Below are 115,343 nucleotides of genomic sequence, written 5' to 3'. Positions count from 1 at the left end.
GCTGGCCACCGAGCTTGAGGTGTCCCATTTCTGCACAGGGCTTGTGGGGCTGGAACATCTGCCGGTGCCGCTGGCACCGATCCGCCAGGAGACGAGAGTCGCGGCGGGGACGGTCGAGGTCTATGAGGTCAAGCAGGGCGAGTGGATCCAGATCATCGATGTGGCGGGGCGTCAGTGCTCCGACTTCGTGGCCTTCGACGCCACTGCCTGGGCAGAGGGCGAGGAGCTGGGGCTGGATGCTGGCGCCACGCGCAGCCTGTCCGGGCATTGCATGCCCAATCCGGGACTGTATTCGGTGTTCTTTGATCAGCACCTGCATCCGATGCTCGAGGTGATTCAGGACACGGTCGGACGCCATGACAGCTTCATGCTTGCCTGCTCGCCGCAGTATTACGAACACCACGGCTACTTCGGTCACGACAGCTGCACGGTCAACTTCAACAATGCCCTGTCGGCGTCTCATGGTATCCGACAGCGTGCCAGCTGGCCGGCCATCAACTTCTTCTTCAATACCTGGGTACAGCCCTGCGGCACCCTGGCGGTGGATGAGCCCTGGTCACGTCCCGGCGACTATGTGCTGTTGCGCGCCGACCGTGACCTCATCTGTGCCTCATCCGCCTGTCCGGACGACATCGACGCCGCCAACGGTTGGGTGCCGACCGATATCCATGTGCGTATCTACGCCGCTGAACATGACTTCCCCCGCGGTATCGCCTATCGCAACCGGCCCGAGGAATTGCCGCGCATGACATTGCCTACCGCCTTCCATCCCTGCACCTCCGCCTTGACCAAGCAGTACATCGATTACCACGGCTACTGGCTGGCCACCCATTACGAGGGGTGGGGGGCCAAGGCGGAGTATCTCGCCTGTCGCGAACGGGTCGCGGTGATGGATCTCTCCGCATTGCGCAAGTTCGAGGTCGCCGGACCGGACGCCGAACGCCTGTTGCAATATGCGCTGACCCGCAACGTGCGCCGACTCTCCATCGGAGAAGTGGTGTATTCCGCCATGTGTCAGGAAACCGGCGGCATGCTCGATGACGGCACCCTGTTCCGCATGGGCGAGCAGACCTTCCGCTGGATCTGTGGTGATCCGGCCAGCGGCCAGTGGCTGCGGGATCTCGCAGAGCAGCAGGGCTATCGCGTCACGGTGCGCGACTCCACCCATCAGCTGCACAACATCGCGCTGCAGGGGCCGAAGAGCCGCGAGGTGCTGGCGCCGTTGATCTGGAATGCGCGTACCCAGCCGGAGGTGGAAACGCTGGGCTGGTTCCGCTTCATGGTCGGTCGCCTGGCGGGGCCGAATGGCATCCCGCTGATGGTGTCGCGGACCGGCTATACCGGTGAGCTGGGCTATGAGATCTGGTGTCATCCGCATGACGCCCCGGCCGTGTGGGAGGCGATCTGGGCGGCCGGTGAGCCGCATGGCATCGCGCCGCTGGGACTGGATGCCCTCGACATGCTGAGGATAGAGGCGGGGCTGATCTTCGCTGGCCATGAATTCTGTCCGCAGACGTCTCCCTACGAGGCGGGCATCGGCTTCACCGTGCCGATGAAGAGCAAGGAGGATGATTTCGTCGGGCGTGCGGCCATGCAGCGCGAGACGCCGGAATCCCGCCATCGGATCATGGGCCTGAGGGTGGACAGCAGCGAGCTGGTCAGCCACGGCGACCTCGTCTATCACGGGCGCTATCCGGTCGGGGTGATCACCAGCGCGACCCGCTCTCCCTTGCTCAACCAGTCCATCGCCATGTGTCGTCTCGCCCCGGATTTCTCAAGCCCCGGAACGCAGCTTGAGATCGGTCAGCTGGATGGTCACCAGAAGCGTCTCGTCGCCGAGGTGGTGACATTGCCTTTCCATGATCCTGAGCGTCTCAAGGTGCGCAGCTGAGTGATGCATGACGCATGACCGAGACCTCGCGCGTGAGGCTGGCCGGTGACGATCCGTATATGCAGTACGACTCACGTCATATCACGGTGCAGGACGCCGCCTACCTGCCTCAATAACGAACACCCTCTTGCCAGGTGGTGATTTCCGGGCTTCATATGTGAAGAGGTGTCCACGATTTCGAGAAGATATCAATGAAAACAACGTATTACTGAAGGTGCCCATCAGGGGTCATCTGGCATGTCGCTTGCTTTATCCAGCAGGTCCCCCTTGAAAAACAACAACAACCTTCGGGCAGACAGGGTTTCCACCGGCAGGCATGCGGTGGCAGACCCGGCCCGGAAAAGGAGAAAAGACGATGGATGAAAAGACGTTGCAAAGCATATTGGATATGCACCAGGCGATGAACATCGAGGTGTTCTACTGGTGGTGTACCGCCATCATGTTCCTGATCCACGCAGGCTTTCTGGCCTATGAGATCGGTGCCTCCCGTTCCAAGAATGCCCTGGCGTCCGGCATGAAGAACGTGCTGACGCTGGCCTCGATCATCCCCGCCTTCTACTTCGTGGGCTGGTGGATCTACAACGCCTTCCCCAACGGGCTGATTCCCATCGAGGCTTCCGCGGCACTGCCGTGGAGCGCGAGCATGCGCCCGGACGCCGATGACATGGGTACCGGTATCTTCTTCGCGGCCTTTGCCCTGTTCGGTGCGACCACGGGCTCGATTCTCTCGGGGGCGGTGATCGAACGCATCCGCCTGGGCGCCTTCCTGTTACTGGCGGTGATTCTCGGTGCGGGTGTCTGGATCCTGGCGGGTGCCTGGGGCTGGCATCCGGATGGCTGGATGCTGCACAAGCTGGGCTATCACGATGTCGGCGCGGCGGGCGTGGTGCATGCCGTGGCCGGCTTCTTCGCGCTGGGCGTGCTGCTCAATCTGGGCGCGCGTATCGGCAAGTACAGTGACGATGGCAAGCCGCAGGTGATCGCACCGCACAACATGCCGATGACCTTGATCGGGCTGATGCTGATCATCGTCGGTTTCTTCGGCTTCCTGGGTGGATGCATCATCTTCAACACCGGTGACATCGGCTGGACCACCATCTACGGCAATCGCACCAACCTCTCTGCCTTCGCCTTCAATACCCTGATGGGCTTCGGTGGCGGCGTGATCGGTGCCTATCTGTCCTCGCGTGATCCCTTCTGGACCATGTCCGGTGCGCTGGGCGGCATCATCACCGTCGCGGCGGGGCTGGATCTCTACAACCCGGGCCTGGCCTTCGTGCTGGCCGTCACCGGTGGCGCCCTGATGCCGAAGATTGGCGCGCTGCTCGAGAAGCGTGGCCTGGACGACTCCGTCGGCGCCTTCGCGGTACATGGCTTCTGCGGCTTCTATGGCGTGGTACTGGTGGGTGTCTTCGCCGCGGGCTTCCCGAATGTCGGCGAAGGCGTGCCGGACGTCTCCTTCACCGGGCAGCTGACAGGCGCGGTGGTGATGGCAGTGACGGGCTTCGTGCCGGGTTGGGGCGTTGCCTATCTGCTCAAGAAGTTCAACCTGCTGCGCGTGCCGCCGCATGTCGAAGTGCTCGGGCTGGACCTGTTCGAAGTGCCGGCCAAGGCCTACCCGGAGAGCATGGCAACCGAGTCATCTTCCAGCGTTCCGGCACGTTCCGGTGGGGTTGTGGCAGCACCGATGGACAAGCGTCCCGATATCAGCTGAGTCGGTTCTGACGATTACCCGCATGAGGATTGGCTCGTTTGTTGCAGCGTTCGTTGCCATCTGTCCTGAAGTCTGGCTGCCAGCCAGTGACGGAGCGAACGGGCCGATTCGTTTTCTTTCTTCTCCAGGAGTCTTGTCATGGAAACTGTCGATACTGCGGTACATGCTGCCAACTATGCGTTCTTCTTCAGCAATTCAGGGATGGTGGCGGTCAGTCTGTTGATCGCGGCTGGCGTCTGCATCTCGTTGAGCGTCAATATCCTGCGCCATGAGAAAGCGTCATTCCGCAGCAAGAAGACCCTCTGATCCATCGGGGCCTTCTTGCTCCGCAACCACAGAATGCACAACGCCGCGAAGCCATGCTTCGCGGCGTTGTGCATTCTGTGGGCCCGACGTCACATGTCAGGTGACACAAGGCCGTCAGTCAATCAGATCCTGTCCGTCACTCAGACCTTGTCAGTCGCGAGGGAGCGTTCGGTGGCTGTCTCGCCGCCTGCTTGTCCAGCGCTCTTGTCGGGCTGTGCCAGGAAGGCTTCCAGCGAATCATCCATCGCGTCGAGCCAGGGCGTGTGATGGCGCGGGGCCATGGTGCCGGTCATCAGCGAGCGGTAGGAGTAGTCACGGAAGGTCATGATGTTCTCGTGCTTGTGGTGCTCCCACTCGAGGAAGGTGCGATTGACGCCGTCGATATCGAAGCTCGGATAATCCGTCTTGGAAATCAGTGACTTCACGTAATCGCCCTGGAAGCGGATCATCGATTCATCGCTGTCCAACGTCTCTTCCCGGTCACGCCATGCCTGACTGTCTGCCTGCATGGCCTCGCGGCTGGGCAGCGCGATCTCACCGAGAATCACGTCACGCACCCACCATGCCTGGGCATCGAACATGTTGAAGGTGTACCACTGATCCTGCATGCCGAGATAGAACAGGCGCGGATTGGCTTCCCAGGCAGCGCCCTTGTAGAGACCGAGCGGCCACATGCGGTTGGCTGTCTTGAGGCGCAGCGGTTCATCGAGGAACGGGAAGTGATGGAGGTAGCCGGTGCACAGGATGATGGCATCGATCTTCTTGCGGGTGCCATCGCGGAAATAGGCGGTGTCGCGGTCCACTTTCTGCAACAGCGGCTTCTCTTCCCAGTTCTCCGGCCAGGCAAAGCCCATCGGGGCGGTGCGATAGCTGGTGGTGATGCTGCGAGCGCCATACTTGTAGCACTGTGAACCGATATCTTCGGCAGAGTAGCTGCTGCCGATCAGCAGCAGATCCTTGCCCTTGAACTCCAGCGCATCGCGGAAGTCATGTGCATGCAGAATACGGCCATTGAACTCCGAGAACCCCGGGAATTCCGGCACGTTGGGGGTCGAGAAGTGACCGGAAGCGACGATGACGTGGTCAAAATGCTCCTGAACGACCATGTCCGACTGCTGGTCATGGACACTGACGGTGAACTGCTGGCGGGTGTCGTCAAAGCTGACATGGCGCACCGGGCAATTGAAGCGAATGAACTTGCGCACGCCCGCCTTTTCGACCCGACCCTTGAGGTAATCGAAGATGACTGCGCGAGGCGGGTATGAGGCGATGGGGTGGCCGAAGTGCTCCTCGAAGGAATAATCCGCGAACTCCAGACATTCCTTGGGGCCGTTGGACCACAGGTAGCGGTACATGCTGCCGTGGACGGGTTCACCATTTTGATCGAGACCGGTGCGCCAGCTGTAGTTCCACAGGCCGCCCCAGTCGCTCTGCTTTTCAAAACAGACTATCTCGGGAATGTCGATACCCTTGTCAGCGGCAGATTGAAAGGCGCGCAGCTGTGCCAGGCCACTCGGCCCTGCGCCAATGATCGCAATGCGTTTTGTCATGGGTATTTCCTGTTGAGACTGTAATGAGACGTCGTGTTCCGTGAACCCCGCGTTGCGGGATGTCGTGTTGACCAGGTGCTTTTTCCTCTGTAGTGGATCGCGATAATAATGAGCATTATCCAGCGCTTGGGTGGCCTGGAAAGGTAAGGAATCCAGTTGACTGGCCACCTGTCATTTCGCTGAGCCTGGGCACGGAAGGCGTATTTTTTATTGCCTTGAGAGCCATCTACGGCTCGCGGAACGTGAGGCATCCTCGCAGAAATGATGCGTCATCTCAAATGTGAGGTGTTGATTCCGAGTGCATGAAGTGTACACGATCATGAGAGTGTTTAGGCTTTAGTGGCAAGATCCTTGTGGATTGTGTCTTTCTCCAGAATGGCCAGGATGAAGGATGTGGTTTATCGGCTCATGGTTGGTGTAGTTATTTGGTAAATTGTTGATTTTAAGCATCTTTTTTATGTCGTTGTGGATTTCTATGGCGTTGTCTGGCGTGTTTTTCTGTGTAGAAAAAAGAAGATTTCCGTGTTGCGATGCCGCTTGTAAGGTGGATGATTTTCTGTCTCTTCAATGCGTAATTTGTCAAACGGGTGTTGGGCTAAAATATCCTCTTTGTCAAGCAGGCTGGCGCTCGTGATTTTGAGGTGTGGAGTAAATAAGGGTGTGAGAAGGATGTGAACGTAGTGTCGGAGTAGTGTGTGGCGTGAGAATGGAGAAAGAACAGAAATCAGAAAGGAAAAGGGGGCCAGATTATCGAATGATCCTCGCTGGAGGATTTTCTAGAGGATCTGCGGGGCTATTCACTCACCAGACCAGCGACGAGGGGGAAGCGGAGGTTGATCACTCTGCATGGCGAAAGGGCGTATACTGGGCCGGTGACAGAGAGGCCACAGGAGAAGACACCATGACTCACAAGCGCAAGGTGCAGGACAACGCCCTCAAGGCAGTGCTGCGTACCCCGATGTTCAAGCAGCGTGTCGTGAAGGCGCGCAAGGGCAAGGGCAGCTACCAGCGCAATGGCAAGCAACAAGGGGGTAGCGGTGGCAGTGAGGCTCCTTCAGTCGGTGTGTATTGCGCCGCTTGAAGAAGCCTCATTGCCGCCTCTGAAGGGAGCCCCTGTCTGAGGCGCTGGTCACATGAACGCCGCAGCATCAGCGCTGCGGCGTTCGTGTATCTGGCCACTTCGAGAAGCGGCTCAGTCGCGGAGACAGTCGGCGAAGTGCGCGTTCCAGGTCTCGGCGCGTGCGGCGTCGCGCGCTTCATAGTCGGCCAGCACCGTCTCCAGTTCGCCCAGTGATTCCTGCTCACGGTCCTCGCCCAGCTGGGTCAGGCGCAGCGTATACCAGGCGGTCACGCCACCTTCCGGCGGGGCGCTGAAACGCGGGAATTCTGGCGCAGGGCATTCTCCCGCTCGCCATAGCGTGGGCAGTGACGGGTGCAGCGCCAGTGGGCGGGCCAGGCCGACGAAGTCGACGACGCTCTGTGCCACGGCGTCTTCGGCCTGCGCCAGAGTCTTGAAGCCGCCGGTCGCCATCAGCGGCAGGGTCGTCACCGCGCGTGCGCGCCTGGCGAACTCGACGAAGTAGGAGCCGCTGGCACTGGCGTCCGACGCGGAGCTGGCGCCGGGGAAGTAGGTGCCGCCACTGATGTCGATCAGATCGATGGGCAGCTCATCGAGCGCTGCTATCACCTGTAGCGCTTCGGCTTCCTCGAAACCGCCCTCAAGTTGATCGCTGGAGTTGAGTTTCACCATGACCGGGTAGTCGTGGCCAACGGCCTCGCGCACGGCAATGATCACCTCACGCATCAGCCGCATGCGGTTGTCGAGGCTGCCGCCGTAGTCATCCGTGCGCTGATTGAAGAGGGGGGACAGAAACTGGCTGAGCAGAAAGCCGTGTGCGGCATGTACCTGCACCCCGCCAAACCCGGCGTTACGAGCCAGGCGCGCCGTGGTTGCCATGGCGGCAGGCAAGGCCTTGATGGCCTCCAGGCTCATGGCCTCGCAACGTAGCCCGGGGATATCCAGTGCACTGGGGCCATGTGGCGTACTGGTCGGCGGGTAGGCCATCGCGCCGGCATGGCCGAGCTGCAGCAAGAGGTCGGCTCCGTGCTGCTGGCCGCGCTGCGCCAGTTGCGTGAAGGCCGCGAGGTCGGACTGCGCATTGAGGACCAGATTGCCGGGCTTCTCGGCGTGGTGGTGGTCCGGTTGCACTTCCCCGACCAGCGACGCCGCCACGCCGCCTTCCGCCCAGCGCTCATAGAGGCGCATCTGGGCGTCACTCGGATGCCCCGTACCATCACCGAGAGAATCCGACATCGCGGCCTTGATGAGGCGATTGGCGAGCACTCGCCCGCAAGGCAGCGTGAAGGGCGTGAACAGGGCGGAAGCGGTCGGCTGATCTATCATGGTGGCGATGTCTCTGGGCACTGAATATGGCATGGAAGGAACAGATGCCATGGTGACATGGGCAGTGTCTGGTGATAATCCGGTGTGTGAGCACAGCATCCGTGAGCCAATGGAACATATGAAAACGTATACGGATCTCGATATCTTTCATGCCGTGGTCGATGCCGGCACCTTTACGGGAGCCGCGCGACAGCTCGGTATTACCCACTCGGCGATCAGCAAGCGCATCGCGCATCTCGAGCAGCGCCTGGGCTCGCAGTTATTGATTCGCTCCACACGGCGGATGCGCCTGAGTGAGGCGGGTCAGCTCTATGCCTCGGAGACACGGGAGCTGCAGGAGCGGCTGCGCAATGTCGAGCAGGAGATCGCCGAGGGCAGTGGTGCACTCAAGGGGCGCATTCGTCTCTCGTGTTCCAACGCACTGGGGAAATTGCAGGTAATGCCGTTGCTGATGCGCTTCATGGAGCGCTATCCCGAGGTCATCGTGGACCTGACCCTGACGGATGCCGTGGTCGACCTGGTGCATGAGGGGATGGATCTGGCCATCCGCAGCACCGCAAAGCCCGAGCCCGGCCTGATCGCCAGGCGGTTGGCCACCAATCAGCGTGTCATCTGTGCATCGCCGGAGTATCTAGCAAGACATGGTACGCCGCGCTCAGTGGCGGATCTGGCGGAGCATGTCAGCCTGATCCTGAATCTCCCCGGTGGCTTCAACGCCTGGGGACTCACGTCACTGCCCGAGATGCGCTGCGGCTTTCTCTCGAACTCCCTGGAAACCCTGCATACCGCCTGTCTGGGAGGGCGTGGCATTGCCTGTCTGCCGTACTACCTGATCGCCGATGACCTGGCCTCTGGGCGCTTGATCCCGCTGCTGGAAGACATTCGTGGCGACGGTGCCGATACCAGCATCTTCCTCGTCCGCCCGGAGGCGTCGATTCTGCCGCGCCGGGTGAGAATGCTGATGGATGCCTTGATCGCGGGTTTTGACGCAGAGGAAGCTCAGCGTACGTGAGTAAACGACGATTTACCGAGTGATTGTCTTGCAGGATTCATGACATATTGACCCAGGGAGCGACCTTGAGACTCCTGTGACGTAGATCATGGAGCGAGACATGTCACCAACGGGAAAAGATCGATTTGCGGTACTGATTGATGCAGACAATGCCCAGGCAGCCGTCTGTGAGGAATTGCTGGCGGAGATCGCGAAACTGGGAATCGCCAGTATCAAGCGCGCCTATGGGGACTGGACCACCTCCAATCTGACGCCCTGGAAGGAGCCACTTCTGCACCATGGCATTCAGCCTATCCAGCAGTTCCGTTATACCCAGGGCAAGAACGCGACAGATTCCGCCTTGATCATCGATGCCATGGATCTGTTGTATGCGGGCAATGTGGAGGGATTCTGTCTGGTGTCCTCGGACAGTGATTTCACGCGCCTGGCGACACGTCTGAGGGAAAGCGGCATGCGCGTGCATGGCTTCGGAGAAGCCAAGACCCCTCAACCCTTCGTTTCCGCCTGTGACAGTTTCCTGCATACCGAGTGTCTGCGCAGGGAGCCGGATACGCCCGCCGTGGCGAAGCCCTTGAGCAAGTCGCCTGTCGTGAAGAAGCCCCCGAGCAAGCCGCCGGCCGAGACGGTCCCCCTCGTCAAGCCGACCAAGGCACAGCGACAGCTGAGGTCGCATATCCTCAATGCACTGAACGAGCTGCCACAGACGGATGGCTGGACGGCCCTGTCAGCGCTGGGAAGTTACCTGAAAAAGAAGATGCCCGGCTTCACGCCGGCGGATCATGGTGCCAGCAAGCTGGGGGGAGTGATTCAGCAATTGGAGTATCTGGACAAATGGCAACGCCCTGTCAAAGGCGGTTCCGTGCATTTGTATGTCCGGAAAAAGGCCAGGGAGACGGCAAACGCCAGCTGAATCCTCGTCATCTCACGATGCACGATGTCTTTCGACACAGAAGCCCCGTGATGGCCAGTCTCCTGTCCGGCTGTCACTGGGCTTCTGTCGTTCAGCGTGGCGGTGGTTTCACGCCTGACGCGTGCGAGGCTCGCGCAGTCCATGTCACGACTGGCCGGGCTTGGAGTCCTCCGTTGATGCCTTGTGTTCTGTCGGTGATGTGTCGTTCTGTGAGGAGCTCTCTCGGGCGTCGTCCGGTGTCGAGGGGGCGGCACCGATGCGCTTGATCCAGCGCTGGCGGGCGAAGCGACGCAGATTGGCCACGTTGTCCGTCTCGTCGATGATGTCCTCGCCGAGAATCGTCTCCATCACGTCTTCCAGCGTGATGACCCCCAGCCAGTTGCCGAGATTGTCGTAGACGACACACAGATGCTGGCGCTCGCGCTGCATGCGAGCGAAGGCCTGTTCGACGTTGTCTTCGGCGTGCAGTTCGCTGATCGGGCGCATCAGGTCCTTGAGCGGAGTGGCGGGTTCGGCCTGATGCGCATCGGCGCGGTGGATCATGCCCAGTGTCCTTTCATCGGCGGTCATCACCGGGTAGCGGCTGAAGGGCCAGACCGTCAACTGGTCATTGAACTCGGCCACGGTCATCTCGGGGCTGACCGTCTGGCAGACAGGACGTGGCGTGAGCACATCACGCACCTTCATCTCATGCAGGTTGAGGATGTTGGTGATGACGCGTTGCTCATCATTTTCCAGCGCCTTCTTTTCCAGCCCCAGTTGTGCGAGCGCCTTGATCTCGCCACGCAGATCAATGTCATGCGAGTGCTTGCCGATCCGCGAGGTGATCATTTCCGACAGCCAGATCAGCGGCTTGAGCGAGATGACCATGATGTTGAGCACGCCGGGCAGCATCGGGGACAGCTGACGCCAGTAGGTGGCACCGATGGTCTTGGGGATGATTTCCGAGGCCACCAGGATCAGCAGCGTCATGACCGCCGAGGCAACGCCGACCCAGGCCTCGCCGAACACGACGGACACCTGTGCACCCACGCCTGTCGCACCGACCGTATGCGCGATGGTATTGAGCGTCAGGATGGCGGCCAACGGCTTGTCGATGTTGTCCTTGAGGGTGGCCAGCGCCGCATGGCGCTTGGGGTGTTGCTCACGCAGGCTTGCCACATAGCTTGGGGAAAGCGACAGCAGCGCCGCTTCCAGCACGGAGCAGATGAACGAGATGCCGATGGCGATGGCGGCAAAGAGAATCAGCAGAAACATGCAGCGTGCTCCTTGGGTGGATAGGCCACCATTAGTGACAGATGCCCGGTGACTGTCAAACCTTTGGCGTTGATTGCCTGGCGCTTGTCATCGCGACGCGCATGCGGGCGTCGGAGGCACTATCGGGAGAGGGTGCGTGGAAGAAGGCGAGTGGAGAAGGCTAGAGGGAGAGTCGCAGCGCGAAATATGAATGAGATTGTTTTGCTTTTGAGATCTGTTGTATTTTAAAGCAGCTCTTATCAAGGGAATTTGCATAAATAAAGGTGTGAGGCAGTCAATTCCTCGATTTCTTCGATGTCATGGCACGTCGCTCGCACGCCCAGAGGCAACTCCTACCTATCCATGACTCCAGGGAACGGCGCTTTCATGCAGCAGGGCTTGAGACAGCAGGGCTTGAGACAGCAGGGCTTGAGACAGCAGGATGCTTCCTCTCTGCCTCCGTACGGTGTGCGGAGGGGGGGCTGGCAGTCCGTCCGCTATGCACACAGCACCGGCTGGGTTCAGGAGATCCCGGTCTGGCCCGGAGGGCGTCTGGTGCTGTGTGATCTGACGATCCGTGACGGCTATCAGGAAGTGCATCCCTTCCATGAAGGACTCTATGTCTGCCTGATACTGGAAGGCACGTTGAGGCTGTCGGGCATGGCAGCGACGCCAACTGCCACGTGCCCGTGTCCTGAGCCCCTGTCGAGTGCAAGCGAGAAGGTCGCGGAAGAGGCGCGAGTCCAGATCGATGTCACCCGGGGAGAAGGCGGCGTCTTTCGCGCTCCGATGGTGGGTTCCCCGCATGCTCTGAACGTCGGGTACTTCCCCGGGCGGCTGCGGTGTGTGGTGCTGCATATCGAGGATGAACGTCAGCAGTCCGACAACATCCTGCAGCGCTTTGCCGAGTGGGATCTGCATTCGCCCCCCTGGCCGGCTCAGCCTCGCCGGTGGCGGCCGGGGTCAGGCCTTCGTCAGCAGCTGGCGGAACGTCTGGCGCAACGCCTCGACGGCGCAGAGCACACTCGTGAGACATGTTGTCTGCTGGAATGGCAAGGGCTGGGCCTGCAATTGCTGGGAGGTGCCTTGCGCCGCCGGCATGCTCGGCAATGTCATGCCGGTCAGGTGTCCGAGGATCGGGTCGCTCGTGACAGGGGCGCTGACGGCCGAGCCCCGAACGCAAATCGACGAGAGAAACGGGCTCACGAGAGGCTGACGCCGGGGTACCCGGAGACATCCAACAGTACGTGTCGGCATCTCGAGGCGGTGCGTCAGCGGTTGAAGATGGCGCCGGAGCGTCAGCATGCCTTGCCGGAACTGGCGCGGCTTGCCTGCATGAGCGCGTCGAGTCTGCGCCAGAAGTTTCGCGAGACCTATGGTTGCTCGCTGAGCCAGTATCAGCGCGAATGTCGTATGCAGCGCGCACGTCAGGCCTTGTTGCAGGGCATGAGTGTGCAGCAGGTGGCGCATCGTGTCGGCTATGCGCATGCCTGCAACTTCGCGACGGCCTACCGGCGTCATTTCGGGCTCTCGCCCCAGGCTGTGCGGGCTCGGCCGCAGCGGGCTGACTGAGCACTGCTGGCCGTCAGCCTTCGTCATGGTCGGGCGTGAAAAGAGAACGGGCACCCTCAGGGGGCCCGTTCTCTTGTCGTTGCCTGGTGTCTCTTGCGCTGCGTTGCCTGGTGTCTCTTGCGCTGCGTTGCGTGGCTGTCTGCGGCGCGAGAGGCCTTACAGGAAGGGAATCATCGGCAGTACCACGTCATCCAGCAGTCCCGTCGGATAGTGCAGATTCATGGCCGCCTGCATCCCGAGCAGGAAGACCGCGACGCCCAGGGCGAAGAGTCCCGCGAACGCCGCTGACTTGCGTGCGACGATGAGCTGGAAGCCCAGGCAGAACAGCACGGCGGTGGAGACGAAGCCCAGCAACGCGCTGACGCCGATCAGCACGAAGAAGCCGAGTACCACACCCACTGCCTTGAAGGCCGGTTGTTGGACGCGAATCATGCCGCGACGCCAGCCGTTGAAGACCACGGCAATCACCGAGACCAGCGTGATGAAGGCGGCCAGGGTCGGGAAGGCCTTGCCGAGTGGCATCAAATCCTTGACGTCGTAGAGCGCCCAGAGGCCGGCGAGACCCATCAGGCCCAGCAGCAGGAAGTCGACGCCACCGAAACCGCGTGATTCCAGCACATCCTCTTCTGGGGACGGCGCGGTCTCGACCACTTCATGGGTCTGGCGACGACGCATGATCGCCTTGCGGATCACCGGCAGGAAGAAGGCCAGCAGGATCAGGCCGAGGATGATCAGCACGCCCGGACGCAGGAAGGCTTCGGCGCCGTGGAACTGCATGCTCTGATAGAAGTAGTTCTCGGCACCCGGTGCCAGCACGAAGCCGATCAGGAAGGCCGGACGCGACCAGCCTGCCGTCTTGAACAGCACGCCCAGCATGCCGATCATGCCCAGCGCGGCCCAGTCACCCAGCGAGCGGCTGGCCTGATAGGCGGCGAACAGGATCAGCACGGTGATGGCCGGCGCCAGAATGGCGAAGGGCACACGTGTCAGCTGCGCGACCGGACGCGCCAGCATCAGACACAGGCCCGCGCCCAGGATATTGGCCAGCGCCAAAGACCAGATGATGGTGTAGGTCATGTCCAGATTTGTGGTGATCATCGACACGCCCGGCTCCAGACCCAGTAGCAACAGCCCACCCAGGAAGACCGCCGCCGTGCCGGAGCCTGGCACCCCGAACAGCAGGGTCGGCACCATGGCACCACAGGCGCAGGCATTGTTGGCGGACTCCGGCGCGATGACGCCGCGGATGTCGCCCTTGCCGAACTGGCTCGGGTCCTTGGCGGTCTTGACCGCGAAGCCGTAGGTGATCCAGTCGACCACGGAACCCGCCAGACCCGGGATGGTACCGATCAGGCTGCCGATCCCGGCGCAGCGCGCGACCAGCCACCTGTTCTTGACCACATCCTTGATGCCGGCAGACCAGCCCTTGCCCAGGTCCGTGTTGCCGTCCTTGGCGATGCTGCCACGCCCCAGCAGCAGTTCGACGATTTCCGGCAGAGCGAAGATGCCCAGACCCAGCACGATCAGCGGCACCCCGTCGTAGAGATAATCGATATCCAGATTCATGCGGTACTCGCCGGTCGCCGGCGCGGCACCGATGGCACCGACCAGCAGGCCAAGACCACAGGCCGCCGTGCCCTTGAACAGGTTCTTGCCGGACAGCACCGCCACCATCGTCAGACCCAGCAGCGTCAACACGAACAGCTCTGCTGACGAGAAGGCCAGCACGAGGGGACGTGCGACGAGGATGAAGCCGGTCAGGATGATGGCACCGATCACGCCCCCACACAGGGAGGACAGGAAGGCACTGGTCAGCGCACGCGCCGCCTGGCCTTTCTTGGCCAGCGGGAAGCCATCAAGCACCGTGGCCTGTGACGCGCTGGAACCGGGGATGCCCATCAGCACCGAGGCGAAGGTATCGCCGGTCGGGATGACCGCGACCATGCCCATCAGCATGCCCAGTGCATAACCGGGGTCGAGCCCGTAGAGGAACGGCAGCAGTAGCGCCATGCCGGCGATGCCGCCCAGGCCGGGGATGATGCCGACCAGCAGGCCGACGAAGATGCCGATCATCATGAACAGCAGATGCGTCAGCGTGAAGACGTGTCCAATGCTGGACAGGAGGGTGTCGATCATGGCGTTGCTCAACCTCTTGTTCTTCTCTGGTGCTTCTTGCGCTTTCCAGCGTCATGGCGCTGGAGAGCGTCAGCGGGCTTCAACGAGATTGCAGGCGAATACCGTGTCGTTCCATCAGCCAGTGCTTGACCCATTCGTGCTGGGTTTCGCTCAGTTGCATGGCGTCTTGCAACTGCGCCGCTGCCGCCTTGCCGACCATCAGGCCATAAGGACCGACCTTCACCGCCGCTTCCTTGAGGAACTCGGGGTCCTTGGCCATGTCACGTGCCGCCTGACGGTATTGCTCCAGCAGTGCTGGATCGACACCCTTCGGCACCAGCAGCATCTTCTGCATGGCGTAACCGGAGGCGAAGAACTTGTGGAAGATCTGATAGGCCTCGTCATCGCGTGAATGGCCTTCCTGCGCCAGATACAGCTCGGAGAAGGTCGGCAGGTCCGGGAAGGACGGGTCGCGCTCGATGTGGCCTTCGTCATCCATCACGCCGAGGCTGAACAGCGGCACGGCCTGGCCGGCGTCGACCAGCGGCGTGACGTTGCTCCTGTAGGCGGAGGTGGTCTGGAAATCGAGGGCGACTTCGCCACGCTCGAAGGCCAGGCGACCTTCACCACGGCTCTTCATGCCGAAGACCGGATCAACCTGGAAGTCGAGCAGATCGAACGCCATCAGCACCGGCATCTCGAGCCCGGTCGGGTTCTGGCCGGCGAACTTCACCTTCTGGGAGGCGAGGGCCTTGAGTGCACTGGCGCTGTCCTTGCCCAGCGAGCTTGAGGCATAGACGACACCGCCTGTCGGGGCGGCGAGGATCGGTTCCCAGTCGGCATAGTCGTAACGCACGCGGCGATCACGCAGCATGGCCGGATACTGGGTAGAGGCCGAGGTGACGACCATCTCGTCGCCGTCATCGCCGGCACGCTTGCTGAACAGATTGACGCCGGTGATGGAACCGCCCCCCGGCACGTTGTCGATGACGACAGCCGGGTTGCCCGGCAGGTCCTTGGTCACCCAGTTGGACATGAAGCGTGCCCAGACATCGGTGCCGCCCCCGACCCCGAAGGGCACGGTCCAGTTCAGGGTGTCAGGGATTTCCGCCTCGGCGTGCACGGCGGAAGACAGCGGCAGAAGGCCCATGACGGGCAGCATGACGGCCAGGGCGGTGGTGCGGGCATGGCGCTTGAGGGCATGGCGTTTGGGCGTAGACACGATGAGGGACATGGTCTGACTCCTGATTATTGTTGGAATGCGTTGTCAATCAGTGATGCGCTAACTGCATGGCGGCGCAGAGAGGTCATTTCATTTCAATCAAATGCATTGTAAATCAATCTTCTGCAGTGCTTTCGTCGCGCTTGTCGAGGCGTTGTCGGTGCTGAGACACATGCGATCGTGAAAGCCTGGCGATCCTGCACGCGCGCGGACTGCGCTCAGGCGAGTTCAGGCATTTCCAGCGAGTCCGGGAGGTTCAAGAACACCTCGCCACTCATGATCTTGCGTGCCGTGCGCAGCAGGGACACACGGCTGGGGGTCATCGGGTCGTCATCGGCGTGTTCGACCTCGACGTCCAGGAACCCGGCCGGGTGTTCGAGCTTCACCTTCTCCGCCAGAGTCCCCGGTGTCAGCGTGCCGGCGGCCAGCGCCACGCGGTTGGCCAGAGTGCCGGGGAGACTGGTCGCGACGGCCAGCGTGATGGCCCCCGTGACGGCTAGTGCGCCATGGCAGCGGTGCGGCACGAAGTAGCGTGCGCACAGGGTGCCACCCTCGGTGCGCGGAGCGGAGAGAATCACCGGCTTGGGCAGCACCGAGTCACTGACGTCGCCCATGCCCATCAATTCCCCCGCCTTGAGGCGAATCTTCTCGAGGCGTGCCATCGCGTCACGGTTGGCGTCCATCTCGGCGGGCGCTTCGTTGCCTGCCCAGCCCAGACTTGCCGCTTCGATCAGTACCACCGGCGTGGCGGAGTCGAGGCAGGTCACCTCCACGCCCTCGATCACGTCGATGACCTGACCGCTGGGCAGCAGCTTGCCGGTCTTGGCACCGACAGCGCCCAGAAAGCCCAGCTTGATGGCACTGCCGGCGCCGGGCACACCACTGATGCGCGTGTCGCCCTGGTAGGCGACGCGACCATCGGGTGTCGGGACCTGGCTGTCGATCAGGGTGCCGGTGTTGAGGTTGTGAATCCGCAGACGGGTCAGGTCACCCTTTGCCGGGATCATGCCGGTCTCGATGGCATAGGGGCCGACCGCGGCCAGCATGTTGCCGCAGTTCGGCGAGAAATCGACCTTGTCGCCTTCCACATCGACCTGGGCGAACAGATAGTCGATATCCGCTTCAGGATGCGTGGAGGGGCCGACAAGGGCGACCTTGCTGGTCAACGAATTGCCGCCGCCCAGCCCATCGATCTGCAATGCGTGGCCGGAGCCCATGACCTGGCGCAGGACTTCGCGACGGCCGTCGTCATCGGCGGGGAGGTGATCCAGACGCAGGAAGGGGCCCCGAGAGGTACCGCCACGTAGGATCATGCAAGGAAGTGAATGCATCATGTTGGAACGCGCTCCTGTCTGTTTGCGCCTTTCTGAAGCATCACAGCTGATGATCTATGCATCAAATGCAAATAAAAACTATACTGTCACCATTACGCGCATTAATCCGAATAATGAATCAATAGGATAGTTGCATGCATAGATTGGAGTTTCTGGATCTGTCGGCATTTGTCGAAGTGGCCGAGAATCATTCCTTCAATGAAGCGGCGGAGCGACTGCACATCTCGCAGCCGGCCCTGTCGCGCCGTATCCAGAAACTGGAGGAAGTGCTCGGTGCAAAAGTGCTGGAGCGTACGACACGGAGAAGCCGACTGACGCCAATTGGACGTGATTTCCTGCCAAAAGCCCGCAAGTTGCTCGAAGATTACGAATCCTCTCTGGTGGGCGTTCGCGAGCTGGCCACCCATCGCAAGGGGGTGCTGACCATCGCCTGCCTGCCCACGGCAGCCTTCTACTTCCTGCCCAGCGTGGTGCGCGAGTTCAACACCGCCTACCCCGGCATCCGGATTCGCATCCTGGATGTCAGTGCCAATGAAGGGGTCGAAAGGGTGGTCTCGGGGGAGGCAGACTTTGGTATCAACATGGTCAGTGCCCACCATCCGGCAGTGGATTTCACCTCCATCTATCGTGATCCCTTCGTGTTGGCACTGCGTCGCGACCATCCGCTTGCACAGAAAAAGCGCGTCGAGTGGAGCGATCTGGATGATGTGCGCCTGATCACCGTCTCCCGCGACAGCGGCAACCGCATTCTGCTCGACAACACCCTGCTGTCCGCCGGATTGCATCTGGACGGCTTCTACGAGGTCCAGCATCTCTCGACCTCGCTGGGGCTGGTCGAGAGCGGGCTTGGCGTCGCCATCCTGCCGTCGATGGCGATGCCCGGGCCGGAGCACGAGGTGCTGTGTCAGCGTGAGCTGCCCGAGCCACGCATTGACCGCACCATTGGCCTGTTGCGGCGTCGCGGTGAGTCGCTGTCACCGATCGCGGAGCTGTTCATCGAGATTCTGCTCAAGCGCTGGAACTGACCACACGTAAGGGAAGGGCCCATGAGTGTCAGGTGTGCAGGGGCTGGCCAGATCAGGCTCAATATATGAGGTGTTTATGTATAAGTTTTTTGTGTTTCACTAAAGGAACAGGTCACGGCCAGCATGTTCGACGGCGTGGCCGATGACAGCGTCTCGATGTCGCGGGATCAGCCTGATGGCGCAGGTCGGTGAGGGACTTGCTCCCACCTCCTGCCGTCAGGCCATTGATGACGTGGATACCTGCCCAACACAAGGATGCACATGCCCATGAGTACCCGCATAGCCACTCACGCCACCTCCCGTCAGACAGCCCTTGCGCTGGGCCTGGCGCTCGGGCTTGGCAGCGCGCTGCCTGTCAGCGCAGATGAGCCGATGGCAACCGATGACACTGGCAAGCGCGCGCCGCAGGGCGAGCACACGCTCAAGCATGAGCAGCTGGCCAGTCTGGTCGAGCAGGGGCAGGAGACACTGGCGGCAGACTTCAACGGTTTCCTCAAGCAGGTCGCGGAACGCAATCAGGAAGACAGCGCGGTTTCCGGCGCCATTGACCACTATCTGGCCGGCGAGCCGCTGGAGGGGGATGACTTCGTCAACGTCTATCGCCTGCTGGGGGTCTACAACCGGCTGCAGTATGGCGATGAGGTCCAGGAGCTGCTCAAGGAAATGGTCGCGATCCCGACCTTCAAGGTCGGTGAGAAACCCCAGCATGAAAACCCCGAGATCTCGCGTTTCGGGGAGTTGATCAAGGACAAGGCCGAGGCATTCGGCTTGACGTTCCGCAACGTGGATGACCGTGTCTTCGAGGTGGAGCTCAAGGGGACGGGGGAGGATGTGTTCGGCATTCTCACCCACGGGGATGTGGTGCCGGCGGACCAGGAGGGCTGGACGCTTGAGGATGGTACCCACCTGGATCCGTTCGAGGTCACCGAGATCGATGGCAAGCTGTACGGGCGTGGCACCGAGGATGACAAGGCCTCCATCGCCGCGGCGCTATATGCCATGAAGTCTCTCAAGGAGAATGCGGTGCCGGTCAAGCGCACCATTCGCCTGATGATCGAGACGACGGAAGAGACCGGCGGTGAGGGCTTCGCCTATTACAAGGCGCACAACGCGCTGCCCGAATACAACATCGTGCTGGACAGCGGCTATCCGGCAATCACTGCCGAGAATGGCTTCGGCACCATCGATGCGCGCTTCCCGCTGGCACGCGAGACACAGACGGGGCAGGCGGCGGATGGCCTGCCGGCGATCACTTCCTTCAAGGGGGGACTTGCGACCAACCAGATTCCCGAGCGCTCCGTCGCCACCCTGCACGCCAGTGATGCCACGGGCGCCAAGGCGCTCAACCACAAGCTGGAAGCGCTTGGCAGCCGTTACGTCAACGAGCACGGCAAGGATTTCAGCGTCGCCAGTGAAGTGAAGGGCGAGGACGTCATCGTCACGGTGACGGGCAAGTCGGCCCACTCATCGGCACCGGCCAATGGCGTGAATCCGGTGACACGACTGGCGGGACTGCTGGCCACCTCCGGTATCGATTTCCAGGACAGTGCCTATGAAGATGCCGTGCACTACCTGAATGACAATTACGGGCTGGATTATCATGGCAAGCTGCTGGGCATCGCCTACTCCCATGATTTCATGGGGCCGCTCAAGGTGACGCCGACCTATCTGGAGAAGGAGGACGACGCGCTGCGTGTCGCGGTCAACGTGCGGGCTCCGGCGGGCGAGAAGTCGCCTGAGGAACTCAGCCAGGTGATCAAGGAAAAGCTCATAGCCTATGCCAAGGAGCAGGGCATGGACGTGGCGCTGAACGTCGAGATTCGCGACTGGATGCTGCGTGACCCCAGCGGTGCCTGGCTCCAGACGCTGCTCAACATCTTTGGCGATACCACGGGGCTCGATGCCGAACCGCGTTCCTCGGCGGGGAGCACGACCGCCAAGCTGCTGCCCAATGCGATCAACTTCGGGCCGTCGATGCCGGGCGAGACCTATACCGGGCATACCTCTGAAGAGTTCAAGCGTGTCGACAATCTGCTGCTGGACATCCAGATGTTCACCGAGATGATGGCCCGCATCGGCAATCAGGATTCGCTCAAGTAATCGGGTGAGTTCGCGGGGCCGCCGTCATGTGAATCGCTTTTTGCATGGCATATTGAAATAGCCCTGGAAATTGCCTCTTGCCTGGGTGACAGGCATCACATGCCAACGCCCGCCACCGCTCCTGATGGAGGGGCAGTGGCGGGCGTTGTCGTCTGTGAAGGTCGCCGATCACCCAGTGCGGCCGCGCGATCTCACCTCGGGCGGTAGGGCTCGGCGGGGTGCGCGGTCGGGTAGGCGTCCATATAGGCGGTGGCTGCTTTCAGGAGATGGACGTCAGCGTGCCTGGCGCCTGCCAGCTGAAAGCCGACCGGCAGTCCCTGCGAAGTGAATCCGCAGGGGACCGAGGCGGCGGGTTGGCCGCTCAGATTGAAGGGGTACGAGAACGGCGTCCATTCCTCCCAGTCGTGCCATTGGCTGGCGGGCGGCACCTGATGATTCAGTGCGAAGGGGAGGACGGCGACGCTTGGCGTCAGCAGCAGAGGGTAGTCCTGATGGAAGCGCTCAAGCTGCTGGGTGAGCCGGTGCCTGGCCTCGAAGGCCTCGAACAACTCAAGCGAGGTCCAGTCGCGGGCACGCATGGCATTCTCGACCAGGCCGGGGTCGAGCTGTTCGCGCTGGCGGGCATCACAGCCTTTCCAGACCCCTAGCGACGCGGTGAACCAGATCTTGCGGAAGATCTCGAGGCTTGAGTCGATGGGGGGATCGACCTCCACGATCTCGGCGCCAAGCCCTGCCAGACGCTCTGCGGCGCGTGCTACTCGACTGGCGATCTCGGGGTCGACATCGGCCTGCCCGAGGCGCGGGGAGTAGGCGATCCGCAGGCCTGTCAGTGGCGTGCCGATCTCCACGCCCCAATCCTCGGGTTGTCCGCGGGTGGCGTAGGGGTCCTGTGCATCATGACGGCCGATGACATTGAGCATGGCGGCGGCGTCGCGCGGGCTGCGAGTGAGCGGCCCGATACTGGACAGGGACGCGGCCTGGGCGGGAGGCCACTGGGCTGTCCAGCCGAAGGTGGGCTTGAAGCCGAAGACACCACTGAAGGCGGCGGGAATGCGAATTGACCCACCGGAATCCCCGCCCTGATGCAGGACTCCCAGGTTCAGGGCGGCGGCGGTGGCCGCACCCCCTGAAGAGCCGCCCGGGGTCAGCGCGGTATTACAGGCATTGCCGGTGGCGCCATGCACGCGGTTGTCGGTGACGGCCTTCCAGCCGAACTCGGGGGTATTGGTCTTGCCCAGCAGAATCGCGCCTGCCTCGCGCAGGCGCCGCACCGGAGGGGCGTCCTGCTGACAGGGCGTGGCTACCGTGGTGAGCGAGCCCTCGCGCGCCGGCATGCCGGCGACATCGGTGAGATCCTTCAGCGAGGTCGGGATGCCATCGAGCGGACTCAGGGGCTTGCCCGCCTGCCAGCGCTGTCTGGCGTGATGCGCCGCCTCCAGCGCCGTGTCATGCGCGACATGCACGTAGGCGTTGACCGCCGGATTGAGTCGCTCGATACGGGCGAGTACTGCCTGTGTCACTTGCAGAGGGTCGAACTGGCCACGTTGATAGCCAAGCGACAGCTGCTCGGCGTCCAGGGTGGTCAGGTCATCCTGGGCGGAATGTGGCGTCAGGTCGTGGGGGAATTCGGCGTCGGGCATGGCGGCTCTCCTGCGGGTGAACGGGGCCTATCGATGGATGGCATGTGGCGCTTGCATGGACGAGCGGTACGCTGTGGCTGGCGCATCGCTGACAAGACGTGGCCTGTTGTTCATGGCCTTGGGTCAGCGGGGAGAAACTCAAGGCTTGTCGAGGCTTGAAAAGCTCGCGGGAGAGCCGCATGGCGGTGAATGAGCATGACAGCGAGCCACCGCGTCAGGCTCGCTGGCGCCGATCATGGCGCATGAAAGTCATCCAGAGTGACGGGAGGAGAGTCATGCCAGCCAAGTCCAGGGCACAGCAGATGGCAGCAGGAGCGGCGTTGGCCGCGCGCCGGGGAGAGCAGAAGGCGAGCGAGCTGGAGGGCGCTGCGCGTTCGATGTACGACTCCATGAGCGAGGAGGAACTCGAGAAGATGGCCTCCACCTCACGCGAGGGAAAACCGCGGCACGACAACCAGAGCGAGGATTAGCACGACGACCAGAACGACAACCAGCACGACCGCCACGATCGAGGCGGTGCCGAGAAGAAGCCACCCCGAGTGGTTTGCTCAGATGACAGCACGCCCGGCAATTGCCGGGCGTGCTGTCATGAGTGCTGTCATGAGTCGCGTCATTCGCTGTCGAGAGAGGGTCAGCGCTGGTCGTCCAGGCTCTCGTGAGGCGGCTGATGCGACTCGCTGTCAGGCGGTGTCGGGCCGCCATTGGCCTTCGGACTGACCTTGGGCATCGCGATGTCCGCACGCTTGCTGCGCCGCTCCTCGGTGCTGATGCCCAGGCGTTCATCGCGGCGCTTCATCAGCTCCTCGTCGATCTGGCCGTCACGGGTGAAGGCCATCATCAGTTGCGGAATCCCGTAGGGGAAGTCGTCGCGGTCGATCTGCCAGGTGTGGAAGGTCTTGCCGTAGGTCGTGACCAGATCCTCGAAGTAACTGCGCTCGGCCAGTTCCGGGATGCCCGGAGCGACCAGAATGCCGGACTTCACCTCATAGTGATGGCTGTGCCAGAGCGGCTTCTCTTCTTCGGGGAGACGCTCGTAACGTTCGGCGCTGATGATGTACTCGATCCCGATCAGACGTGCGTCGCTGCGGTTGGAATCGAAGATGACGCACTGGTGGAGATCATGTTCCAGATGGATGCAGAAATGACTGGCTTCCACCTGGCGGCCCATGTCATCGGCGTAATGGTGGAAGCCGTTGAGGTAGGTGCTCATCGCTTCCATCGGGTACTTGCGCTGCATGACCTGCGAGGCCGCGTCCAGCACCTGGTGCTTGAGCGGATGGCCACTGCTGACCTTGCGAGCACTGTTCAGACGGCGTCCCAGAAAGAAGGCGGTCGCCGCGGCCGCGCCAGCGAGCAGGCCAGTGCCGAAGCCGCGCGTGGAGTGTGAGGCGTGATGGCATGGGGTGGACGTACGAGGATGCATACTTCCTCCTGCGTGGTCGTCTCGAGTAAGTGAGAATCCCTGTCACACCTTATCATTGCAGTGCATCTTGCTTGGCGCGGTCAAGGGATGCGCGATGGTGATGTTCGAAACACGGCAATTCGTGCTCAAGGATTGCCTTGTGTCGCTTCCGCCCTCATAAATGTGAGAATGCTGATTGTCATGGCGTCATCGTTGCCCTGACAAGCCACTCGGGTGACAGGCCGATGCCATGCACCTCCCTTTGATTGCCTGGAGATTGAATGAAACAGTTGATATTTGATTGTGACGGAGTCCTGGTCGATAGCGAGATCATTGCCGACGGCGTGCTCAAGGAGAAGCTGCCGCTGTGGCTGCCGGATCTCGGCACGAGCGAGCAGATCGAGCATGAGCTGGATCGCTGCCTGGGGATGATGACGCGCGACATCCTGGTGGACCTGGAAGGCCGCAGTCAGCATCGCCTGCCGGCCGATGCCCTGGAGCAGGTTCGTCTGGAGGTGGATCAGCGTCTCGCCAATGGCCTCGAGGCCATGCCGGGCGTGGTGAAGACGCTCGAGTGGATTCGCGATCAGCGCCTGCCCCTGGCGGTGGTGTCCAACAGCTCCGCCTCACGCATGAAGATCAATCTCGAGAGCTCGGGACTGCGTGGCATTCTGGACGAGATCGCCGCGGCCAATGGCGACCGGGAACTGCCGATCTTCACCTCCGATGACGTCATCAACCCCAAGCCGGCGCCCGACCTCTATCTGCTCGCCCTCAAGACGCTGGGGCGTTCCGCCGAGGAATGCCTGGTGGTGGAGGATAGCCGCACGGGAATGCAGGCAGCCGTGGCTGCGGGTCTCAAGGTCGTGGGGCATCTGGGGGCCAGCCACATTCCGCCGGGCCACGCCGAGGTGCTGCGGGATACCGGCGCCTGGCAGCTCATCAAGCATTGGGAGGAATTCCCCGAACGCTGCCGGGAGGCAGGCCACCAGGTGCAGGAGCCGGCATGACACGATGCCGTCCGAGGTGAACGACTGACATCATGAACCCGCAGGACGGCACTGGCTGGCTGTTGTAACATCGCGGGAGTGCCGTCATCGAAAAAGCGTCACAAGGGTGTCGCCACAGCGCCGCAAGCCGCTGCGCCTGATACCGTCGCGTGTCGAGATGCCGGCAGTCCTGTCCATTCATCGCTCCCTCGTGGCTTCTGGAGCTACCTCTTCGTCTTTCGGAAATCGTGATGATCAACGCCTTCATTGCCAGTGATACCTTTGAAAACAAGGGCTATTGGCTGCGCAAGCTTGTCCCCTGGTTCAGTCGTCGCTACGACGCCCATTACGGCATTGACCAGCTTGAGCCCGGCACCCCTCGGCATCAGCAAGCCTCTGCGGCGCTTGAGCATCTGCGCGCCGCGTGCGAATGCCAGGCGAGCGGACACCAGACGTGCGAAGAGCAGCAGGGCGTCGAGAAGATCATCTGGATGTATTGGCATGCCCCGCTACAAGAGGCGCCGGAAGTGGTGCAGTTGAGCGTGGCATCCTGGCAGAGACAGAATCCGGACCACGAAGTGCGCCTGTTGAACGCTGACAATCTCGAGCAGGTGCTGGGCGTGGACCTCATGGCGGCGTTCGAGCTATCCACCGTCAGGCTGTCGATGGCGATGAAGACGGATGTTCTCAGACTCTATCTGTTGAGTCGCTTCGGTGGCATCTGGGCGGATGCCACGACGTTCTGCCTGGCGCCGCTCGCGACATGGTTGCCCGGCGCCACCGCCAGACATGGCGTCTTCACCTTCCGTCAGTACAAGGCACCCAGCCGGCCCGTGGAAGCCTGGTTCATCGCTGCCCGGCAAGGGTCCCCGGTGGTCACGCGGGTTCTGGCACTGTTCGTGGAGCATCTGTTCCAGCCACGCCAGACGGCCGTATTCGTGTCCAATCGTGCCAAGAATCACGCGAAGCTGGGGATCGGACGTCAGCATCCCACGCTGCTGTATGCCGATTTCGTTCGGGACGCCGAGCGCCACGGTTTCATGCCGTATTTCTCGGTGGGCTACTTCTTCAACGAGAGCCTGCGTCAGCACTACACGCCTTCTCTGATCGAGGCGTTCATGGCGCTGGACAACCGCTTCGCCAGCAATGGTGCACCGTTCGAGGTGTTCGAGACGGCCGTGGTCTCCAAGCAGACCTACAAGCGAGACTACGAGCACCGTGAGTTGTTCAAGGCACGCAAGGCCCACCTGCTGGCGCTGCTGGAAAGGCATCCCGAGACTGCGCCAGAAGCGGCCGAGGTCTGAGCCTGGCCAGTGTCCATCCCTCGGTGTCTATCCCTGGGTGTCGACAGATGAGGTCAGCGGCGTCGGCGGGAGGGTGATGCAAGAGTGACACGAGGGTGACGCAAGAAAGCAAGACGACAAGACAGGCCCCCGGAGTCTCTCCGGGGGCCTGTCTTGTCATGGGACGTAGCGGTGGGAGCTGGCAGCAGGAGCTGATGGCAGAAGGGCGTGCTTGCCGGAGAGCCCCACAGAGCCTGCGAGGCGTTGGGCGTGTCATCGCTAGCGAAAGCAGATCCGCGTTCCCCAGGCCAGCAATTCCTCCTGAGTGAGGGAGCGCGACACCATGCCGATCATCTCATCCCCCCACTGATCCGCCCAGGTCAGCACGCCGTGACTGATGCCCCGCGATCTCATCAGATCGCGTATCTCTCCCGTGCCCTTGAACCACAGGGCCTTGCCATCAAGGCGAGTCAGATCGGAAATGCCGTGGCAGTGGTGAATGCGCACCTTGTAGATGCCATCCAATGACATGACCTCGACGACCGGCACCATACCCTGTTGTAGGGCGCGCGACAGGGAATTGAGCGTCATGCTGGTCTCAGCCTGCCGCTCGGCAGGTGAGCTGACATGCAGCGTGTCAGGGGGCGTTGTAGGGAGGGTGGCAGTCTCGGTATTCGCCGTGTGGCGCGAGGTGGAGGCTTGAACAGGCATCGGGGATTCTCTCCGTGGCAGGTCATGTTTCTATCACTTGTGTACAAGTAATGTAGAAGTCTTTCGGCGTGCTCGCCAATGCCTGTCAGGAGCTGCCTGTCAGGAATCATCTGGCAAGCTTCGCCTGCCATGAATTCTCACACCGCTTTCCGATATCAGGATGACACCCGTCATCTGCCTGCCCCTTGGCGCACCCAGCGCCGGCCAGACGCAAGTTTTCCGTCGCTAGCCCTTGAAGTTCTGGGGAATCAGAGTCATGTCTACAAGGCACTGCGAATATTCGTTGGCGATAGCGCTACTCGTTTCTCGCTGGTGCGCGATCCACCTCACCGCTGTCACAGCTAACAGGGAGTAGCGATATATGACATCTGGAGGAAAGCGCGTATTCAGCGCGTCAGTCATCATCATTCTGGGTCTGGTCGCGTTGGGGGCAGGATTCCCCACCCGTTTCGGTGAATTGGCTGATCAGGCGCTTGGCGCCGTGACCAGCATGTTCGGCTGGTTCTATCTGATTTCCGTCTTTGGTTTCGTGATCTTTCTGGTCAGCCTCGCGCTGAGCAAATATGGCAAGATCCGCCTCGGGCCGCAGGATTGTCGGCCTTCCTACAGCTTCTTTTCCTGGGTCAGCATGCTGTTGGCGGCGGGGTTCGGGGTCGGGCTGGTGTTCTACGGCATGGCAGAGCCCATGCAGCACTATCTGAAGCCTCCCTTCGGTGACATGCCGGGGGAGACGCCTGAGTCCGCGCGCTACGCCATCCAATATGCCTTCTTCAACTGGGGCGTCCATCAGTGGGCCGCCTTCTCTGTCGTCGGGCTGATCATCGCCTATTTCCAGTTCAGGAAAGGGCAGGCGGGGCTGGTCTCCTCGGTGCTGTCGTCCGTGACGGCCAAGCACCCCAAGGTGCGCCGCTACGGGCCAGTTCTGGATGTCTTCGCGGTGGTGGCCACCGTGATGGGGGTCGCGACGTCGCTGGGGCTTGGTGTGTTGCAGATGAATGGTGGTCTGCACTTCGTCTTCGGAGTGGAGGAGAGCTGGCAGTGGCAGTTCATCATCATGGGGGTGATGTTCTGTGCCTACATGGCTTCGACCTGGTCCGGGCTCGACAAGGGCATCAAGCGGCTGTCCAACCTCAACATGAGCATCTGCATCGCGTTGATGCTCTATGTGCTGTTCACCGGGCCGACGCTGGACATCCTCAAGACGATCACGCTGGGGATCGGCGATTATCTGCAGAACTTCATCGGCATGAGTCTGCGCATGTCGCCCTATGACGGCAATGACTGGAACAGTTCCTGGACCGTCTTCTACTGGGCATGGGTCATCGCCTGGTCACCCTTCGTCGGCACCTTCGTGGCGCGTGTCTCGCGGGGACGCACCATCAAGGAATATGTGGTGGGCGTGCTGATCGTGCCTCCGCTGCTGGCCTGTCTGTGGATCGGTGTCTTCGGTGGCGCGGCGCTCAACATGGAGCTGGGTGGAGATGTCGGGCTGGCTGCCGCAACGGATGCCAACATCACGTCCGCGCTGTTCGAGATGTTCGATCTGATGCCCTTCAGCAATGTGCTGTCCGTTGTCGCGATATTGCTGATCTTCGTGTTCCTGGTGACGTCGGCGGATTCCGCTTCCTATATCGTGGCGCAGATGACGGACGCCGGCTCGATCAACCCGCCGCTCTACAAGCGTGTGGTCTGGGGCGTGCTGATCGCGGCCATCTGTCTGACGCTGATCTCGACGGGCGGTCTCAAGGGCCTGCAGTCGGCCTCGGTCCTCTCGGCCTTGCCCTTCACCTTCATTCTTTACGGAATGATCGTGGTGCTGGTGAAGGAGCTGCGTGCAGACCGCCGCCAGATGCTCAGCCAGCTCTATCGCCGTCATGGCGAGACACCGGTCGGTGCGGATGTCTTCGAGGCTGATAGCCTGGCCGAGGAAGACCGCATCCGTCGTGCGCCGGACGTCAAGAATCGCCGAGTGAACCCGCGCGATCATCATTGAGCCGAGCCCGTGCTCTGACAGCAAGACGCCGCTCACATGTCATGTGGGCGGCGTCTTGCGTGGGGCAGGAGGGTGGGGCGTGGTGGGGAAATCCCCTTTCGGTCAACGCCTGGCGACCTCGGCCAGTATCTCGTAGCTCTTCAGACGGTCCGCGTGGTCATAGAAGTCCGAGTTGAACATCAATTCGTCCGCCTGCGTCACTTCCAGCAAGTGCTCTAGTTCGCGGTGAATGCGCTCAGGACCACCGATGATGGCGGCTGCCAGATTCTGGCCGACCATGGCTTCTTCCCGCGCTGACCAGTCCAGCGTCTCGCGGGGTGGCAGGGCGCGCGTGCTCTCACCGCGGATCAGGTTCAGGAACTTCTGTTGCTGGGTGCTGGCCAGGAAGTGGGCGCGTTCATCGCTCTCGGCGGCGATCAACGGCAGGCCGAGCATCACGTAGGGCGCGTCCAACACCTCGGAGGGCGTGAAGTTCTCACGATAGAGCCGGATGGCCTCCAGCATGTAGCCGGGCGCGAACTGGCCGGCGAAGGCGAAGGGCAGTCCCTTCTCGGCCGCCAGGCGTGCACTGAAATCACTCGACCCCAACAGCCACAGGGGCACATGAGTGCCCTGACCCGGCATGGCCTTGACGCGCTGGGCGGGGGAAGCCTCGCCCAGGTACTGCTCAAGCTCGGCCAGCCGCTGAGGGAAGTCGTGCACGCCGGCGGAGGGATCGCGGCGCATCGCCTGCATGGTGATGCCATCGGAGCCCGGCGCTCGCCCGAGTCCCAGATCGATGCGGTCAGGATAGAGCGTGGCCAGGGTGCCGAACTGCTCGGCCACCACCAGAGGGGGATGGTTGGGCAGCATGATGCCGCCGGAGCCGACTCTCAGACGTGATGTCTTGCCGGCGACATGGCCGATCAGCACTGATGTCGCGGCACTGGCGATCCCATCGATGTTGTGATGCTCGGCCAGCCACAGGCGATGAAAGCCCAGCGCTTCGACATGCTGGGCGAGGCTGACGCTATTGTGGAAGGTTTCGGCAACACTGCCGGTGTCTCGGATGGGGGCAAGGTCCAGCACCGAGAGCGGTATCCTGCCCAGTCGTGAGGTGGATGCTGTCGTCATGTTCGCTCCTGAAATCGCGTTGCCGTGCAGAGGCAGCCAGAGAATCGCGGCCCATCAGGGTGCGTCTGACCGCTCTGCTGGATTGCGCCCAGCATAGTGGACAGGCGAGTGTCTGGCAGCGCCTCATCCTTCATTTCACTGTTTCTGATATGGCATGCATGGGAGATGTCTCGGGCATGCCGGGAGCCTAACGCGGCGACGAGGGGCTCGAGTCACGAAGAGGAGACATGTCATGGACAGACCGCAACGCAAGGCAGGACACAAGGGCCGGTGGGTCACGCTGACCTGCCTGGCAGTCATCCTGCTGGGCGTCGCGCTTCAGCGGGACATCCTCGTGCTGTCACGCTGGATACCCGCGCATCATCTGCCGTGGACGCCCCTGCAACTGGGCGACCCGCCCGGCATGCTGACCGGCTGGAAGCTCTCACGACTCGACGATGACCCGGCCGCCTGTCGCGCCTTTCTCGAGCGGGAAGCCCCGCAACGGGTGACCTTTCTGCCGGATCGCTCCAGTGACAGTGGCTGTGGGCTTATCAACAGCGTGCGTATGCATGCCGTGCCCGGGGACACGGGCAAGGGGCAGGGCGTTCGCTTCAACCAGTCCTTCATCGCCAGCTGTCCATTGGCCGTGAGCTGGTTGCGTTTCGAGCGCCATGGCCTGCAGACGGCGGCGCAGGAGGTGATGGGGAGTAGGGTGGCGCAGGTGGCCCATCTGGGGAGCTATGCCTGTCGCAATATCTATAGGCGGGAGAACGCACGTCGCAGTGAGCATGCCACCGCAGATGCGCTGGATGTCTCAGGCTTCACGCTGGCGGATGGGCGTCAGGTCCGCCTGCCACGCGACTGGACGGCACCAGAGGATGAGGCTGCCCCGGGGCGTTTCCTGCGCGCCGTGCAGGACGCTGCCTGCGAGAGTTTCGGCACCGTGCTGGGGCCAGATTACAACGCGGCACATCGTGATCATTTCCATCTCGGCACACGGGGCTGGCGATTCTGCCGGTGATTCCTCACGGCGTCTGAGCGGCGCTTGCCAAGCCGGCCAACCTTGATCGAAAGGGCACTGATGCGACTCGCACAGTGCCTTTTTCATGTCTGATGACTTCGCCATTTCCGGTGTGACATGGCACGACACATTGGTTTGCAGTTGAAACTCTCAGAACCCATTAATCTTCATGGCGTGGGCAGACGATGCAGATGAAAGTCTGACGGTGGCCACGAATTGTCGGACAGGAAAGCGACGCTGACGTAGATATCCTCACTGGAGATTCTCAGATGAAAAAGACAACCAAGAAGTCCCAGGCAGGTTTCGTGATGACGACCGAGTTGGTGCTGATTCTTTCCGTCATGGTAATCGGCATGGTCGTCGGATTGGTCACCATGCGAGATTCATTGACGGCTGAAATGGAAGATGTGGCAGAAGCTATCGGCCAGCTTGATCAATCCTATGCATTTGATGGTCTGGTTAACGCGGAAGGTACGGTATTCCTGGAAGGATCGGGCTTCATTGACAGTACCGATACCAATGCCGGTGACGAAGTCACCTTTGACTTTGTGGCGGTCGACTTCACCGAGTCCGGCGCTGCAAATGGCTCCGGGCCAAGTACGGGTGGCGCTGCGGGTGATGCGGCAAGTGCCAGCAGCTTCACTCCGTAATCGACATCGCCACGGGTCGGGTATCAGCGTCAGGATGCCCGGCCCGCCCGCCATGCCATAACTGAATGTCGGAGGATGCCATGAACATTCGTCTCAATGGCAGCACGACGATCGCCATGGTCGTTTTCCTGATATCCACCTCGATGGCAAGCCTGTTGGGGTATCGACAGTACGAGCGTGTGGGGGCTGAAGAGGTGCTGGTGGCCAACGATCTCATCGCTCGGGGTCAGATCGTCACCCCTCAGATGCTGGAGCTCAAGATGATGAAGGATGTGGCAGGAGGGTTGCAGGACATGAGCATGGCAATCGGCAAGGTCATGACGCGCAATCGTCTGCCGGGGGATGTCATCCAGTCCCAGGATCTCCAGCCGGTGAAACGTCAAAGTCTCTCGCACTACATTCCTGAGGATAGAGTACTTTTCTCGCTCCCCATGGCGAGCCATTCCTTCCCCGTCTCACAGATAAAACCCAGTGATACCTTCGATGTCATCGGTAGCCTGAACGGGCGAGTCCGTGTCATCGCTCAGCAGGTTCGCCTGATGGGTACCATGAACAATCCGCAGCCTTCTCCGGTGGAGAGTGGCCCCCTGTCATCGCTGTCACCTCAGGTCATCGGCAAGTCTTCCAGTCAGACATCCGGCCTGGTCATCGCGGCTCTTCCTGAGGATATCTTCCGGCTTGCAAGTCTGGGCGCCCAGGAAAGAGTGTCATTGGTATTGCATGGCAAGGAGGTCAAACATCGCTTGCCAATCGCACCTGCCGTTCAGACGCGTCAAATCGAGATCTTCCAGGGATTGCAGCGTCGAAGCGTGGACATAACGCTGTAGGATTTCCGCTGGTGGAGAGAGGGCCTTTTCCTCATCTGATGCCCGACGATTCGTGAAAGGAATACCGAAAACGTCTTTCTTGGATCAGCGGTCTCGGTGTGATCCTCGAGATCAGCCTTACCCCGGAGCGCCCATGAACAAGCTTTCCACTCTTCTTTCCGAGACCCCTCGTCTCCTGTTGTGCCTGGCACTTTTCAGTGCCGGCACAAGTCACCTCGTCATTGCGGCCGAGGTGGACAATGCTCCCCTCGCCGGGAAAAAGCCGGCCTTGGCCGGCAGTGATCTCCCCGCCGCCGGGCTCATCAATGTGGATACGGCCTACAGCAGCGGCAGTTCCCGTTCGCGCACCCTGGTGCAGTGGACGCACGCGCGATTGGCCTTCGGCAAGGACATCGAACGCATTGCCGTCGGCAAGCAGAGCATCATCGAGGTCGAGGTGATCGGCGGCCGGGAAGTCCTGATGCTGGGCAAGGAAGTCGGTCGTACCACGGTGATGGTGTGGTACGCCGATGGCAGCAACGAATCCTTTCTGTTCAGCGTGAGCCCGGATCTGAGTGTCCTGGGCAGTGCGCTGCGCGAGATTCACCCCTCCATCTCCATTCATTCCGCCCCGGACAGGCCTGTACTGGTGATGCGCGGCAAGGTGCCCACGGCAGACTATCGCCAAGCCGCCCAGCAGGCCGCGATGGATTACCTGCTCTCCGGTCAGCGGGGTGGCATCCAGCCTGCTGCCGCGGGAATGCCAGCGGGAGCACCGACGATGGGCATGAGCACCAGCATGGCAAGCCCGGTCATCAACCTCATCAAGGTGACCCAGAAGCCCAAGCCGATTGCCGACAAGCTCAAGGAGGCCATCGCGTCGCTGGGGGGAGAGGAGGTCACGGTCAGGCGGCTGCAATTCGGTGAGATGCCCAATGATCTCTTCGATACCTTCCTGCTGGAAGGGGAGGTGCGTGATCAGGTGGCGTTGACGCGGATTCTGAACGTCGCGGCGCGCGTCGTCGGGGGCAGTCCGCTGGCCGGTGGTGATGCGGGGATCGATGTGCTGGCGGATGAGTCCGGGGCGCTGATGGGGGACAACGCTCGCGCCGGGGGCTACGGAGGCTCGATCACCTCCAGCAGTGGTGTCGGTGGTGGCGGCAGCCTGAGCAACAACATTCGCAACAATATCGCCCGCTCCAAGGTGCTTTCCATCGCGGGCGGGCGCCTCATCTCGATGATCGAGGTCCGTGACGTGCCGCAGGTACGGGTGGCGATCCAGATGCATGAGGTCAATCGCTCGCGCATGAAGGCCTGGCGTCCGGACCTGAGCATCATGACCAACGGCTACAACGCCAGTGGTCCGCTGGCGCTGGGCGAGACCGGCGCCGCCGGTGCCTCGGGGCTCGAGAATGCCCTGCAGATTCTGGATGGCACCCTGATCAACAACCTGCAGATCGGCGGCAGTGACATCGCCTTTGACCTGCTGTTCAGCCTGATGGAGAACGAAGGCATCTCGCGCACGCTGTCGCGTCCGACCTTGACGGTACTGGCCGGCGAGAGCTCGGTCTTCCAGGTCGGTGGCGAGATTCCGGTCCCGTCCGCCTTCGCGCCTTCTGGCGTGGGCCAGGATGACACCCTGGGCGCCAATACCAACGGGGTGTTCAGCGGGACTGACTTCAAGTCGTTCGGGGTTCAGCTCAGCGTGCGTGCCCTGGTCGACGAGAATGATCGCATCACGCTGGATGTGCTGCCCACCATCTCGACGCCGGACACCCTGCTGACTCAGCAGATTGCCGACAGCACCGGCTCAGAACTCAACAGTACCGCCTTCAATGTGCGCAGCCTGCGCACCACCACACGCCTGCGCGACGGGCAGCCGCTGATTCTGGGCGGGCTGGTCTCGCGTGACATGAGTGGCCAGGAAGATCGCGTGCCCGGCGCCAGTGATGTCCCGCTGCTCGGCTGGATGACACGCTCCTTCAATCGTTCCGATGTCGACAAGGAGCTGGTCATCATCGTGACCCCCACCTTGATACGGGAGCCGATCAATGAAGTCGCCCAGTGGAGTTTCCCGGATGGTGCCAGCCGTCTTGCCGACATGCCGCTGAGTCGTCTGCCATCTTCGCGTTGAGGAGTCCGTCATGAACATTCGTGAATCCGTGTGTCGTCTTGGGGTACTGGGCGTGATGGTGGGGTGGTTGGCTGGCTGTGGCTCCATCGACAGCATGCGTGAATCCCGCCCGGATGCCGGAGATCGCCTCGAGTACCTCAACGAGCGCTATCAGCAGTTGATGGTGCAGGGCCGAACCTGTCTGGAGCTTGAGGATGTGGCAAGCCCGATGGTGGATTGCCAGCGCCTGCTGCGGGAAGCGGAGCGGCTACACGTCGAGTACCCGCGCAATCCCGAAGTCCTGTACTTCAATGCCTTGCTGAGTCATGCGGCGGGACGTGGAGACAAGGCCCAGTTCTTCCTCGATCAGATGAGCATCGGGCCCTCGCACCCGCCGGAGGCCTTCGTGCTGCGCAGTCAGTTGGCGCTGGAAGAGGGCAACACGACCCTGGCGCGCAACGTGCTTGAACGTGGCATGTTGCTGCACCCGAATTATGCCGGTCTCTATGAAGGGCTGGCGGCGGTGGGCTATGTCGAGGGGCGTTATGACGATGCCGAGCAGCAGTTGACGCTGGCCTCGCGTCTCGGGGCGCCGGCCTGGCGGGTGGAGTATCACCGTGGCTTGATCAATGAGGCGCAGGGGCATCTGGCGAACGCCTGCCGTCAGTTCGATGCCAGTCTGGCCAGCAGGCAGGACCATCAACCGGCACGTGCCCATCTGCTGCGCCTGGCGACGGCAGGGCACTGTCGGGGCGATGCCCTGAAGGCAGCGGCTGGTGGGATGAGGATTTCCTCATGAACGGCGCACTGTCACGCATGCGACGTGGTCGAGCGTCCTCACAGGATGCTGAACGCCTCGCGGTGAGCGAAGTGGAGGAGGTCTCAGTTGCTGAAACACGTGCCCTGATCGCGCCTGAGATCATGGATCGTCTCAAGCGCGTACTGGTCACGCGTCTGGCCGATGAGCAGGGACAGGCCGTGCGTTACCGTCGCCTTGCGACGCGCCAGGGTGAGCTGGAGGGGGATCATCAGACTGCCATGGAAGGGGTGCAGCAGCGTCTGGCCTCCTCGCTCACCGTGCTCTGCGAGGAGTACCAGATCCAGCTCGATGGGCCCAGTCGCGAGCGACTGCTGGCCAGTCTGACCAATGATCTCTGTGGTTTCGGTCCGCTCACCGAGTTGATGAGTGATGAGAGCGTCAGTGACATCCTCGTCAATGGCGCTGATGAGATCTGGGTGGATCGCGGCGGGCGACTGGAGGCCACCTCACTCAGTTTCGATGACGAGGCGCATCTTCAGCGCTTCGTCGCGCGCCTGATCGCGCCGCTCGGCAAGCACCTGGATGCCTCAAACCCCATCGTGGATGCACGTCTGGCCGATGGCAGTCGTCTGCATGCGGTCTGCGCACCCCTGACCCCCGATGGCATCCTCGTCTCGATTCGCCGGTTCCGCCGGCACCATCTCACCGGGGCGAGGCTCGTGGACAGCGGATTTTTGAGTCCGGGCCTGCTGGCGTTGCTGGAAGCGGCCGTGGTCGCTCGGCTCAACATCGTCATCAGTGGCGGTGCCGGGGCCGGCAAGACCTCCTTGCTCAACCATCTGGCCGGTTACATCAATGCGCGCGAGCGGCTGGTGAGCGTGGAGGAGTGCGCCGAGCTGGATCTGCAGCATCCGCATGTCGTCAGGCTGGAAAGCTACCCCGTCGCCGGAGACACGCCGCGCCCACAGGGGCTGGGGGAGCTTCTGCGCGCGGCATTGAGGATGCGCGCGGACCGTATCATCGTCGGCGAGGCACGTGGTGGTGAAGTCTTCGAGATGCTGCAGGCCATGACGGTGGGGCATGACGGCAGCCTGACCACCCTGCATGCCAATGGCGCGCTGGATGTGCCGGTGCGCATGCTGGCACTGGCCTTGATGAGCAGTGCTCACCCGGACCGTCAGGTGATCGAGGAGATGGTGCGTCTGAGCGGGGCGCTGATCGTGCATCTCGAGCGCGATGCCGATGGTCACCGTCAGCTTGCCAGCCTGGCCTGGCTGGGTGAGGCGCGTCCTCGTGAGCTGTTGCAGCGTCGTGCAGGCATGCCGGCCGGTGAGGCATGTGATGAAGACGCCTATCAGGCCGACCCGGAGGTGCTGGATGCCTTCCTCGCGCATCTGGCATCGCGCGGGGCCTCCCTGGCAAGCGGTGTCAGGGATGGCTGGTGCCAGGGCCCGTCACCGCAGCGGAACTGACATGCTGATCCTGCTGCTGGTCTGCATCGCGCTGTCTGCCCTGTGGTTGATCATCAGCATGATCAAGGCGCAGCGTTTCATGGGCGCGGATACCACGCTCGGGCTGATGCACCGCCGAGAGATGCCACGTCTCGAGCGTCTGCTGGCGTTGCTGGACATCAGCATGCGGCCGGTGCTGTTCGTGGCGGGCGTGTGGGGAAGCAGCGTGATGATCTTCGTGATCTTCCTCGGCTGGTTCCCCGGCAACCTGTTGCTTGCCTCACTGGCATTGATGACGAGCCTGTTGCTGGTCGGCTTCCTGCTGCATGAATTCGCCAGTCGGCGCATCTTCCGCTTCGAGGGGGATCTGATCCAGGCGCTGGACATGCTGGAAGCGAGCCTGAAGTTGGGAGACAACCTGCGCAACGGGCTGCGCCTGGCGGGGGCATCGTCCCTCAAGGCCTCACGCCGCGAACTGATGCAGCTTGTCTATCGGCTGGACATGGGACTGTCACTGAACGAGGCCTGCGAGCGGATACTGCGCCTCTACCCCTGCGAGAGCGTCAGACTGTTCACGGCGGCGATGATCAGCGCCGAGCGGCGTGGCATGAGCTTCGCAAGCCTGCTGCCCTCCCTGCTGCCCACGCTGCATGAGCGTTACCAGATGCGCCGTCAGCTGCGTACCGAACTGTCCGGCGCGCGCTATTCCCTGCTGGTGATCGCCTTGCTTCCCTACGCCATCGTGCCCTTCATTCTCTGGAAGGAGCCGGACTGGCTGAGATTGCTGCTGGAGCACCCGCTGGGCAGCGTGCTGTTGCTGGGCGCCGTGTGCTGCCAGATTCTGGGCTTTGCCTGGCTGCGTCACATGATGAGGAAGCAGCCATGAATGGCCTTGCCTCGCTGCCGTCATGGTCGCTCCCCGACGCCTACCTGCCGGACATCATCATCCTGTGTGTGCTGGGCGCGCTGTTGGCGCTGTATCTGGCCCTGCAGAGCACCTTCAAGGTTCGTCTGGAGCAGAGCGGCATCGCGCAGGTGCTGCAGGAGCTGTTGCGCAATCCCGACGACATCCGACAAGGCCGCTCACTCACGCCACGTCGGCGCATGCGTCAGGCTGGGCTGGAGTCGCGTCGCGTGATCTGGTGGTGGGTATTCCAGCTGATGTTGCCCGTTCTGCTGGGCTTGCTGGTTCTGCGCGTTATGGGTACGGGGCTTGGTGGCCTGGCGGGCCTGCTGATGGGAATCCTCCTGCCGCATCTGTGGCTGGGGCAGCGTCGGCGTGAACGCCAGACACGCATCGCCGCAGCGCTGGGCCATCTGCTGGCTGTCTCGCTGGCGTATCAGCGCCATGGCCTGTCGCTGGCCGCATCGTTGCGGGAGGCTGCTCGTCAGGCACTGCCGCCTGCCCATCCGCTGGCCTTCGAACTCGAGCTGTTCAGTGCAGAACTGGAAGGCGGGTTGTCGCTCAAGGAAGCCGCCTCGCGAATTTCCAGGCGCACTGGCAGCCGCGAATTGCACCAGTTCGCCATGTTGCTGGTGGCGGGCAACCGGATGGGCAACCCCTTGCACGATGTGCTGGAAGCCTTTGCCGCCCAGCTGGCGCGCCAACAGAGCGAGCGCCAGCGCAAGGCGATGCAGCAACGCAGCGTCAAGGCGCTGTTTCCGATGTTGCTCGTCGGCGGCCCCTTGTTCTTCGTGCTGGTGATCTTTCCGGCCAGTCTGCGCGTTCAGGAGGTTCTGATCCTGATGAGAGAGCTGTGGTAATGCGGCGAGGCCGACAGCCTCGCCAGCACAATCATCTCGGGGGAAAGCACATGGCGGCAGATAAGAGGTCGGTCACTCACGCATGCCATTCGCCTGGCAGACAGGGCGGTTTCATCATCACCATCGAGCTGATCCTGATCACCTCGATCCTGATCATCGGCTCGCTGGTCGGGCTGGCGGCGATACGGGATGCCCTGTTCAAGCATTACATGACCCAGCAGTCACGCGAGCTGGTGGTCGAGGATGCCAACGGGCGCGCGCTGGGCGAGGTCTTCGATGTCGATGAGCATGACGCCCCCCGCATTCTGTATTTCGATCGCAGCCAGCCTCCCGTGGTCAGTCGCGCCTTGATCGGGATACGGGATGACCGCTTCTCCAGTCGTGAGCCACTCTATTACGCCACTGCCAACTGCAGTGGTGACCCTTGTCTCAAGTCCGCCAGTGATGAAGCGACCGACAGCCGTGATATCGCCGGTGACGTGAATGCCGGCAGTGTCAGCTATCTGCATGCGCTGCAGGGCGGGCCTGTCTATGCCATCGGCCCCGGCGAACCTGCTGCCTTGCCGGGATTTCTCTATCGCGGAACACCCCAGCAATGTCCTTTCAGCGGCAGGGACGTGCAGTCGCGCTGGATATCGCAGAAGGTGATCGCGGGGACGCCTTGCGAGACGTTCACGCTGGAAGAGCAACAGAATCCGCCGGCGGATACCAGCTGTCTGTTGAGCACCGGGGTGCTCGACCTGTGCACGCCACCCCCCGGGACCGTCGCGCAGGATGACATTCTCACCAACTACCTCGGCCCGGTGGATGCGTTGGTGGATGCGACCCTGGGCACGGTGAATGCCCTGCCCACCTGCAGTCTGCTGGGAGTCTGCGTTCCAGAAGTGGAGGTGGGAACCTTGTACTGTCCCGTGGGGACGCAGCTTCAGGAGGACGGTGACCTGGTGACCGCACTGGTACGTTCGCTGTTCGATCAATTGCGAGCTACCACTGACCTGGGACTGATCGAGCCCTTGCTGCAGCAGGTAACGAACCTGCTCCCCGGCACGCTTGAATGCTCCGCGGAAGGGGGCTTCCAGCTGGCGGAAAGCGTGCCCTCTGCGGAGAATCCCTCCGACAATGCACTCGAAGGACTGGCAGCGCCCTTCCAGTTGCGGTCACCAGGCAGCGCAGGCAATGTCTGGTTCAGAACCTCGCCGGATGGAGAAGGGCGCTAGCGGCATGAGCCATCGGCGTGTCTTTTTATTTCGTGTCTTTCACTGCGCGTCTTTCACTGCGCGTTCTTGACACCTCGGCTGATCACCGGCGCGCAGCGCTCGGGGTTGATGCTGACCACGCGCAGGCGATGCCCATCAGGCAACACACAGTCCAGGACCTGCCAGGCACAGCCCGGGGCGCTGCTGCCGTGGCTTTCCATCAAGTGTGCACCGTGGGCCTGCAGCAGGTACCTGACGTGAGGGAAGTCATCGCGATCCACCTCCAGGGTCAATTTGCGGCTGTCCGGTTGCTCTGCACTCAACTGCAACAACAGGACGCTGGTCTGCCCATCAGGTGCGTGATGCAGCTCGAGCGTCGCGCTGGTCGCGTTGCGCAGCAATGTGGGCAGGGCGAGAGTCTCCTGGAAGAAGCGGCAGGCGGCTTCCAGATCGCGCACCTCCAGAATGGCTGGGTGCAGGGACAGGCGTTGAATCATGGGGGACCTCATGACAAGAGGGAGGGAATGAGCCTAGTGTCGTGGCAGTCCGAGGGCGACGCACTTTGAATCTGATGATGGTCATGATGGCTTGTCGCTATCGCAGCGTGCACCGAGCGTGGCGTGGCAACTTGTCGCATTTGTCGTATCTCGCGACTGAACCGTTAGCATCCGTGCAACTGACAGAGTCAGGACCCATCGTCCAGGCGCACCGCATCGTGCGGTGACGCTCATTGCCATGCTTCCGGGGCTTTCATGTCGCTGCGCAAACTGGCCCTCATGGGGCTCAGTGCTCTCGCTATCATGTTGATCGTGCTGGTGATGGGGTTCAATGCCTCCCATCAACCGCGCGAGGCCTGGCCGACGACGCTGGAACTGTCTTCAACGCGCGGCACCTTGACTCCCGGCACGCTGGCCGGTGATGAATCCGGGCATCTGAGCCTGTTGATCCCCGGCTTCACCCATTGCCCGGATATCTGTCCGCTGTCTCTGGCGCGTCTGCAGATGGTCTGGCAGCGCCTGGACCTTCAGGATCAACACAGGTTGCACCCGCTGTTCCTGACCCTGGACCCCGCCCGCGACACCCTGCCTGTCCTCACTCGCTATCTTTCCGCCTTCCACCTGCCGGTGACAGGCCTTCGCACGGCCCCGGACGATGAGCAGAGTCTCAAGACCCTGACGCAGCGATTGGGCCTCCAGTTTCATGTGCGCGAGCACGGTCCAGCCGCTCATCCTGCTGACGACTACATGATCGACCACAGCGTGGCGATTCTCGTCCTCGATGATCAGGGCCATCTGCGCGATACCTTGCCGCTCAGTCAGACGCCGGCCCAGCTGGCCGATCGCATCGAACAGCTGCTCGACTCGCTGCATGACTCGGTGCACGACTCGATAGATCAGGGCGCGGGGCATGATCTGCCAGCGGAGTCGGCTTCATGATGTCGGCTCCATGCTCGCGCCAGACTCGAGATGAGTCCGTCTCCTTCCACCGTGCACTGTCACGCCTGACGGCGGCCAATGGCCACGCGGTCTTCGTGATGTTGCTGGCGCTGGCCGCGATGCTGGTGATGCCACTGGCAGCGCCGCGTGTGGTGATGGTGAATGATCACGCTGTCTTCGAGAGTCCCGGCGCCGGACATTGGGTCAGCGGGGATAGCGACTGGATCACTCGCGCGGCACGCGAGAGTGGCTCCCAGGCGCAGATCACTCACAGTTCTGCCGCCTCGGATTGCCCATTGGCCAGCATGGCCGCCTTCACGCTGGCATTGATCGCCGCCGTGCTGGTACTGATGCTGGCAGTCCTCGGGCGAGACGCCACGCCTCGCCCATTGCCGGTCTCCCGACGGGAGATCGGTGTCCATCTACGTCCTCCCGGGCGGGCACCGCCTTTCCCATCAGTGTTTGCGTGAACGCTTCCGGGGCCGTCGCGACGGCTCCAGACCATGTTCGGTGACCCCGCGTTGACCGACGGACCCTGGATCCGTCGCACGTGGGGCGCCTGCTGATGGGTAATTTGTGCAATGAAGACCGCAACAGACACTGGAACCGCCAGCCGCGCCGGGCGGGGGTTCAGCGATATCTACCGGGCAGTATGGCGCTGGCATTTCTATGCCGGCCTGTTGGTGCTGCCGTTTCTGGTACTGCTTTCCGTGACGGGAGGCCTGTACCTGTTCCGCGATGGCATCGATCAATTCGTCCATTCCGACCTGATGAAGGTCAACACGCCCGTCACGCAGAGTGCTCAGAATCCGGCAGTGACAAGCCTGCCGTTGAGCGAGCAGGTGGATCAGGCGCTCGCGAGTCTTCCGGGCACGCCGGTGCGCGTCGTGCCATCTCCCGCCCGTGACCTGACCACGGAAGTCGATATCGTGGCGGCCGATGGCAGTGGTAAGCAGGCCGTCTACGTCAATCCTTACAGCGGGGAAGTCCAGGGGCAGATGGCCTACCGCGACAGCATCATGTGGACGGTACGTCGTCTGCATAGCCTCGCGATCACGGGGCCGATCGGTAACGCGGCGCTGGAGATCGCTGCCGGGTGGTCGATCCTGCTCGTGTTCAGCGGGCTATATCTGTGGTGGCCGCGGGGCCAGAAAGGGGGGGTGGTCACGCTGCGGACCACGCCGGCGCGCCGGCTGTGGTGGCGGGACCTGCACGCCGTGTGTGGCATCATCGCGGCCGGCTTCATCGTGTTTCTCGCCGTGACCGGCATGCCGTGGTCGATGGTCTGGGGGGCCAAGGTCAACGAGTTGGCCAATGGGCATAACTATGGGTACCCCGATGGCGTGCGCGTGAACACGCCGATGTCGGATGCCCGCCTGGTGGATCAGGAATTGACCAGCTGGTCGCTTGAACAAGCCGTTATCCCGTTATCTTCCTTGCCGGGTGACGCCGCTGATCCCATTGTCGACGAGGGTGAGCACGTCGGTCACGGCGGCTCTGGCGCAAGTTCCGCGCCGGTGAAAGCGGCTGTGCCACTGAGCGCTGCGGCGATTGCCCACGCCGATATCGGCCTCGACGAGGCAGAACGCATCTTCGCTCGCGAGGGCCTGGCGCCGGGCTATGCCATCAATCTGCCGAGCACCGCTCAGGGCGTCTATACCGGCTCCGTGTATCCGGATGCGCTGGAGCGCCAGCAGGTCGTGCATGTGGATCGCTACTCCGGCGATGTGCTGCTCGACATGCATTACGCCGACTACGGGCCGCTGGGACGGGCGCTGGAGTGGGGCATCAATGTGCATCTGGGGCAGCAGTACGGCCTGATCAATCAGCTGATTCTGCTGATGGCGTGTCTCGCGATGGTGATGATGAGCGTCGGGGCAGGCGTGATGTGGTGGAAGCGTCGCCCGGTGGGCGGTATCGGTATCCCGCCGCTGCCCAGGGCGCGCAAGCGTATCGCCGGTGTCTGGGGCTTGATGATGATCATCGGGGTGATCTTCCCGCTGGTCGGCCTCTCGCTGATCGTGATGGGCCTGCTCGATTGGCTGTGGATTCGTGTCAGTGCCTCTCGTCACCACGATGCGGCGGAGGCCAGCGCATGAAGCCGTCCTCCGTCTTCCCATCACTTTCCTCTACCGTCTTCCCATCACTTCCGTCTTCTCCGCTCGCGCAGGCCATGAGCGGTCTGCCCAGTCGTCGGGGGCTGCCAGTGACGGTCGCGGCGGTATTGGCGAGCAGTGCCTCATTTGGCGTCCACGCCGAGGAGAGCTCCGTCTCGCAACTGCCTCTGGTGCATGTCGAGGCCGAGGCACCCATGGCCAGCCCCATCGTCGAGTCAAGCCAGGGGCATGCCAAGGGCAATCTGGATATCGGTGAGCAGCTGCGTGAGGTCAACGGCGTCAGTGGCTCTCGTCTGGGCAGTCATGGTGTCTCGGCCATCTTTCGGGCGCAGGGCGGTGAACGCCTGATTCAGGAGGTCGATGGGGCGCCGCTCTATCCGGCCTGCCCCGGCGGCATGGACACCACGCTGGGCTATGCGACCACCGGCAGTCAGTCGGATCTCACCCTCTACAAGGGCGCGCAGAGCGTCAGTCGTGGTCCCAGCTTTGCCGCAGGCACCGTCGAGGTGACGCGTCACACGCCATCACGCACCGACGATGACGGCGTGCATGGCACCTTGGGGGCCGGCTGGCGCAGCAATGATGATGCCACCAGCGAGACCCTGTCGCTGACCGCCAAGCAGGGCGATGTCTGGGCTGCGCTGGACGTCGAGCATTCCGAGCGCAACAACTATGAGGACGGCAACGGCGATACCCAGTCTGGTGCCTATCGTAGCGACAACGGCAGTATCCGTGTCGGCGCCTTCGCCACCGAGGATGTCGCCATCGAGGCGGGGATCGCTGTCGTCAGGATCGACGATGCGCTCTATCCCACCATGGATGCGCCACGCAGTGACATGGACCGCCAGTACCTCAAACTGACCATCGACAACGTCGGGCCTTTCTCGCATACCGAATCGCAGATCAACCATGCTCGCGTCGTGCACGACATGGATAACGTCACCCTGCGTAACGTTGATGACTCCAGATCGAGCATGGACATGAGTTCCAGCATGGACATGAGCTCGGGCATGGACATGAGCGACATGGCCATGTTCTCCAGCGCGACCACCGAGACCTGGTATGCCAGCACCCAGGGCGATATCCCGCTGACCGTCGCCGGGCGTGACGCGACACTGACATTGGGCGCTGACGCCGAGCGTCTGGAAAGCAACGCCGACTCCCGGATGGGCATGTCGCTGGACAGCCTCTCGGACAGTCAGACCTGGCCGGATGTCGTGCGCACGCGCGGTGGGGTGTTCGCGGAACTGGATACCCCGCTGGATGCCGACAATCGCCTGGTGACTGGCGCGCGCTATGACGTCTCCCTCAGCGATGCGCGAGATGCCGATGAGGTGGTGGGCAGCAATGCCTCGGCCATCTCCGCCTGGAGGGATCAGTACGGAGAGGATGTCGAGGCCAGTCAGCGGGATGGGGAATTCAGTGCGCTGGCGCGCCTGGAGCATCGCGTCAATGAAGCGGTGAAAGGCTACGCGGCGCTCAGTCGCAGCGTGCGCTTCCCCACCGCCACCGAGCGTTATTACAACCGCCAGTCCGAGACTGACGGTTGGCTGGGCAATCCCGAGCTTGAGCCAGAGATCCATCAGCAGCTCGAACTGGGGGTGGCGGTCAGGCAGGGCGCCTGGCGTTATTCGGCGGACACCTACTACAACCGGGTGCATGACTGGATCGAGCTGACCGAAGGGGACTCGCTGACCACCTATGACAATGTCGAAGCCGAGATCTATGGTCTCGAGCTGGAGGCCAGCTGGCAGCAGCATGGCTGGCGGCATTCGGCAGGCGTTGCCGCCACCCACGGCACCAACCTGAGCGATGGCACGCCGTTGTCCCAGGTGGCACCGTTCAATGGCTATATGGCGACACGCTATGACGCCGATGCCTGGTGGGCCGGTGCACGTCTCGATGCGGCAGCACGCCAATCACGCATCTCCGACAGCGAACAGAAGACGGCAGGTTTCGGCATCGTCGGACTGGAAGGGGGCTATCGTGTCACTGACGCCATCGAGCTGAGCGCCGGCATCGCCAACCTGTTCGACAAGGCCTACGCCTACCACGTCAATCGCTTCTACGATGATCCGTTGCAGGGCGACGTGCGCGTCAATGAGCCCTGGCGGATCTTCTGGACGCATGCCCGCTGGAGTTTCTGAGGCCCGCGTCACTGCAACAGTGAGCGCTGGTCGTTATCCGTTAGAGCGCGAGAAGCCCGCCATCGGTCGTCAAACATGACTGATGGCGGGCTTCTTGTTCAAGGCAAGTTACAGCTTGATGGCTCTCAGCGCTGGTGGGTTCTCCTCAGAGCCTTCAGGCGCGGCCGATATGCTCGCGCAGATGCTCACGATAGGCCCGCGTGTAAGCCTCCAGATCGGGATTCTTGATCACATCAGTGGCCAGATAGGTCGGAAGTGCCGACATGCCCAGGAATTCCATCGCCTTGTGCACGGGATAGTAGACGGCATCGATGCCTTTGCCTTCGAAGAAGTTTCCCGCTTCATCAAAGGCTTCGAGGGGCGCATTCCAGGTCAGTGACAGCATGTAGCTGCGGCCCTGCATCAAGCCACCCGTGCCGTAGCCCTGGGTCGGGTTGGTGCGGTGACGGCCATCGCTGGCATACAAGGCACCATGGCCTTCTGTCAGGACATCATCGAGATACTGCTTCACGGTCCACGGCAGGCCCATCCACCAACCCGGGGTCTGATAGATGATCAGGTCCGCCCACAGCTGTTTCTCCACCTCCGCCTTGGCGTCAAAGCCTTCCACGATGACGGTTTCGCGCACCTCATGGCCCAGCTCGGCCAGCTCACCGCGTGCCAGCTCATGCAGGGTCGCATTGAGCTCGCCATTGGAATGGGCAAAGGCCTTGCCGCCGTTGATCAATAGTATCTTCATGCCAGGTACTCCAGAACTGTTGGCTTTTCAGCAATGGAGCGCAGCATGAGCGTTCGCAAGTCATTGATAAAGCGGCGCTGATGTAAAACACCTTTGCTGTAGGTGCAACAATCCGATCAGGTTGCGCGCGATATCTACGCATTCACTCCCTTCATGCCTTCTGCGGTGTAACGCTCCCCGATGATGGGTAGCTGAGCTGTGGCTTCTTCCAGTCGACGTTGCTCTTCAGGGGTAAGGATAAATGTCGTGGCAGCGGCATTTTCCATGAGATAGCGCTGCTGCTTGGTGCCGGGAATCGGTACGATGTCAGTTCCTTTCGATAGCAGCCAAGCCAGCGACAATTGCGCGGCAGTACAACCCTTTTGACTTGCCATATCGGCAATCACCTCGGCCATCCGGCGGTTGGTTGCCATTGCCTCATCGGAGAAGCGGGGTAGGCCTGAACGGAAATCATCTTCACCGAAGGCATCATTGTGTTGAAAGCGTCCGGTGAGATACCCACGACCAAGCGGCGAGTAGGGAACAAAGCCGATGCCCAGCTCACGACATGTCGGCAAGATGCTTTGCTCGACATCCCGCGTCCATAGTGAGTATTCGGTCTGCACTGCCGTGATCGGGTGTACTGCATGAGCACGGCGCAGTGTTTCCGCATTTACCTCACAGAGTCCGATATGGCCGATCTTGCCTGCCTTCACCAACTCTGCCAACGCAGTGATGGTTTCCTCAATCGGTTGATTGGCATCGACACGATGCACGTAATAAAGATCGATCTGTTCGATACCAAGGCGCTTCAAGGACGCATCGCAGGCAGTACGTATGTACTCGGCGCTGTTATCGAGGCGACGTGCATATTCGCCCGGATTGCGCACGATGCCGAACTTGGTGGCAATGCGTATCTGTGCTCGATGTTTGGCCAGAACATCCTTGAGTAACGCTTCGTTGTGATGTGGCCCGTAGCAGTCGGCGGTATCCAGGAAGTTGATGCCAAGCTCGATAGCCTGATCAAGAACGCGCAATGACTCAGTGTCATCGCGGGGCCCGTAGAATTCGCTCATTCCCATGCAGCCGAGGCCGATGGCGGATACTGACAGGCCATTACCGAGGATTCGATGTTCCATTCGATGTCTCCTTGAGTGTTGGAGTGACAGCGTGTCACTATCCTGGAATGAAAAAAATTGACGAGTTGGATAAGTCGTTTTCCAGAAATGGAAGGCAAGGTTCACGCGGCTGGGTCTGGGATGACACGCGGGTGTTTCTCGCTGTCGCTCGGCTAGGGACTTTGAGTGCTGCTTCACGCGAGCTGAAATTGGGCATAGCGACGTTGTCGCGCCGCATCGAGCGACTTGAACAGGCGCTGGGGATACCGCTGTTCGTGCGTCAGCAAACGGGCTATCAGCTCACGGAGGAGGGGGAGGATCTGCTTGATAAGGCCGAAGGGCTGGAATCAGCGGCCTTGGCTTTTGCTTCGGAGGTCTCTGCGCAAGCGCAGATCAGCGGGAAGGTACGTCTGGCAACAGCAGAAAATCTAGCCACGGAATTGATCCTGCCGGCATTGCCAGCCTTTTATCAGCGTTATCCTGAGCTATCGATTGAATTGATGACCGATAGTACGACCGTCAATCTTCATCGCCGGGATGCCGATCTTGCACTGCGCATGCTCAAGCCGGAGCGCGGAAACGTAACATTGAGGCGGTTGGGCGTCCTTGGCTACGGGCTCTACAGCAGCGCTGAGTATGCAAGTCAGAGAATCGAGGAGATCAGGCCTCTCTCAGCGTCAGGAGTCATGGATTCATGGGCATCTCAATCGTTTTTCCGCGATAGTTTCATCACCTGGAGTGATCATTACTCACACCTACCTGCCTCACAGTGGATCGAGACTGCGTTACAGGGACGAGAACCGGCATTGAGAACGACGTCGCTGAGGTCTCAGGTCGTCGCTGCGCAAGCAGGACTTGGTATCGCGTTATTGCCGCATTTCATTGGCCGCGAGGCTGATTTACGTTGCCTGTCAGCCGTGACGGCAATCGATCAAGACATTTATCTGGTCATGCAGACAGACTTGGCGCATTCACGTCGTGTCCGTGCTGTCGCTGATTTTCTGGTGGAGCTGGTCAATGACAATGCGACGCGACTGAGTGGCGAGTATTGGCACTAACGCAACCGCTTCAATTCATGCCGGTTGGTGGTGTAGCGGGCGCTGCGGTGGGCGCAGCGCAGTTGCCAGGCGGCGTCGGGGCGTGCGACGCCCAGACGCACGGTGCCGCGGCCCATCTTCTGAATTCATGGCGTCCAGTGTCGCCATCAGCTGCTGACTGCGTTCGCGCCTGGCGATGTCATCTTCGCTTTCCAGCAGCGAGAGTTGCTCGCGTAGCCGTCAGTAGAGAGGGCGTGCAGCCTCACGTGATGAAGCTGTGCCATGAGCGTCACGAGAGATGAGCGCTGACGACCCACGGGTTTGCGTTTCCAGGCTATCCACCTTACCTTCATATATTCCTTATATAACAATATTAGAGGTGGAAAATGCGGTTATCGATGCTGGCGATGGGATTGGCATATGGGTTGTGCAGTGCCAATGCACAAGCTGCAGATCATCAGGATGTGCAGGATGCCGTCGAGCAGCAAAGAGCCCCCTTGCTTTCGACACTCAAAACGTTGGTCAATGTGGATTCTGGCACGGGTTACAAAGCAGGCTTGAGCGATGTCGAGGCAATGCTTACCAAGCATCTCAAGGCGCTTGGTGCACAGGTGGAAACGTATCCTGCCGAGACATATGGCGGAAACACGATTGTCGGTCGCCTCAAGGGAGATGGCAGTCGCAAGATCATGCTGATGATTCACTATGACACTGTCTTCGATGAAGGCGCCGCTACGCAGCGTGCCTTCCGCATCGAGGATGGGCGTGCCTATGGTCCTGGCGTGGGCGATGCGAAGGGCGGTGCAGCCGTTATTCTGCATAGTCTCGAGGCGCTGAAGACGCTTGGGTTTGATGACTATGGTCAGGTGACGGTCGTCTTCAATCCTGATGAAGAGAAAGGCTCCCCCGGTTCGCATGAACTGATTCATGAGCTATCGGCTGATCAAGACGCCGTGCTGGTATTCGAGCCGACCTTTGCTGATCCGGGAGTCGATGCCGTGACCGTCGTCACCAAGGGCATCAACTATGCATTTCTCGAGGTAAAAGGCCGTGCCTCCCATGCCGGTGGCGCACCTGAAGAAGGGCGCAACGCCATCATGGAGTTGTCTCATCAGCTGCTGCAGTTGAATGAACTGGGTGATGCGGACAAGGAGACGACACTCAACTGGACGATTGTCGAGGGTGGCGTCAAACGTAACGTGATTCCCGAGCATGCCAAGGCAGAAGGTGATATGCGCTACTTCGATAGCAGCGAGTATCAGCGCGTCTTGAAGGAAGCGCAGTCCATCACGAAGAATCAGTTGATCGATGACACCGAAGTGGAGTTCCACCTCGAGAAGGGACGTCCGCCGCTACCTGAAAATCCGCAGAGTCAAAAGCTGGCCGAGCAGGCTCAGAAGATCTATCAAGAGCTGGGGCAGACACTGCAAGCGGTCGAGATAGGTGGCGGCACCGATGCGGCCTACGCCTACCATGCTGATTCCGAGAAACCCGCAGTGCTAGAATCCTTGGGGCTCGTCGGGGGCGGCTATCATAGCGACAAAGAATTTGTGCTGGTTGATAGCATCGTGCCACGCCTTTATCTGACGACACGCATGATCATGCAGCTTTCCGAGGCGGATTGATCAGAAAGCAGCCGGCGATTTTCTATAGAACCTGTTGATGTAAAAACGGCACTGTCGATGACAGTGCCGTTTTTTATGCGTTGCCTTTCTCATGACCGTTTCATTGCGAGAGCTTGGGATAGACAAGTTCAGGAAGCATCTCCTCAAGCAACATGGCGGCATGCATCACCTTCATGTCCTGGAATTTTCCTCCGACAATGTGCAGGCCGACAGGCAGTCCCTGGTCATCCAGCCCACAGGGGAGGGAGGCAGCGGGTTGTTGGGTCAGGTTGAAGGGGTAGCTGAACGGCGTCCAGTCCATCCAGTCAGTGTATTTCTCGCCGGGTGGGACGTTGTGCCCAGCGGCAAAGGGTGAAATTGGCAGGGTAGGGGTGACAAGCAAATCCCATTGCTCGTGGAAGGATTGCATGTGTGCGCAAAGTGCAGTCCGCTCTCGTCTTGCCGCCAGATATTGCGACAAGGAAATGTTGCTGCCTCGCTCTGCAATGTCCAGCAAGCCCGGGTCCATTTGCTCTCGCTGGCTGTCGGTCATCTTTTCGACCACCTGGGTGGCACCCGCGAACCACAAGGTATTGAAGGTATCGAGGGGACAGGCAAACCCGGGGTCTATCTCGATGATGTCAGCGCCCAGTCTCGAGAGTAGAGCGACCGCTTCGTCCACTCGCAGGCGTATGTCCTGTGCAACGTCGACATACCCAAGCGTCGGGCTGTAAGCGATTTTCCATCCTGCAAGAGACAACGGGAGTGGCGCATTCCAACGAATGCCATGCGGGTTGCCGAGCAATCCGTCTCGGGCATCCGGTCTTGCCATGCTGGCAAGCATCAGGGCGCTATCGGACGCCGTCCGCGTCATCGGTCCCAGGTGTGAGAGGGTCGACATGGCACTGGTCGGCCACTGGGGAATCCAGCCAAACGTGGGTTTCAGGCCGAAGGTGCCGGTAAAGCTGCAGGGAATGCGGATCGAGCCACCTGCATCACTGCCCTGATGGAGCATGCCCAGGTTGAGCGCGGCCGCTGCTCCAGCTCCACCCGAGGATCCACCGGAGGTCAGCGCGGTATTCCAGGGATTGCGTGTCACGCCGTGCAGCGGGTTGTCCGTCACTCCCTTCCAGCCGTACTCCGGTGAGGCTGTCTTGCCGAGAAACACGGCGCCTGCCTTGCGAAGACTCGCAGCCACCGGGGCATCGACATCACTGCCTCCATCCGGGGATGTGGTGGCGGAGCCGTACCGGGTCGGCATGCCGCGCGACAGCGTGAGGTCCTTCAAGGTGGTCGGCACGCCATCCAGTGGCCCGCAGGGTGTGCCCTTCATCCAGCGGGCCTCGGCGTCTTTCGCCGCCCTCATTGCCCCATCATGGGCGATGTGCACGAAGGCATTGATCTTGGGGTTGAGCGTGTCGATACGTTCCAGGCAGTCCCGGGTCAGCTCGACGGGAGAGAGCTCGCCTCGTCGAAACAGTGCCAGGGCATCAATCGCTGTCAATTCAGATAATTGCGTGGGAGTAGAGACTGGGTTCATGGCCGATCCTGTCCATTGGGTAGCAATCAATCGAGTGGCTGAATGCGCTCGGAAACGAAAAGGGCCTGCGTGATGCAGGCCCTTTGTTTTGGTCAGCGGGCTTCGATCACCCGAGCTGGACCAGCCTCGGCGTCTTCCAGCTGCTCCGGGTGATACTCGGCGGTGTAATCCCGACGCACCTGGGCGAAGCGTTCCACCACCTCGGCATCCTTGCGCTGCAGGGCGAGGCTGAGGATCACGAAGGCTGACGCATTGAGAATCAGGCCCCAGATGCCGGCATGAAGGCCAAGCGGATTGCTGACACTGGCGCCGTAGGATAGCCACAGGACGGTCACGATGCCCAGGCTCAGGCCCCAGAAGGCCGCTTGCGGGTGCGCCTTGCGCCAGGTGATGGCGCCCAGTGTCGGCACGATCAGCTGAGCGGTGCCCGCCAGTGCCGCGATGCCGATGGTGACCAGCAGCCCCGGAACGGTCAGGGCCAGGATGTAGGCCGCGAGAGAGAAGCCCACCAGGGACAGGCGCCCGATATGGACGATGCGTTCCTGATTCGCCTGCGGGTTCACGTAGCGCTTGTAGATATCCATGGTCACCACGGTCGAGACCGCGTGGATCTGGGAGTTGGCCGTGGACATCGCCGCGGCGGCCCCAGCCGCCATGATCAGCGAGGCCAGCAGGTAGGGCGCATAGTTCATCAGCATGACGGGCAGTATCTGGTCAGCATTCTCCAGGCCAGGCTCCAGCAGTACCCCGGTATAGCCCGTCAGTACCGAACCGAAGTAGGCGAAGGCGGCGAGCCCCAGCAGGAAGGGCATCAAGCCGAACAGCTTGCCGCTTTTCACCGAATACATGCGCAGCCAGATCTGGGGGCCCATGAAGGCGCCGATGGCCACGATCACGAACAGCGAGAACCACATGGAGTAGCCCATGTTGCCATTCGGCCCCGGCAGGGTCAGGTGCGCGGGCGAGTCGCTGGCAAGCTGCGCGAACATGCTGGTCGGGCCACCTGCCTGGCCGGCGATGTAATAGCCCGCATACATCATGCCGAAGAACAGCAGCGCCCCGTAGATCACATCCGTCCAGGCGATGGCGCGGATCCCGCCGACCCACACATAGACGATGATGATGAAGTAGAACAGCAGCGCGGCCAGCCAGAAGGGCACGACGCCACCGGAGGCGACCTCGATCAGATACGCACCGCCGGTCAGCTGGATCTGCAGATACGGCACGGTGAAGATCAGCGTGATGACGGCGACGAGGATTCTCAGCGCTTCACTGTTGTAGAAGTCGCCCATCAGGTCTGACGGCGTCAGGTAGTCGAAGCGCTTGCCAAGATACCAGACACGCTTGCCCACCCAGTAGTACATGAAGCCGAAGAGCAGGTTCCACGCCAGCGCCGTGAGATAGATGGGGCCACTGGTATAGAAGGTGGCGTTGGAACCGAGGAAGGCAAAGGCGCTCCACCAGGTGGCCGCCACCGTGAAGAACACGGCAATGCTGCCCATGGCCCGCCCTTGCACGAAGAAATCTTCACTTGTCGTCTGGGACTTTCGCGCGGACACGAGCCCGACGATCAAGGGGATGATCATGAAGGCCGCGATGATCAAGATACTTCCCGTCATGATGAGCTCCTCAGCGCTTGCCGCCGGTGGAAGGGGCCTTGGCGCTACCCCAGTTGGTCAGGTAGGCATACAGGAACACGGCGGTCAGGAAGCCCCACCACACCAGGTTCCAGACGAGGAAGAACGGGATTCCCATCACCATGGGCTCGATCTTGTTGGCCATCAGGATCATCGGGCTCTCGAGCATGAAAAACCCGAACAGCATGCTGCCGTAGATGGCGACCTTGCGGGTCGTGAAGCGCTTCATCATTGCATACCCCTTTATTGTGGTTGGTGGGGGGTGTTGTGACCTGTCGTGGACAACGACAGGGAGCGGAACATGGCAATGTATCAATTATTGTATTTATGCGTATAAATTAACCAATAGGTGACAATCCCCGGACCGTCAAGAAAGTGGCGGCGATTGCACCGGATGTTTCAGGAAGTGAAGAAGATCCGCCGGCCTCCCTCAGCGGCTGGCGACAGCAGGAGGGCGCAAGTCTTCCGCTTTTCGTCTCACCCGCGACGCAGGCCCCCAAAATCTGGATAATGGCGCCCATCGCGTAGCCGCCCCCGGCGTGCTGGCGCCCATACTCTTCACAGCGGTGCATCGTTCATGGAAATCAAGGTCAACTTTCTCGACAACCTGAGGCTCGAGGCGAAATTCGATGACTTCACGGTCATCACCGATCAGCCCATCCGCTACAAGGGCGATGGGTCGGCGCCGAGCCCGTTCGACTACTTCCTGGCGTCCTCGGCGCTGTGCGCGGCGTACTTCGTGAAGGTGTACTGTGTGGCGCGCAACATCCCGACCGAGAACATCCGTCTGTCGCAGAACAACATCGTCGACCCGGAAAACCGCTACAACCAGATCTTCAAGATCCAGGTGGAGCTGCCGGAAGAGCTGTCCGACAAGGACCGCCAGGGCATCCTGCGCTCCATCGAGCGTTGCACGGTGAAGAAGGTCGTCCAGACCGGCCCGGGCTTCGAGATCGAGACGGTCGACAACCTCGACGAGGACGCCCAGGCCCTGCTGATGGCGGAGCCGCCGGAAGGACAGAGCACCTGGATCGAGGGCAAGGACCTGCCGCTGGAGCAGACCATCGCCAACATGACGGGCCTTCTGAATGATCTCGGCATGAAGATCGAGATCGCCTCCTGGCGCAACATCGTGCCGCACGTCTGGTCGCTGCACATTCGTGATGCCGCCTCGCCGATGTGCTTCACCAACGGCAAGGGCTCGACCAAGGAGAGCGCGCTGTGCTCGGCACTGGGCGAGTTCATCGAGCGCCTGAGCTGCAACTTCTTCTACAACGACCAGTTCTTTGGCGAAGCCATCGCTGACAGCGAGTTCGTGCACTACCCGAACGAGAAGTGGTTCCAGCCGGGCCCGAACGACGAGATCCCGGAAGGCGTGCTGGATGACTACTGCCTGGAGATCTTCAATCCGGACGGCGAGCTGGGTGGCTCCAATCTGATCGACACCAATTCCGGGCGTGCGGATCGTGGCATCGTTTCCCTGTCGTTCACTCGCCGTTCGGACGGTGAGACGATCTACTTCCCGTCCAACCTGATCGAGAACCTGTACCTCAGCAACGGCATGAGCGCCGGCAACACCTTGCCGGAAGCCCAGGTGCAGTGCCTGTCCGAGATCTTCGAGCGTGCCGTGAAGCGCGAGATTCTCGAGCAGGAACTGACCCTGCCGGACGTGCCGCAGGAGGTGCTGGCCAAGTACCCGGAAATCGTCGAGGGCATCGAGGCACTGGAAGCCCAGGGCTTCCCGATTCTGGTCAAGGACGCCTCGCTGGGTGGTCAGTTCCCGGTGGCCTGCGTGACCTTGATGAACCCGAAGACCGGCGGTGTCTTCGCCTCCTTCGGCGCGCATCCGAGCTTTGAGGTTGCCATCGAGCGCAGCCTGACCGAGCTGATGCAGGGCCGCAGCTTCGAGGGGCTCAACGACTTCATGCCGCCGACCTTCAACTCGCTGGCCGTCTCCGAGCCGAACAACTTCGTCGAGCACTTCATCGACTCATCAGGCCTCGTCTCCTGGCGTTTCTTCAGCTCGAAGACCGATATCGAGTTCGTCGAGTGGGACTTCTCCGGCAGCAATGAAGAAGAGGTCGCCAACCTGTTCGGTATCCTCGATGAGATCGGCAAGGAATCGTACATGGCGGTGCACGAGGACCTCGGCGCGCCGGTGTGTCGTATCCTGGTGCCGGGCTATTCCGAGGTCTATCCGGTCGAGGACCTGGTGTGGGACAACACCAACATGGCGCTGGATTACCGCGAGGACATCCTCAATCTACATCGTCTCGATGACGATCAGCTGGCGGACCTGGGCGAGCGTCTCGAAGAGAGCCAGCTTGATGAGCACATGGACATCAAGACGCTGATCGGCATCGAGTTCGACGAGAACACCATCTGGGGCCAGCTGACGATTCTCGAGCTGAAACTGATGATCAATCTCGCGCTGGGTCAGCACGAGGATGCGCTGGATCGTGTCGAGATGTTCCTGCAGTACAACGACAACACCGTCGTGCGCGGCCTCTATTATCAGGCCATGAAGGCCGTGCTGGAGATCACCCTCGACGATGAGCTGGAGCTTGAGGACTACCTCTACAACTTCCGCCGCATGTTCGGTGAAGACACCATCGCTGCCGTGGTCGGCTCCGTGCAGGGTGAGGTGCGCTTCCATGGCCTGGAGCCCACCAACATGCAGCTGGAAGGGCTGGATCGCCACCTGCGTCTGATCGAAAGCTACCAGAAGCTGCACGCCCATCGTGCTGCCCTGGCGGCCAAGCAGGCCTGATGCTCGCCTGCTGAGTCCTGTGGCATGACCTGTGGCATGAAAAGAACGGCCCCTCACTGGATGGTGAGGGGCCGTTTTCGTTTCCGGGGGCTTGCGTACGCGTACCAGTGGCTCAGGGCAGCACCTTCTGACCCTCTGCCAGACGCTGACAACACGCGATGATCTGCTCCCTGATCCAGCGGTGCGCCGGGTCCTTCTGATAGCGGCGATGCCAGCTCAGATGGAAGGGGAAGGAGGCGAAGGCCACGGGTGGCGGCACGAGGGTGACGGCGAACTGACGACAGAAATGCTGGCACAGCCCGGTGGGCAGGCTCGCGATCAACGGCGAGCGTTCCAGCAGGGAAGGCACGGCCATGAAGTAGGTGACGGCCAGCGCCACCTCGCGCTTCAGCCCCTGACCCTCAAGCTGCTTGAAGATGCCGCTTTTCAGGCGGGCATGCGGTTGAACCAGCACATGGGCGTGGTGCTCGAAATCCGCCTTGGTCATGCGGCCCTCGCCATCCAGCCGCTCCAGCAAGGGATGGCCATTGCCCACCAGGCAGTCGATGCCTTCGGTGATCACCTCACGCACCACCAGATTCTCGGGCGGGTCGACCTGACGCCCGAAGGCGAGATCCGTCGTGCCGCTCATCACGCCAGCCTCGCTCATGTCCTGCGAGAGACGGCGCACCTGGAGGGTGATGCCGGGGGCCTGCTCACGCAGGATCGTCGCCAGTTGCGGCAGGATCAGCACCTCGAAGTAGTCGTTGGCGGCGATCTCGAAATGACGGCTCTCGGTGGTGTGGTCGAAGTGTCGCTCGCTGTTGATCAGGCCATCGAGGTCGGTCAGCGCCGCCTCGATGGTCGGGAACAGGTGGTCGGCCTTCTCGGTGGGGCGCATGCGCTGGCGGTCGCGAATGAACAGCGGGTCATTGAACAGTTCGCGCAGTTTCGACAGCGCCGCGCTCACCGAGGGCTGACTCAGGTGCAGACGCTCGCCGGCGCGCGTGACGTTCTGCTCGAGATACAGCGCATGAAAGGTGCGCAGGAGGTTGAGGTCGTAATTGAGCTTCATGATGACTACCAGAGCAGGCGGAGTGTCACGGAGTGTCGCGGCTGCACTCGGACGAGTGAGCACTATTTGTCTGGATGATAGCAGCTATCCGGACTATCGATTATCACGATGGGAGGCTCAGGCGGTAGGGTGGTCTCAAGAACACGGCGAGAGATCAATGCGACCCACAGGAGCGATCCATGAGTGATGTGAAGCAGATGCAAGCCGAAGGGGAAAAGATCATTCTTATCACCGGTGCCTCCAGCGGTATCGGTGAGGCCACCGCACGCACTCTGGTGAAGGCCGGGCACAAGGTCGTCGTGACCGCCCGCCGCAAGGAGCGCCTCGATGCGCTTGTCGAGGAGCTGGGCAGCGACAAGGTGCTGGCGATCGCCGCGGATGCGACGGACTACGATCAACTCGCCAAGGTCGTCGAGCAGGCCGTCGCCCATCATGGCCATCTGGATGTGGCGTTCGCCAATGCCGGTACCGGCGTCAGCCAGGCTGGCACCGAGAACGGTGATCCCGAGGAGTGGAAGCGAGTCGTCGACATCAACATCAATGCGCTGCTGTGGACCGCCCACGCGACCCTGCCGCATCTGAGAGAGCGCAAGGGCCACTTCATCCTCACCAGTTCCGTGGCCGGGCGTGCCAATCATGCGGGCTCCATCTACAGCGCCAGCAAGTGGTTCGCCTACGGCTTCGGCCAGAACCTGGCGATGGAAATGGCCGAATGGCAAGGCCGCTGCACCACCATCACGCCAGGCATGGTCAACACTGCTTTCTTCGATGAGCCCAAGCCGGACAAGCTGGACCCTCAGGATGTGGCGGATGCCGTTCTCTACGCCATCAGTGCCTCACCGCGTGCCAATATTCGCGAAGTGCACCTGGTGCCGACCTGGTAAGCCGGTTCGCTCGAAAGCGTGCTTCCGCCTTCGCTGAGCAGATCTTCGCAGGACAGCTATTTGTATGAGCGATAGTGGCTATCTGGACTATCGATTATGACGATGGTGACGTGAGCCGTAAGCTTGATTCCACACAGGGCGAGCATCACGTGCCGATCGTCACAGGGCGAGCATCACCTCGCCGACAAATTTCGTGAAGTGACCGTTGCGGGCTATCCCGCACGTAAAGGAGAGCATCATGAGCAAGGTTCTGGTGGTAGTGACATCCCACGATACGCTGGGTGACACGGGCAAGAAGACAGGCTTCTGGCTGGAAGAGCTGGCGGCTCCCTACTACCTGCTGAAGGATGCCGGTGTCGAGGTGACACTCGCGTCTCCCAAGGGCGGTCAGCCGCCGCTGGACCCGGCAAGTCAGGGCGAGGACTTCCAGACGGATGCCACTCGCCGCTTCGACAAGGACACTGCCGCTCAGCAGGACCTCGCCACCACTGCCGTGCTGGCAGACATGAAGGTCGAGGACTTCGACGCCATCTTCTACCCGGGTGGCCACGGCCCGCTGTGGGATCTGACCAATGACGCCGATTCCATCCGTCTGATCGAGCAGTTCCACGCGGCCGGCAAGCCGGTCAGCTCTGTCTGCCACGCCCCGGCCGTGCTGCTGAATGCTCGCAAGCCGGATGGCACTCCCTTCGTGGATGGCGTGCATGTCACCGGTTTCACCAACGGCGAAGAAGAAGGTGTCGGCCTTACTGACGTCGTGCCGTTCCTGGTGGAAGAGGCGCTGCAGCAGAAGGGTGGCATCTATGAGAAGAAGGACGACTTCACCTCCTACGCCATCCAGGATGGGCTGATCATCACCGGTCAGAACCCGATGTCGTCTGAAGGCGTCGCGGAACTGCTGCTCAAGAGTCTCGAGCAATAAGCGCCCTGAGCGACAAGCACTTCGGGACACAGGCACTTCGAAACACAAGTACTTCGAGAGACAGACACCTCGAGCAACAGGTGCTTCATGATTCGGGCGCTACCTGATCTGACGAGTGCATGAAAAAAGCCGCTACCGGTCATCCGGTAGCGGCTTTTGCGTGTCTGGCATCCAGCTTCGACGAGAGGTTGTCAGCGAGAGCGGATCACCCGCGCTCCATCCACGCCTTCCAGCCGCCGTACTCGCTGATGTCCGTCATCGGTACGCCACTGTCAGCGGAGACCGAGCAGATGAAGCCCGCGACCCAGCGGCCGTCTTCGAGCTCGATCTGGCCCAGTCCCAGCGGGAAGGGGATGCCGGCGAGGAAGCTGCCGACACTGGCGATGGGCAGTGACCAGACTTCCAGCGCGATGCTGGTACCGTCCTCTGGCGCGCGCAGCATGGCCGGTTTGGCGGGTGTGGCGTCATCCAGTTGATACAGGCGGTAGCGGGGGGCGCTGTGAGTACGGGCGACCAGGCGGGCATCGCGCTGGGTGAGCTGGTGATTGAGCGGCATGCCAGTGAGATGCGCACCGCAGACCGCGATCTCGAGCCGGCCATTCTTCGCCATCGGCAGATCGCTGTCGGCGAGGCGTGCCTGGGGACGGGCAACGGCGCTGGCCCCCAGCGGCAGCGAGAATTCCTTCTCGAGCAGGCGCGCGATGCTCAGCAGTTGCAGGTCTTCGAAGGCGGGCGCGAACAGTGTCACGCCGCCGGGCAGGCCCTGGCTATTGAAGCCGACCGGCACGGCCAGTGCGCTCAGATCCAGCAGGTTCATGAAGTTGGTCCAGGTGCCAAGCTCCGAATTGACCGCGATCGGCGCCTCGGCCAGCTCTGCCTTGGTCGGCAGGCGCGGCGTGGTCGGGGCCAGCATCACGTCCACCTGCGCGAGCAGGGCATCGGCCTGACGGCGGTATTCGGCCAGCTGATAGCTGGCATCGAAGGCATCCACGGCCAGCGGCGTGGCACCGCCGAGGGTGATCTCGCGCGTGACAGGATGCAGTGCCTCGGGGTTGCGCTCGATCAGCTCGCGCACCGCGTGATAGCGCTCCGCCACCCACGGGCCTTCATAGAGCAGGCGCGCAGCGGCCAGCAGCGGGCTGCAATCCAGCTCGACCAGCTCGGCCCCCGATGCCTTGCACTGACGCATCGCCGCTTCCATGTAGCCGCTGTAATCGGCGTCGGTATGCCACTGGGTACGCGGCGGCACGCCGATGCGCAGGTCGGTGAGATCCGGCAGGAGGCCGTAGGCCTGGCCATGCACGGCGAAGTCGTGCTCGCGCGCCCAGCGGTTGTCGGCATCGAACTGTGCGGTGACGGACAACACCCGCGCGGCATCATCGCAGCCGAGTGCGAAGATCGAGATGGTATCCAGGGTGGCGCAGGCCGGCACCACACCGCCTGCGCTGAGCAGGCCGAGGGTCGGCTTCACGCCGACCAGATTGTTGAAGCAGGCCGGTACACGCCCGGAGCCCGCCGTGTCCGTGCCCAGCGCGAAGCTGACCTGCCCCTGGGCGGTGACGACGGCGGAGCCACTGCTGGAGCCGCCCGGGACATAGGCGGGGTCGAAGGCATTCGCCGGGGTGCCGTAGACCGGCAGCGCGCGCTCCCCGACCAGGCCGGTGGCGAACTGATCCAGATTGGTCTTGCCCATCGGGATCGCGCCGGCCGCGATCAGCTGCTTGACCACGAAGGCGTCATCGTCTGGCGTATAGGCGAATTCCGGGCAACCGGCGGTGGTGGTCACGCCGGCGAGATCGATGTTGTCCTTGATCGCGAAGGGGATGCCGTAGAGCGGCAGTGACTCGGGCGCCACGTCGTCCAGACGCGCCAGATAGGGTTCCAGCTGATCTGCACTCAGGCGGGTGATCCAGGCGGCGTCTTGTTCGGGCTGCGCGGCCAGCAGTTCATTCACCAGCTGGCGTGGCGTCAGCTCTCCGGCCTTATAGGCCTTGCTCAGCGCCGTGATGCTCAGGTTGTGCGGGGTATGGGTCATCATCACAGCGTCTCCTCGGAGGACAGGGTCGATTGGGCGTTGTCTGTTGCGCTGGCATCAGCTGGATCAGTGGCTTCCACGGCGGTCGACAGCACGATCAGCGGCTGGCCGGGGGCGACGCCGCTGCCTTCCTTGATCGGCAGGCGAACGACACGGCCTGCGGTGTGGGTGCGAATCTCGACTTCCATCTTCATCGACTCGACCAGCGCCACCACTTGGCCGGCCTCGACGAGATCGCCCTCGGCGACCTCCAGCTTCCACAGGCTGCCGGTGACCGGTGTCTCGATCCCCAGCTCGTCATCGCTCAGGCTGTCGGCTTCCTGCACCTCGTTGATCTGATCCTCGAAGGTGAACTGGCCGCGTGCATGCCAGTCGTCGATTTCCTGCTGGAAGGCGGCCTGACGGCGTTCACGGAAGGCATCGGTCTCGGCCTGATGCTCGGCGATCTGCGCCTGATAATCGGCGAGGCGGAAGCGGGTCTTCTCGATCTTCAGGTCGTAACGCCCCTGAGGGTGATCACGACGGATCTGCTCAAGCGCCTCATGGCTGACCGGGTGGAAGCGCAGCTGGTCGAACACGCGCAGCAGCCACGGGCTGGTGAAGTGTTCGGTGCGGCGATAGCGATTCCACATCTGCAGCGTGCGGCCGACGAACTGATAGCCGCCCGGACCTTCCATGCCATACACGCACAGATAGGCGCCGCCGATACCCACCGAGTTCTCGGCGGTCCAGGTGCGTGCCGGGTTGTACTTGGTGGTCACCAGGCGCTGGCGCGGGTCCAGCGGCGTGGCCACCGGCGCGCCGAGATAGACATCGCCGAGGCCCATCACCAGATAGCGGGCGTTGAGCACCGTCTCGCGTACCGCCGCCTCATCGGCGAGACCATTGATGCGGCGAATGAATTCCAGATTGCTCGGGCACCAGGGGGCGTCCGGGCGCACCGAGCGCTGGTACTTGTCGATGGCCTGCTGACACGCCGGGTCATCCCAGGACAGCGGCAGGTGCACGGTGCGCGCCTCGATCTCGATGTCCTCGACATCCTTGAGCGCGACTTCGGCCTGTTCGAGGTGCGTCATCAGCGTGGCGAGGGCAAGCTTGCGCGGGTCGTAATGCAGCTGCAGCGAGCGGATGCCCGGTGTCATCTCCATCAGGCCGGGCAGCGGATGCTCCTTGAGCCACAGCATCCAGGCGTGGGCGCGGAAGCGCAGCGCGATATCCAGCTCCATCTGGCCGAATTCGATCAGCAGGAAGTCATCCCCGGCGCGGCGATAGAAGATCTGCTCGCCGCCTTGCTCGGCGCTCAGGCGCTTGAGTACTGGCGAGTCATCGGGGCGCGGACGTTGCTCGGCGATGGCGCTCAGTGTGTTGCTGGTCGCCGCTAGAGGTGACTCCAGTGCGTCGAGCTTGCCACTGGCGAGGGCCGCGATCACGGCGTCCTGCTGCACCTCGATGGCGCGAGCCTCATCCAGAGTCAGCGCGACGAAACGGATGCGGTCGCCGGCGGCCAGCTGGCCCAGCTTCCAGCGTTCCGCGCGCACCACAGTGGCCGGACACACGAAACCGCCCAGTGACGGGCCGTCCGGGCCGAGGATGACTGGCATGTCGCCGGTGAAGTCGATGGTGCCGAAGGCGTAGGCGTTGTCGTGGATATTGGAGGGATGCAGACCGGCCTCACCGCCGTCGGCACGCGCCCACTGCGGACGCGGGCCGATCAGACGCACGCCGGTACGGCTGGAGTTGTAGTGCACTTCCCAGCGGTGGCCGAAGAAGGTGCTGATGTCGTCTTCGGTGAAGAAGTCAGGCGCACCGTGCGGTCCGTAGAGCACGCCGATCTGCCATTCGCGACCTGAGGTCTTGCCTTGCTCATTATCGATAATGCTAGCGCCCTGCGGGATCAGCGCCTCGGGCAGCCGGGGCAGGGCGGGCTGGGGGCACTCGGCGAGATCAGCAAGCGGCAGGGTGTCGCCACTGCGCAGGGCACGTCCGGCATGGCCGCCGAACTGGCCCAGGGTGAAGGTCGCGCGCGAGCCCAGATACTGCGGGCAGTCGATGCCCCCGGCGATCAGCAGATAGCTGCGCGCGCCGGCAGCCACCTTGCCCAGGCTCAGGGTGCTGCCAGCGGCGATCTCATGCACCTGCCACAGGGCAAGGTCGTGAGTCGCGGTGTCATCGGAGCCGGCTTGCGGTGCTGAAACGGACAGCGTGGCGGGCAGCGGCGCACCGGCCAGCACCACGCGGGTGGCGCGGTGGAAGTGCAGCGTCGGGCCATTGAGGGTGATCTCGAGGCCTGCGGCATCGGCCGCGTTGCCCAGCAGCGCATTGCCGAGACGGAAGGCGTAGTCATCGAAGGGGCCGGAGGGCGGCACGCCCACATCCCAGTGCCCCTGGCGACCCGGCATGTCCTGCACGGTGGTCAGGGTACCGGGGACGATCACTTCAAAGGTCGGTGCGGCCCACTCGAGACCTTCCAGCCAGCGGGTGTAGATCTCGACATTGCGGAAGCGCGGGTCTTCCAGCAGATGCGACAGCCACTGGCGGTTGGTCTCGATGCCGTAGAGGCGAGAGGCGGCCAGTGCCCTGGAGAGATCGCCGCGTGCCTGCTCGCGGGTCGGGGCGTGCACCATCACCTTGGCCAGCATCGGGTCGAACCACGCCGGGACCTCGAAGCCGGCCTCGATGGAGTGATCCACCCGCAGCTGGTTGTCCTCGGCGAGGGCGGCGGTCACGGCGTCATTGGCGAACTCCACCTCGGTGAGCAGGCCGCTGGAAGGGCGGAAATCGTGCTGCGGATTCTCGGCATAGACGCGTGCCTGCATGGCGTGGCCGCGGGGCGTCAGCGGCGCGACCCGCTCGCGCAGGTTACCCAGCTCACCGGCGCCCAGCTTGAGCATCCAGGCGACGACATCCACGCCCCACACAAGCTCCGTGACACCATGCTCGACCTGCAGGCGCGTGTTGACCTCCAGGAAATAGAAGGCCTGACGCTCGGCGTCATAGATGAATTCGACGGTACCGGCGCTGCGGTAATTGACGGCTTCGCCCAGGCGGATGGCGGTGGCGATCATCTCTTCGCGAACGCGCTCAGGCAGGTTAGGTGCCGGGCATTCCTCGATGACCTTCTGGTGGCGGCGCTGACTGGAGCAGTCGCGCTCGCCGAGGGCGATCACCGTGCCTTCGCCATCACCGAACAGCTGCACTTCCAGGTGACGGGCGCGGGCGATATACGCCTCCAGGAAGACGCCGCCATCCCCGAAGTTGCGCTCTCCCAGGCCCTTGACCGAATCGAAGGCGCGACTGAGGGAGGCGTCATCCTCACACACCTGCATGCCGATGCCGCCGCCGCCGGCGGTGGACTTGAGCATCACCGGATAGCCGATACGGGCGGCCTCGCTCAGTGCGCTCTCGACGTCGTCCAGCAGGCCGGTACCGGGTACCAGCGGCACGCCGGCGTTCTCGGCGATGGTGCGCGCCTCGTGCTTGAGGCCGAAGGCGTGGATCTGCTCGACGGTCGGGCCGAGGAAGACCAGACCGGCAGCATCACAGGCCTGGATGAAGCGGGTGTTCTCGGACAGGAAACCGTAGCCCGGGTGCACGGCCTGGGCGCCACTCTCGCGGGCGATGGCGATCAGCTTGTCGATGTCGAGATAGGTCTCGGCGGCGGCACCTTCGCCGAGGCTGTAGGCTTCATCGGCCTCGCGCACGAAGGGGGATTCACGATCGGCTTCTGCGTAGACGGCGACGCTCTGGATACCGAGGGCACGCAGCGTGCGCTGGATTCGGGTGGCGATGGCGCCACGGTTGGCAATCAGGACCTTGTGGAACATGACGGAGTCATCCTTCCGGCGGCGGGTCGTCCCGCCTTCAAACTGTGAGCTGCCGGTCGTCCGGTAGCCGGGCAGAGCCTTGGGGGCTGACGAGTGATGCAAGAGAGATGACATCGTCAGGGGTGGCTCGGCCGTTTCTTGTCGTATGCGTGTTCGAAAGCGTCGCTGTCAGCGCGGCGGCTCAGCTCAGTGGCTCAGCTCAGCGGCGAGTCGCTGATGCGGATGGCGACCGGTGTCGGGTCGTAGCCGTTGCAGGGGTTGTTGAGCTGCGGGCAGTTGGAGAGCAGCACGTAGACGTCACGTTCGGCGACCATCTCGACGTACTTGCCCGGGGCGGACAGGCCGTCCTCGAAGCTCAGGCCGCCATCGGCGGTGACCGGCACGTTCATGAAGAAGTTGATGTTGTGGCCGATGTCGCGCTTGGTCAGGTCGTACTTCGGGTAGCGGGCGATGGCCAGCATCCAGTTGTCACGACAGGAGTGCATGTGACGCTTCTCCAGGTCGTAACGCACGGTGTTGGACTCGCTGGAACAGGCACCACCCAGGGTGTCGTGACGGCCACAGGTATCGCCGGTGATGGTCAGCAGCGCACGGCCACGGGTGGAATACAGCACGCTGCCGGTGGTCAGGTAGACCTTGCCCTGCTCACGCACGGTGTCCATCGCGCTGTAGCGCTCGGCGGTGTCGTCGGCCGAGAAGAACAGGGTGTCGGCGGCCTGATTGCCGTGCAGGTCAGTGATGCGCAGGTGCTGACCGGCGCGCACCAGTCCGATGAAGTGATCGCCGGCCTCGACGGTGCGCTCAAGCTCGCGCGGCTGCTGTGCGGGGTCTGCGTAGCTCAGCGGGGCGACGCCCGTCGTGGCTGGGGTGTGGGCATGGGGGTGTTCAAGCGTCGAGGTGCACATGGGATTGTCCTTTGTCCTTGTCATCTGGGGCGTCGTTTCCAGTTGCCACTAGCCAGTCGGCGTGGCGTCCGTCTGCTGTCGGGGAATGCCTCAGCCCGCCAGGTGATACAGCTGATTGTTGGCGTAGGCGCGGGCATTCTCGGGACGCGACAGATAGCAGGCGTCGTGCTCGCCCATCGGTGTCGCGGTGCCGAAGGTCATGTCCACGCCGCGCAGCGGATATTCCTCGGCGGGGTCCAGCGGATGCGGACAGGTGTGCAGCAGGACGAGGGTGTCCATCTCGAAGCGCAGGGTGACGCTGTCACCGGCGGCGCAGTGGTCGGTGACGTAGTGCAGGTTGGCGTCTTCATCGGCGCGCACGCGGGAGAACAGATTGAGGTTGGCGCACAGGTCGCGCTCGCTCAGGCCGTACTTGGCCATCTCGATCAGCAGGCTGTCGTGACCGGTGGGCGTGAAGTCATTGAAGGCCTGCTGGTAAGCCTTCTTGTGCCAGCCCTTGGCGGCGAAGTGCTGCTCCATCAGGTTGCCGCTGGCGCTGTCATGCCAGCCGAGATCATCCTGGATGATGGAGGCGAAGATGCGGCCCATGTCGGAATACAGGCAGTGACCTTCGGTGAGACGGAAGGTGTGCTGACCCTTGAGGGTGTCCGGCAGATTGAGGCGCTCAAGCAGATCCAGCGGGTTGTACATCACCAGACCGACATTGGCGTTGGCCTCGCGGGCGGTCAGCTTGAGCGCGCTGCCACGCGGCATGCGCATCGACCAGTGATGGCCGCCGGGCAGATGGGTCTGGTATTTCGCGGTGAAGCTGGCGCGGGCGCTTGAGTCGGGGTTGGGGTTGGAATTGGCGCTGGCGCTGGCGGTGGTTGCGGCATCAAGCGGTATGTTCATTGATTTGGCCTCCGGTGAGAGTGGCTTGGGAAACGGAGTGGGCTGGCGTCGTCAGCGTTTCGTGCTCGGGCGTCGGTTGGTCAGCGCCCGCTTGGACAGAGCTCGTTTGGACAGAGCCCGGCTGCTGAGACGACGCCTTGGCCTTGCTGCGCTCGGTGGGCAGGTCGTAGGTGATGGTCGAGCCATAGGCCTGCGGGGCCTGCGGGTCGACACGCACCTTGTCGAACACCCAGACGCGCGAGCCCAGCTCGAACGCTTCCTTGAGGTCGTGGGTGATCATGAAGATGGTCAGCTGCTGTTCTTCCCACAGACGCAGGATGAGCTGGTGCATGTCCTTGCGGATGCCCGGGTCCAGTGCGCCGAAGGGCTCATCCAGCAAGAGGATGCGCGGCTTCATCATCAGCGCCTGGGCGATGGCGAGGCGCTGCTGCATGCCGCCGGACAGCTCATGCGGGTACTTGTCCAGCGCGTGGGACAGGCCGACTTCTTCCAGGCGTTTCTCGGCGGCGACCCGTGCCTCGCGACGCTTGGCCCCGAACAGCTTGCCGGTCAGCGGGGCGCGCGCCAGCTCCTCGGCCATGATCACGTTGCCCAGCACCGTGAGGTGCGGGAAGACGGAATACTTCTGGAAGACGATGCCGCGGTCCGGCCCCGGCTCGCCGGGGATGGGCTTGCCGTCCAGCAGCAGCTCACCGCGCGAGACGCCCTCGGTGCCCAGCAGCAGCTTGAGGAAGGTGGTCTTGCCGCAGCCCGAGGCGCCGACCAGGGTGATGAATTCCCCGGCCTCGACGGTCAGGTTCATGCGTTCCAGCACGACCTGCTGGCCGTAGTGCTTCTCGAGGCCCTTGGCGTGGATCAGGCTCATGATTGGCTCTCCTCAGCGTGGTACCAGGGGAAGGCGCGGGTCGAGACGAGCACCAGCAGACGGTCGAGCAGAAAGGCCAGCAGCGTGATCCAGGCCACGTAGGGCAGGATGACGTCCATCGCCAGATATCGGCGCACCAGGAAGATGCGATAGCCGAGGCCGTCCTGGGCGGCGATGGCTTCAGCGGCGATCAGGAACAGCCAGGCGCTGCCGAGTGCCAGGCGCGTGGCGCTCAGAAGGCGCGGGGTCAGCTGGGGCAGCAGTACGCGGGTCAGCACCTGCCAGGAGCTGGCGCCCAGCGTCTGGGCCTTGATCAGCTGCTCATCGGGCAGGCGCAGGGCCTGATTCTGCAGGTCGCGAATCAGGAAGGGCGTGATGCCGATGACGATCAGCGCGATCTTGGCCAGCTCACCCGTCCCGAAGGCGATGAACAGGATCGGCAGGATCGCCATCGGCGGAATCAGGGACAGCACGGTGATCAGCGGGGACAGCTTGGCGCGCAGCAGCGGCAGGCCGCCGGTGAGCAGGCCGACGCTCAGGCCGATCAGCGCACTGATCAGCACGCCGGCCAGCAGGCGTTCGAGGCTGGCGAAGGTGTCGGTCCACAGCGGCAGATCGCCGGTGCGCACGTTGACCTCGGTGGCTAGCTTGGCGAAGGACTCGCCCATGGACGCGAAGGACGGCAGCAGGCGGTCGTTGGGGTTGTCGAGCAGTCGCTGGTTGGACTGCACGATGTAGAGGATGGCCAGCAGCGCGAAGGGCAGGCCACCGAGCAGCCAGCGGCCACCACGGGAGGGTGTCAGATTGATCAGGCGTTTCATGCGCGGGCTCCACGGGTGCGAACGAGAGGTGCGGTCGAGGGAGGCGGTCGGTTCACCAGCCACAGAGACAGCTTTCCTGCGGCTGGTGTGCGGCATCCACCGCGTGGCGTTACTGGCTGTCGGCCAGTGCGGCGGTATAGCTCGGGTCGAAGCGCAGCATCACGTTGCCTTCATCGCCGACGATGCCGGCAGGCGTCTCGATGCCGATGAAGCCGGCATCCGGTGCGCCTTCACCCAGCAGCCCCTGCGCGAAGCTGAAGTCGGCGATGTGCTGCATGGTGTCCTTGAGGCTCGGCGCATTGAAGGCGGCCACGGCCTCGGCGGGGGTGTAGTACATGTGGGTCGCGGCCAGCTGGGCCTGATAGCCGGCGAGGTCGGTGCCGGCGGCATCGGCCATCTGGGAGAGCGCGGCTTCGTCGCCAGCCTTCATCTTCTCCATCACCTCATACCAGGCGCCGACCAACGCGTGGCCGAAGTCCGGGTTGTCCTTCAGCGTCTGGGTATTGACGACCATCAGGTCGAGAATCTCGCCGGGGATGTCACTGGAGTTGAAGACTTCGGTGTAGCCGGGCATGTCCTTGAGCGTGGCCAGCTGGGGGTTCCAGGTCACCACCGCCTGGGTATCGGTGTTGCTGGCCAGCGCCACGATGTCGGCATCGCCGGTATTGGTGGTGGTGAGGTCGCGCTCGCTCATGCCGACGCTGTCCAGCGCGCGTGCCAACAGGTAGTGGGAGACACTGAACTGCACCAGATTGACCTCACGGTCCTTCAGGGACTCGATGGAATCGCCGTCGCGGACCATCACGCCGTCATTGCCATCGGAGTAGTCACCCAGAATCAGCGCGGTGGAATCGACACTGCTGGCGGCGGGGAGGGTGAGGGCATCCATGTTGGTCATGGCGCAGCCATCGACATTGCCGGAGGTGTACTGATTGATGGACTCGACGTAATCGTTGACCTGCACCACATCGATATTGATGTCGTACTTCTTGGCCCACTTGTCGACGATGCCCTGGGTGTCCGCGTATTCCCACGGCATCCAGCCGGCATACACCGACCAGCACACGCTGAAGGAATCCTGTGCCATGGCCTGCGGGCTCAGCGAGGCGCCAAGCAGCAGGGCGCCGGCCAGCGCGGCACGTCGGGAGGTCTTGCTGGATACGGCGGATACCGCCGGGGAGTCAGATGCGACAGCAGCGGATGGCGCCTGAGCGCAGGCATCCGAGAGGGAAGTCGTAGACGGGGAAAGGCGAGTGGGCTGGGTCATTGTCGTTATCTCCGGCGGAAAAAGTGAGAGGCGCCGACCTTTTCAGGCGTTGCGTCTCCCGGGCTTTTGTCCCGCCGTGTAACCCCCAGCTTGGAGGTCGAGTGCTCTCGGACCAGTCGTGACGGCCATCAGCCAATCACCGGAACCCTAGCGCTCCATTGGTGTAGATTTTCGATTGTTGTATGCCTATCGGTGCCTCGGTGAATGTCTAGCAGGAAGTGTGCCGGAGAGATTTTTTCCATATAAAACAATGGAATATAAGATTTCACGCAACACGTATATGCATATCGAAATCGTACGCTGCACCAATTTGATGAATTTTACCGTCGCTTGCACCTTAGTGTATTAAGTTGAGATTGAGTTTTATTCAGTGGGAGATCGGGGAGAAAATCCAGAGATCTTTTATGCTTGGTTTCATAGAATAAGTTTTGCACTCATTGCTATGAATCCAGTGTTAACAAGCGGTATATGGTGGCCCCTTGTTCAATGATGCCGATTCTGATGTCTTACACGGACTGAATTGAATTGATGGAGCCTTGGACTATCCAACAGCGTGATCAGCTCGACACGGCTTCGTTCCTTGCAGCTTTCATCCCATGACGCCCGACGGGCACCATCATCGGCTTGCCGGTAACGGGGTCCGGGGTGATGTGGCTTTCCAGCCCGAACACCTCCTTGATCATCTCGCGTGTGAGTACCTGCTCGGGCGGGCCACTGGCATGAATCTGGCCATCTGACATGGCGATCAGCACATCCGCGTAACGTGCGGCCAGGTTCAGTTCATGCAGCACCATCACGATGGTGGTGCCGCGAGCGTGGTTGAGGTCTGTCAGCAGGTCGAGCACTTCCACCTGATGATTGATGTCGAGGAAGGTGGTGGGCTCATCCAGCAGCAGAATGTCCGTCTGCTGGGCGAGCGCCATGGCAATCCAGACACGCTGACGCTGGCCGCCGGAGAGTTCATCCACCGCTCGTTCGGCGAGTGCGGCGGTGTCGGTGGCGTTGAGGGCTGCCAGCACCGCGGTGTCATCGTCACGCGTCCAGCGCTGGAACAGTCCTTGATGCGGATGCCGACCTCGGCTGACAAGATCCAGCACCGTGATGCCTTCCGGGGCGATCGGTGACTGTGACAGCAGCCCCAGCTGGCGGGCCAGTTGACGTGCCGGCAGGCGGTGGATCGACCTGCCATCCAGCAGCACCTCGCCTCGCGAGGGAGGCAGCAGGCGCGAGAGCGTGCGCAGCAGGGTGGATTTGCCGCAGGCATTGGCGCCGACGATCACGGTGATCTCGCCCGAAGCGATGTCGAGGTCTATCGACTCGAGCACCGGCCGCTCGGCATAGGCTGCCGTCAGGCCATTCACGCACAGGGAAGGGTGGGTCATGAGGAAACGACTCGCTGAGATGACGGGTGGTGAGGATCGGAGGAGGAAGATGGCGGCGTCGGCTGCCTGCTGCGTCGTTGTCTGCGCCCTGAGGGCCCCGGTCCTTGATGTTCTCGCATCAGCAGCAACAGCAGCACCGGTGCGCCCAGCACGCCTGTCACCACGCCCACCGGATAGCGCGCAGGCAGCAGGAACTGGCCGATGAAGTCCGCGACCAGCATCAACAATGCCCCGATCAGGGCGGCCGGGATCATCATGGAGCCGCGCCGCCGGAACAGGCGCGTCGCGATGGGCCCGCTGACGAAGGCGACGAAGGCCACCGGGCCGACCACCGCCGTGGCGCAGGCAACCAGCCCGACCGCCGAGAGAATGATGATGAAGCGCGTGAGCGAGAGCCGCACGCCGAGACCGTTGGCCATGTCATCGCCCATGCGCATGACGTCCAGATGCCGACCCATCATCAGCAGCAAGCTGCCCAGCAGGCCCAGCGCCAAGGCAAGTGGTGGTAGCTGATTCAGGGTGATGCTGTTGAGGCTGCCGGTCATCCAGCGCAGCGCCTCCTGCAATGACCAGCTGGGCGCCTGCGTCAGCAGATAGGCGGTGATGCTCTGCAGCATGGCGCCCAGTCCGATACCGACCAGAATCAGCCGTGCCCCGGCCACTCCCTTGCGCCAGGAGAGGGTGTAGATCAGCAGCGCCACGCCAAGCGAGGCGGCAATCACCAGCAATAACACCAGTGTGCCGCTCAGCGACAGCATCACGATGGCGAATACCGCCGCCGTGCTGGCACCGGCACTGATGCCGATGATGTCCGGACTGGCCAGCGGATTGCGCAGCATGGCCTGGAAGGCGGCGCCGCCCAGTCCGAAGCAGCAGCCCGCGACAACCGCGACCAGCGCACGCGGCAGGCGCAGCTCGGTGATGATGAAGCTGGCCCCCGGCACGTTTTCGCCTAGCAGTACCTGAAGCACCGTGAGTGGGGGAATGAAGCGCTGTCCCTGCATCAGGACCAGGCTGAAGACGGCGAGCACCACGGCCAGCAATCCCCAGAGGGTGAGGCGGCGCTGGCGCTTTCGGGCACGCCGCAGGCGCGTCAGGGTGGCACGCGAGGTGGGATGCGTCGCAGACGAGGCGTCAGGCAGGAGAGGGCTCACAGTGATTTCACCTTGTGGCGACGGACGATCCAGATGAAGAACGGTGCGCCGACCAGTGCCGTCATGATGCCCACGTCCAGTTCGGCGGGGCGTGCGATCAGACGTCCGAGAATGTCCGCCGAGGTCAGCAGCAGGGCACCGGCCAGCGCCGAGAGCGGCAGAATCCAGCGGTAATCGCTGCCCACCATCAGGCGACAGACATGCGGCACCACCAGCCCGACGAAGGCGATGGGGCCACATACCGCGGTGATGCCACCACATAGCAGAATCGCGCCCAGTGCCGCCATCACTCGCACCCGCGCCACGCGTTCGCCCAGCCCGCTGGCCATGTCATCGCCGAGCGCCAGCAGGTTGAGTCGGCGCGCCGAGAGCCCGCAGATCAGCAGGCCGCTGAGCAGGAAGGGCAGCGCCGGGGTGATCTGTGCCCAGGTCGCGCCGCCGACACCGCCGATCAACCAGGACTGGATCAGCCCGCCGATGTCGGCGCGCGGCAGGATGATGGCCGTGCTCAGAGAGCTCAGCGCCGCGGAGATGACGGCCCCGGAGAGTGCCAGGCGCAGCGGGGTCGCTCCGCCACGCCCGAGACTGGCGATCAGATAGACCACCACGGCGCTCAGTCCCGCCCCGAGAATGGCCAGCCACAGATAGTCGCTGGCCTGCTGGATGCCGAACCAGGCGATGCCGATCACCACGGCGAGCGCCGCTCCGGCATTGACGCCGAGCAGCCCCGGGTCTGCCAGCGGGTTGCGGGTCAGACCCTGCATCACGGCGCCCGACACGCCCAGCGCCGCCCCGGCCAGCATGGCCAGCAGGGTGCGCGGCAGGCGGCTGGCCACGGCGGCCTCGGCCATCGAATCCAGCGAGCCATCCAGTAGCCCCGTGATGTCGGCCCAGTGGGTCACCCGCGCACCGAAGGCCACCGACAGGGCGAGGCTTGCACACAGCGCCAGCCACAGCAGCAGGGTGCCCAGCCAGCGCCGCTGACGGCTGGCCGAAAGCGGCGTGAGATCACTCGCCCTTGCGAGCGGCGACGGACAGCTGGTCAACATAGTCGTCGAGTACCCAGGGAATCGAGAGAGGTGTGGGGTTGGCGGCAGTGCCCATCGGGCCGTTCTCCAGCAGCACCACCGCGTCCTGCTGGATGGCGGGCAGGCGGGAGGTCAGCAGATGCTCGTTGAGGCGGTCGATCAGCGGTTGGCCACCGTAGGTCAGCACGATATCGACATCGGCCAGCTCATCGAGGCGCTCGGCGCTGATCTGACCGGCAAAGCGACCCTCGACGGCGGTCTCGCTGACGAATGGCGGCGAGACCATGCCCAGCTCGTGGAAGAAGCGCACTCGGGCATCGTTGTCGTTGTAGAAGGCGATGCGGCTCAGATTGGTGGGGTCGATGTGGCTGATCACGATGATCGACTTGCCCTGGATCTCGGGATGATCCGCGATGTTCTCGGCGATCCGGGCCTCAAGACGCTCGATCAGCGCCTCACCCTCGGTGGCCATGCCCATGCCGGCACTGTCGTGGCGGATCATGTCGCGCCAGCTGGAGGACCAGCGCGGCCCCGGACGTGCCACCACCGGCGCGATCTTGCTCAGTGTCTGATAGTCGGCTTCGCTCATGCCGGAATAGGCCGCCAGGATGACGTCCGGCTGGCTGGCGGCCACCGCTTCGAAATCGATGCCATCGCCCTCGTCGAACAGCGTGTACTCGCCGGCGTCAAGCTCCTCCAGGCGCGCCTTGACCCACGGCATCATGCCGTCATCGTCGTCATCCCCGAAGGCCTGGCGCGGAAAGCCCACCGGTACCACGCCGAGTGCCAGCGGCACCTCATGATTGGCCCAGGCGACGGTGGCGATGCGCTGCGGCTTTTCCTCGATGACCGTCGTGCCGAAGGCGTGCTGGAGGATGATCGGGTAGTGCTGGGCGTGCCCTGCCGCTGGTGAGGCGTCAGACGCGGATACCGTGGAGGGGGTGTCAGCGTGAGATGTCGCTGATGCCTGTGCCTGGGCGGCAGGCACGAGACTGGCGGCCATGATGGTCAGGCCAATGGCGCAGGAAAGTCGTGTGAGTCGCAAGGGAGAATCCTTTTTTCAATCGGGTCGCGGATGACAGCCCCTGAATCGTGAGGGGCTGTCCAGAGGAAAGGCTGGCCATCGGAAAGGCTGGCCATCGGAAAGGCTGGCCATGAGAAATGACGCGCCTGTCCTCAGAAGTCGTAGGTCATGCTCAGCAGGGCACTGCGCGGCGCACCATAGAGGTACTGGCTGTAGAAGCCTTGCTGGGTGTAGTACTCCTCATCGAAGAGGTTGGAGACGTTGAGCTGGGTGCTGAAGTGGTCATTGATGCGATAGCGCGCCATGGCGTTGGCCAGGAAGACATCGCCCTGACCGACCTTGGCGGTGCCGGTCGGGGTATCGGCGTCACGATAGGTGTCGCCCTGCCAGGTACCGCCGGCGCCCAGGGTCAGACGTGACCAGTCACCGGGCAGCTGCCAGGTGGCGTAGACCTTGGCCTGCTGGCGTGGATAGCTGGTATTGAGCTGGGTGCCATCGGAATCCTCGGCATCCACCAGCGCGTAGCTGGCGGAGAGGTTGATGCCCGGGGCGACTTCACCGGCCACTTCCAGCTCGAACCCTTCCACCACCGCGCCGTCGGATTCGGTGTAGGCCTGATCGGTGGTGCCCGCGACATAGACGCCGGGGATCTCGACGGCCAGGTTGTCCTGCTCGCTGCGGAAGACGGCGAAGGACACGTCAGCGCGGTCATTGAACAGCTCGGCCTTCAGGCCCGCTTCATAGCTGGTGCCTTCCAGCGGATCGAGCAGGGCGCCATCGGGGGCGCGTTCGCTCTGGGTGTTGAAGATCTGCGTGTAGCTGGTGTAGGCGGTGAGGTTGTCGGTGATATCGACGATCAGGCCGGCATAGGGCGTGAACTCGTCGTTGTACTCATAGCTGCGCTCACCGCGATAGTCCTGGTCGATCTCCCAATCCGTCAGGCGGGCACCGAGGATCAGATGCACGGGGTCTGCCAGCGAGAAACGCGTGACGGCGTAGAAGCCTTCCTGCTTGGTCTCGGTGTCATCGCTCAGGCCCCACTCGCCCCATTCGGGTTCGGCCAGCGCCGGGTCGTCACGATCGGTGAAGCTGCCCAGCGCCGGCACGCTGCTCGCCGGGGTGCGACTCCAGATCTCGTACTCTTCCTTCAGCTGCATATAGCCGAAGCCCAGCTGATGCTCGCGACCGAACAGCTCGAAGGGACCTTCGGCGCTCAGGTTGAGGTTCTTCTGGGTCCGGTCTCCGCGGTAGTCCAGCAGATAGGAGCTGGTGGGCACCTGGCGGTTGGTGTCGTAGTAGAGGATGCCGTTGTCACGGTCGACGTAACCGCCACGGTAGTTATAGGTCAGCCCGTAATTGGCGTCGCCGTGGCTGTAGGCGGCGGTCGCCTTCCAGCCATTGGCGAAGTAGTGGGTCAGGTCCGCGAAGCCACGCGTGTTCTCGGTGAAGAAGTGGGCCCACTCGGTATTGTTGGCGACTGACTGATCGAAATCGGTCCGCGAGCCGTCGGTGTAGTAGAGCGGCACGCCTAGATAGGCGCCGTCCTGGTCGTAGCGCTGGTATTCGATGCCGACATTCAGTTCGGTATCCGGTGTCAGTTCCGCGGCGATCACGCCGTAGAGGGTCTCGCGGTCATTCTCCACGTCATCCATGAAGCTGTCGGAGCGGTCCTTGGCGGCCACGAAGCGCACGCCGACCTTGCCGGCGTCATCCAGCGGCGTGCTGACATCCACCACACCACGGCGGCGGTCCCAGCTGCCCACCGCGCCTGTCACGCTGGCGGCGGCTTCCTCCAGCGGCTTCTTGCGTACGAAGTTGACGGTGGCGGAGGGATCGCCCACCCCGGTCATCAGGCCGGTGGCCCCGCGAATCACCTCGACGCGATCATAGATGGCGGTGTCCCACTCGGCGTCACCGAAGGGCCAGAAGCTGCTGGTGTTGCTCTGCTGGCCATCGAACTGGAAATTGCGGATCGAGTAGCCACGCGACTGGAAGTTGGTGCGCGTGCCATCGAGACGATTGGAGGACACCCCCGGCAGGCGGTTGACGGCTTCCGTGGTGCTGGTGAGCGCCTCATCCTCCATCTGCTGGCGGGTCAGGAAGCTGATCGACTGCGGTGTCTCGCGCGGTGACAGCGTCAGGCCATTGGCGCGGGTGCTGGCGCCGACCGTGTAGTCACGGGTCAACTCGGTGGTGGAGGTCTGCGCTTCACCGACGATGGTCATGGCTTGCAGCTCACGCGTCTCGTCAGCCGACACCAGGCTGGGAGATGCAGCGCTAGCCAGCGCGATGGCGAGGGTCAGTCGAGACAGCGGCAGTGAAGATGGCGCGGATGGATGTGACACGTTGGCGTTCCCTGAGTGCTTTTATAAGAATGATTATTATTCACTGTGAGGGGCGGCCGATGTTTTGCGAAATGCCAGAAAACCTTTGCGCAGCGCCAGACTTTGCACGAATCGAGGAACTTTTCGCACGTCGATGCCCATGCTGCCGGCGTTGGTGAGAAGAATTGCTGAGTAGAACTGCTGAGAAGAACTGAAGGGAGGCATTGAAGAAAGGCGCTGGAGAGGTGCTGGAGAGGTGCTGGATAGGTGCTGGATAGGTACTGAAGAGAAGTGCGAGGGAAGGGGCCGGCGAAAAGCGGCCGGCGAAAAGCGGCTCGCTGATAACGGGCAAGGAAAAAGGGGCAAGGGAAAGACATGCCCGCCGGCAGTGGCCCCTGGCGGCGTTGCGAGAAGCGGGGCATCGGGTTACGGCGGCGCAACCGCGCGATGGATTGTGAGGCTTACGAAAGTCTTATATGTTGGTTTTGCTCATAAAGTATCAATAAATATAACGACAAGGACATGACATGACTGACGTTTCAGAGGCGGTTGGGCCACAGCAGAGCCTTCATGAGCAAGGCATGACAGGGCAGGGCGCCGGCGAGACGGCGCGCAAGGCGCGGCCGGCGTCTCCCTCACGGCGCGGCTTTTTGGGCATGAGTGGCGCAGCGCTTGCCGGCGCGGCCCTCGGACAGTTCCTCCCCGGCATTCCGCAGGCCTTCGCCAAGGAGGCCCCCGCGACGGCGGCCACGCTCACGCCTTCCGCCAAGGCGCCGGTGCGACTCAACTACAACGAGAATGCCCTCGGCATGGCCCCCTCGGCGCAGCGTGCGGCCTCGGCGTCCATCGCGCATTCCAATCGTTATCCCTTCGCCCACATGGGCAAGTTGCAGTCACTGGTGGCGACGCATCACAAGGTCAGCCCTGAAAGCGTGCTGTTCACGCCGGGCTCTTCCGATGCGATTCGGGCCAGCGTGCTGGCGCATGCGACCCCGGACACTCAGCTGGTCATCCCGGAACTCACCTACGGCGATGGTGCCTTGTACGCCGGCTTCTATGATCTGGCGATCAACAAGGTGCCATCCTCGCGTGAGGACTGGTCGTTCAAGCTCTCCGACATGCAGCAGGCCGTGGCGGACCACGCCGGCCCGTCCATCGTCTATCTGGTGAATCCCAACAACCCGACCTCGACCATCATCTCCAGCGATGCGCTCTACGCCTGGGTCAATGCCAGCCGCTCCGACACGTTGTTCATCATCGATGAGGCCTATGCCGAGTTCGTCAATGACCCGGCCTTCCGCTCCGCGGACAGTCTGGTGGCGGGGGGCGCGAAGAACGTGCTGGTGCTCAAGACCTTCTCCAAGATCCACGCCATGGCGGGACTGCGGGTCGGCTATGCGGTGGGCGATGCCGAGCGTCTCGAGCATGTCTCGCATTACGTGGAAGATGACGCCATGACATTGTCCTACCCCGGGGTCATGGCGGCGACGGCCTCGATGCAGTCACCGGAGTTTCTGGCCCACAGCAAGCAGAGCAACGACGAAGCGCGTGCCATCTTCACCGCGACGCTCGATGAGCTGGGCTGGGAGTATCTGCCCAGTCAGACCAACTTCGTCTTCCACCGCATTTCCAGGCCGCTCAAGGAATTCCAGGCGGACATGAAGGCGCGTCATGTGTTGATCGGCCGTGCCTTCCCGCCGGCAGACGGCTGGTGTCGCATGTCGCTGGGCACCCCTGCGGAAATGCACTACGTGTCAGCCGTGTTGCGCGAGATGAAGGCGAAAGGCGTGGTGTGATCCGCATCGACGTATCCCGGATTGGCTGCTGCCTCTAAAACGCCCGCCATTGCGGGCGTTTTTTGGCTGATGTGGATGGTGTCTTGTGCCGCCATGCACCTGCCGGCCATCATTGCGCCCCGCCAGGCCATTCCTTCTTGTTTTCCACTAGACACCGGGACACAGATGCACCCTGTCGTGTGCCTCCTGCGCGATGACGATCTCCTCATCGGTGGCAATGATGTAGATGCCGATGCGTGACTCGTCACTGCTGATCTTGCGTTCATGGCGTGCATTGGCATCGGCGTCCAGCCTGGCCCCCAGCCAGCCAAGCCGCGAGATGATGAGCTGGCGCACCCGTGAGGAGTTCTCACCGATTCCGGCGGTGAAGACGATGCTGTCGAGGCCTCCCAGGGCGGTGGCGAGAGCCGCGATTTCATTGGCCGCTCGGTAGCAGAAGAGCGCGATCGCGGTGCGGGCCTCGGGCGCGGCATGTGCCTCAAGCTCTGCCATGTCATTGCTGATGCCCGAGACACCCAGCAGCCCGGACTGCTCGTAAAGCAGCTGTGAGACTTCCTGTATCGACATGCCCAGCGATTCCAGCAGATACAGCACGACACCAGGGTCCAGTGAGCCACAACGCTGTCCCATCATCAGTCCTTCCAGCGCAGTGAACCCCATGCTGGTCGCGACACTCTTCCGCTCGCGCATGGCACACAGGCTGGCACCATTTCCCAGGTGGGCAGCAATGACGGCTCCCTCGGCGGCGGCTCCCAGGCAGTGAGGCAGCTGGCTGGCGAGGTACTCATAAGACAGGCCGTGAAAGCCATAGCGCAGCACACCTGAGTCCGTCAGGTGACGAGGCAGGGCGAATTGCTGGGCGAGCGGGTCCTGTGTGCGATGAAAGCTGGTGTCGAAACAGGCGATCTGCGTCAGGTGCGGGGCCGTGGCGGCCAGACAGCGAATCGCCGCGAGATTGTGCGGCTGATGCAGCGGCGCCAGGGCAATCAGCGTCTCCAGTTCCTCAAGCAGGGCGGGCGTCACTCTGGCCGGGCCATGATGCCGGCGACCGCCATGCACGACACGATGACCGGCACAGGTAATCGTCATGTCCACTTCATGATGTTCCAACCAATCGAGCAGCGGAGGTATCAGTGCCTCGTGATCCGCCTCTGGCCATACGGCCATCAGCTGGTCTGGTTGCAGTGGTTGGCCGTCAGCGTCGTGCGCCGAGATGCTCGGATGTGTGCCGATGCCGGAGATCTTGCCGCGCAGGCGCATCCGGGGGCCGTCTGATTCGTTGGCATAGACGGCGAACTTGAGACTCGAGGAGCCCGCGTTCATCACCAGGGTGGCATCTTTCACCGCTTTCGCTACCGGCAGCGTCTCCGCCTCCGTCCCCATCTCCACCTCTACCTCTACCTCAGGTAGCGAGTCTGTCATCCGTCCGCTCGGCCTCTCGCTCGTCAGTCCCGTCGTCGCCACCCTTGTCGTCTCATCGGTCACCTCTGTCATGGCAGCGCATCCGTATGGTGGCTGAGATACAGCTGCGCCAGGGCGCAGGAGGCTAGACGGGCCAACAGGCTATCGGCGCGACTGGTGAGAATGATCGGTACGCGCGCGCCCAGCACGATACCGGCGGCATCTGCGCCCGCCAGGTAGATCAGCTGTTTGGCGATCATGTTGGCGGCCTCGAGATCTGGCGCTATCAGGATGTCGGCATCACCGGCCACGAGAGACTGAATGCCTTTTTCGCTGGCTGCCTTGGCCGAGATGGCATTGTCGAAGGCCAGTGGACCATCGAGCAGCCCGCCGGTGATCTGGCCGCGATCCGCCATCTTGCACAGCGCAGCCGCATCCAGCGTAGAGGTGATGTGCGGATTGACGGTTTCCACGGCCGAGAGCAGCGCGACCTTCGGCAAGGCCACACCGAGGGATTGCATGAGGTCGATGGCGTTCTGAACGATATCGCGCTTGTCGATGAGGGAGGGATAAATATTGATCGCGGCGTCCGTGACCAGCAATGGCTTGGGATAGGTCGGAACATCCAGCGCATAGACATGGCTGATGCGGCGTTCGGTCTTGAGCCCCAGATGGCTGTCGACCACGGCCTCCATCAGTTCATCAGTATGCAGCGACCCCTTCATCAAGGCGCCGACCGTACCGGAGCGAACCAGTGCGACTGCTGCCGCCGCTGCGGCGTGACTGTGAGGGACATCAATGATGTCAATACCGTCAAGCGACAGCTCGGCGGCGCTGGCGGCAGCCTCGATCTTCGTCCGAGGGCCGATCAGGATGGGCACGATGATCTCGCGGCCTGCAGCTTCCAGCGCACCGGTCAGCGACAGGGCATCACAGGGATGCACCACCGCCGTCACAATGGCGGGCAACTCACGTGTCGCGGCAATCAGGCGGGCATATTGCGCACCCTGCACATGCAGGTGTACCTCCGGCAGTACCACGCGCGGGCGGCGGATCTTCCTGTCTGGTGCGATGACGCGCGCTTCGCCCTCGATGACGATCTTGCCGTGCTGGTTGGTGCAGGTGCATGCCAGCACCAGTCGTCCCCGTGGCAGCTTGGCATTGACGGCAATGCGCACGTCTATCGTGTCGCCGACGCGCACCGGCGCCTTGAAGGAGAGGGTCTGGTCGAGAAATATGGTGCCGGGACCGGGAAGCTCGGTACCCAACACTGCCGATATCAGTGCGCCGCCCCACATGCCATGGGCAATGACGCCATGGAACATGGCAGAGCTCGCAAACTCCTCATCCACGTGCGCGGGATTGACGTCACCGGACATCACGGCAAACAGCTGGATATCTTGAGGCTTCAGTGTCCGGCTGAGCGTGGCGCTGTCCCCGACCCTGATCTCGTCATAGGTGCGGTTCTCGACATATTGCAGGCTTTCCTGTACCCGCAAAGAGGTCGTCTTGTCGACTCCCGGTGGTGCCACTGAGGGCTTTTCATGGGCGTCCGTGTCTTTTGCCCCCGTGTCTTCTGCCCCCGTGCCAGATGTGCTTGTCTCTTGAGCGCCTGTGCCGAGTGCGCTGTCATCAGGGCTGCCTGCATCATGCTCGGACATGAAGACCTCCGTCGATATGGATCGTTTCACCTGAGATGAGGCGGGTGGCGTCACTGGCATACATTGCGGCTACCTTGCCGACCTCTTCGATGCTGACGAGTGATCTTTGCGGTGAGCGTTGCCTGGCGGCATCGATGAGTTCATCGAAGTGAGCGATGCCAGATCCCGCGCGAGTCAGTAGCGGGCCGGGTGAGAGAGCATTGACGCGGATGTCGCGTGGCCCCAGCTCTACCGCCAATGAGCGCACGGTACCTTCCAGCGCGGCCTTTACCGGTCCCATGACGTTGTAGCGGTCCACGACCTTCTCACCACCGTAATAGCTCATGGTCAACAGGCTGCCACCCTTGTCCATCAGCGGTTCCGCCAATCGCGCCATGCGAATCAATGAGTGCACCGAGATGTCCATCGCCCGCAGGAAACCAGCTTGCGAGCAATCCACTACACGTCCCTGCAAATCCTCGGCTGGGCAGTAGGCGATGGAATGCACGAGAATGTCGAGTCGGCCCCAGCGTGCCTTTATCGCTGCGAAGACGGCTTCCATTTCCCCATCGACCTCGACGTCCAGCGGCAGCAAAAGGTGCGCGCCGACGTCATCCGCCACGGCTTGGACATGGGGGTGGGCCTTGTCATTGAGATAGGTCAGTGCCATTTCGGCACCTGCTGCGGCAAAGGCGTGCGCGCAGCCGCTAGCGATGGAATGAGAATTTGCCACGCCGACGATCAGGGCTACCTTTCCTTGGAGGTGTGTGTCTCGTTCCATCAGATTGCCTCACTCATGTGGGCTGGCATCAGGCCTTCACGACACCAGGTTTGCTGGGCACCAGGTCTGTTGGGCACCAGAGTTGCTTGGCAGCAGAGTTGCTGGACACCAGAGTTGCAAGACGTCAGGTTTGCAGGACATAGCTGCCGGGGGCGTCGCACAGGGCAACGTAACGTCCTGTCGAAGCCCCCATCGGTGGCGGAGAGACAGGTGCGCCGGAATGCCCATCGAGCCAGCTCGCAAAGGCTGGCCACCATGAGCCGTCCTGCGGCGCCACGTCGGCAAGCCATTCGTCAGGGTCTCGGAAGGCAGCATTCGCCGCGGTATCGGCGATACGGAAGTGACGATGTTGATGGCCAGGCTCAGAGACGATCCCCGCATTGTGGCCCCCGCTGGTGAGCACGAAGGTCATGTCCACATCGACGAACAAGTGAAGCTTGTAGACCGAATGCCAGGGGGCGACGTGGTCGTCCTCGGTACCGACTGCAAAGATCGGTGCGCGGATGTCCGAGATGCTGATCGCCTTGTCACCGACGTGATAGTGGCCCTCTGCCAGGTCGTTGTTCAGGAACAAGCGGCGCAGGTATTCCGAGTGCATGCGCGCTGGCATGCGGGTGGCATCCGAATTCCAGATCATGAGGTCGAAGGAATGACGGCGTTGTCCCAGCAGATAGTGCTTCACTGCTGGCGTCCAGATCAGATCACGTGCACGCAGCAGGGCGAAGGTGCCGGCCATCTGGTCGGAAGACAGGTAGCCCTTGTCTGCCATCATGTCCTCGATCAGCGTGACCTGTGAGTCGCTGATGAAGAGGCGCAGTTCACCGGCCTCGGTGAAGTCGACCTGCGCGGCCAGAAGGCTGACCGTGGCCAGGCGATCATCTCCGTCACGGCTCATCGCCGCTGCGGCGATTGCCAGCAGCGAACCGCCAAGGCAATAGCCGACCGCGTGTAGCCTGGAGGCCTGGGTAATGGCCTGTATGGCGTCGACGGCATCCATGATGCCCAGTCGGCGGTAGTCATCCATGCCGAGGTCGCGCTTATCGGCGCCAGGATTGGTCCAGGACAGCATGAATACGCTGTACCCCTGTCCCACCAGGAAACGGACGAACGAGTTTCCGGGCGAAAGGTCGAGGATGTAGTACTTCATGATCCAGGCCGGCACGATCAGTATCGGCTCGGGATGCACGCTACCTGTGGTCGGCGTGTACTGGATGAGTTCGATCAGTGCATTGCGGAAGATGACCTTGCCGGGCGTGACTGCCAGGGTATGTCCCACCTCGGGGGGAGGCGGGGTTGCCGTCTTCGCTGATTCGCCCATGCGTCTCAGGTCTTCCAGCAGATGCTGTGCGCCCCTCACCAGGTTCTGGCCCTTTTCGCTCACGGTCGCCGACATTACCTCGGGATTGGTTGCCGGGAAGTTTGAGGGAGCGGTCGTGTCGACGACCAGACTCGTCACGAAGGCCATCAGATTTTTGTGTTCTGGCGACACGCCATGAACCTGTGACATGGCGTCTTGCCACCATTGCCAGGTCTGACGGTGTGCCTGTGACCAGACATTGAAGGGCAGTACCTGCCAGGCATCGTCGGCAAACCTCCTGTCCTCTGCGTCATCGTTCGCGCCCATACCAAGGGCCGTATGCCAGATCGCCATGTTCCCTCTGAGGGCTGATTCCATCAGGTTGAGTTGCTTGCCCGGGGAAATGGCCAGGTGTATCGCCCAGTCCATCCAGGCCTCACCAAGCACTGACGGCGCCAGTCCCAGCGTGGATCTGGCAACGCCTGCGTGAACGATGCGGTCGATCGTCTCATAAAGGGTTGACTCGCCTTCGGGTGGCGCCTTGATTGTCGCTGTTGGATCGCTGGATGGATTCGGCATGAAGCCTCCTGGGATGTGTAGAGCAGGCGCTCTATCACTTGTCGCATCATAGGCCTGGCACGAGCGTCAGAGCCTGATCTCCATCAGCTTCTCTGGCAGGCCACCTCACGGATTGCCTGCGGCCGCGCCGGTGCCAAGCTCGATGATTTCAGCGGTAATGGATTCTTGTCGTACCTGGCGCAGCGTGGCCTTGAAATCCTCCAGTTCACGTTCGATCTGAGTGGCTGCCGAGGTCATGGCCTCCATGCGCGCTTCATTCTCGGCCGCAAAGGCGTGCAGCGCGGCCTGACAGAGGCGCGCATGTTGATGCTCCTGTCCCAGGCGCGTGACAAGCTGCTCGCGGGGCAATGGCATCAGCGGAGTCGTGCGTCGATAAGGACTCGCGCGTCGATAAGTGGATGCCTCGCCGGTATGCGTCGCCACGGGCGAGACCTTGTGTGCATCTGCCATCACGCCGTTGCGTGACAGCGGAAGGAGCGGTTGGAGTACCAGTTGGGGCCGGCCCTTGAGCCAGCGCGTATAGACGATATCGAGGTGGGTGAAGGGCTGTTGCTCGCGTGCAGCCTCAATGGCGTGCGTGATGTCATCGGCAAGTGTCGGGATACCGAGAGAATGTGAGGGCATGGCGGCAGACCACTCGGGTGTCACTTTGCGTGTCGAGGCGACGACGAGACCGCGAGTGCCGATGATCATCAGCGGCGCTGTCATGCCTCGCGTGATCTGCGGCATGACGCTATCCAGTACGCGTTCACTGAAGGCACCGGCGAAGCCTTGCTCAGCGAGAAACAGCACCAGTGCCGTGCCGGGAGCAGACTGCTCGATCGCGACGTTCTGAGCAGGAGAGACGCCATGGGGAAGGGTGTCAGCATGCCGCGATGAACGACTCGGTGCGACGGTGTCCTCCGGCGGCATTGAATATGCCAGAGCGCTTGAGATCAGCTCGCTGTAGCGATCCACGGCTGCCACCTGAGCCTTGGCGATGCGTGCCCGCGCGGCGGCAATGCCCTTGATGGCGTTGACCACGGCCCCCAGCTGCTGCACTCCCTCGATGCGGGCACTGATATCGGAGAGACGTTCTGTCATGAGATGTCCTCCGACGTCGATGCCGCCCCGGTGTTGGCCTTGCCATCAGACTCATGCCCTCCAGGGGGCCCGGTGTCTGGCGGATTGCCTTGTACCGCAGTGGTGATCAGTGGCTTCATCATGTTGAGCAGTGCTTCGCGGGTGTCATCCTGCATCCCGCCCTCTGCAAGTGCCGGGGAACAAGGTGATTGAAGCGAACGATCCGTCTGAGCCTCACGATCCAGTGCGTCTGGCAAGGCAGCACGCAAGGAGGCGAGTGCCGGCGGCGACAGCGTATCCAGCAGTCCGGCATGCAGGGCGCTCAGCAGTGCGACCTCGTCGATGAGACGCAGCGGTTGATGTTGAGGCTGGCGGAGAATCGCGCGAATGCACTCCCCCCTGCGAAGCTGGTCACGCACGTGACCATCCGGCATGCCGCCGAAACGCGTGAAGACTTCGAGTTCCAGAAATTGCGCGTAATCCAGCCGCAGCGTACCCGCGGCCTTGCGCAGTACTGGCGCTTGGGTCTTGCCGCCGACACGACTGACGCTCAAGCCGACATCCACTGCGGGTTTCTGTCCTTGATGGAAGAGCGCGGCGTCCAGCACGATCTGGCCATCGGTGATCGAGATCAGGTTGGTCGGAATATAGGCCGATAGATTGCCGGAGTCGGTTTCCGCGATGGGCAGCGCGGTCAGCGAGCCGCCGCCCTTGGCAGGAGATAGCTTGGCGGCGCGTTCCAGAAGGCGAGCGTGCAGATAGAAGACATCCCCGGGATAGGCCTCGCGGCCGGGTGACTGGCGTGTCAGCAGCGCAATCTCGCGGTGGGTGGCCGCATGCTTGGAAAGATCATCGATCACGATCAAGGCATGCTGGCCCGTGTCGCGGAAATGCTCCGCCATCGTCATGCCGGCATAAGGGGCAATCCACTGCAGGCCTGGCGCCGAGGCCGAGCCTGCGACCATCACGATGCAGCGCGCAAAGTTGCCCTGAGAGGTCAGCGCATCAATGGCACGTCGCACGCTGGACGTCTTCTGGCCGACCGCGACATACAGACAGATCATGTCACTGCTGCGCTGCGCGATCATCGTATCGATGGCCAGCGTCGTCTTGCCGGTGGCGTGATCACCGACGATGAGTTCGCGTTGGCCGCGGCCGAGGGCGAACAGCGTATCGACGGCAATGATGCCGGTCTGTACTGGCTCGGTGACCAGGTCTCGCTCGATGATCGACGGAGCCGGGCGCTCGATGGGCAGGGTCTGCGTGGTGACGATCTCCCCCTTGCCATCCAGCGGACGCCCGAGGGGGTCGATCACGCGTCCCAGCAAGGCGTCACCGACCGGCACCTTCACGACATCTCCCGTGCCGCGCACGGTGTCTCCCGCCTGGACAGCCGTGCTGGTGTCCAGCAGCACGCAGCCGATGCTGTCATCGTTCAGCACCTGCGCGAAGCCGACCTGGCCGCCTGAAAATTGCAGCACTTCCTCCAGCCCGACATTCTCGAGCCCGGAGATCATCGCGACGCCGTCACCGATTTCCTCGACGCGTCCGCGATGCTCGGTCTGGGGAGCAAGCGTCGTGTGTTGCAAGGTGTCTTGCGCGTTCACGCGCCACGCCGGTGTGTCAGCTGACATGCTGCGTCTCCCGCGGGCTGCTGGCGGAGGGAGGTGTCGGCATGGCTTCAAAGGCCTTGGCCAGCACGCTGAGGTCTGATTGCCAGCTGTTGTTGAGGGCAAAGTGCGCACTGCGCAATTCCACTCCCCCCAACAGGGCCGGCTCGACCTCAAACCTCAGGCTGGGCAGGGGGTCCAGCTCGCGCGTGAGGAGATCTTTCAGCTCCGCCTGTTGGGTTGCTGACAGCTGGGCTGCAGTGATGATGCTGAGCACGTTGTCTGACGGTGCAGTGTCAGCAAGCTCGCGCGTCATGGCAGCCTCTGCCCCCCTTGCCGAGTGGGCGGGGGGCTGCTTCGCTGCCGGGGCATGCTGAAGCGCCCCTGTCAGGGCATCACGCTCATGCCGGGTCAGTGTGGTGATTTTGTGGTGCAAGCGCTCACGGAAGGCGGCATGGACGGCGGCGTTATCCAGTGGCGCAAGCAGTCTTGCGGCAATCGCTACCGCCAACGACAGGGCATGCTGGGTGTCTTGCTGACGTGTGAGGTCACTCTCGCGCGTGATGGCGTCGTGAGCACTGCTCAGCAGTGCTTCAGCCTGCTGGCGCGCCTGGGCGAGCGTCTCACGACCTTGCGCTTCGGCCTTCAGGCTTGACTCCTTGAGCAGGGCGCTGCGCTCTGCCGCGATGTTGGCATGCGCCGCATTCAATGAGGCAAGATGTCTGTCCGCCTCGGTGTGCGCGTCATCGGCGGCGTCGAGCGTGGCCTGTGCCGTTGCGCGGCGCTGCTCGATGGCCTGTGAGACAGGCTTCCACAGCACGCGCGAGAGCAGCCAGATCAGGATGAGCACGTTGAGTGCCTGCAACCCGATTCCCCACCAGTCGATAGTCATCAGTTCACGCCAGCAATGGGTTGGCAAACAGCAGCAACAACGCGATCACCAGGCAGTAGATAGCAGTGGTCTCTATCATCGCCAGGCCAACGAACAGCGTACGCGAGATCGTATTGGCGGCCTCCGGCTGGCGAGCGATGGCGTCCATGGCGGCGGCCACGGCACGGCCCTCCGCGAGCGCTGGCCCTATGGCGCCGAACGCCACGGCAAATGCTGCGGAGATGACACTGGCAAAGGCGATCCAATCCATCATGAGTTCTCCTGCTGGGAAGTCGATGTGCGAGAGGTGGGCTGCTGGGACCCAAGTGGTTGAGGCGTGACTGGTTGAGGCGTGAGTGGTGGGACGACAGTCTGATGCGCACTGTCCTTGTCCTTTTCCCTGTCTCCGTCTCCGTCCCTGGCACTGGTCCTGGAATCGGAATCGGGCTCGGAATTGAAAGACGCGCGGCCTTCCTCGACCGTCGAGGCAATGAAGACCAGCGCCAGGATGGCGAAGATGTAGGCCTGTACCAGACCGGTCAGAAGATCCAGCGCCATCAGGGGAATCGGTACCAGCAGTCCTGCCAGTGATGCGACGATGCCGATGACGAAAACGCCACTCATCACATTGCCGAACAGGCGGACGAACATGGAGAAGGTACGGGTGAGACTCTCCAGAATGTTCAAGGGAATCATCACCACATTGGGCGCCGCGAACGACTTGAGATAGCCCTTGACGCCTGCGCCCCGAATGCCGAACCAGATGATGGACACGAAGACGAGCAGGGCCAGCGCGGCATCCGTTTCCATCTGGGCAGTCGGAGGTTCGACCCCGGGGAGAAGCGATGACAGGTTGGCGACCAGAATGAACAGGAACAGCGTGCCGATGAAACTGCGATACGGTGTTGGCTCAACGCCACTGGTCTCACGGATCTGCACATCGAGAGTCGATACCAGCAGCTCCAGTGCTACCTGGCGTCTATCGGGTATCAGGGTCAGGCGGCGTGTCATGCCCCAGGCGCCTGCGACCAGTACGGCCATGATGACCCAGGTCGTGATGATGGCGGCCGTGATGGGCACGGGGCCCAGATGAAAGAGTGCCTCTGACGTCAGCGGAGAGTTCACCTGTCGTCCTCCCTTGCAGGCGTGCCTGACGAGCAGGCGGCGTGCTGAGACAGGGCTTGCGTCACGCCGTCAGTTGCCGAGTGGCTGGGGGGCGAGGATGGGCGATGCACCATCAGCCCCTTGGTGATGAGTATTCCTGCCAGCGTTGCGAGTAGTGCAAGCGCCCCTGCCTGCACGGCGACATGGAGACCGACCACCATCAGCCCAAGTCGGGCCAGTGTCAGGGCCACTGCCCATAGGGGATGACCACGAGTCACGACAAGTTCAGTGGTCATTCGCAGCATACGGAAGTAGCCATATCCCAATGCCATGCCTGCCAGCAGACACACTGGCAGCAGTACTGACATGGACTGACCCTGCATGAAGTCGAGTGCCATCATCGCGCGTTCATCCATTTCCAGGCACTCCAGCCCCCCAGGCAGACGCCGGCCATCATCAGGGGGGCGCTCCAGAACAGCGCCGTACCCGCGCGCTCATCCAGCCAGCGACCGGTATAGAGCCCTGCCAGGGTGGGCGTGATGACAATCCAGCCCAGTACGCCTATCTGCGCCAAGCGGCGTCCCACGGAAAGATCCCCCTCACGTTGCCACTGGGCATGGCGAGTGCGACGCTGGCGCACGGCCTTGACCAGTGGGTCCCGTTCGCTCGCCGCACCCTGCGCCTGCGTTGCGGCGCCGTGGCGCTGGGTGTCCTGGGAGGGGCGTTCTCGTGAGCCGTGATCAACGCTCTGATGGGGACTCTGTCCAGCACTCTGATGACTGTCGGAAGGCTTCTTGTCGTGTTGCATTCGCGCAAGTCCCCGGTGGGTGGGAGGGCGGCATGAGCGTCGTGACGCGGCATGGGGCGCAGCAGATTGCGCGCGGGTCGTCATCGAAATTCTCCCGAGTCTGCCGATGACGTGCGTCGGCGAATGATGTGACGCAGCGCATTGAGTTGGAGACGCATGCTCTCGACGTGCTCCGTTCGCTGCGTATCGGCATCGGCGCGGAAACGGGCCAGTACCTCGCTGTCCAGCGTGTCCAGGTCATCACCCAATACGGCTTCTCGGGTGGCGATGTGGATCTCGCCGCGACTGACATTCAGCACGCCGCCTCGGATGGCACAGAAGTGCTGGGACTCGCCTTCACGCCAGCTGAGCGCCGAGATTTCCAGCGCTGTCAGGAATTCGCTGTGACCCGTGAGGATGCCGAAGCTGCCACTGGCGTCCTCGGCGCGCAGGCTGTCGATCTGTCTGTCAGCGATGAGGGTCAGTGGCGTCACGATGATGAGTCTCATGACGACGCTCTCCCGGTGACCTTGGTAGCTGCCGTGTCAGTCGCCTGGCTCGTCGCTCTGGCCTGCAAGGTCTCGCGCTTGTGGCGTGCCTCCTCCAGCGTGCCGACCATGTACAGCGCGCTTTCCGGCCAATCATCTGTCTCGCCGGCGAGAATGGCTCGACAGCCTGCCAGAGTCTCGGTGAGCGCCACACTGGCGCCGGGTGTGCCGGTGAATGCCTCCGTGACCATGAAGGGCTGGGTGAGGAAGCGTTGCAGTCGCCTGGCACGCGTGACGATCTGACGATCGGCGGCACCCAGCTCCTCGACCCCGAGCAAGGAGATGATGTCGGCCAGCTCTCGAAAGCGGGCCAGCGTTCGGCGCACGGTATCGGCCGTCTCGTAGTGGATGTCGCCGACGACCAGTGGGTCCAGCAGCATCGATGAGGAGTCCAGCGGATCGATGGCGGGATAGAAGCCCTCTGCCGCCATGGCGCGCGAGAGCATGATGACGCAGTCCATGTGGCTGGAAATGGTGGTGACGGCTGGGTCGGTAAAGTCATCCGCCGGCACGTAGACGGCTTGAATGGCCGTGACTGCCGACCCGGCAACAGAAGCGATACGCTCCTGCAGGGCAGCGACTTCACTGGCCAGTGTCGGCTGATAGCCCACGCGTGACGGCAGCCTGCCCAGCAGGCTCGAGACCTCCGCGCCGGCCTGTACGAAACGGAAGACGTTGTCCATCAGCAGCAGCACGTTGCGATGCTGTTGATCACGGAAATACTCGGAGATGGCCAGTGCTGTCATGGGCACACGCCAGCGAGCGCCTGGTGGCTCGTTCATCTGGCCATAGACCAGCACGCTGCGCGCCAGTACGCTGGACCCTGCCATTTCGGTCAGCAACTCATGACCCTCGCGTGAGCGCTCTCCAATGCCCGCGAAGACGGAGATTCCTGCATATTTCTCGACCATGGCGCGTATCAGTTCCATGACCAATACGGTCTTGCCCACCCCTGCGCCGCCAAACATGGCCGCCTTGCCGCCCTGTGCCATGGGCATCAGCAGGTCGATGACCTTGATGCCGGTCTCGAACATTTCGCTGGACCCTATCTGCGATTCGAGCGGTGGGGCCGTGGCATGAATGGAGCAGCGTGGTGTGTCACCGGGCAGGGGCGGGCCGTCATCACGTGGCTCACCCACCACATCCAGCAATCGCCCGAGCACGGCTTCGCCGACCGGTACGCGTATGGGGCGACCTGATGCCTGCACTGCGACGCCCCGTGCGAGCCCCGCCGTGGATTGGAACGCTACGGCACGCAAGGTGGTCACGCTAAGGTGACTGTGCACCTCGAGTATCAGTGTCGTCGGCTTGCTCCACTTCACGATGAGCGCCGAATTGATGGGTGGCAGTTCCACGGCTTCAAAGGTGACATCCACCACCGCGCCACGCACGGCGCTGACTCGCCCGATGACCTCACCAGATCGGGCAGATTCAGACCTGTCCGGGCATGGCTGAGCTGACATGGTGGTATCTGTCGTCGACAGTGGTGATGAAGGTGAGGGTGAAGAGGAAGAGGAGAGAGAGGGCGCCAGGAGGTGTGGAGCCTCAGAATAAGCGGGCGATGAAGCATCAGATGAAGAGGCCGACAGCGCTGAGGCACCTGAGGGTGATCCATTGTCCTGCATGGCGCTATCGACGCTGTGCGTGCCATGCGTCAATTGGCTGGAAGAAGGTGCCTTCATGTCGACTTTCTCTCCTGAAAGGATGCTGATCACAGAGTCCAGTCTTCACGTCTCTTTTGCCATCATGGCGTGTTGATCATGTTGCGTTTTTTCATGTCTCGAGCCGTGTCGATGATGAATTTTCTGCCTGTCTACCCGGGGAAATACCGCAGTGCACAATAATTCGCATTTCGATGTCATTTCCTGACCTGTCTGAACAGACGCCATATCGTGTGTGGAGTGCCGCTGTGGCCTTCGTTTGGACAGTCACGACGTCGACACGGCCTTGACATGGCAATGACATTTCAGGGTTTGCTGACATTTCAGGGTTTGCTGACATCTCGAGGGAGAAGTGGAGGCTGCCGGGAAAATCCTTTCGACGCTGTGGTCAAAGGGTGTGGTCACTGACGTTGCACGGTGCTGGGCGCATTGCCAGTAACGGCTCGAATGGGTCGGTCAGCCATGGGAGGGAAGATCACGCCTCACAGGTATAGGCAAGTTGCATCCCTTCGGCATGCAGAGTGTAGTCAAGATTCATCGGGCATTATGCGCACTGCCTTCTACCTTGATGTACATCAAGATTTGTTGGTTATTTCCAGGGGGGAAAGCGGCTTTCAGTGTGGCATTTTGTCCTGCGACAACATGCTATGCGACATCGTCGCCGTCTCTTTCTATGATATTGATCATAGTCAAGAGATGGAAAGAGTCGTGAGTTTTTGCTAATGGTGTGAAGCCGTGACCCATCACGGTTCGCCCGTGAACCTGTCGCCGGGCAAGTTCCCGCCAGAAGGAACATGCCCAGCCATCCTGATGATCGTTATCGTGAGGAGTTGCCCATGGAACTGGATCCCGTGATCCTGTCGCGAATACAGTTCGGATTTGTCGTGTCATTCCACGCCGTCTTTCCGGTGTTCACCATCGGATTGGCTTCCTATGTCGCCTTGTTGCACGGTCTTTATTACAAGACCGGCAATGCCGCCTGGGACCGACTTGCCGCCTTCTGGGTGAAGGTGTTTGCCGTCGTGTTCGCCATGGGGGTGGTCTCGGGCATCGTGATGGCCTTCCAGTTCGGTACCAACTGGAGCAACTTCAGTTATGCCAGCTCCAACTTCATCGGGCCGATGCTCAGCTATGAGGTGGTGACGGCGTTCTTCCTTGAGGCAGGCTTCCTCGGCGTGCTGCTGTTCGGGCGTGGCAAGGTGCCGGAAGGGGTCCATCTGTTCGCGGCCCTGATGGTGGCGCTGGGCACCTTCATCTCCGCCTTCTGGATTCTCTCCACCAACAGCTGGATGCAGACACCGGCGGGAGTGGAGATGGTGGACGGCCACTTCTTCGTCAAGGATTGGGCCGCTGCCATCTTCAATGCCTCCCTGCCGTATCGCTTCGCCCACATGGCGATCGCCTCCTTCCTGACCGGTGGCTTCGTGGTGGCGGGGGTGAGTGCCTGGTATCTGCTGATCGGGCGCGATGTCGACGCCAACAAGCGTGCGCTGTCCATGTGCATGTGGCTGCTGCTGGTGCTGGCACCGGCGCAGGCGGTGGTGGGTGACATGCACGGCATCAACACGCTGGAGCATCAGCCGACCAAGGTCGCCGCGATGGAAGGCAACTGGGAGACCCAGTCGGGCGCGCCGCTCCTGCTGTTCGCCTGGCCGGACAAGGAGGCGCAGATGAACCACTTCGAGATCGCGATCCCGAAGCTGGCCAGTCTGATCCTGACCCACGACCCCGATGGCGTGGTGCCGGGGCTCAAGGAGGTCGCACCTGACAAGCAGCCGCCGGTGTGGTTCGTGTTCTGGTCGTTCCGCGTGATGGTGGCGATGGGGCTCTTGATGATCGCCGTGGCCTTCATCGGTGTCTTCCTGCGCCGCGATGGCAAGCTCTATCGCTCGCGTCCCTTCCTGCAGACGTTGCGTCTGATGTCCATCGCGCCGTTCTTTGCCGTGCTGGCGGGGTGGTTCGTGACCGAGGCCGGGCGCTCGCCGTGGCTGGTCTACGAGATGATGACCCAGCAGGAGGCCGTCACGCCGTCACTCACCGGCTGGATGGTGCTTACCACGCTGATCGGCTATTTCCTGGTCTATCTGGTGGTCTTCGTGACCGGCAGTTACTACCTGACCCGCGTCATCCGCGGTGGCATGCAACCGGAACTGCCCCATGACGATGTTGAGACCGCGATGCGCCCGCTGTCCGCCGCGCACGAGAGTCTGGACGATGATGCCAGCCGCACGGTAAGGAGTTGAGCTGATGGAAATGATCAATCTGACAATGATCTGGGCGCTGATCATCGGCTTCGGCGTCATGATGTACATCCTGATGGATGGCTTCGATCTGGGGGTGGGCATCCTGTACCCCTTCGCACCCGATGAGCACGCCCGTGACGTGATGATGAACTCGGTCGCGCCCATCTGGGACGGCAACGAGACCTGGCTGGTGCTGGGCGGGGCCGGGCTGCTGGCCGCCTTCCCGGCGGTCTACACCATCCTGCTGCCGGCGCTGTATCTGGGGGTCTTCCTGATGCTGGCGGGGCTGATCTTCCGGGGGATCGCCTTCGAGTTCCGCTTCAAGTCCTCGCGCAATCGTCACTGGTGGAACATCGCCTTCAGTGGCGGCTCCTTCCTGGCGACCTTCTGTCAGGGCGTGGTGGTCGGCGCCTACATCCAGGGCTTCGCCACCGAAGGGCATGTCTACGTGGGCGGCGCCTTCGACTGGCTGTCACCGTTCACCGTGATCACCGGGCTGGCGCTGGTGGCGGGGTATGCGCTGCTGGGCGCCACCTGGACCATCATGAAGAGCGAGGGCGAGGTACAGGAATGGGCCTATCGCATCACGCCCAAGCTGCTGGTCGCCGTACTGGTGGGCTTCGCGGTCATCAGCCTCTACACCCCGTTCGTGGATGAGTATGTGCGGGAACGCTGGTTCGACCATCTGGGCGTGTTCTGGGTCTTCCCGGTGCTGGCGCTGTGCTGTGCGGCGCTGATCTGGCGGGCGGTCAACAAGCGTCAGGAAGGGCAGCCCTTCGTCGCGACGCTGGGACTGTTCCTGTTCACCTATCTGGGACTGATCTTCAGCAAGTGGCCGTATCTGGTGCCGCCGGACATCACCCTGTGGGACGCGGCCTCCGCGCCGGAGTCGCAGCTGTTCCTGCTGCTGGGCGTGCTGTTCGTCATTCCGATGGTGCTGGGCTATACCGCCTGGAGCTACTGGGTGTTCCGCGGCAAGGTACAGGGGGTCGGCTATCACTGAGTCACTCAAGGACCCGGTCGGCAAGGCTGACCGGGTCACGCCTGACCGGGTCACCCGGGAACGACGCCAGGCAGGCAGATGGCTCCGACAGCAGGCGACGCGAGAGCGTCGCCTGCTCGGGTTTTCGGCCTTGTCCGGGGTCGTGGCGGGTATCCTGACGGTCGCCCAGCTGGTACTGACGGCCTGGGTGATCACCGAAGCCATCGAGCATCCCGAGTCATTGGGGGCGCTGTGGTGGCCCTTCATCGGCCTGCTAGGGTTGCTGGGCGCGCGGGTGCTGGCGAGTGGTGGTCAGGAGCTGCTGGCCCAGCGTGCCAGCCAGCGACTGCGGCAGGCCATTCGTGGCGAGGTACTGACGGCACTCGAGACGCTGGGGCCGGTGCGCGCCGCCCAGTATCACAGCGCCGATCTCGCCCAGCGCTGGGTGGAGCAGGTGGAAGCCCTGGAAGGCTACTTCGCGCGCTTTCATGTGCAGATGCGTCTGGTGGTGATCACGCCGCTGCTGATTCTGGCCATCGTGGTCAGTCTGGACTGGCTGGCGGCCATCCTGCTGGCGCTGACCGCGCCACTGATACCGCTGTTCATGGCGCTGGTCGGCATGGGGGCCGAGTCGCTCAATCGTGACCAGTTCCAGGCGGTCGCGCGGCTGTCGCGCCACTTCGTGGATCGCGTGCGTGCCATCACCACCTTGCGCCTGTTCGGACTGGGGGAGCTGGCGACCCGCGAGGTGACGCTGGTGGCTGATGACTACCGCAAGCGCAGCCTGCGCACCTTGCGGCTCGCCTTCCTGTCATCCGCGGTGCTGGAGTTCTTTGCCTCGGTGTCCATCGCCGTGGTCGCCATCTACATCGGCTTCGGCCTGCTTGGTGACATTCCCATCGGGCCGGCCGATGAGCTGACCCTCTTCAGTGCGCTGGTGATCCTGCTGCTGGCCCCCGAGTTCTTCCAGCCGCTGAGAACCCTGTCGCAGTTCTACCATGATCGCGCCTCGGCGCTGGCCGCCTCCGAGACTCTGATGGAGATTCTCGAGGCTGCCGACATGGCGTCGCCTCGCCACGCCGATACCCGCCCAGACGCGACGGGCGAGCTGATGTGTCTGACGGATGTCTGTCTGAGCCACCCCGAGCGCGGGCAGGTACTGGGCCCGCTGGATCTCGCGCTGAGGCAGGGCGAGGTGCTGGTCGTCAGCGGGGCCTCCGGTGCGGGCAAGTCGACGCTGCTGCAGGTGATGGCCGGATTCGTCGCCCCGGACAGCGGCCAGCGTCAGATAGCCCCCGCCACGCGTCTGGCCTGGATGGATCAACGTCCGCTGCTGATGCAGGGCAGTCTCGCCGACAATCTGCGTATCACCGCGCCGCAGGCCAGTGACGCCGAGATCATCACCGCGCTTGAGCGCGCAGGGCTCAAGGCCGAGCTTGCCGCCTTGCCGCAAGGCATCGCGACACCGCTCGGCGAAGGCGGGCGCGGGCTGTCCGGTGGGCAGGCACAGCGGCTGGCGCTGGCGCGGGTGTTTCTGAGCGATGCCTCGCTGGTGCTGCTCGATGAGCCCACCGCCAGTCTGGATGCCGAGACGGAACGTTATCTGATCGCGGGCTTCGAGTGGCTGAGCGCTCAAGGGCGGACCCTGGTGATCGCGACCCACCATCCGGCGCTGATCGCCATGGCGACGCGTCATCTGGTGCTCGAGGAGGGGCGAATCCTGCCAATGACAGCCACGGCGACGAGCCAACAGGAGGACGAGCGTGACGCATCCCGAGACTGACGGCGTGACCCTGCGCGAGGCGCTCACGCGTCTGGCCCCCTGGTGGCGCCTGCATGATCAATACCGTCGCCGTCTGATATTCGGCGTGGTGCTGATGATGCTGACGGCCTGTTCGGCGCTCGGCCTGCTGGCGGTCTCCGGCTGGTTCATCACCGCCTCCGCCCTGACGGGGGCTGCGCTGGCCGCCGGTGCGGGCATGACGCTGGATGTCTACACCCCCGGCAGCGGCATTCGACTGTTCGCCGTCTCGCGCACCGTGTCGCGCTATCTGGAGCGGCTTTACAACCACGACACCATCCTGCGTCTGCTGGCCAGCCTGCGCGGCACGGCCTTCGCCGCACTGGTGACGATGGACCCCGCGCGGGTGGCGGCGCGGCGCTCCAGTGATTGGCTCAATCGCCTCACCGCGGATATCGACACCCTGGATGCGCTCTACCTGCGTCTGGCGGCTCCGCCACTGATGGCGCTGGGCCTGATCGCGGTGCTGGTAGCGCTGGTAGCTGTCTGGCTGCCGGTAACGGCGGCGTGGCTGGCGGGGTTCCTGGTGCTGGGCTGGGCCTGGCTGACGCTGGGGCAGGCGCGCTGGGGGCTGGTGGCCAGTCGGCGGCGCGTCACGACATTGGAGTCGTTGCGCTCGGCGCTGATGGAGACGTTGCGTGGTCAGGCGGAGCTTGAGGCCTATGCGGCGCTGGGCAGTGCCCGTCAGCGCCTGGATGAGATCGAGACCCGCCTGTTGAGAGATCAGTGGCGACTGGCGGTGATCACGGCCATCGGCAATGGGCTGGCCAGTCTGGTGATCGGCCTGTCGTGGTTGCTGTTGCTGGCGGCCGCCATGCAGGGAATGACGGATGAGCGACTGACGCCGGCGGTGATGGTCATGCTGCCGCTGGCGGCCATGGCCTTGAGTGAGGGCCTGGCGGGATTGCCGGCGGCCTTCACTCAGGCCGGTGCTACCCTGGGCGCTGCCGAGCGTCTCAATGAGCTGTCCTCCGCCACGCGGCCGCTGGAAGGTCGGCAGACCCTGGCCAGCGGTGCCGTGCAGGTGCAGATCCAGCAGGTGTCGTGGCGCTATCCCGGTGCCTGGTTCGAGGCGCTTGACGAGATGACCCTCGAGATCACCCCCGGCACCCAGATGGCCATCTGCGGTGCTTCCGGCTCCGGCAAGTCCACGCTGGCGGCCTTGCTGACTGGCCAGACCCGGCTGCAGAGCGGCAGCATCACGCTCAACGGACAGCCCATCGACGCCTGCTCGCCCGAGTCACTGGCCCATGCCGTGGGATGCCTGACCCAACAGGTGGAATTGCTGGATGCCAGCCTTGCCGACAACCTGCGGCTGGGTGCGCGTCAGGCCAGTGATGAGGATGTCTGGCAGGCACTTGAGGCGGTGGATCTCGCCGAATGGGTGGCGCAACTGCCTCAGGGCCTCGCCACCCGAGTGGGTGAGGGCGGTCGGCAGGTCTCGGGCGGGCAGGCGCGGCGCCTGGGACTGGCGCGCCTGGTACTGACGGATCCGGGGCTGCTGATTCTGGATGAACCCTTCTCCGGGCTGGATGCGCGCACGGCACAGCGCATGGCACAGCGTCTGGAGGGCTGGTTCAAGGCGCGTACGGTGATCTATCTGCTGCATGAGCATGACCTGGCATCGCCGCGTCCCGGTACGCAGAGCATCACTCGGGTTCACTCACTCCCGGTTACGAGTAGCGCTCTGGCGCAAAAGGAGCTCTGATCCCGGAATCCTCTCCGTGGCCATCGACCTGGCTTGCAGAATGGCATGCACGGCTAACCCTCAGGCCGTGCATTTCCTCGTAACGATCCTTTTCTTCCTGTCTTAAGCCTTCGCTAAGCTGGCGACCCTAGTCTGGGGGCATCTTCCTCGATGAGGCGCCCCCATGGAATCCTCAAGCTCTCAGCTTGCGACAGCGACAGTTGCGGTCAGCAATGATGTTTCGCCTGTTATCCGTTCCAGTACTTCTTCTCTTGTACCAACAGGGACTCCGTCTCCTGAGACGCCAGCGCCATCCGATGTCACGGTGCGCAACGAGTTGTATTGGTGCGATATAGCTGGCCGGCCTCAGGCAGAGGCCTTCGTGAAAGCTTGTTTCCAGCGTCACCACAGTGCGCGCATTCACGTCCACTATTCTCGTCTGCTGGTGATGCAGGGTGAGCCAGAGGATGGCCATTCGCTTGATATCGGAGATGTCGACATTCATGCAGTGACTGGGCTGATGCGCGCCGATGAAGGTCCCTTGAGGGTGGAAGCCTATCTTGGAGTTCGCATCGAGACGCTGCTGGCCGACACTGAGCAACGTCAGATCGAACGGCATCAGATCATGGAGATCGGTGCACTATGCAGCGCCACTGCGGGTGCAGGACGGATGTTGATGTTGGCTCTGGTTGAGGTGCTGGCGAGTCTCGAGGTCGAGTGGCTGGTGGTGACGGCTTCGCGCGAGGTGAGAAATGGTCTGTCACGTCTGGGTATCGCCATGCGTGATATGGGCAAGGCTGACCCCACATGCCTTGACAGCCAGGATGATTGGGGAAGCTATTATGCACATGATCCTCGCGTCGTCGTGATTCGTCCCTTGGACGAGGCTCAGCGTATGGGCAGCTGTCCTCTGGGACGCCGATTGCTGGCTGGAGCACCACGCTTTCTGCAGACAAGCCTTTCACCATTCCCGGCATTTCCTACCACTAACGGAGGATGCTGAGATGAACTCACGACTGCTGGAGACGCTAGAGCTCCTGTCCGAGGTCGACCCTGCGCGAGTCTTGCTGATAGGGCGCGATGCCATCCATGAGGATCAAGATTACACGGCAAAGCAGCTATGGGAGGCGATCGAGGTACTTGCAGGCGCCTTCAATGCCGCTGGTATTCGCCATCTGGGGTTGGCGGGGGACAACAGTCCGCAGTGGCTTGTCATCCAACTTGCCGCCTGGCGGGCGGGTATTGTCGTTACTCCTGTTGCGAATTTCTTCAGTGCCGAGCAGTGCCGACATCTGTTGGCCACTACGGCACTTGATGCCATCGCGAGCGCTGAACCGGGGGCGTTGACTCGTCTGGCCAGTCTAGAGGCTTCCACTGAGAGTCTGGCCGATGAGTCATGGCATGCGCAGCTGGATCATGAGATTGGCGAGGGCGAATGGAGGTCCCGCTGTCTGTCGTTGGAAAAGGGAGAGGCGGTCTATCTGATACAGCGCTCATCCATCCCTGCTGCCGTCCCAGCCGGCACTGCGTTGATCACGTTCACTTCTGGTACGACAGGGGTGCCCAAGGGAGTCTGTCTGTCGCTTGAGCATCTTGAAAAGGTTCTTGGGGGGCTATCGGCACGATTGGAGCCCGTGACGCTCAAGCGGCATGGCGTTCTCCTGCCGCTGGCAGTGCTGCTGGAAAACCTCGCTGGTGGTCTGCTGGCACTGTGGCAAGGCCGCTGCGCCATCGTGGATACCGCTGGTTGCACTGGATTGATTGGCAGCGGAGGGCTCAATGCCCTGACGCTTGAATCCTGGCTTGATGAACGTCGGCCCCAGAGCCTGATTCTGGTCCCTAATCTGCTGCAGGCATTGGTTGCATTGTGTGAGAGCTCACCGATTGAGTCACCTTGGCGCAACTCACTGAGGCTGGTCGCGGTAGGTGGGGCCAAGGTCCCCGCTTTGCTGCTAGCGCGTGCCATGAGGCTTGGCCTGCCGGTCGCCCAGGGATATGGCTTGTCGGAATTGGGGTCCGTGGTGTGTCTGTCGTTGCCTGGGGAGGAAAAAGGCGAAATTGACAGTGTCGGCCAGCCGCTTGAGGGCCTGAATCTCTCACTCGATGATACGGGACAGCTGATGATCCACGGCCGTCGCATGCTGGGCTATCTGGGGGAACTGAATCCCTTGTCAGCCGATCAGCCATGGCCTAGTGGTGACCTCGCTCGTTGTCTCGAAACCGGGGGCTGGTGTCTGGAAGGGCGACAAAGAGACGTGCTGATCCTTTCCTCGGGCCGAAATGTCTCGCCAGGATGGATCGAGGCAGAGCTGGCACTCATTCCCGGTATCCGACAGGCCTTCGTGGAGGGTGATGGTCTATGCGGATTGATTGCCTTGCTGGCACCGGTGCTCAACGGAGACTCCACGTGTACGGAGGGTGCCATTGCTCGAGCGATTACCCTGCTCAATTCTCGTTTGCCTGATTACGCCCGACTTGTTGCCTGGCAGGTACTGGAAGCGTCACCGGATACCTCGCAGCCATTATCGTTTGCCAGTGGTGAAATGACGGATAACGGGCGCCTCAGGCGCGCGCGTATTCGTGAGCGGCGTGGTGATGATCTCAAGCGATTGGCTCAACGCATCTCGATGCCATCGACCGTGTATCCCTGCCCCTCTTCTTCCCAAGAGTCTGACGTGTTGTCACGTCATCACAGTGCTTCCTGAGGAAATGATCATGTCCTTGAATGACAACGTCTCATCATACCAATCTGTCAATCGGCAGGCGGATACTGGCGAAGTCGCTACTCAGACTCCTGCTGCCTCTGGAGCTGGCATCCCCTCCGACAATGGCCGGCCTGATGGGTTCTACCGTCAGTTGGTCGCTGCCACGGCCACGGAACGCGAGAAGTTGCTGTCCGGTCCTCTGGTGGCCCGTGCACTGAATGGCCAGATCACCCTGGCGGAATATCGCGCCTTCCTGGCCCAGGCCTATCACCATGTGCGCCATACCGTATCGCTCATGATGGCCTGTGGGGCGCAGTTGTCAGAACCCGCTCATGTCTCGCGAGACGCGCTGCGTATGGCCGTCGCGGAATACATCGATGAAGAGAAGGGGCACGAGCATTGGGTACTGGATGATCTCGCTGCGACGGGAGTTCCTCGTGAGAGGGCGGTGCAACGAGCGCCACTGTTGGCAACCGAGCTGATGGTGGCTTATGCCTACGACAGCATACGTCGGCGTCATCCACTCAGCATGTTCGGGATGGTGCTGGTGCTGGAGGGGACCAGTACTGCTGTGGCCAGCGGGGCCGGACGAGCCGTGCGTGACAGTCTGGGGCTCGGAGATGATGCCTTCCACTATCTTTTTTCTCATGGCGAGCTTGATATCTCTCACATGGAGTTCTTCGCCAACCTCATGGACAGTATCACCGATGAAGGAGAGCAGCAGGCAATTATCCATGCCGCCAAGGCCTTCTATCATCTCTATTCCAGTGTCCATCAGGCTGCGCTCGAGGATGCATTCCACTGGAGTGATGCGGCGCTTGCAGCCGATTGCGCCATGGAGAAGGAGGCGTTGGCATGAGCCACTCGCTTCACGCATCCAGAGTATTGATCACAGGGGCCAGTGGCGGGATAGGACGGGCACTGGCCCATGAGCTGGCGAGGCTCGGCTGTGAACTATGGTTGGTAGGGCGTCGTCGTGACACGTTGGAGGCATTGCGTGATGAGTTGCCCAAGGGCGTGGTAACCAGCTTGCTGGCACTTGATCTGACCCACGTCAGTGCCCGTGAGGCATTGAGTGATGCACTATTGACCTGTCCTCAGTCTCAGCGCCCTTTTCTGGTGGTACATCTGGCGGGTGTGAATGAGGTTGGCTGGTTTGCCCAACAGTCGAGCGAGAAGGTGGAACGATTGCTCGACATCAACTTGACCAGCACGATCTTGCTGACCCAGCAGCTCTTGCCGATCCTGGCGTTGGCAGAAAAAGCACAGTTGATGCTGGTGGGGTCGATGCTTGGTCATATCGGCCACCCTGGAAATGTTGCCTATTGTGCCTCGAAGGCAGGACTCAGGGGGTTCAGTGAGGCATTGGCGCGAGAGCTCGCGGGCAGTTCCGTGAAGATACAGTACATTGCACCTCGGGCAACTCGTACTCCCATCAATCCACAACATGTTGAGCAGATGAACGCGGCATTGGGCAATGCCATTGATGAGCCAGAAAGCGTTGCGAGACTTGTGGTGAAGCAGTTGGCTAGTGGGCAAGTGCGCCAAACGATAGGGTGGGCAGAGCGATGCTTCGGTGTGCTCAATAGTTTGTGGCCGGGACTATTGGACCGTGGATTGGCAGGCAAGCGTCAGGTCATGGAACGCCATCTCGGTCCGCTCACGCATACGAATGAAAAAATAGAGGCTACCTCTCATAAAGCGTGAGGATGCGACTAGCACGTCAAATTCGTGCGAGCGGCCGCGGCGTCGAAGTCTGTCTGCCAGTATCCATGGACAGCAACGCAAAAGGCCTCCCGAGGGAGGCCTTTTCATTTCTCTGACGCGGCATCAGGCACAGGCCTGAGGGCCATCAGTCCCAGTCAGGGGCGAAGTCCGGGTTGGCGATGCGCTCACCGCGATCCAGTTCGGCGATCTTCGCCATGTCTTCACCGGTCAGTGACATGGAGAAGGCCTCGAAGTTGCTCTTGATGTTCTTCGCCTTGGTGGAGGACGGGAAGGTGACGATGTCCTGCATCTTGAGCCATGCCAGGGCGATCTGCGCCGGGCTGGCGTCATGACGTTCGGCGATGGCCTTGAGGGTGTCATCGTCCATCACCTTGCCGACTGCCAGCGGCATGAAGGCAGTGACTTCGATGCCCAGCTCGTGGCACTTGTCGATCACCTTGCGGTTTTGCAGGAACGGGTGGACCTCGACCTGGTTGGTGAGCAGCTCATCACGCCCCACGATGCCCACGGCACGTTCCAGCTGTTCGCAGGTGAAGTTGGACACCCCGATGTGGCGCGCCTTGCCCGCTGCCTTCAGCTTGGCCAGTACCGGCAGATAATCTTCCATCGGCACTTCATCATTCGGCGACGGCCAATGGATGAGCAGTAGGTCGACGTAGTCCATTTGGAGGCGCTCAAGACTTTCCTCGACGCTTTTCTCCATGTCACCCGGTACCAAACGGTCATGCCAGATCTTAGTGGTGATGAAGAGCTCTTCGCGCGGCACTTTGCTGTCGGCGATGATCTGTCCGACTTCGGCCTCGTTGCCGTAAAACTGCGCGGTATCAAAGTGACGATAACCGATCTCAAGCGCGGTGTTCAGGCTGTCACGGAGCGTTTCGCCCTCGATACGGTAAGTCCCAAAGCCGGGATTTGGTAGGGTAGTCGACATTCTAGAACTCCTGTTAAGCGCGCCCGGTATTGAGTCGTGAATGATGGGCGCATATCCATTTTTGCCCTTCCTATATGAGGCTTGCATACTGCGACGTCAACCTCACGACTTTACATTAGCTTTTTTACACTAACGCAACAGTCGCGTGGACTTTGCCATGCACCTTACTCGTTGGCGGTAATCACGAATTTCAGCGCTCGGCGCTCACCACGCTTCAGCTCGGCAAGGCAGGCTGGCAGCGCCGTAAATGATTCGATACAGGGCGCCGGCTGGTTCAGGGAGCCATCGGCGATCGCTTCCAGAAGACCTTCCCCTGCTGCGACCAGGCGTGCCCAGTCCTCGTCGTCACCCGCCCAGTGAAGTGCCCCGAGTGCGACTTCGTGCTGCGAAATGGCGCGATCGAAGGCCGGCGCGGCCGCCTGCTCCAGACGGTCCTGGATACAGACGATATGGCCGTTGGCCCCCAGGTGGCGGGTCATCTTGCGGGCGTGATCCCCATTGACGGTATCGATCACGGCGTAGACCGGGGCGTCCAGCTGATCGGCGTCCGTCAGGGTCTCATCGGCGCCCAGCGCCTTGAGGTCCGCGTGGCGCTTCTCGGAGGCGGCGGCGATGACATGGAAGTCGCGCTGTCGGGCCAGCTGGATCAGCCAACGGCCCACGCTGCCGGAGGCACCGGTGATCAGCAGGCGTCGACCGGCCTTGACGGGCAGCTTCTCGATGGCGAGCCATGCGGTCAGCGCCGGGCAGGGGAAGGCGGCGGCGTCATTGAAGCCCAGGGTAACGGGTAGGCGCATCACGGCCCGCGCTGGGACCCGCAGACGCTTGCTGAAGGTACCCGGCCCCGCCAGGGTGGTGTGGACCGCGATGCGGTCTCCCGGGGAGACGTGGGTGACATTCGCGCCGCAGGCGATCACCTCACCCGAGGCATCGACCCCGGGAATCTGACCGGCTTGCCACAGCTCGCTGTCCATCGCCATGAACTTCCAGTCGACGGGATTGAGGCCGATGGCACGCGTGGCGACCAGTACCTCGTCGTCTCCCGGTGCGCCGATGTCCACTTCTGTCTGCTCGAGCGCCTCAGGCTCTCCCGGCCCCTGCCATACCCAGGCGGGCGCTCGGGTGGTGCCGTGACGGATGTCTTGCGGGGTGGTGGTTTCCGTGGAATCTGACATGGGATCTCCTTCAAGCGTGAATGGTGAATCCTTTCCGCCATGGCGGGGACAGGTCAGTGCGACCCGTCAGCCCTCATGAAAAGTGCGGCAGCACCTCACGGCCCAGTTCCTCGAGGGTTTCCGTGAGCGGGCGGCGATTGCGACGCAGGTGGAAGCCGATGTGATTCACCCCGGCATCCTGCATGGCCGACAGTTCTTCCATGAGGGCAAGGCGGCCACTCGACAACCCGAAGCGGTGACGACGCACCGGGGCGTGCGGGTCGTCTTCCAGATTGAGGTGGATGAAACTGACGTAGGGCTTGTCGCCGGCGACCTGACGCCAGAGCGCCACGCGGCAGATGTGATCCTGTGGCGTGCCCGGGTAGGCCAGCCAGCCGTCCATCTCGCGACCGATCCACTCGGGCGTCTGCTGAGAGAGCCCGGCGCTCAACAGCGGCGGACGCGTCGCGGTAGGCAGGATGGCCTGACCGTCGCTCAGGGCGTCGTCCGCCTGGCCCTTGATGACGTCCACCGCGTGGCGGAAGGTGGCACCGCGGGTGGTGAACTCCTCACCGAACAGCGGGTATTCCGCCGGTCGGTCGCCACTGGCGACACCCAGCAGCAGGCGGTCTCCGCTCAGGGCCTGCACGCTGGCGGCGGCCTTTCTCACCAGCCACGGCTGGCGCAGTGGCAGCACCGCGGCGGCGGTGCCCAGTAGCAGGTTGTCGGTGTGACTGGCCAGATAGCCCAGATAGGTGAACAGCTCGAAGACCTGACCGGCGTCGCCGAAGGCGGGGTCGAACAGCGGCACGTCACGCAGCCATGCGGCGCGGAAGCCGAGCCTGTCGACCTTGCCGATTAGCTCGGCATGGGCGCGCATGTCAGGGACGCCGAAGGGTGTGGAGGGGGCTCTGTCAGTCCGCACCCAGTCATTGTCCAGGGGCAGTTCGACGCCGAGGGTCAGGGGGCCCTGGGTGAGGCGATCCAGCGGGCGGGTCGGAGAGATCATGGTGGACTCCTTCAGCAAGCAGGTGTGTAGACAACGGTGCCCCCGAGCCAGCAGGCTGAGCTGTCGGAATCGAGGGCACGTCTTGATGGCGGGAGGCTGCAGGGCGGATCAGGCGGTCGCGATGGAAGACGCGTGACGCTTGTCGAGGCGGCCAGCCAGCAGGGTCAGCAGCAGGGCGGCGGTGACAATCAGCGCGCCGATCCAGGCGGTGTCGGTCAGTGCCATCCCGGAGACCACCTGGCCGCCGACGATGGAGCCCAGCGCGATGCCGATGTTGAAGGCCGCAATGTTGAGGCCGGAAGCCACGTCAACGGCCTGCGGCACGAAGCGTTCGGCCTGCTGCACGACGTAGACCTGCAGTCCCGGCACGTTGCCGAAGGCGAAGGCACCCCAGATCAGGATGGTGATCACGGCCGTGATCGGGTTGGCGGCAGTGAAGGTCAGCACGCCGAGGATGACGATCAGGCCACCGAAGATCAGGGTCAGAGCGCGAATCGGGCCCACGCGGTCAGCCAGCTTGCCGCCCTGGATGTTGCCGATGGCCACCGAGACACCGTAGACCAGCATGATCAGACTGATGGCGCCTTCATTGAAGCCACTGACGTCCTGCAGCAGCGGGGCCAGATAGGTGAAGGCCGTGAAGGTGCCGCCGTATCCGAGAATGGTGATCAGGTAGACCAGCAGCAGGCGCGGGTGGGTCAGCACCTTGAGCTGTTGGGCGAAGGTGGCCGGTACGTTCTTCTTGAGATTGTTGGGCACCAGGATGGCGCTGCCGATCAATGCCAGCACGCCGAGCACCGAGACCACGAGGAAGGTGGCGCGCCAGCCGAAGTGCTGACCGATCCAGGTGCCCAGCGGCACGCCGGTGACCAGTGCCACGGTCAGGCCGGTGAACATGATGGCGATCGCACTGGCTTCCTTGTCCTTGCTCACCAGGCTTGTCGCGATGGTGGAGCCGATGGAGAAGAACACCCCGTGGGCCAGGCCAGTCAGGATGCGCGCCGTGATCAGCGAGCTGTAGCTGGGTGCCTGCCAGGCCAGCAGGTTGCCGGCGATGAACAGCGCCATCAGTCCCAGCAGCACCAGCTTGCGATTGAAGCGGCCGGTCAGGGCGGTCAGCACGGGGGCACCGATGGCGACACCGACGGCATACAGGCTGACCAGCAGGCCAGCGGAAGGCAGAGAGACGCTCAGATCCTGAGCGATGGTGGGCACCAGTCCGACGATCACGAATTCGGTGGTCCCGATGGCAAAGGCGCTCAACGTCAGCGCCAGCAGGGCAAGAGGCATGGCAGTTCTCCATCAGCAACGGGTGGGTCTTGGATACTGTGCAGTCTGCCGTGGTTGAGTTTTGCGATAAACGGAGTGATTCGCAAAAGACCTTTGTGATTATTGAAAATATCCGCGTGTGGACATGGCCTCCGCCGTTCAGGGGACCAACACGACAACGCCCGCACTCCACTGAAGGAGCACGGGCGTTGTCGTGTCGAGAGGCTGCTGGCTCAGTCGTCCGTCGGCCAGACCTTGTAGATATGGTAGGGCGGCTGACCCTCGTCCTCTCCGCCTGCGAAGGGCGGCGTGCTGTCCAGCTGATTAACGGTGACATACAGCCAGCCGTCAGCGGCCATGCGCACGCCATCCGGCCAGTCGAGGCGCTCGTCGCGGACCAGTGGCGTCAGTTTGCCGTCGGCCCCCAGCACATCCAGCCCATGCTGATTGAGGTTGGTGAAGTAGTGGATGCCCCCGGCGGTATCCGCACCGTCCGAGATGGGCTTGTCGCCGACGCGCGTGATGGCGGCGGCAATGGTGTCGTGATTGGCACCTTCACGCAGCAGTCTGGCCGGGACGCTGTACCAGCTGTGGCCGGTCATGGCACCGAAGAAGACCGTCTCGCCGTCATCGGACAGGGTGATCGGGTCAACGCCCACCTTGGCGGGCTTGCCATTGAACGGGATGTCACGGCCATCGATCTTCAGGGTGGCGTCTGGCTCGGCTTGCAGTGCGGCGTGTTGGCTGAATCGGGACGCCTCGCCGGAGGCCAGATCGACGGTGATCAGGCCCGGGTTGGCGATATCGGCCAGATACGCCACGCCGCGACTGCGATCCACTGCCAGGTCCTGCACGAAGCTGCCTTCGGGGGCGATATCAGTGGGCAGGGTCAGCTTGGTGATCAGCTTGCCCGAGGCAATGTCGAAGCCCCACAGGCGGGTCTTGCCCAGATGCAGGCCCATGTCGGTGATCCAAAGGCCTCCCTGGCCGTCCTGATAGATGCCCAGCGGGGAGTCGATGGTGGCGTCGCTGTAGCGGCCGGCGTGGGTTTGGAAGGCGGGTGAGGGCCAGGCACGATAGCTGTTCTGTCCGGTGATCTCGACCAGCTGCACGTCGTGATCCCCATCCATCGGGTGGATGGTCGCGAAGACTCGTCCGGCGGGTGTCACGGCGACGTTGCCGGGACGTATCTGCATCACGGCCACCGAGCGCATCTCACCGTAGGCCGGGCCGGGTTTGAGTGATGAGGTGGTGGCGGGCAGGGTGGAATGGCCGGTGGCGCAGCCCGTCAGCAGGCCTGAGAGCAGGGCGAACACGCCCAGATATCGGGTCGAACGGACGGCGTTGTGCATCAATGCTTCCTTGTCTGGTGAGGCGGTTGCGACGGTCGTCTTCAGCGTCTCGTTTCGGGAGACGGCATGTTTCATCGCCTACAATTATCAATTAAATCAAACAGGTAGGGGAACTCAAGTCACAGTGCTGTCCAAAAAAAACGCCCTGCGAGAGGGCGTTTTCGAGGCCGGGAAGACCCGGCGCTGATGTGGTCAGGCGTGACGCGCGATCATGGCATCGAAGTTTTCCTTCGGCTGCACGCCGGTCAGGGCTTCGATCTTCTCGCCGGACTTGAACAGGGCGATGGTCGGCAGACCGCGGACGCCGTTCTGCGCAGCGAGATCCGGTGCATCGTCGACATTGATGGCAACGACCTTGAGGGCGTCACCCTGTTCTTCGGCGATGGATTCGACGATCGGGTCGAGCATCTTGCACGGGCCGCACCACGGCGCCCAGAACTTCACCAGCACCGGCTGCTCGCTCTCGATGACTTCCTGGGTGTAGTTGCTGTCTACCACTTGCGCAAAATCAGCCATTTGACTCTCCTGTGCACCCCTGAGGATGCGTGATTCAGATTGGCACCGCACGTGCCGGATGGGCACACACTAACGCCCCGGGACTTTCGTTCGCAAGCGCATTCTCTCATGTCAGCAGAAACATATGCGTGCCGATCAAGCAACAGTGAGGGCTTGCGGCGACCGCTGGCGAGGAGGATTTTGCGCCTGTCTTCTCTTCTCTTCTCTTCTGTTCTGTTCTGATACCGAACGAGCCAAGCGAGTGACGCCAGCGAGTGACGTCAGCGTGTGACATCAGTGAGACATGCACGCCGTCACGCGGCTGACATGACAGTGTCACTTGATATATGGAAAATCGTATATATGATTTTCCATATATCGAGTCGTCACCGATCTCGCATCTCTCGCACTCTGCCCAAGGAAGCTGTCATGAAGTCGTCAAGTCACGATGCGGCGCTGGAAGATGGCGTTGCCGCTTCCCTGACCCCGTTGGGGATATTCAAATGTCTGGCCGAAGATACCCGCTTGACCATCATGCAATTGCTGAGCGAGACGGGAGAATTGTGTGTCTGCGAGCTGATCTGGCTGCTGGAGCGGCGTGAGCAGGACATGCCGGCACGCGAGACGCCCCACGCAGGTGGAGAGCGCCCTGGCATCTCGCAGCCCAAGGTCTCCCGCCATCTCGCACAGCTGCGCGACTGCGGACTCCTGAGCAGCGAGCGACGCGGCCAGTGGGTGTATTACCGGCTGAGCCCCGCCATGCAGGGCTGGCGGCACGCGATCCTGATGGCGGCCTGCGAGGCACAGCAGGAGGAGGTGGCGCGCTGGCGTCAATGGCTGGTGGCCATGCCCAATCGTCCCGAGCGCTGCGCCGAATGACGCGCCTGCCCCTATCCATCGCAGGCAGGGAGGCGTCTGCCCAGCCCCCCGCCTGAAACACGTCACACCCCTGATCCCACATTGACCCTCACGAGGAAATTACGATGCCTGCTCATGATGCTCCGTCCTACAGCGCTTCACTGACGCTGCCCGCTGGTCTGCCACCTCTGCGTATCGGCATCAATGGCTTCGGCCGTATCGGCCGGCTTGCGCTGCGCGCGCTGTGGAAGCTGCGCGAGGATGTCGCGCTGGACGTGGTGCGCATCAATGACCCGGGTGGCGATGCCGCGACCTTCGCCCATCTGCTGGAATTCGATTCCGTACATGGCCAGTGGTCGCCGGGCGCGGGAATCACCAGTGACGATGAGAGCATCATCATCGATGGTCAGCGCACGACGTTCTCCAGCCAGCGTGAGATCAGTGATACCGACTGGTCGGGCTGCGATGTGGTGATCGAGGCCTCCGGCAAGAAGAAGAGCACCGAGGTGCTCAATGCCTATCTCGAGCAGGGCGTGGCGCGTGTCGTGGTCTCCGCACCGGTCAAGGAAGCGGGCGTACTCAATATCGTCATGGGCGTGAACGATCATCTCTATGATGCCCAGACGCATCGCATCGTGACGGCGGCCAGCTGTACCACCAACTGCCTGGCGCCGGTGATCAAGGTGATCCAGTCGCAGTTCGGCATTCGCCATGGCTCCATGACCACCGTGCACGACATCACCAATACCCAGACGATTCTGGATGCGCCGCACAAGGATCTGCGCCGTGCGCGGGCCTGCGGCATGAGCCTGATTCCGACGACCACCGGCTCCGCCAAGGCGATCAGCGCCATCTTCCCGGAGCTGGAAGGCCGCCTGAACGGCCACGCCATTCGCGTGCCGCTGGCCAATGCCTCTCTCACCGACATGGTGTTCGAGCTCGATCGCGAAGTGACGGTGGAGGAGGTCAATCAGGCGCTGCAAACTGCGGCAAAAGGCGAGCTTTCCGGGGTGCTGGGGTATGAGACACGCCCGCTGGTGTCGATCGATTTCCGTACCGATTCCCGCTCCAGCATCATCGATGCGCTCTCGACCATGGTGGTCGCGGGGACCCAGCTCAAGCTGTACGCCTGGTACGACAACGAATGGGGCTACGCCAATCGCACCGCGGAACTGGCACTGAAAGTCGGCCTGGGTGATCTGGCCGACCCCAGCACACAGGAGCGCTGACATGCTTGCCCGCCTGCGAGAGCTGCCCCATGAGGTGCGCCAGTACCTGCTGGTGACCGGCAACTATTGGGCCTTCACGCTGACTGATGGCGCGCTGCGCATGCTGGTGGTGCTGCACTTCCACTCGCTGGGCTATTCGGCGCTGGACGTGGCGATGCTGTTCCTGTTCTACGAGGCCTTCGGTGTCGTCACCAATCTGGTCGGCGGCTGGCTCGGGGCACGGCTCGGCCTCAATCGCACCATGAATGCGGGGCTTGCGATGCAGCTGGTGGCGCTCGGCATGCTGCTGGTGCCGGAACCCATGCTGACGGTCATCTGGGTGATGATCGCCCAGGCGTTGTCGGGCATCGCCAAGGACCTCAACAAGATGAGCGCCAAGAGCGCCATCAAGGTGCTGGTGCCCAAGGGGCAGCCGGTAGAGGAATCGCAGAGCGCGCTGTATCGCTGGGTCGCGTTGCTCACCGGCTCCAAGAATGCACTCAAGGGACTGGGCTTCTTCCTGGGCGGGGCGGCGCTCAGTCTCATCGGCTTCCAGGGCACCGTCATGGCCATGTGGCTGATGCTGGCAGGCGTGCTGGTGCTGTCACTGCGCAAGCTGTCGGCATCACTGGGGCAGAGCAAGGCCAGTCGCAAGCCGGCATTCCGTGAGATGTTCTCGACCTCGCGGGCGGTCAATGTACTCTCGGCGGCTCGACTGTGCCTGTTCTCGGCACGTGACGTCTGGTTCGTGGTGGCCTTGCCGGTCTATCTGGCCGAGGTGCATGGCTGGCATTTCTGGACGGTCGGTGTGCTCATGGCCGCCTGGGTGATCGGCTATGGCGGTGTCCAGACCCAAGCGCCACGCATCACCGGTCCGTTCTCACGCCGCTTGAACGGCGCCACCGGCGTCCGCTGGATCACGGTGTCGCTGGCGGCCGGCCTGGCACTGCTGCCGGCGCTGATGGCCAGCCTGCCGCTGGATGCGCCTCAGGCGGCCGATATCAGTGGTGCCATCCTGTTGGGGTTGGCGCCACTGGAATGGTTGATCATCGGCCTGTTGGTGTTCGGGGCTGTCTTTGCGGTCAATTCCAGCTGGCACAGCTATCTGATCGTGCGCTTCGCGCGCAGTGAAGGCGTGTCGATGGACGTCGGTTTCTATTACATGGCCAATGCCATGGGGCGTCTGCTGGGCACCTTGCTGTCCGGTTGGCTCTATCAGGCCTATGGGCTGGAAGCCTGCCTGTGGTGGTCGGCCGGATTGGTGGCGGCGAGTGCCGTGATGGCCTTTGCCTTGCCGCAGGAGTCACACGCAAGATCCGATTCGCCTGCCGGTAGTACCTGAGTACCTTGCAAGGTGTCGCCGGAGGGATCACTTCCTGATCCCCCGACGCCTGTCCATGCACCCAGCGCCACCTTCTACAGAGACGCCACATGTCATTCAGTCACGATCGTGTTTCAACCAGGCAGGCGCCGCACGAGGCCGACGGTGTGACCGCCGTATCCTCTCGCGAGCGATATCGGGACGTGCTGCTCACGTTCCTCACGCTGGGGCTGACCAGCTTCGGCGGGCCGATCGCGCACCTGGGCTACTTCCACGCGGAGCTGGTCCGCCGGCGCGGCTGGCTGAGTGATACAGCCTACGCCGAGCTGGTCGCGCTGTGCCAGTTCCTGCCGGGGCCGGCCAGCAGTCAGGTCGGCTTTGCACTGGGCATGGTGCGTGGTGGCGGGGTGATGGGTGGGGTGCTTGCCTGGGTCGGCTTCACCTTGCCGTCTGCGCTGGCACTGCTGGCATTGGCGCTGGTGGCGGCCAGCCTCGAAGGGCCGCTGGCTTCCGGGGTGATCCACGCCTTGAAGCTGGTGGCGGTGGCGGTCGTTGCCCAGGCGATCTGGGGCATGGCGCGCACGCTGTGCCCGGACCGACGGCGCGCCGGGCTGGCGCTGTTGGCCATGCTGGGCCTGGCGTTGGCGCAGGTCGCCTGGACGCAGGTCGGAGTGATCGCGATGGGTGCAGTGCTCGGCAGCCTGCTGTGTCGTGATGACAGTGCGGCCCTTGTTCGCCAGCAGGCGGGAGCAGCGGGGCTGTCGCTGCCGGTCTCGACGCGCCTGGCTCGCGCCTGTCTGATCGCCTTCTTCGCGCTGTTGATCGCGCTGCCGCTGCTGGCCTCCGGCAGTCTGGTCGAGATCTTCTACCGTGCCGGGGCGCTGGTATTCGGGGGCGGGCATGTGGTGCTGCCGCTGCTGGAGGCCTCCACCGTCGAGACGGGGCGTATCGCGGCCGATACCTTTCTCACCGGCTATGGGGCCGCGCAGGCGGTGCCCGGGCCACTGTTCACCTTCGCCGCCTGGCTGGGAGCTGGCATGGCCCAGGTGGGCGGGGATTCGTCAGTGCTCGGTGCCATCATTGCGCTGTTGAGTCTCTTCCTGCCGGGGATTCTGCTGTTGATCGGCGTGGCACCCCTGTGGGGGCGCCTGCGTGCACGGCCCGCAGCACGCGCTGCGCTCGCGGGCGCCAATGCGGCGGTCGTCGGCGTGCTGGGCATGGCGCTGTATGACCCCTTGTGGACTACCAGTGTGCTGAGCCGTCTGGACGTCGTCATCGCGCTGGCGGCCTTCATCGCGCTGACCCGCTTCGCGCTGGCTCCTTGGAAGCTGGTGCTGGCGATGGTGATTCTCGGGGCGGTACGTGGGGTGATGTAAGCCTGGCCTCTCGTTCAGAGCACAGCCTAGAAAACGAACGCCCCCGTCTGCAAGCTGGCAGGCGGGGGCGTTCTGTTCATACGAGGCGGTCGTCACACCAGTGACAGCAGGGCGGTGACCAGCAGTTCGTTGTCGTAGTAGGGCGCGCTCTGCTCGCTGATCAGGCGAGTGTCGATCACGGTCAGTCCCATGCGCTCCAGCGCGGGGACAGAGACGCCGCCGGGGTAGTCGCCACGCTGACTGTCCAGCAGCACGATGTTGAGCAGATGCTCGTTGGGACAGTCGTTGCGCGAGACATCCAGGTCCGCACACAGGGTGTCGATCAGGGTCGCGACCAGTTGCTCGAGTGTCTTGCCGGTCTGCTCCGGGTCCGGACTGCAGTTGGGGATGTAGACCTTGGGACAGGGGTTGGCCAGTATCGCGCGTCCCACCCCGCTGGGCAGCAGGTTGGCGATGACGCTGGAGTAGAAACTGCCCGGCGGAAAGCAGATCAGTTCCGCGGAATCGATCAGCTGGCGGTTGTTGAGGTGCAGCGCAGGCCGCACGGGCACGATGGCACCGCCGTCATTGTGCGTGTCTCGCTCTGTGGTGCTGTCCGTCGTATTGTCCTTCGCACTGGCCTTCGCGCTGGCCTCGACCAGCTGAATGCGCGCGATCGGGCTCTCCAGTGGCGCGACTTCCTTGCCGGTGATCTGGTGCTGGCCGATGATTCTGCGCCCATCTTCCAGGGTGACGGCCAGATGGCAGTCGGCATTGATGATGGCGCGCACCGTCCCGCGTACATGCACCAGCTTGGAGAACAGGAAGATGATCTGGTCGAGCTGCTCATGATGGTTCAGGTAGCCGCCGGCGATGATCAGATTGCCGATGCTGGCGCCGCGCAGATCGAAGCCTGCCGGCATGGCCTCGATCAGAAAGCCCAGCTGATGACAGATGAGCGTGCGCATGGGCTCCGCCACGGCCATGCTGAGCGGATGACGGCCCGCCGCCAGTTCCCGCAGAGTGGCCTGCAGCATCTCCGGGCGTGCTTCGGCAGGCAGACGGTGCGTGAACAACCGGTAGATCTCCGGGTGCCCTAGCACGCTGTCATCGGCCAGCGCCATCAGGCGTGAGCGAAGGTCGCCGATGGCCGGCATCGAGAAGGCGTCACGCAGCTTGGCGGAGCTGCCACCGGAATCGAAGGGCGTCACCAGATGGATGCTGTGATGGGTATAGCGCGTCAGGGTGCGCGAGATGCCCGTCAGCGCCGTGCCGCCGCTGAAGAACAGCACACGGGGGCCGACCTCCGGTGCCTTGTGATAACGCCTGACGCGTAATGGATCCGGGACCCTTGCGGTCCGACTGACCCTGACCTCTGCCATGTTGCGGCTTCCTTTGCCTTTCGTCTTGGGCATAGAGTGCCTTTTTTTGCGTCAGTCGTCGCCTGTTTCGGGAGTGAAAGCGCTCAGTCCCTCAGTCGTAACCTTGCCAACGCAGGCGCGGCCAGTGGCGCTGCGTGGCGATGGCTTCCAGGGTCGGGTCGGCACAGACGGCATGCGGGTGATCGACGAACTCCAGCAACGCCAGATCATTGCGTGAATCTGAATAGCCCCAGGTGGGGAGGCTGTGCCCATCGGGGCCGAGATGCTCTGCCAGCCAGTGCGTCAAGGCCGTAAGCTTGCCATCGCGGAAGGTACGGATGCCCTGGGCGCGTCCCGTGTAGCAGCCATCCTTGACCTCCAGGCGAGTCGCCAGCGCGGCATCCAATGCCAGTCGCTCTGCCAGCGGTGCCACCAGCTGGGCTGTCGAGGCTGAGATGATCACGACCTGATGGCCCTGATCACGATGCCAGGCGATGCGCTCGCGACCCTCACGGTAGAGGCGCGGCAGCAGTTCGGTATCGAGGAAGGTGCCCACCTCGGCCTCGACTTCACTGACGGTGCGACCGGCCAGCGGGGAGAGCAGATGGCTCAGGTGCGCTTCCATGTCGAGTCGGCCCGCGGCGTAGTCTGCCATCTGTTGCGTCCAGATGGCGCGGTATCGCTCGGGGTCCGTGATCCAGCCCAGCTGGATCAGCCACTCGGTCCACAGCCCCGTGGCGTCGCCATCCAGCAGGGTGTCATCGAGATCGAAGATGGCCAGCCCGCGCACTTCCCCCCCCAGGCACTTCACTCATGTGCATTTCACCCATTTGCCACCCGTGACCTGTCGCCAGTGTCGTGCGTGCCCAGCGCCTGGATTTCGTCGAGATCGGCATGCACCTGCACGCGCAGATGGTCGGGCAGCAGCTGGCGGGCACTGCGGTTGAGCACATCGACGTTGAGACGCAGTCCCTGACA

Annotated in this window: 96 protein-coding genes and 1 riboswitch (2 of these 97 running past the window's edge); of the genes, 44 read left to right on the top strand and 52 right to left on the bottom strand. The window is 62.4% G+C overall.

Annotated features, from left to right (window positions below; genetic code table 11):
* The 3 genes from AC26AR_RS09310 to AC26AR_RS09300 form a co-directional block, all read left to right on the top strand.
* Nucleotides 1–1,891: the 3' portion of a DUF1989 domain-containing protein gene (locus AC26AR_RS09310; RefSeq protein ID WP_488106823.1), read on the top strand. Its footprint begins 521 nt before the window's first position; only the last 1,891 of its 2,412 coding nucleotides appear in the window; its start codon lies off the left edge, out of view; its stop codon occupies nucleotides 1,889–1,891.
* Between the two features lie 355 nt (nucleotides 1,892–2,246).
* Entirely contained in the window at nucleotides 2,247–3,605 is a 1,359-nt protein-coding gene (locus tag AC26AR_RS09305; RefSeq protein WP_077371230.1) for an ammonium transporter, read from the top strand.
* A gap of 138 nt (nucleotides 3,606–3,743) precedes the next feature.
* Nucleotides 3,744–3,911: a hypothetical protein gene (locus tag AC26AR_RS09300; protein WP_157109453.1), complete on the top strand. Its 168-nt coding sequence runs from the start codon at nucleotides 3,744–3,746 to the stop codon at nucleotides 3,909–3,911.
* Between the two features lie 140 nt (nucleotides 3,912–4,051).
* Here AC26AR_RS09300 and AC26AR_RS09295 read toward each other — a convergent pair whose 3' ends face one another.
* The gene (locus AC26AR_RS09295; protein WP_488106822.1) at nucleotides 4,052–5,461 is read right to left on the bottom strand and encodes an NAD(P)-binding domain-containing protein; all 1,410 of its coding nucleotides are present in this window, start codon (nucleotides 5,459–5,461) and stop codon (nucleotides 4,052–4,054) included.
* 901 nt (nucleotides 5,462–6,362) lie between these two features.
* Here AC26AR_RS09295 and arfA point away from each other — a divergent pair.
* Nucleotides 6,363–6,542 (top strand): alternative ribosome rescue factor ArfA, encoded by a 180-nt coding sequence (gene arfA / locus AC26AR_RS09290; protein ID WP_077371234.1) that lies wholly within the window; start codon nucleotides 6,363–6,365, stop codon nucleotides 6,540–6,542.
* A gap of 111 nt (nucleotides 6,543–6,653) precedes the next feature.
* On the opposite strand, the gene AC26AR_RS09285 is transcribed toward arfA, so the two are convergent.
* On the bottom strand, nucleotides 6,654–7,865 hold the full coding sequence (locus tag AC26AR_RS09285; protein WP_488106821.1) for an oxidoreductase: 1,212 nt from the start codon (nucleotides 7,863–7,865) through the stop codon (nucleotides 6,654–6,656).
* 118 nt (nucleotides 7,866–7,983) lie between these two features.
* Here AC26AR_RS09285 and AC26AR_RS09280 point away from each other — a divergent pair, with 118 nt between their 5' ends.
* Together AC26AR_RS09280 and AC26AR_RS09275 are read left to right on the top strand one after the other, a co-directional pair.
* On the top strand, nucleotides 7,984–8,877 hold the full coding sequence (locus AC26AR_RS09280; RefSeq protein WP_488106820.1) for a LysR family transcriptional regulator: 894 nt from the start codon (nucleotides 7,984–7,986) through the stop codon (nucleotides 8,875–8,877).
* Between the two features lie 100 nt (nucleotides 8,878–8,977).
* Nucleotides 8,978–9,787: an NYN domain-containing protein gene (locus tag AC26AR_RS09275; RefSeq protein WP_488106819.1), complete on the top strand. Its 810-nt coding sequence runs from the start codon at nucleotides 8,978–8,980 to the stop codon at nucleotides 9,785–9,787.
* A gap of 144 nt (nucleotides 9,788–9,931) precedes the next feature.
* Here the strand turns inward: AC26AR_RS09275 and AC26AR_RS09270 are convergent, their stop codons facing one another.
* The gene (locus tag AC26AR_RS09270) at nucleotides 9,932–11,044 is read right to left on the bottom strand and encodes a CNNM domain-containing protein (RefSeq protein WP_488106818.1); all 1,113 of its coding nucleotides are present in this window, start codon (nucleotides 11,042–11,044) and stop codon (nucleotides 9,932–9,934) included.
* Between the two features lie 534 nt (nucleotides 11,045–11,578).
* On the opposite strand from AC26AR_RS09270, the gene AC26AR_RS09265 reads away from it, so the two are divergent.
* Nucleotides 11,579–12,595: a helix-turn-helix transcriptional regulator gene (locus tag AC26AR_RS09265; RefSeq protein WP_488106817.1), complete on the top strand. Its 1,017-nt coding sequence runs from the start codon at nucleotides 11,579–11,581 to the stop codon at nucleotides 12,593–12,595.
* 156 nt (nucleotides 12,596–12,751) lie between these two features.
* On the opposite strand, the gene AC26AR_RS09260 is transcribed toward AC26AR_RS09265, so the two are convergent.
* The 3 genes from AC26AR_RS09260 to AC26AR_RS09250 all read right to left on the bottom strand — a co-directional run bounded on the left by AC26AR_RS09260 (nucleotide 12,752) and on the right by AC26AR_RS09250 (nucleotide 17,266).
* Nucleotides 12,752–14,731, bottom strand: a complete 1,980-nt coding sequence (locus tag AC26AR_RS09260) for a tripartite tricarboxylate transporter permease (RefSeq protein WP_084208455.1) — start codon at nucleotides 14,729–14,731, stop codon at nucleotides 12,752–12,754.
* 79 nt (nucleotides 14,732–14,810) lie between these two features.
* Nucleotides 14,811–15,944, bottom strand: a complete 1,134-nt coding sequence (locus tag AC26AR_RS09255) for a Bug family tripartite tricarboxylate transporter substrate binding protein (RefSeq protein ID WP_488106816.1) — start codon at nucleotides 15,942–15,944, stop codon at nucleotides 14,811–14,813.
* Between the two features lie 206 nt (nucleotides 15,945–16,150).
* A complete protein-coding gene (locus tag AC26AR_RS09250; protein ID WP_479399574.1) occupies nucleotides 16,151–17,266 on the bottom strand; it encodes a 4-oxalomesaconate tautomerase in 1,116 nt (371 codons plus the stop codon).
* Between the two features lie 134 nt (nucleotides 17,267–17,400).
* On the opposite strand from AC26AR_RS09250, the gene AC26AR_RS09245 reads away from it, so the two are divergent.
* Nucleotides 17,401–18,291 carry a LysR family transcriptional regulator gene (locus tag AC26AR_RS09245; protein ID WP_084208457.1) on the top strand — a complete coding sequence of 297 codons (891 nt, stop codon included), beginning with the start codon at nucleotides 17,401–17,403 and terminating at the stop codon, nucleotides 18,289–18,291.
* A gap of 267 nt (nucleotides 18,292–18,558) precedes the next feature.
* Complete coding sequence (locus AC26AR_RS09240; RefSeq protein WP_488106815.1) at nucleotides 18,559–20,391, top strand: dipeptidase; 1,833 nt, start codon at nucleotides 18,559–18,561, stop codon at nucleotides 20,389–20,391.
* A gap of 191 nt (nucleotides 20,392–20,582) precedes the next feature.
* Here the strand turns inward: AC26AR_RS09240 and AC26AR_RS09235 are convergent, their stop codons facing one another.
* Nucleotides 20,583–22,031 (bottom strand): amidase, encoded by a 1,449-nt coding sequence (locus AC26AR_RS09235; RefSeq protein ID WP_488106814.1) that lies wholly within the window; start codon nucleotides 22,029–22,031, stop codon nucleotides 20,583–20,585.
* Between the two features lie 275 nt (nucleotides 22,032–22,306).
* Between AC26AR_RS09235 and AC26AR_RS09230 the strand changes: the two genes are divergently transcribed.
* Nucleotides 22,307–22,501, top strand: coding sequence for a DUF3008 family protein (locus tag AC26AR_RS09230; RefSeq protein WP_488106813.1), 195 nt, complete (start codon nucleotides 22,307–22,309; stop codon nucleotides 22,499–22,501).
* A 161-nt stretch (nucleotides 22,502–22,662) separates the two neighbouring features.
* Here the strand turns inward: AC26AR_RS09230 and AC26AR_RS09225 are convergent, their stop codons facing one another.
* Complete coding sequence (locus AC26AR_RS09225; protein ID WP_488106812.1) at nucleotides 22,663–23,454, bottom strand: OBAP family protein; 792 nt, start codon at nucleotides 23,452–23,454, stop codon at nucleotides 22,663–22,665.
* Between the two features lie 260 nt (nucleotides 23,455–23,714).
* Between AC26AR_RS09225 and AC26AR_RS09220 the strand changes: the two genes are divergently transcribed.
* A complete protein-coding gene (locus AC26AR_RS09220; protein ID WP_176494099.1) occupies nucleotides 23,715–24,443 on the top strand; it encodes an HAD family hydrolase in 729 nt (242 codons plus the stop codon).
* 230 nt (nucleotides 24,444–24,673) lie between these two features.
* On the top strand, nucleotides 24,674–25,726 hold the full coding sequence (locus tag AC26AR_RS09215; protein ID WP_488106811.1) for a capsular polysaccharide synthesis protein: 1,053 nt from the start codon (nucleotides 24,674–24,676) through the stop codon (nucleotides 25,724–25,726).
* A 258-nt stretch (nucleotides 25,727–25,984) separates the two neighbouring features.
* Here the strand turns inward: AC26AR_RS09215 and AC26AR_RS09210 are convergent, their stop codons facing one another.
* On the bottom strand, nucleotides 25,985–26,416 hold the full coding sequence (locus tag AC26AR_RS09210) for a hypothetical protein (RefSeq protein WP_488106810.1): 432 nt from the start codon (nucleotides 26,414–26,416) through the stop codon (nucleotides 25,985–25,987).
* 361 nt (nucleotides 26,417–26,777) lie between these two features.
* Between AC26AR_RS09210 and AC26AR_RS09205 the strand changes: the two genes are divergently transcribed.
* Nucleotides 26,778–28,409: a BCCT family transporter gene (locus AC26AR_RS09205; RefSeq protein ID WP_077371258.1), complete on the top strand. Its 1,632-nt coding sequence runs from the start codon at nucleotides 26,778–26,780 to the stop codon at nucleotides 28,407–28,409.
* A gap of 102 nt (nucleotides 28,410–28,511) precedes the next feature.
* Here AC26AR_RS09205 and AC26AR_RS09200 read toward each other — a convergent pair whose 3' ends face one another.
* Entirely contained in the window at nucleotides 28,512–29,522 is a 1,011-nt protein-coding gene (locus tag AC26AR_RS09200; protein WP_176494097.1) for an LLM class flavin-dependent oxidoreductase, read from the bottom strand.
* A 232-nt stretch (nucleotides 29,523–29,754) separates the two neighbouring features.
* Here AC26AR_RS09200 and AC26AR_RS09195 point away from each other — a divergent pair, with 232 nt between their 5' ends.
* From AC26AR_RS09195 to AC26AR_RS09155, 9 genes are all read left to right on the top strand, one after another.
* Entirely contained in the window at nucleotides 29,755–30,525 is a 771-nt protein-coding gene (locus AC26AR_RS09195; RefSeq protein WP_488106809.1) for an extensin-like domain-containing protein, read from the top strand.
* A gap of 269 nt (nucleotides 30,526–30,794) precedes the next feature.
* Nucleotides 30,795–31,175 carry a hypothetical protein gene (locus AC26AR_RS09190; RefSeq protein WP_488106808.1) on the top strand — a complete coding sequence of 127 codons (381 nt, stop codon included), beginning with the start codon at nucleotides 30,795–30,797 and terminating at the stop codon, nucleotides 31,173–31,175.
* An 80-nt stretch (nucleotides 31,176–31,255) separates the two neighbouring features.
* A complete protein-coding gene (locus AC26AR_RS09185; RefSeq protein ID WP_191237161.1) occupies nucleotides 31,256–32,002 on the top strand; it encodes a CpaB family protein in 747 nt (248 codons plus the stop codon).
* 133 nt (nucleotides 32,003–32,135) lie between these two features.
* Nucleotides 32,136–34,115, top strand: coding sequence for a pilus assembly protein N-terminal domain-containing protein (locus tag AC26AR_RS09180; RefSeq protein ID WP_488106807.1), 1,980 nt, complete (start codon nucleotides 32,136–32,138; stop codon nucleotides 34,113–34,115).
* 10 nt (nucleotides 34,116–34,125) lie between these two features.
* Complete coding sequence (locus tag AC26AR_RS09175) at nucleotides 34,126–34,893, top strand: hypothetical protein (protein ID WP_279854746.1); 768 nt, start codon at nucleotides 34,126–34,128, stop codon at nucleotides 34,891–34,893.
* Nucleotides 34,890–36,326, top strand: coding sequence for a TadA family conjugal transfer-associated ATPase (locus AC26AR_RS09170; protein WP_404982752.1), 1,437 nt, complete (start codon nucleotides 34,890–34,892; stop codon nucleotides 36,324–36,326). Before AC26AR_RS09175 ends, AC26AR_RS09170 begins: the two co-directional genes overlap by 4 nt.
* Before the next feature lies 1 nt (nucleotide 36,327).
* Complete coding sequence (locus AC26AR_RS09165; protein WP_488106806.1) at nucleotides 36,328–37,191, top strand: type II secretion system F family protein; 864 nt, start codon at nucleotides 36,328–36,330, stop codon at nucleotides 37,189–37,191.
* Entirely contained in the window at nucleotides 37,188–38,069 is an 882-nt protein-coding gene (locus AC26AR_RS09160; RefSeq protein ID WP_136939294.1) for a type II secretion system F family protein, read from the top strand. Before AC26AR_RS09165 ends, AC26AR_RS09160 begins: the two co-directional genes overlap by 4 nt.
* A gap of 50 nt (nucleotides 38,070–38,119) precedes the next feature.
* Nucleotides 38,120–39,286: a hypothetical protein gene (locus AC26AR_RS09155; protein WP_271302891.1), complete on the top strand. Its 1,167-nt coding sequence runs from the start codon at nucleotides 38,120–38,122 to the stop codon at nucleotides 39,284–39,286.
* 53 nt (nucleotides 39,287–39,339) lie between these two features.
* Here AC26AR_RS09155 and AC26AR_RS09150 read toward each other — a convergent pair whose 3' ends face one another.
* Complete coding sequence (locus AC26AR_RS09150) at nucleotides 39,340–39,762, bottom strand: VOC family protein (protein ID WP_077371280.1); 423 nt, start codon at nucleotides 39,760–39,762, stop codon at nucleotides 39,340–39,342.
* A gap of 255 nt (nucleotides 39,763–40,017) precedes the next feature.
* Between AC26AR_RS09150 and AC26AR_RS09145 the strand changes: the two genes are divergently transcribed.
* From AC26AR_RS09145 to AC26AR_RS09130, 4 genes are all read left to right on the top strand, one after another.
* Nucleotides 40,018–40,701: an SCO family protein gene (locus tag AC26AR_RS09145; RefSeq protein ID WP_488106805.1), complete on the top strand. Its 684-nt coding sequence runs from the start codon at nucleotides 40,018–40,020 to the stop codon at nucleotides 40,699–40,701.
* Nucleotides 40,698–41,171 (top strand): hypothetical protein, encoded by a 474-nt coding sequence (locus AC26AR_RS09140; protein WP_077371284.1) that lies wholly within the window; start codon nucleotides 40,698–40,700, stop codon nucleotides 41,169–41,171. Before AC26AR_RS09145 ends, AC26AR_RS09140 begins: the two co-directional genes overlap by 4 nt.
* 111 nt (nucleotides 41,172–41,282) lie before the next feature.
* Nucleotides 41,283–42,800, top strand: coding sequence for a PepSY-associated TM helix domain-containing protein (locus tag AC26AR_RS09135; RefSeq protein ID WP_488106804.1), 1,518 nt, complete (start codon nucleotides 41,283–41,285; stop codon nucleotides 42,798–42,800).
* A complete protein-coding gene (locus tag AC26AR_RS09130) occupies nucleotides 42,797–44,965 on the top strand; it encodes a TonB-dependent receptor domain-containing protein (protein ID WP_488106803.1) in 2,169 nt (722 codons plus the stop codon). Before AC26AR_RS09135 ends, AC26AR_RS09130 begins: the two co-directional genes overlap by 4 nt.
* Nucleotides 44,966–45,119: 154 nt before the next feature.
* Here AC26AR_RS09130 and AC26AR_RS09125 read toward each other — a convergent pair whose 3' ends face one another.
* Entirely contained in the window at nucleotides 45,120–45,704 is a 585-nt protein-coding gene (locus AC26AR_RS09125; protein ID WP_176503883.1) for an NAD(P)H-dependent oxidoreductase, read from the bottom strand.
* 134 nt (nucleotides 45,705–45,838) lie between these two features.
* The gene (locus AC26AR_RS09120) at nucleotides 45,839–46,822 is read right to left on the bottom strand and encodes an aldo/keto reductase (protein WP_271302964.1); all 984 of its coding nucleotides are present in this window, start codon (nucleotides 46,820–46,822) and stop codon (nucleotides 45,839–45,841) included.
* Nucleotides 46,823–46,869: 47 nt separating this feature from the next.
* On the opposite strand from AC26AR_RS09120, the gene AC26AR_RS09115 reads away from it, so the two are divergent.
* On the top strand, nucleotides 46,870–47,859 hold the full coding sequence (locus AC26AR_RS09115) for a LysR family transcriptional regulator (protein WP_271302976.1): 990 nt from the start codon (nucleotides 46,870–46,872) through the stop codon (nucleotides 47,857–47,859).
* Here AC26AR_RS09115 and AC26AR_RS09110 read toward each other — a convergent pair.
* Nucleotides 47,856–47,975 (bottom strand): DUF4113 domain-containing protein, encoded by a 120-nt coding sequence (locus tag AC26AR_RS09110; RefSeq protein ID WP_404982747.1) that lies wholly within the window; start codon nucleotides 47,973–47,975, stop codon nucleotides 47,856–47,858. The two genes, AC26AR_RS09115 and AC26AR_RS09110, sit on opposite strands and share 4 nt — an antisense overlap.
* Nucleotides 47,976–48,236: 261 nt before the next feature.
* Here AC26AR_RS09110 and AC26AR_RS09105 point away from each other — a divergent pair, with 261 nt between their 5' ends.
* Nucleotides 48,237–49,463 carry a glutamate carboxypeptidase gene (locus AC26AR_RS09105; RefSeq protein ID WP_488106802.1) on the top strand — a complete coding sequence of 409 codons (1,227 nt, stop codon included), beginning with the start codon at nucleotides 48,237–48,239 and terminating at the stop codon, nucleotides 49,461–49,463.
* Between the two features lie 100 nt (nucleotides 49,464–49,563).
* Here the strand turns inward: AC26AR_RS09105 and AC26AR_RS09100 are convergent, their stop codons facing one another.
* The 3 genes from AC26AR_RS09100 to AC26AR_RS09090 form a co-directional block, all read right to left on the bottom strand.
* Nucleotides 49,564–51,012, bottom strand: coding sequence for an amidase (locus AC26AR_RS09100; protein ID WP_488106801.1), 1,449 nt, complete (start codon nucleotides 51,010–51,012; stop codon nucleotides 49,564–49,566).
* 62 nt (nucleotides 51,013–51,074) lie between these two features.
* Nucleotides 51,075–52,601 carry a sodium:solute symporter family protein gene (locus AC26AR_RS09095; RefSeq protein WP_417286384.1) on the bottom strand — a complete coding sequence of 509 codons (1,527 nt, stop codon included), beginning with the start codon at nucleotides 52,599–52,601 and terminating at the stop codon, nucleotides 51,075–51,077.
* Nucleotides 52,602–52,611: 10 nt separating this feature from the next.
* Nucleotides 52,612–52,851, bottom strand: coding sequence for a hypothetical protein (locus AC26AR_RS09090; RefSeq protein WP_077371300.1), 240 nt, complete (start codon nucleotides 52,849–52,851; stop codon nucleotides 52,612–52,614).
* Between the two features lie 345 nt (nucleotides 52,852–53,196).
* Between AC26AR_RS09090 and AC26AR_RS09085 the strand changes: the two genes are divergently transcribed.
* A complete protein-coding gene (locus tag AC26AR_RS09085; RefSeq protein WP_488106800.1) occupies nucleotides 53,197–55,389 on the top strand; it encodes an OsmC domain/YcaO domain-containing protein in 2,193 nt (730 codons plus the stop codon).
* A gap of 112 nt (nucleotides 55,390–55,501) precedes the next feature.
* Here the strand turns inward: AC26AR_RS09085 and AC26AR_RS09080 are convergent, their stop codons facing one another.
* Nucleotides 55,502–56,443: a LysR family transcriptional regulator gene (locus AC26AR_RS09080; protein ID WP_488106799.1), complete on the bottom strand. Its 942-nt coding sequence runs from the start codon at nucleotides 56,441–56,443 to the stop codon at nucleotides 55,502–55,504.
* A gap of 179 nt (nucleotides 56,444–56,622) precedes the next feature.
* Here AC26AR_RS09080 and AC26AR_RS09075 point away from each other — a divergent pair, with 179 nt between their 5' ends.
* Together AC26AR_RS09075 and AC26AR_RS09070 are read left to right on the top strand one after the other, a co-directional pair.
* Nucleotides 56,623–57,327: an SDR family oxidoreductase gene (locus AC26AR_RS09075; protein ID WP_084208484.1), complete on the top strand. Its 705-nt coding sequence runs from the start codon at nucleotides 56,623–56,625 to the stop codon at nucleotides 57,325–57,327.
* Nucleotides 57,328–57,565: 238 nt separating this feature from the next.
* On the top strand, nucleotides 57,566–58,249 hold the full coding sequence (locus AC26AR_RS09070) for a type 1 glutamine amidotransferase domain-containing protein (RefSeq protein ID WP_176494081.1): 684 nt from the start codon (nucleotides 57,566–57,568) through the stop codon (nucleotides 58,247–58,249).
* A 205-nt stretch (nucleotides 58,250–58,454) separates the two neighbouring features.
* Here AC26AR_RS09070 and atzF read toward each other — a convergent pair whose 3' ends face one another.
* From atzF to AC26AR_RS09010, 12 genes are all read right to left on the bottom strand, one after another.
* Nucleotides 58,455–60,287: an allophanate hydrolase gene (atzF, locus tag AC26AR_RS09065; protein ID WP_488106798.1), complete on the bottom strand. Its 1,833-nt coding sequence runs from the start codon at nucleotides 60,285–60,287 to the stop codon at nucleotides 58,455–58,457.
* Complete coding sequence (gene uca / locus AC26AR_RS09060; protein WP_488106797.1) at nucleotides 60,287–64,108, bottom strand: urea carboxylase; 3,822 nt, start codon at nucleotides 64,106–64,108, stop codon at nucleotides 60,287–60,289. The genes atzF and uca overlap by 1 nt, the downstream gene beginning before the upstream one ends.
* Nucleotides 64,109–64,302: 194 nt before the next feature.
* Nucleotides 64,303–65,013, bottom strand: coding sequence for an urea amidolyase associated protein UAAP2 (locus AC26AR_RS09055; protein ID WP_488106796.1), 711 nt, complete (start codon nucleotides 65,011–65,013; stop codon nucleotides 64,303–64,305).
* Between the two features lie 90 nt (nucleotides 65,014–65,103).
* Nucleotides 65,104–65,904 carry an urea amidolyase associated protein UAAP1 gene (locus AC26AR_RS09050; RefSeq protein WP_488106795.1) on the bottom strand — a complete coding sequence of 267 codons (801 nt, stop codon included), beginning with the start codon at nucleotides 65,902–65,904 and terminating at the stop codon, nucleotides 65,104–65,106.
* Nucleotides 65,888–66,769, bottom strand: a complete 882-nt coding sequence (locus AC26AR_RS09045; protein ID WP_488106794.1) for an ABC transporter ATP-binding protein — start codon at nucleotides 66,767–66,769, stop codon at nucleotides 65,888–65,890. Before AC26AR_RS09045 ends, AC26AR_RS09050 begins: the two co-directional genes overlap by 17 nt.
* Complete coding sequence (locus AC26AR_RS09040; protein WP_077371317.1) at nucleotides 66,766–67,590, bottom strand: ABC transporter permease; 825 nt, start codon at nucleotides 67,588–67,590, stop codon at nucleotides 66,766–66,768. Before AC26AR_RS09040 ends, AC26AR_RS09045 begins: the two co-directional genes overlap by 4 nt.
* A 109-nt stretch (nucleotides 67,591–67,699) precedes the next feature.
* Nucleotides 67,700–68,857 carry a putative urea ABC transporter substrate-binding protein gene (locus AC26AR_RS09035; protein WP_488106793.1) on the bottom strand — a complete coding sequence of 386 codons (1,158 nt, stop codon included), beginning with the start codon at nucleotides 68,855–68,857 and terminating at the stop codon, nucleotides 67,700–67,702.
* A gap of 53 nt (nucleotides 68,858–68,910) precedes the next feature.
* Nucleotides 68,911–69,019: riboswitch (guanidine-I (ykkC/yxkD leader) on the bottom strand.
* Between the two features lie 395 nt (nucleotides 69,020–69,414).
* Nucleotides 69,415–70,239, bottom strand: a complete 825-nt coding sequence (locus AC26AR_RS09030) for an ABC transporter ATP-binding protein (protein ID WP_488106792.1) — start codon at nucleotides 70,237–70,239, stop codon at nucleotides 69,415–69,417.
* Nucleotides 70,236–71,393, bottom strand: a complete 1,158-nt coding sequence (locus tag AC26AR_RS09025) for a FecCD family ABC transporter permease (RefSeq protein ID WP_488106791.1) — start codon at nucleotides 71,391–71,393, stop codon at nucleotides 70,236–70,238. Before AC26AR_RS09025 ends, AC26AR_RS09030 begins: the two co-directional genes overlap by 4 nt.
* Nucleotides 71,390–72,442, bottom strand: a complete 1,053-nt coding sequence (locus AC26AR_RS09020) for a FecCD family ABC transporter permease (RefSeq protein WP_279854887.1) — start codon at nucleotides 72,440–72,442, stop codon at nucleotides 71,390–71,392. The genes AC26AR_RS09025 and AC26AR_RS09020 overlap by 4 nt, the downstream gene beginning before the upstream one ends.
* On the bottom strand, nucleotides 72,402–73,466 hold the full coding sequence (locus AC26AR_RS09015; protein ID WP_488106790.1) for an iron-siderophore ABC transporter substrate-binding protein: 1,065 nt from the start codon (nucleotides 73,464–73,466) through the stop codon (nucleotides 72,402–72,404). Before AC26AR_RS09015 ends, AC26AR_RS09020 begins: the two co-directional genes overlap by 41 nt.
* Nucleotides 73,467–73,597: 131 nt before the next feature.
* A complete protein-coding gene (locus tag AC26AR_RS09010) occupies nucleotides 73,598–75,790 on the bottom strand; it encodes a TonB-dependent siderophore receptor (protein ID WP_488106789.1) in 2,193 nt (730 codons plus the stop codon).
* A 506-nt stretch (nucleotides 75,791–76,296) separates the two neighbouring features.
* Between AC26AR_RS09010 and AC26AR_RS09005 the strand changes: the two genes are divergently transcribed.
* Nucleotides 76,297–77,565 (top strand): pyridoxal phosphate-dependent aminotransferase, encoded by a 1,269-nt coding sequence (locus AC26AR_RS09005; protein ID WP_488106788.1) that lies wholly within the window; start codon nucleotides 76,297–76,299, stop codon nucleotides 77,563–77,565.
* A 147-nt stretch (nucleotides 77,566–77,712) separates the two neighbouring features.
* Here AC26AR_RS09005 and AC26AR_RS09000 read toward each other — a convergent pair whose 3' ends face one another.
* From AC26AR_RS09000 to atpD, 13 genes are all read right to left on the bottom strand, one after another.
* Nucleotides 77,713–78,987 carry an acetate/propionate family kinase gene (locus tag AC26AR_RS09000; RefSeq protein ID WP_488106787.1) on the bottom strand — a complete coding sequence of 425 codons (1,275 nt, stop codon included), beginning with the start codon at nucleotides 78,985–78,987 and terminating at the stop codon, nucleotides 77,713–77,715.
* 68 nt (nucleotides 78,988–79,055) lie between these two features.
* Nucleotides 79,056–80,498, bottom strand: a complete 1,443-nt coding sequence (locus tag AC26AR_RS08995) for a bifunctional enoyl-CoA hydratase/phosphate acetyltransferase (RefSeq protein WP_255317671.1) — start codon at nucleotides 80,496–80,498, stop codon at nucleotides 79,056–79,058.
* A gap of 115 nt (nucleotides 80,499–80,613) precedes the next feature.
* Nucleotides 80,614–81,387 (bottom strand): enoyl-ACP reductase FabI, encoded by a 774-nt coding sequence (fabI, locus tag AC26AR_RS08990; protein WP_136939320.1) that lies wholly within the window; start codon nucleotides 81,385–81,387, stop codon nucleotides 80,614–80,616.
* A gap of 124 nt (nucleotides 81,388–81,511) precedes the next feature.
* Nucleotides 81,512–83,263 carry a PHA/PHB synthase family protein gene (locus tag AC26AR_RS08985; RefSeq protein WP_488106786.1) on the bottom strand — a complete coding sequence of 584 codons (1,752 nt, stop codon included), beginning with the start codon at nucleotides 83,261–83,263 and terminating at the stop codon, nucleotides 81,512–81,514.
* Between the two features lie 105 nt (nucleotides 83,264–83,368).
* Complete coding sequence (locus AC26AR_RS08980; RefSeq protein WP_488106785.1) at nucleotides 83,369–84,346, bottom strand: F0F1 ATP synthase subunit gamma; 978 nt, start codon at nucleotides 84,344–84,346, stop codon at nucleotides 83,369–83,371.
* The gene (locus tag AC26AR_RS08975) at nucleotides 84,343–85,959 is read right to left on the bottom strand and encodes a F0F1 ATP synthase subunit alpha (protein WP_488106784.1); all 1,617 of its coding nucleotides are present in this window, start codon (nucleotides 85,957–85,959) and stop codon (nucleotides 84,343–84,345) included. Before AC26AR_RS08975 ends, AC26AR_RS08980 begins: the two co-directional genes overlap by 4 nt.
* Entirely contained in the window at nucleotides 85,949–86,827 is an 879-nt protein-coding gene (locus AC26AR_RS08970; protein WP_488106783.1) for a F0F1 ATP synthase subunit delta, read from the bottom strand. Before AC26AR_RS08970 ends, AC26AR_RS08975 begins: the two co-directional genes overlap by 11 nt.
* Before the next feature lie 4 nt (nucleotides 86,828–86,831).
* Nucleotides 86,832–87,080, bottom strand: a complete 249-nt coding sequence (locus AC26AR_RS08965; RefSeq protein WP_307722829.1) for a F0F1 ATP synthase subunit C — start codon at nucleotides 87,078–87,080, stop codon at nucleotides 86,832–86,834.
* A complete protein-coding gene (locus AC26AR_RS08960) occupies nucleotides 87,077–87,931 on the bottom strand; it encodes a F0F1 ATP synthase subunit A (protein ID WP_488106782.1) in 855 nt (284 codons plus the stop codon). The genes AC26AR_RS08965 and AC26AR_RS08960 overlap by 4 nt, the downstream gene beginning before the upstream one ends.
* Nucleotides 87,928–88,326, bottom strand: coding sequence for an N-ATPase subunit AtpR (locus tag AC26AR_RS08955; RefSeq protein ID WP_488106781.1), 399 nt, complete (start codon nucleotides 88,324–88,326; stop codon nucleotides 87,928–87,930). Before AC26AR_RS08955 ends, AC26AR_RS08960 begins: the two co-directional genes overlap by 4 nt.
* The gene (locus AC26AR_RS08950; RefSeq protein ID WP_488106780.1) at nucleotides 88,308–88,718 is read right to left on the bottom strand and encodes an AtpZ/AtpI family protein; all 411 of its coding nucleotides are present in this window, start codon (nucleotides 88,716–88,718) and stop codon (nucleotides 88,308–88,310) included. Before AC26AR_RS08950 ends, AC26AR_RS08955 begins: the two co-directional genes overlap by 19 nt.
* 80 nt (nucleotides 88,719–88,798) lie before the next feature.
* On the bottom strand, nucleotides 88,799–89,206 hold the full coding sequence (locus tag AC26AR_RS08945) for a F0F1 ATP synthase subunit epsilon (protein ID WP_084208503.1): 408 nt from the start codon (nucleotides 89,204–89,206) through the stop codon (nucleotides 88,799–88,801).
* Nucleotides 89,203–90,708, bottom strand: coding sequence for a F0F1 ATP synthase subunit beta (gene atpD / locus AC26AR_RS08940; RefSeq protein WP_488106779.1), 1,506 nt, complete (start codon nucleotides 90,706–90,708; stop codon nucleotides 89,203–89,205). The genes AC26AR_RS08945 and atpD overlap by 4 nt, the downstream gene beginning before the upstream one ends.
* Before the next feature lie 1,034 nt (nucleotides 90,709–91,742).
* Here atpD and AC26AR_RS08935 point away from each other — a divergent pair.
* The 8 genes from AC26AR_RS08935 (at nucleotide 91,743) to AC26AR_RS08900 (ending at nucleotide 102,031) form a co-directional block, all read left to right on the top strand.
* Complete coding sequence (locus AC26AR_RS08935) at nucleotides 91,743–93,149, top strand: cytochrome ubiquinol oxidase subunit I (RefSeq protein ID WP_141392484.1); 1,407 nt, start codon at nucleotides 91,743–91,745, stop codon at nucleotides 93,147–93,149.
* Nucleotides 93,150–93,153: 4 nt separating this feature from the next.
* On the top strand, nucleotides 93,154–94,152 hold the full coding sequence (gene cydB / locus AC26AR_RS08930) for a cytochrome d ubiquinol oxidase subunit II (protein WP_488106778.1): 999 nt from the start codon (nucleotides 93,154–93,156) through the stop codon (nucleotides 94,150–94,152).
* Complete coding sequence (gene cydD, locus AC26AR_RS08925; protein ID WP_488107895.1) at nucleotides 94,145–95,914, top strand: thiol reductant ABC exporter subunit CydD; 1,770 nt, start codon at nucleotides 94,145–94,147, stop codon at nucleotides 95,912–95,914. Before cydB ends, cydD begins: the two co-directional genes overlap by 8 nt.
* Nucleotides 95,895–97,640 (top strand): thiol reductant ABC exporter subunit CydC, encoded by a 1,746-nt coding sequence (gene cydC / locus AC26AR_RS08920; RefSeq protein ID WP_488106777.1) that lies wholly within the window; start codon nucleotides 95,895–95,897, stop codon nucleotides 97,638–97,640. Before cydD ends, cydC begins: the two co-directional genes overlap by 20 nt.
* A 163-nt stretch (nucleotides 97,641–97,803) precedes the next feature.
* Nucleotides 97,804–98,622, top strand: a complete 819-nt coding sequence (locus tag AC26AR_RS08915; protein WP_488106776.1) for a thermostable hemolysin — start codon at nucleotides 97,804–97,806, stop codon at nucleotides 98,620–98,622.
* A gap of 1 nt (nucleotide 98,623) precedes the next feature.
* Nucleotides 98,624–100,324, top strand: a complete 1,701-nt coding sequence (locus tag AC26AR_RS08910; RefSeq protein WP_488106775.1) for an AMP-binding protein — start codon at nucleotides 98,624–98,626, stop codon at nucleotides 100,322–100,324.
* Between the two features lie 10 nt (nucleotides 100,325–100,334).
* Nucleotides 100,335–101,183: an iron-containing redox enzyme family protein gene (locus AC26AR_RS08905; RefSeq protein WP_488106774.1), complete on the top strand. Its 849-nt coding sequence runs from the start codon at nucleotides 100,335–100,337 to the stop codon at nucleotides 101,181–101,183.
* Nucleotides 101,180–102,031 (top strand): SDR family oxidoreductase, encoded by an 852-nt coding sequence (locus AC26AR_RS08900; RefSeq protein ID WP_488106773.1) that lies wholly within the window; start codon nucleotides 101,180–101,182, stop codon nucleotides 102,029–102,031. The genes AC26AR_RS08905 and AC26AR_RS08900 overlap by 4 nt, the downstream gene beginning before the upstream one ends.
* A 145-nt stretch (nucleotides 102,032–102,176) precedes the next feature.
* On the opposite strand, the gene dkgB is transcribed toward AC26AR_RS08900, so the two are convergent.
* From dkgB to trxA, 6 genes are all read right to left on the bottom strand, one after another.
* Entirely contained in the window at nucleotides 102,177–102,983 is an 807-nt protein-coding gene (gene dkgB, locus AC26AR_RS08895) for a 2,5-didehydrogluconate reductase DkgB (RefSeq protein ID WP_488106772.1), read from the bottom strand.
* A gap of 164 nt (nucleotides 102,984–103,147) precedes the next feature.
* The gene (locus AC26AR_RS08890; protein WP_488106771.1) at nucleotides 103,148–104,158 is read right to left on the bottom strand and encodes an alcohol dehydrogenase catalytic domain-containing protein; all 1,011 of its coding nucleotides are present in this window, start codon (nucleotides 104,156–104,158) and stop codon (nucleotides 103,148–103,150) included.
* A gap of 73 nt (nucleotides 104,159–104,231) precedes the next feature.
* A complete protein-coding gene (locus AC26AR_RS08885; protein WP_488106770.1) occupies nucleotides 104,232–105,146 on the bottom strand; it encodes a TIGR03571 family LLM class oxidoreductase in 915 nt (304 codons plus the stop codon).
* A 108-nt stretch (nucleotides 105,147–105,254) separates the two neighbouring features.
* Nucleotides 105,255–106,436, bottom strand: a complete 1,182-nt coding sequence (locus AC26AR_RS08880; protein WP_488106769.1) for an MFS transporter — start codon at nucleotides 106,434–106,436, stop codon at nucleotides 105,255–105,257.
* 212 nt (nucleotides 106,437–106,648) lie between these two features.
* A complete protein-coding gene (locus AC26AR_RS08875; protein WP_488106768.1) occupies nucleotides 106,649–107,767 on the bottom strand; it encodes an L-dopachrome tautomerase-related protein in 1,119 nt (372 codons plus the stop codon).
* A 192-nt stretch (nucleotides 107,768–107,959) separates the two neighbouring features.
* The gene (gene trxA, locus AC26AR_RS08870) at nucleotides 107,960–108,283 is read right to left on the bottom strand and encodes a thioredoxin (RefSeq protein ID WP_077375765.1); all 324 of its coding nucleotides are present in this window, start codon (nucleotides 108,281–108,283) and stop codon (nucleotides 107,960–107,962) included.
* A gap of 408 nt (nucleotides 108,284–108,691) precedes the next feature.
* Between trxA and AC26AR_RS08865 the strand changes: the two genes are divergently transcribed.
* The 4 genes from AC26AR_RS08865 (at nucleotide 108,692) to chrA (ending at nucleotide 113,025) form a co-directional block, all read left to right on the top strand.
* Nucleotides 108,692–109,141 carry an ArsR family transcriptional regulator gene (locus tag AC26AR_RS08865; RefSeq protein ID WP_488106767.1) on the top strand — a complete coding sequence of 150 codons (450 nt, stop codon included), beginning with the start codon at nucleotides 108,692–108,694 and terminating at the stop codon, nucleotides 109,139–109,141.
* Nucleotides 109,142–109,245: 104 nt separating this feature from the next.
* A complete protein-coding gene (locus AC26AR_RS08860; RefSeq protein ID WP_488106766.1) occupies nucleotides 109,246–110,349 on the top strand; it encodes an ArsJ-associated glyceraldehyde-3-phosphate dehydrogenase in 1,104 nt (367 codons plus the stop codon).
* A 1-nt stretch (nucleotide 110,350) separates the two neighbouring features.
* Nucleotides 110,351–111,670, top strand: coding sequence for an organoarsenical effux MFS transporter ArsJ (gene arsJ, locus AC26AR_RS08855; protein WP_488106765.1), 1,320 nt, complete (start codon nucleotides 110,351–110,353; stop codon nucleotides 111,668–111,670).
* A gap of 146 nt (nucleotides 111,671–111,816) precedes the next feature.
* A complete protein-coding gene (chrA, locus tag AC26AR_RS08850; protein ID WP_488106764.1) occupies nucleotides 111,817–113,025 on the top strand; it encodes a chromate efflux transporter in 1,209 nt (402 codons plus the stop codon).
* Nucleotides 113,026–113,117: 92 nt separating this feature from the next.
* Here the strand turns inward: chrA and AC26AR_RS08845 are convergent, their stop codons facing one another.
* The 3 genes from AC26AR_RS08845 to AC26AR_RS08835 form a co-directional block, all read right to left on the bottom strand.
* Entirely contained in the window at nucleotides 113,118–114,386 is a 1,269-nt protein-coding gene (locus AC26AR_RS08845) for a GAK system CofD-like protein (RefSeq protein WP_488106763.1), read from the bottom strand.
* 91 nt (nucleotides 114,387–114,477) lie between these two features.
* Complete coding sequence (locus AC26AR_RS08840) at nucleotides 114,478–115,176, bottom strand: HAD family hydrolase (RefSeq protein WP_488106762.1); 699 nt, start codon at nucleotides 115,174–115,176, stop codon at nucleotides 114,478–114,480.
* Nucleotides 115,177–115,187: 11 nt separating this feature from the next.
* Nucleotides 115,188–115,343, bottom strand: the final stretch of a protein-coding gene (locus AC26AR_RS08835) for an ABC transporter ATP-binding protein (RefSeq protein ID WP_488106761.1). 1,044 nt of this gene lie beyond the right edge of the window; the window shows 156 of its 1,200 coding nt (coding positions 1,045–1,200); its start codon lies beyond the right edge, outside the window — the gene reads right to left on this strand; its stop codon occupies nucleotides 115,188–115,190.

This window comes from Cobetia sp. PS-4MA, from assembly GCF_057670765.1.
This window is presented reverse-complemented; position numbering and strand designations above follow the sequence as displayed.

Bases quoted from the DNA above. Each gene is read 5' to 3' on its own strand.
- AC26AR_RS09305 (WP_077371230.1), top strand. From the start codon at position 2,247: ATGGATGAAAAGACGTTGCAAAGCATATTGGATATGCACCAGGCGATG.
- AC26AR_RS09300 (WP_157109453.1), top strand. From the start codon at position 3,744: ATGGAAACTGTCGATACTGCGGTACATGCTGCCAACTATGCGTTCTTC.
- AC26AR_RS09295 (WP_488106822.1), bottom strand. From the start codon at position 5,461: ATGACAAAACGCATTGCGATCATTGGCGCAGGGCCGAGTGGCCTGGCA.
- arfA (WP_077371234.1), top strand. From the start codon at position 6,363: ATGACTCACAAGCGCAAGGTGCAGGACAACGCCCTCAAGGCAGTGCTG.
- AC26AR_RS09285 (WP_488106821.1), bottom strand. From the start codon at position 7,865: ATGATAGATCAGCCGACCGCTTCCGCCCTGTTCACGCCCTTCACGCTG.
- AC26AR_RS09280 (WP_488106820.1), top strand. From the start codon at position 7,984: ATGAAAACGTATACGGATCTCGATATCTTTCATGCCGTGGTCGATGCC.
- AC26AR_RS09275 (WP_488106819.1), top strand. From the start codon at position 8,978: ATGTCACCAACGGGAAAAGATCGATTTGCGGTACTGATTGATGCAGAC.
- AC26AR_RS09270 (WP_488106818.1), bottom strand. From the start codon at position 11,044: ATGTTTCTGCTGATTCTCTTTGCCGCCATCGCCATCGGCATCTCGTTC.
- AC26AR_RS09260 (WP_084208455.1), bottom strand. From the start codon at position 14,731: ATGATCGACACCCTCCTGTCCAGCATTGGACACGTCTTCACGCTGACG.
- AC26AR_RS09255 (WP_488106816.1), bottom strand. From the start codon at position 15,944: ATGTCCCTCATCGTGTCTACGCCCAAACGCCATGCCCTCAAGCGCCAT.
- AC26AR_RS09250 (WP_479399574.1), bottom strand. From the start codon at position 17,266: ATGATGCATTCACTTCCTTGCATGATCCTACGTGGCGGTACCTCTCGG.
- AC26AR_RS09245 (WP_084208457.1), top strand. From the start codon at position 17,401: ATGCATAGATTGGAGTTTCTGGATCTGTCGGCATTTGTCGAAGTGGCC.
- AC26AR_RS09240 (WP_488106815.1), top strand. From the start codon at position 18,559: ATGAGTACCCGCATAGCCACTCACGCCACCTCCCGTCAGACAGCCCTT.
- AC26AR_RS09235 (WP_488106814.1), bottom strand. From the start codon at position 22,031: ATGCCCGACGCCGAATTCCCCCACGACCTGACGCCACATTCCGCCCAG.
- AC26AR_RS09230 (WP_488106813.1), top strand. From the start codon at position 22,307: ATGCCAGCCAAGTCCAGGGCACAGCAGATGGCAGCAGGAGCGGCGTTG.
- AC26AR_RS09225 (WP_488106812.1), bottom strand. From the start codon at position 23,454: ATGCATCCTCGTACGTCCACCCCATGCCATCACGCCTCACACTCCACG.
- AC26AR_RS09220 (WP_176494099.1), top strand. From the start codon at position 23,715: ATGAAACAGTTGATATTTGATTGTGACGGAGTCCTGGTCGATAGCGAG.
- AC26AR_RS09215 (WP_488106811.1), top strand. From the start codon at position 24,674: ATGATCAACGCCTTCATTGCCAGTGATACCTTTGAAAACAAGGGCTAT.
- AC26AR_RS09210 (WP_488106810.1), bottom strand. From the start codon at position 26,416: ATGCCTGTTCAAGCCTCCACCTCGCGCCACACGGCGAATACCGAGACT.
- AC26AR_RS09205 (WP_077371258.1), top strand. From the start codon at position 26,778: ATGACATCTGGAGGAAAGCGCGTATTCAGCGCGTCAGTCATCATCATT.
- AC26AR_RS09200 (WP_176494097.1), bottom strand. From the start codon at position 29,522: ATGACGACAGCATCCACCTCACGACTGGGCAGGATACCGCTCTCGGTG.
- AC26AR_RS09195 (WP_488106809.1), top strand. From the start codon at position 29,755: ATGGACAGACCGCAACGCAAGGCAGGACACAAGGGCCGGTGGGTCACG.
- AC26AR_RS09190 (WP_488106808.1), top strand. From the start codon at position 30,795: ATGAAAAAGACAACCAAGAAGTCCCAGGCAGGTTTCGTGATGACGACC.
- AC26AR_RS09185 (WP_191237161.1), top strand. From the start codon at position 31,256: ATGAACATTCGTCTCAATGGCAGCACGACGATCGCCATGGTCGTTTTC.
- AC26AR_RS09180 (WP_488106807.1), top strand. From the start codon at position 32,136: ATGAACAAGCTTTCCACTCTTCTTTCCGAGACCCCTCGTCTCCTGTTG.
- AC26AR_RS09175 (WP_279854746.1), top strand. From the start codon at position 34,126: ATGAACATTCGTGAATCCGTGTGTCGTCTTGGGGTACTGGGCGTGATG.
- AC26AR_RS09170 (WP_404982752.1), top strand. From the start codon at position 34,890: ATGAACGGCGCACTGTCACGCATGCGACGTGGTCGAGCGTCCTCACAG.
- AC26AR_RS09165 (WP_488106806.1), top strand. From the start codon at position 36,328: ATGCTGATCCTGCTGCTGGTCTGCATCGCGCTGTCTGCCCTGTGGTTG.
- AC26AR_RS09160 (WP_136939294.1), top strand. From the start codon at position 37,188: ATGAATGGCCTTGCCTCGCTGCCGTCATGGTCGCTCCCCGACGCCTAC.
- AC26AR_RS09155 (WP_271302891.1), top strand. From the start codon at position 38,120: ATGGCGGCAGATAAGAGGTCGGTCACTCACGCATGCCATTCGCCTGGC.
- AC26AR_RS09150 (WP_077371280.1), bottom strand. From the start codon at position 39,762: ATGATTCAACGCCTGTCCCTGCACCCAGCCATTCTGGAGGTGCGCGAT.
- AC26AR_RS09145 (WP_488106805.1), top strand. From the start codon at position 40,018: ATGTCGCTGCGCAAACTGGCCCTCATGGGGCTCAGTGCTCTCGCTATC.
- AC26AR_RS09140 (WP_077371284.1), top strand. From the start codon at position 40,698: ATGATGTCGGCTCCATGCTCGCGCCAGACTCGAGATGAGTCCGTCTCC.
- AC26AR_RS09135 (WP_488106804.1), top strand. From the start codon at position 41,283: ATGAAGACCGCAACAGACACTGGAACCGCCAGCCGCGCCGGGCGGGGG.
- AC26AR_RS09130 (WP_488106803.1), top strand. From the start codon at position 42,797: ATGAAGCCGTCCTCCGTCTTCCCATCACTTTCCTCTACCGTCTTCCCA.
- AC26AR_RS09125 (WP_176503883.1), bottom strand. From the start codon at position 45,704: ATGAAGATACTATTGATCAACGGCGGCAAGGCCTTTGCCCATTCCAAT.
- AC26AR_RS09120 (WP_271302964.1), bottom strand. From the start codon at position 46,822: ATGGAACATCGAATCCTCGGTAATGGCCTGTCAGTATCCGCCATCGGC.
- AC26AR_RS09115 (WP_271302976.1), top strand. From the start codon at position 46,870: ATGAAAAAAATTGACGAGTTGGATAAGTCGTTTTCCAGAAATGGAAGG.
- AC26AR_RS09110 (WP_404982747.1), bottom strand. From the start codon at position 47,975: ATGGGCCGCGGCACCGTGCGTCTGGGCGTCGCACGCCCCGACGCCGCC.
- AC26AR_RS09105 (WP_488106802.1), top strand. From the start codon at position 48,237: ATGCTGGCGATGGGATTGGCATATGGGTTGTGCAGTGCCAATGCACAA.
- AC26AR_RS09095 (WP_417286384.1), bottom strand. From the start codon at position 52,601: ATGACGGGAAGTATCTTGATCATCGCGGCCTTCATGATCATCCCCTTG.
- AC26AR_RS09090 (WP_077371300.1), bottom strand. From the start codon at position 52,851: ATGATGAAGCGCTTCACGACCCGCAAGGTCGCCATCTACGGCAGCATG.
- AC26AR_RS09085 (WP_488106800.1), top strand. From the start codon at position 53,197: ATGGAAATCAAGGTCAACTTTCTCGACAACCTGAGGCTCGAGGCGAAA.
- AC26AR_RS09080 (WP_488106799.1), bottom strand. From the start codon at position 56,443: ATGAAGCTCAATTACGACCTCAACCTCCTGCGCACCTTTCATGCGCTG.
- AC26AR_RS09075 (WP_084208484.1), top strand. From the start codon at position 56,623: ATGAGTGATGTGAAGCAGATGCAAGCCGAAGGGGAAAAGATCATTCTT.
- AC26AR_RS09070 (WP_176494081.1), top strand. From the start codon at position 57,566: ATGAGCAAGGTTCTGGTGGTAGTGACATCCCACGATACGCTGGGTGAC.
- atzF (WP_488106798.1), bottom strand. From the start codon at position 60,287: ATGATGACCCATACCCCGCACAACCTGAGCATCACGGCGCTGAGCAAG.
- uca (WP_488106797.1), bottom strand. From the start codon at position 64,108: ATGTTCCACAAGGTCCTGATTGCCAACCGTGGCGCCATCGCCACCCGA.
- AC26AR_RS09055 (WP_488106796.1), bottom strand. From the start codon at position 65,013: ATGTGCACCTCGACGCTTGAACACCCCCATGCCCACACCCCAGCCACG.
- AC26AR_RS09050 (WP_488106795.1), bottom strand. From the start codon at position 65,904: ATGAACATACCGCTTGATGCCGCAACCACCGCCAGCGCCAGCGCCAAT.
- AC26AR_RS09045 (WP_488106794.1), bottom strand. From the start codon at position 66,769: ATGAGCCTGATCCACGCCAAGGGCCTCGAGAAGCACTACGGCCAGCAG.
- AC26AR_RS09040 (WP_077371317.1), bottom strand. From the start codon at position 67,590: ATGAAACGCCTGATCAATCTGACACCCTCCCGTGGTGGCCGCTGGCTG.
- AC26AR_RS09035 (WP_488106793.1), bottom strand. From the start codon at position 68,857: ATGACCCAGCCCACTCGCCTTTCCCCGTCTACGACTTCCCTCTCGGAT.
- AC26AR_RS09030 (WP_488106792.1), bottom strand. From the start codon at position 70,239: ATGACCCACCCTTCCCTGTGCGTGAATGGCCTGACGGCAGCCTATGCC.
- AC26AR_RS09020 (WP_279854887.1), bottom strand. From the start codon at position 72,442: ATGTTGACCAGCTGTCCGTCGCCGCTCGCAAGGGCGAGTGATCTCACG.
- AC26AR_RS09005 (WP_488106788.1), top strand. From the start codon at position 76,297: ATGACTGACGTTTCAGAGGCGGTTGGGCCACAGCAGAGCCTTCATGAG.
- AC26AR_RS09000 (WP_488106787.1), bottom strand. From the start codon at position 78,987: ATGACAGACTCGCTACCTGAGGTAGAGGTAGAGGTGGAGATGGGGACG.
- fabI (WP_136939320.1), bottom strand. From the start codon at position 81,387: ATGGAACGAGACACACACCTCCAAGGAAAGGTAGCCCTGATCGTCGGC.
- AC26AR_RS08985 (WP_488106786.1), bottom strand. From the start codon at position 83,263: ATGCCGAATCCATCCAGCGATCCAACAGCGACAATCAAGGCGCCACCC.
- AC26AR_RS08980 (WP_488106785.1), bottom strand. From the start codon at position 84,346: ATGACAGAACGTCTCTCCGATATCAGTGCCCGCATCGAGGGAGTGCAG.
- AC26AR_RS08975 (WP_488106784.1), bottom strand. From the start codon at position 85,959: ATGTCAGCTGACACACCGGCGTGGCGCGTGAACGCGCAAGACACCTTG.
- AC26AR_RS08970 (WP_488106783.1), bottom strand. From the start codon at position 86,827: ATGACTATCGACTGGTGGGGAATCGGGTTGCAGGCACTCAACGTGCTC.
- AC26AR_RS08965 (WP_307722829.1), bottom strand. From the start codon at position 87,080: ATGATGGATTGGATCGCCTTTGCCAGTGTCATCTCCGCAGCATTTGCC.
- AC26AR_RS08955 (WP_488106781.1), bottom strand. From the start codon at position 88,326: ATGGATGAACGCGCGATGATGGCACTCGACTTCATGCAGGGTCAGTCC.
- AC26AR_RS08950 (WP_488106780.1), bottom strand. From the start codon at position 88,718: ATGCAACACGACAAGAAGCCTTCCGACAGTCATCAGAGTGCTGGACAG.
- AC26AR_RS08945 (WP_084208503.1), bottom strand. From the start codon at position 89,206: ATGAGACTCATCATCGTGACGCCACTGACCCTCATCGCTGACAGACAG.
- atpD (WP_488106779.1), bottom strand. From the start codon at position 90,708: ATGTCAGCTCAGCCATGCCCGGACAGGTCTGAATCTGCCCGATCTGGT.
- AC26AR_RS08935 (WP_141392484.1), top strand. From the start codon at position 91,743: ATGGAACTGGATCCCGTGATCCTGTCGCGAATACAGTTCGGATTTGTC.
- cydB (WP_488106778.1), top strand. From the start codon at position 93,154: ATGGAAATGATCAATCTGACAATGATCTGGGCGCTGATCATCGGCTTC.
- AC26AR_RS08915 (WP_488106776.1), top strand. From the start codon at position 97,804: ATGGAATCCTCAAGCTCTCAGCTTGCGACAGCGACAGTTGCGGTCAGC.
- AC26AR_RS08910 (WP_488106775.1), top strand. From the start codon at position 98,624: ATGAACTCACGACTGCTGGAGACGCTAGAGCTCCTGTCCGAGGTCGAC.
- AC26AR_RS08905 (WP_488106774.1), top strand. From the start codon at position 100,335: ATGTCCTTGAATGACAACGTCTCATCATACCAATCTGTCAATCGGCAG.
- AC26AR_RS08900 (WP_488106773.1), top strand. From the start codon at position 101,180: ATGAGCCACTCGCTTCACGCATCCAGAGTATTGATCACAGGGGCCAGT.
- dkgB (WP_488106772.1), bottom strand. From the start codon at position 102,983: ATGTCGACTACCCTACCAAATCCCGGCTTTGGGACTTACCGTATCGAG.
- AC26AR_RS08890 (WP_488106771.1), bottom strand. From the start codon at position 104,158: ATGTCAGATTCCACGGAAACCACCACCCCGCAAGACATCCGTCACGGC.
- AC26AR_RS08885 (WP_488106770.1), bottom strand. From the start codon at position 105,146: ATGATCTCTCCGACCCGCCCGCTGGATCGCCTCACCCAGGGCCCCCTG.
- AC26AR_RS08880 (WP_488106769.1), bottom strand. From the start codon at position 106,436: ATGCCTCTTGCCCTGCTGGCGCTGACGTTGAGCGCCTTTGCCATCGGG.
- AC26AR_RS08875 (WP_488106768.1), bottom strand. From the start codon at position 107,767: ATGCACAACGCCGTCCGTTCGACCCGATATCTGGGCGTGTTCGCCCTG.
- trxA (WP_077375765.1), bottom strand. From the start codon at position 108,283: ATGGCTGATTTTGCGCAAGTGGTAGACAGCAACTACACCCAGGAAGTC.
- AC26AR_RS08865 (WP_488106767.1), top strand. From the start codon at position 108,692: ATGAAGTCGTCAAGTCACGATGCGGCGCTGGAAGATGGCGTTGCCGCT.
- AC26AR_RS08860 (WP_488106766.1), top strand. From the start codon at position 109,246: ATGCCTGCTCATGATGCTCCGTCCTACAGCGCTTCACTGACGCTGCCC.
- arsJ (WP_488106765.1), top strand. From the start codon at position 110,351: ATGCTTGCCCGCCTGCGAGAGCTGCCCCATGAGGTGCGCCAGTACCTG.
- AC26AR_RS08845 (WP_488106763.1), bottom strand. From the start codon at position 114,386: ATGGCAGAGGTCAGGGTCAGTCGGACCGCAAGGGTCCCGGATCCATTA.